General features: G+C 71.6%; 108 protein-coding genes, 3 tRNA genes, 1 pseudogene and 1 riboswitch (1 of these 113 only partly in view). Of the genes and pseudogenes, 48 read left to right on the top strand and 64 right to left on the bottom strand.

What is annotated here, in order from left to right:
- On the bottom strand, positions 1-1,430 hold a 1,430-nt coding region (locus tag GA0115233_RS00005; RefSeq protein WP_093717901.1), incomplete at its 3' end, for an ATP-binding protein.
- Positions 1,431-1,524: 94 nt separating this feature from the next.
- Between GA0115233_RS00005 and GA0115233_RS00010 the strand changes: the two genes are divergently transcribed.
- On the top strand, positions 1,525-2,610 hold the full coding sequence (locus GA0115233_RS00010; protein WP_093717902.1) for a beta-glucuronidase AbsR1: 1,086 nt from the start codon (positions 1,525-1,527) through the stop codon (positions 2,608-2,610).
- Between the two features lie 199 nt (positions 2,611-2,809).
- The gene (locus GA0115233_RS00015) at positions 2,810-4,996 is read left to right on the top strand and encodes an RICIN domain-containing protein (RefSeq protein WP_093717903.1); all 2,187 of its coding nucleotides are present in this window, start codon (positions 2,810-2,812) and stop codon (positions 4,994-4,996) included.
- Positions 4,997-5,052: 56 nt separating this feature from the next.
- On the opposite strand, the gene GA0115233_RS00020 is transcribed toward GA0115233_RS00015, so the two are convergent.
- The 8 genes from GA0115233_RS00020 to GA0115233_RS00055 all read right to left on the bottom strand — a co-directional run bounded on the left by GA0115233_RS00020 (position 5,053) and on the right by GA0115233_RS00055 (position 12,123).
- Positions 5,053-5,126 (bottom strand) — tRNA-Pro (locus tag GA0115233_RS00020).
- 124 nt (positions 5,127-5,250) lie between these two features.
- Complete coding sequence (locus tag GA0115233_RS00025; RefSeq protein WP_093717904.1) at positions 5,251-6,576, bottom strand: MFS transporter; 1,326 nt, start codon at positions 6,574-6,576, stop codon at positions 5,251-5,253.
- Between the two features lie 128 nt (positions 6,577-6,704).
- Complete coding sequence (locus GA0115233_RS00030; protein ID WP_093717905.1) at positions 6,705-7,655, bottom strand: catechol 2,3-dioxygenase; 951 nt, start codon at positions 7,653-7,655, stop codon at positions 6,705-6,707.
- On the bottom strand, positions 7,655-8,710 hold the full coding sequence (locus tag GA0115233_RS00035) for a 4-oxalomesaconate tautomerase (RefSeq protein ID WP_255310007.1): 1,056 nt from the start codon (positions 8,708-8,710) through the stop codon (positions 7,655-7,657). The genes GA0115233_RS00030 and GA0115233_RS00035 overlap by 1 nt, the downstream gene beginning before the upstream one ends.
- 23 nt (positions 8,711-8,733) lie before the next feature.
- Complete coding sequence (locus tag GA0115233_RS00040; RefSeq protein ID WP_093717907.1) at positions 8,734-9,438, bottom strand: 4-carboxy-4-hydroxy-2-oxoadipate aldolase/oxaloacetate decarboxylase; 705 nt, start codon at positions 9,436-9,438, stop codon at positions 8,734-8,736.
- A complete protein-coding gene (locus GA0115233_RS00045; protein ID WP_093717908.1) occupies positions 9,435-10,187 on the bottom strand; it encodes a PIG-L deacetylase family protein in 753 nt (250 codons plus the stop codon). Before GA0115233_RS00045 ends, GA0115233_RS00040 begins: the two co-directional genes overlap by 4 nt.
- Before the next feature lie 46 nt (positions 10,188-10,233).
- Entirely contained in the window at positions 10,234-10,884 is a 651-nt protein-coding gene (locus tag GA0115233_RS00050) for a GntR family transcriptional regulator (protein ID WP_093717909.1), read from the bottom strand.
- Between the two features lie 159 nt (positions 10,885-11,043).
- Complete coding sequence (locus GA0115233_RS00055) at positions 11,044-12,123, bottom strand: maleylacetate reductase (protein ID WP_093717910.1); 1,080 nt, start codon at positions 12,121-12,123, stop codon at positions 11,044-11,046.
- A gap of 143 nt (positions 12,124-12,266) precedes the next feature.
- Here GA0115233_RS00055 and GA0115233_RS00060 point away from each other — a divergent pair, with 143 nt between their 5' ends.
- The gene (locus GA0115233_RS00060) at positions 12,267-12,611 is read left to right on the top strand and encodes a cupin domain-containing protein (protein WP_093718103.1); all 345 of its coding nucleotides are present in this window, start codon (positions 12,267-12,269) and stop codon (positions 12,609-12,611) included.
- Here GA0115233_RS00060 and GA0115233_RS00065 read toward each other — a convergent pair.
- The gene (locus GA0115233_RS00065; RefSeq protein ID WP_093717911.1) at positions 12,601-13,605 is read right to left on the bottom strand and encodes a LacI family DNA-binding transcriptional regulator; all 1,005 of its coding nucleotides are present in this window, start codon (positions 13,603-13,605) and stop codon (positions 12,601-12,603) included. The genes GA0115233_RS00060 and GA0115233_RS00065 overlap by 11 nt on opposite strands.
- A 110-nt stretch (positions 13,606-13,715) precedes the next feature.
- On the opposite strand from GA0115233_RS00065, the gene GA0115233_RS00070 reads away from it, so the two are divergent.
- Complete coding sequence (locus GA0115233_RS00070) at positions 13,716-14,876, top strand: Gfo/Idh/MocA family protein (protein ID WP_093717912.1); 1,161 nt, start codon at positions 13,716-13,718, stop codon at positions 14,874-14,876.
- 50 nt (positions 14,877-14,926) lie between these two features.
- On the opposite strand, the gene GA0115233_RS00075 is transcribed toward GA0115233_RS00070, so the two are convergent.
- Complete coding sequence (locus tag GA0115233_RS00075) at positions 14,927-15,496, bottom strand: TMEM175 family protein (RefSeq protein ID WP_093718104.1); 570 nt, start codon at positions 15,494-15,496, stop codon at positions 14,927-14,929.
- A gap of 113 nt (positions 15,497-15,609) precedes the next feature.
- The gene (locus GA0115233_RS00080) at positions 15,610-16,656 is read right to left on the bottom strand and encodes a LacI family DNA-binding transcriptional regulator (protein ID WP_093717913.1); all 1,047 of its coding nucleotides are present in this window, start codon (positions 16,654-16,656) and stop codon (positions 15,610-15,612) included.
- A gap of 107 nt (positions 16,657-16,763) precedes the next feature.
- Here GA0115233_RS00080 and GA0115233_RS00085 point away from each other — a divergent pair, with 107 nt between their 5' ends.
- The 3 genes from GA0115233_RS00085 to GA0115233_RS00095 are packed head-to-tail and all read left to right on the top strand — an operon-like array spanning position 16,764 to position 19,710.
- Positions 16,764-17,885, top strand: coding sequence for a phytanoyl-CoA dioxygenase family protein (locus GA0115233_RS00085; RefSeq protein WP_093717914.1), 1,122 nt, complete (start codon positions 16,764-16,766; stop codon positions 17,883-17,885).
- A 15-nt stretch (positions 17,886-17,900) separates the two neighbouring features.
- Positions 17,901-18,677 (top strand): SDR family oxidoreductase, encoded by a 777-nt coding sequence (locus GA0115233_RS00090; RefSeq protein WP_093717915.1) that lies wholly within the window; start codon positions 17,901-17,903, stop codon positions 18,675-18,677.
- 28 nt (positions 18,678-18,705) lie between these two features.
- A complete protein-coding gene (locus tag GA0115233_RS00095) occupies positions 18,706-19,710 on the top strand; it encodes a Gfo/Idh/MocA family protein (protein WP_093717916.1) in 1,005 nt (334 codons plus the stop codon).
- 46 nt (positions 19,711-19,756) lie between these two features.
- On the opposite strand, the gene GA0115233_RS00100 is transcribed toward GA0115233_RS00095, so the two are convergent.
- The 6 genes from GA0115233_RS00100 to GA0115233_RS00125 all read right to left on the bottom strand — a co-directional run bounded on the left by GA0115233_RS00100 (position 19,757) and on the right by GA0115233_RS00125 (position 25,177).
- Positions 19,757-20,167 carry a VOC family protein gene (locus GA0115233_RS00100; protein WP_093717917.1) on the bottom strand — a complete coding sequence of 137 codons (411 nt, stop codon included), beginning with the start codon at positions 20,165-20,167 and terminating at the stop codon, positions 19,757-19,759.
- A gap of 87 nt (positions 20,168-20,254) precedes the next feature.
- Positions 20,255-21,268 (bottom strand): Gfo/Idh/MocA family protein, encoded by a 1,014-nt coding sequence (locus GA0115233_RS00105; protein ID WP_093717918.1) that lies wholly within the window; start codon positions 21,266-21,268, stop codon positions 20,255-20,257.
- 9 nt (positions 21,269-21,277) lie between these two features.
- Positions 21,278-22,177, bottom strand: a complete 900-nt coding sequence (locus GA0115233_RS00110) for a sugar phosphate isomerase/epimerase family protein (RefSeq protein ID WP_093717919.1) — start codon at positions 22,175-22,177, stop codon at positions 21,278-21,280.
- A gap of 2 nt (positions 22,178-22,179) precedes the next feature.
- Positions 22,180-23,076, bottom strand: coding sequence for an ATP-binding cassette domain-containing protein (locus GA0115233_RS00115; protein ID WP_176711584.1), 897 nt, complete (start codon positions 23,074-23,076; stop codon positions 22,180-22,182).
- 5 nt (positions 23,077-23,081) lie between these two features.
- The gene (locus tag GA0115233_RS00120) at positions 23,082-24,158 is read right to left on the bottom strand and encodes an ABC transporter permease (protein ID WP_093717920.1); all 1,077 of its coding nucleotides are present in this window, start codon (positions 24,156-24,158) and stop codon (positions 23,082-23,084) included.
- The gene (locus tag GA0115233_RS00125; protein WP_093717921.1) at positions 24,158-25,177 is read right to left on the bottom strand and encodes a sugar ABC transporter substrate-binding protein; all 1,020 of its coding nucleotides are present in this window, start codon (positions 25,175-25,177) and stop codon (positions 24,158-24,160) included. Before GA0115233_RS00125 ends, GA0115233_RS00120 begins: the two co-directional genes overlap by 1 nt.
- A gap of 254 nt (positions 25,178-25,431) precedes the next feature.
- Here GA0115233_RS00125 and iolD point away from each other — a divergent pair, with 254 nt between their 5' ends.
- The 13 genes from iolD (at position 25,432) to galE (GA0115233_RS00190) (ending at position 41,111) form a co-directional block, all read left to right on the top strand.
- Complete coding sequence (gene iolD, locus GA0115233_RS00130) at positions 25,432-27,306, top strand: 3D-(3,5/4)-trihydroxycyclohexane-1,2-dione acylhydrolase (decyclizing) (RefSeq protein ID WP_093717922.1); 1,875 nt, start codon at positions 25,432-25,434, stop codon at positions 27,304-27,306.
- A 27-nt stretch (positions 27,307-27,333) separates the two neighbouring features.
- On the top strand, positions 27,334-28,119 hold the full coding sequence (locus GA0115233_RS00135; protein WP_093717923.1) for a GntR family transcriptional regulator: 786 nt from the start codon (positions 27,334-27,336) through the stop codon (positions 28,117-28,119).
- A 174-nt stretch (positions 28,120-28,293) separates the two neighbouring features.
- A complete protein-coding gene (locus GA0115233_RS00140) occupies positions 28,294-29,127 on the top strand; it encodes a glycosyltransferase family 2 protein (RefSeq protein WP_093717924.1) in 834 nt (277 codons plus the stop codon).
- The gene (locus GA0115233_RS00145) at positions 29,127-30,434 is read left to right on the top strand and encodes a glycosyltransferase (RefSeq protein ID WP_093717925.1); all 1,308 of its coding nucleotides are present in this window, start codon (positions 29,127-29,129) and stop codon (positions 30,432-30,434) included. The genes GA0115233_RS00140 and GA0115233_RS00145 overlap by 1 nt, the downstream gene beginning before the upstream one ends.
- A 202-nt stretch (positions 30,435-30,636) precedes the next feature.
- Positions 30,637-32,418 (top strand): glycosyltransferase, encoded by a 1,782-nt coding sequence (locus GA0115233_RS00150; protein ID WP_093717926.1) that lies wholly within the window; start codon positions 30,637-30,639, stop codon positions 32,416-32,418.
- The gene (locus GA0115233_RS00155) at positions 32,415-32,765 is read left to right on the top strand and encodes a hypothetical protein (RefSeq protein ID WP_093717927.1); all 351 of its coding nucleotides are present in this window, start codon (positions 32,415-32,417) and stop codon (positions 32,763-32,765) included. Before GA0115233_RS00150 ends, GA0115233_RS00155 begins: the two co-directional genes overlap by 4 nt.
- A gap of 85 nt (positions 32,766-32,850) precedes the next feature.
- Complete coding sequence (locus GA0115233_RS00160) at positions 32,851-34,197, top strand: lipopolysaccharide biosynthesis protein (protein WP_141689459.1); 1,347 nt, start codon at positions 32,851-32,853, stop codon at positions 34,195-34,197.
- Between the two features lies 1 nt (position 34,198).
- Positions 34,199-35,299, top strand: a complete 1,101-nt coding sequence (locus tag GA0115233_RS00165) for a glycosyltransferase family 2 protein (RefSeq protein WP_093717929.1) — start codon at positions 34,199-34,201, stop codon at positions 35,297-35,299.
- A 20-nt stretch (positions 35,300-35,319) separates the two neighbouring features.
- The gene (locus tag GA0115233_RS00170; protein WP_093718106.1) at positions 35,320-36,096 is read left to right on the top strand and encodes a polysaccharide deacetylase family protein; all 777 of its coding nucleotides are present in this window, start codon (positions 35,320-35,322) and stop codon (positions 36,094-36,096) included.
- Positions 36,089-37,432, top strand: a complete 1,344-nt coding sequence (locus tag GA0115233_RS00175; RefSeq protein WP_093717930.1) for a GH39 family glycosyl hydrolase — start codon at positions 36,089-36,091, stop codon at positions 37,430-37,432. The genes GA0115233_RS00170 and GA0115233_RS00175 overlap by 8 nt, the downstream gene beginning before the upstream one ends.
- Before the next feature lie 7 nt (positions 37,433-37,439).
- A complete protein-coding gene (locus tag GA0115233_RS00180) occupies positions 37,440-38,693 on the top strand; it encodes a carboxylate--amine ligase (RefSeq protein ID WP_093717931.1) in 1,254 nt (417 codons plus the stop codon).
- 28 nt (positions 38,694-38,721) lie between these two features.
- On the top strand, positions 38,722-39,951 hold the full coding sequence (locus tag GA0115233_RS00185; protein ID WP_093717932.1) for an FAD-dependent oxidoreductase: 1,230 nt from the start codon (positions 38,722-38,724) through the stop codon (positions 39,949-39,951).
- 92 nt (positions 39,952-40,043) lie between these two features.
- Entirely contained in the window at positions 40,044-41,111 is a 1,068-nt protein-coding gene (gene galE, locus GA0115233_RS00190; protein ID WP_093717933.1) for a UDP-glucose 4-epimerase GalE, read from the top strand.
- On the opposite strand, the gene GA0115233_RS00195 is transcribed toward galE (GA0115233_RS00190), so the two are convergent.
- Entirely contained in the window at positions 41,093-42,940 is a 1,848-nt protein-coding gene (locus GA0115233_RS00195; RefSeq protein WP_093717934.1) for a glycoside hydrolase family 15 protein, read from the bottom strand. The two genes, galE (GA0115233_RS00190) and GA0115233_RS00195, sit on opposite strands and share 19 nt — an antisense overlap.
- 127 nt (positions 42,941-43,067) lie before the next feature.
- Here GA0115233_RS00195 and GA0115233_RS00200 point away from each other — a divergent pair, with 127 nt between their 5' ends.
- On the top strand, positions 43,068-43,799 hold the full coding sequence (locus tag GA0115233_RS00200; RefSeq protein WP_093717935.1) for a TetR/AcrR family transcriptional regulator: 732 nt from the start codon (positions 43,068-43,070) through the stop codon (positions 43,797-43,799).
- A 17-nt stretch (positions 43,800-43,816) separates the two neighbouring features.
- Here GA0115233_RS00200 and GA0115233_RS00205 read toward each other — a convergent pair whose 3' ends face one another.
- The 3 genes from GA0115233_RS00205 to GA0115233_RS00215 form a co-directional block, all read right to left on the bottom strand.
- The gene (locus tag GA0115233_RS00205) at positions 43,817-44,491 is read right to left on the bottom strand and encodes an NUDIX domain-containing protein (RefSeq protein ID WP_093717936.1); all 675 of its coding nucleotides are present in this window, start codon (positions 44,489-44,491) and stop codon (positions 43,817-43,819) included.
- Entirely contained in the window at positions 44,488-45,162 is a 675-nt protein-coding gene (locus tag GA0115233_RS00210; RefSeq protein ID WP_093718107.1) for a phosphoribosyltransferase, read from the bottom strand. Before GA0115233_RS00210 ends, GA0115233_RS00205 begins: the two co-directional genes overlap by 4 nt.
- Positions 45,163-45,246: 84 nt before the next feature.
- Positions 45,247-45,320, bottom strand: a tRNA-Pro gene (locus GA0115233_RS00215).
- A 100-nt stretch (positions 45,321-45,420) separates the two neighbouring features.
- Between GA0115233_RS00215 and GA0115233_RS00220 the strand changes: the two genes are divergently transcribed.
- The 4 genes from GA0115233_RS00220 to GA0115233_RS00235 are packed head-to-tail and all read left to right on the top strand — an operon-like array spanning position 45,421 to position 49,332.
- Positions 45,421-45,921 carry a DUF309 domain-containing protein gene (locus GA0115233_RS00220; protein ID WP_093717937.1) on the top strand — a complete coding sequence of 167 codons (501 nt, stop codon included), beginning with the start codon at positions 45,421-45,423 and terminating at the stop codon, positions 45,919-45,921.
- Between the two features lie 46 nt (positions 45,922-45,967).
- On the top strand, positions 45,968-46,741 hold the full coding sequence (gene cobF / locus GA0115233_RS00225) for a precorrin-6A synthase (deacetylating) (RefSeq protein WP_093717938.1): 774 nt from the start codon (positions 45,968-45,970) through the stop codon (positions 46,739-46,741).
- Between the two features lie 58 nt (positions 46,742-46,799).
- On the top strand, positions 46,800-48,881 hold the full coding sequence (locus GA0115233_RS00230; protein WP_093717939.1) for an MDR family MFS transporter: 2,082 nt from the start codon (positions 46,800-46,802) through the stop codon (positions 48,879-48,881).
- 43 nt (positions 48,882-48,924) lie between these two features.
- Positions 48,925-49,332, top strand: a complete 408-nt coding sequence (locus tag GA0115233_RS00235; protein ID WP_093717940.1) for a hypothetical protein — start codon at positions 48,925-48,927, stop codon at positions 49,330-49,332.
- Between the two features lie 15 nt (positions 49,333-49,347).
- Here the strand turns inward: GA0115233_RS00235 and GA0115233_RS00240 are convergent, their stop codons facing one another.
- Positions 49,348-50,088 (bottom strand): cobalt-precorrin-6A reductase, encoded by a 741-nt coding sequence (locus tag GA0115233_RS00240; protein WP_093717941.1) that lies wholly within the window; start codon positions 50,086-50,088, stop codon positions 49,348-49,350.
- Positions 50,089-50,229: 141 nt separating this feature from the next.
- On the opposite strand from GA0115233_RS00240, the gene GA0115233_RS00245 reads away from it, so the two are divergent.
- Complete coding sequence (locus GA0115233_RS00245) at positions 50,230-51,630, top strand: DUF6351 family protein (RefSeq protein ID WP_093717942.1); 1,401 nt, start codon at positions 50,230-50,232, stop codon at positions 51,628-51,630.
- 16 nt (positions 51,631-51,646) lie between these two features.
- Here GA0115233_RS00245 and GA0115233_RS00250 read toward each other — a convergent pair whose 3' ends face one another.
- Positions 51,647-52,420, bottom strand: coding sequence for a sulfite exporter TauE/SafE family protein (locus tag GA0115233_RS00250; protein ID WP_093717943.1), 774 nt, complete (start codon positions 52,418-52,420; stop codon positions 51,647-51,649).
- Between the two features lie 83 nt (positions 52,421-52,503).
- Entirely contained in the window at positions 52,504-53,691 is a 1,188-nt protein-coding gene (locus GA0115233_RS00255) for a thiolase family protein (protein WP_093717944.1), read from the bottom strand.
- Positions 53,692-53,843: 152 nt separating this feature from the next.
- Here GA0115233_RS00255 and GA0115233_RS00260 point away from each other — a divergent pair, with 152 nt between their 5' ends.
- The 12 genes from GA0115233_RS00260 to GA0115233_RS00315 all read left to right on the top strand — a co-directional run bounded on the left by GA0115233_RS00260 (position 53,844) and on the right by GA0115233_RS00315 (position 64,677).
- Positions 53,844-54,653 (top strand): alpha/beta hydrolase, encoded by an 810-nt coding sequence (locus GA0115233_RS00260; RefSeq protein WP_093717945.1) that lies wholly within the window; start codon positions 53,844-53,846, stop codon positions 54,651-54,653.
- 51 nt (positions 54,654-54,704) lie between these two features.
- Complete coding sequence (locus tag GA0115233_RS00265) at positions 54,705-54,959, top strand: WhiB family transcriptional regulator (RefSeq protein WP_093717946.1); 255 nt, start codon at positions 54,705-54,707, stop codon at positions 54,957-54,959.
- Positions 54,956-55,441, top strand: a complete 486-nt coding sequence (locus tag GA0115233_RS00270; RefSeq protein ID WP_093717947.1) for a Dps family protein — start codon at positions 54,956-54,958, stop codon at positions 55,439-55,441. The genes GA0115233_RS00265 and GA0115233_RS00270 overlap by 4 nt, the downstream gene beginning before the upstream one ends.
- A 120-nt stretch (positions 55,442-55,561) precedes the next feature.
- On the top strand, positions 55,562-56,371 hold the full coding sequence (locus GA0115233_RS00275; RefSeq protein WP_093717948.1) for an SAM-dependent methyltransferase: 810 nt from the start codon (positions 55,562-55,564) through the stop codon (positions 56,369-56,371).
- 174 nt (positions 56,372-56,545) lie between these two features.
- Positions 56,546-57,337, top strand: a complete 792-nt coding sequence (locus tag GA0115233_RS00280; protein WP_093717949.1) for a hypothetical protein — start codon at positions 56,546-56,548, stop codon at positions 57,335-57,337.
- 150 nt (positions 57,338-57,487) lie between these two features.
- The gene (locus tag GA0115233_RS00285; RefSeq protein WP_093717950.1) at positions 57,488-58,300 is read left to right on the top strand and encodes an SAM-dependent methyltransferase; all 813 of its coding nucleotides are present in this window, start codon (positions 57,488-57,490) and stop codon (positions 58,298-58,300) included.
- A 43-nt stretch (positions 58,301-58,343) separates the two neighbouring features.
- Positions 58,344-59,744 carry a glutamine synthetase family protein gene (locus GA0115233_RS00290; RefSeq protein WP_093717951.1) on the top strand — a complete coding sequence of 467 codons (1,401 nt, stop codon included), beginning with the start codon at positions 58,344-58,346 and terminating at the stop codon, positions 59,742-59,744.
- Positions 59,745-59,757: 13 nt separating this feature from the next.
- A complete protein-coding gene (locus GA0115233_RS00295) occupies positions 59,758-60,891 on the top strand; it encodes an amidohydrolase family protein (RefSeq protein ID WP_255309998.1) in 1,134 nt (377 codons plus the stop codon).
- Positions 60,892-60,933: 42 nt separating this feature from the next.
- On the top strand, positions 60,934-61,461 hold the full coding sequence (locus GA0115233_RS00300; protein WP_176711593.1) for an NUDIX hydrolase family protein: 528 nt from the start codon (positions 60,934-60,936) through the stop codon (positions 61,459-61,461).
- 156 nt (positions 61,462-61,617) lie between these two features.
- Positions 61,618-62,055 carry a Fur family transcriptional regulator gene (locus GA0115233_RS00305; protein ID WP_093717954.1) on the top strand — a complete coding sequence of 146 codons (438 nt, stop codon included), beginning with the start codon at positions 61,618-61,620 and terminating at the stop codon, positions 62,053-62,055.
- Between the two features lie 33 nt (positions 62,056-62,088).
- A complete protein-coding gene (gene katG / locus GA0115233_RS00310) occupies positions 62,089-64,308 on the top strand; it encodes a catalase/peroxidase HPI (protein WP_093717955.1) in 2,220 nt (739 codons plus the stop codon).
- An 81-nt stretch (positions 64,309-64,389) separates the two neighbouring features.
- Entirely contained in the window at positions 64,390-64,677 is a 288-nt protein-coding gene (locus GA0115233_RS00315; protein ID WP_093717956.1) for a DUF1905 domain-containing protein, read from the top strand.
- 63 nt (positions 64,678-64,740) lie between these two features.
- Here GA0115233_RS00315 and GA0115233_RS00320 read toward each other — a convergent pair.
- The 15 genes from GA0115233_RS00320 to GA0115233_RS00390 form a co-directional block, all read right to left on the bottom strand.
- Positions 64,741-64,817 (bottom strand) — tRNA-Pro (locus GA0115233_RS00320).
- A gap of 80 nt (positions 64,818-64,897) precedes the next feature.
- Entirely contained in the window at positions 64,898-66,181 is a 1,284-nt protein-coding gene (locus tag GA0115233_RS00325; RefSeq protein ID WP_093717957.1) for an MFS transporter, read from the bottom strand.
- A gap of 117 nt (positions 66,182-66,298) precedes the next feature.
- Positions 66,299-66,658: an MmcQ/YjbR family DNA-binding protein gene (locus tag GA0115233_RS00330; RefSeq protein WP_176711585.1), complete on the bottom strand. Its 360-nt coding sequence runs from the start codon at positions 66,656-66,658 to the stop codon at positions 66,299-66,301.
- Positions 66,659-66,696: 38 nt separating this feature from the next.
- A complete protein-coding gene (locus tag GA0115233_RS00335; RefSeq protein ID WP_093717959.1) occupies positions 66,697-67,203 on the bottom strand; it encodes a GNAT family N-acetyltransferase in 507 nt (168 codons plus the stop codon).
- Positions 67,200-67,778: a helix-turn-helix domain-containing protein gene (locus GA0115233_RS00340; RefSeq protein ID WP_093717960.1), complete on the bottom strand. Its 579-nt coding sequence runs from the start codon at positions 67,776-67,778 to the stop codon at positions 67,200-67,202. The genes GA0115233_RS00335 and GA0115233_RS00340 overlap by 4 nt, the downstream gene beginning before the upstream one ends.
- Positions 67,779-67,811: 33 nt before the next feature.
- Positions 67,812-69,206: a B12-binding domain-containing radical SAM protein gene (locus tag GA0115233_RS00345; protein WP_255309999.1), complete on the bottom strand. Its 1,395-nt coding sequence runs from the start codon at positions 69,204-69,206 to the stop codon at positions 67,812-67,814.
- Positions 69,207-69,226: 20 nt separating this feature from the next.
- The gene (locus GA0115233_RS00350) at positions 69,227-70,129 is read right to left on the bottom strand and encodes a LysR family transcriptional regulator (RefSeq protein ID WP_093717962.1); all 903 of its coding nucleotides are present in this window, start codon (positions 70,127-70,129) and stop codon (positions 69,227-69,229) included.
- A 17-nt stretch (positions 70,130-70,146) separates the two neighbouring features.
- Positions 70,147-71,340, bottom strand: a complete 1,194-nt coding sequence (locus GA0115233_RS00355; protein ID WP_093717963.1) for a glycine C-acetyltransferase — start codon at positions 71,338-71,340, stop codon at positions 70,147-70,149.
- A gap of 19 nt (positions 71,341-71,359) precedes the next feature.
- Positions 71,360-72,388 carry an L-threonine 3-dehydrogenase gene (gene tdh / locus GA0115233_RS00360; RefSeq protein WP_093717964.1) on the bottom strand — a complete coding sequence of 343 codons (1,029 nt, stop codon included), beginning with the start codon at positions 72,386-72,388 and terminating at the stop codon, positions 71,360-71,362.
- 165 nt (positions 72,389-72,553) lie between these two features.
- The gene (locus GA0115233_RS00365) at positions 72,554-73,126 is read right to left on the bottom strand and encodes a GAF domain-containing protein (protein WP_093717965.1); all 573 of its coding nucleotides are present in this window, start codon (positions 73,124-73,126) and stop codon (positions 72,554-72,556) included.
- A gap of 58 nt (positions 73,127-73,184) precedes the next feature.
- The gene (locus GA0115233_RS00370; protein ID WP_093717966.1) at positions 73,185-73,808 is read right to left on the bottom strand and encodes a GTP-binding protein; all 624 of its coding nucleotides are present in this window, start codon (positions 73,806-73,808) and stop codon (positions 73,185-73,187) included.
- Positions 73,786-74,157 carry a DUF742 domain-containing protein gene (locus GA0115233_RS00375; protein ID WP_093717967.1) on the bottom strand — a complete coding sequence of 124 codons (372 nt, stop codon included), beginning with the start codon at positions 74,155-74,157 and terminating at the stop codon, positions 73,786-73,788. Before GA0115233_RS00375 ends, GA0115233_RS00370 begins: the two co-directional genes overlap by 23 nt.
- A gap of 2 nt (positions 74,158-74,159) precedes the next feature.
- Entirely contained in the window at positions 74,160-74,594 is a 435-nt protein-coding gene (locus tag GA0115233_RS00380) for a roadblock/LC7 domain-containing protein (RefSeq protein WP_093717968.1), read from the bottom strand.
- Positions 74,595-74,662: 68 nt separating this feature from the next.
- A complete protein-coding gene (locus tag GA0115233_RS00385) occupies positions 74,663-76,447 on the bottom strand; it encodes a sensor histidine kinase (protein ID WP_093717969.1) in 1,785 nt (594 codons plus the stop codon).
- A 452-nt stretch (positions 76,448-76,899) separates the two neighbouring features.
- Complete coding sequence (locus GA0115233_RS00390; RefSeq protein WP_093717970.1) at positions 76,900-77,391, bottom strand: winged helix-turn-helix transcriptional regulator; 492 nt, start codon at positions 77,389-77,391, stop codon at positions 76,900-76,902.
- 115 nt (positions 77,392-77,506) lie between these two features.
- Between GA0115233_RS00390 and GA0115233_RS00395 the strand changes: the two genes are divergently transcribed.
- From GA0115233_RS00395 to GA0115233_RS00405, 3 genes are all read left to right on the top strand, one after another.
- Positions 77,507-78,205 (top strand): SDR family oxidoreductase, encoded by a 699-nt coding sequence (locus GA0115233_RS00395; protein WP_093717971.1) that lies wholly within the window; start codon positions 77,507-77,509, stop codon positions 78,203-78,205.
- Between the two features lie 12 nt (positions 78,206-78,217).
- Positions 78,218-79,783, top strand: coding sequence for an MFS transporter (locus GA0115233_RS00400; protein WP_255310000.1), 1,566 nt, complete (start codon positions 78,218-78,220; stop codon positions 79,781-79,783).
- Between the two features lie 116 nt (positions 79,784-79,899).
- Positions 79,900-80,148, top strand: a complete 249-nt coding sequence (locus GA0115233_RS00405) for a hypothetical protein (RefSeq protein ID WP_093718109.1) — start codon at positions 79,900-79,902, stop codon at positions 80,146-80,148.
- Between the two features lie 19 nt (positions 80,149-80,167).
- Here the strand turns inward: GA0115233_RS00405 and GA0115233_RS00410 are convergent, their stop codons facing one another.
- Positions 80,168-81,361 (bottom strand): MBL fold metallo-hydrolase, encoded by a 1,194-nt coding sequence (locus tag GA0115233_RS00410; protein WP_093717972.1) that lies wholly within the window; start codon positions 81,359-81,361, stop codon positions 80,168-80,170.
- Between the two features lie 165 nt (positions 81,362-81,526).
- On the opposite strand from GA0115233_RS00410, the gene GA0115233_RS00415 reads away from it, so the two are divergent.
- Together GA0115233_RS00415 and GA0115233_RS00420 are read left to right on the top strand one after the other, a co-directional pair.
- Positions 81,527-82,705 (top strand): Glu/Leu/Phe/Val dehydrogenase dimerization domain-containing protein, encoded by a 1,179-nt coding sequence (locus tag GA0115233_RS00415; RefSeq protein WP_093717973.1) that lies wholly within the window; start codon positions 81,527-81,529, stop codon positions 82,703-82,705.
- 53 nt (positions 82,706-82,758) lie between these two features.
- Positions 82,759-83,379, top strand: coding sequence for a TetR/AcrR family transcriptional regulator (locus tag GA0115233_RS00420; RefSeq protein WP_093717974.1), 621 nt, complete (start codon positions 82,759-82,761; stop codon positions 83,377-83,379).
- 176 nt (positions 83,380-83,555) lie between these two features.
- On the opposite strand, the gene GA0115233_RS00425 is transcribed toward GA0115233_RS00420, so the two are convergent.
- Both GA0115233_RS00425 and GA0115233_RS00430 read right to left on the bottom strand, forming a co-directional pair.
- Complete coding sequence (locus GA0115233_RS00425; RefSeq protein ID WP_093717975.1) at positions 83,556-84,341, bottom strand: SGNH/GDSL hydrolase family protein; 786 nt, start codon at positions 84,339-84,341, stop codon at positions 83,556-83,558.
- Positions 84,342-84,570: 229 nt separating this feature from the next.
- On the bottom strand, positions 84,571-85,521 hold the full coding sequence (locus GA0115233_RS00430) for a LysM peptidoglycan-binding domain-containing M23 family metallopeptidase (RefSeq protein WP_093717976.1): 951 nt from the start codon (positions 85,519-85,521) through the stop codon (positions 84,571-84,573).
- Between the two features lie 4 nt (positions 85,522-85,525).
- Positions 85,526-85,721: riboswitch (cyclic di-AMP (ydaO/yuaA leader) on the bottom strand.
- A 427-nt stretch (positions 85,722-86,148) separates the two neighbouring features.
- Here GA0115233_RS00430 and GA0115233_RS00435 point away from each other — a divergent pair.
- Positions 86,149-86,934 carry a tyrosine-protein phosphatase gene (locus GA0115233_RS00435; protein WP_093717977.1) on the top strand — a complete coding sequence of 262 codons (786 nt, stop codon included), beginning with the start codon at positions 86,149-86,151 and terminating at the stop codon, positions 86,932-86,934.
- 21 nt (positions 86,935-86,955) lie between these two features.
- Here GA0115233_RS00435 and GA0115233_RS00440 read toward each other — a convergent pair whose 3' ends face one another.
- The 20 genes and pseudogenes from GA0115233_RS00440 to GA0115233_RS00530 all read right to left on the bottom strand — a co-directional run bounded on the left by GA0115233_RS00440 (position 86,956) and on the right by GA0115233_RS00530 (position 107,949).
- Positions 86,956-87,078 carry a DUF6126 family protein gene (locus GA0115233_RS00440; RefSeq protein WP_093717978.1) on the bottom strand — a complete coding sequence of 41 codons (123 nt, stop codon included), beginning with the start codon at positions 87,076-87,078 and terminating at the stop codon, positions 86,956-86,958.
- Positions 87,075-87,698, bottom strand: coding sequence for a helix-turn-helix domain-containing protein (locus GA0115233_RS00445; protein ID WP_093717979.1), 624 nt, complete (start codon positions 87,696-87,698; stop codon positions 87,075-87,077). The genes GA0115233_RS00440 and GA0115233_RS00445 overlap by 4 nt, the downstream gene beginning before the upstream one ends.
- Before the next feature lie 75 nt (positions 87,699-87,773).
- Positions 87,774-89,159 (bottom strand): aspartate aminotransferase family protein, encoded by a 1,386-nt coding sequence (locus GA0115233_RS00450; protein WP_093717980.1) that lies wholly within the window; start codon positions 89,157-89,159, stop codon positions 87,774-87,776.
- Positions 89,156-91,048: a 1-deoxy-D-xylulose-5-phosphate synthase gene (gene dxs, locus GA0115233_RS00455; protein ID WP_093717981.1), complete on the bottom strand. Its 1,893-nt coding sequence runs from the start codon at positions 91,046-91,048 to the stop codon at positions 89,156-89,158. Before dxs ends, GA0115233_RS00450 begins: the two co-directional genes overlap by 4 nt.
- A 26-nt stretch (positions 91,049-91,074) precedes the next feature.
- Positions 91,075-92,232, bottom strand: coding sequence for a flavodoxin-dependent (E)-4-hydroxy-3-methylbut-2-enyl-diphosphate synthase (gene ispG / locus GA0115233_RS00460; RefSeq protein WP_093717982.1), 1,158 nt, complete (start codon positions 92,230-92,232; stop codon positions 91,075-91,077).
- A 4-nt stretch (positions 92,233-92,236) separates the two neighbouring features.
- Entirely contained in the window at positions 92,237-93,259 is a 1,023-nt protein-coding gene (gene hpnH, locus GA0115233_RS00465) for an adenosyl-hopene transferase HpnH (RefSeq protein WP_093717983.1), read from the bottom strand.
- Between the two features lie 5 nt (positions 93,260-93,264).
- Positions 93,265-93,906, bottom strand: a complete 642-nt coding sequence (locus tag GA0115233_RS00470; RefSeq protein ID WP_093717984.1) for a phosphorylase family protein — start codon at positions 93,904-93,906, stop codon at positions 93,265-93,267.
- On the bottom strand, positions 93,906-95,894 hold the full coding sequence (gene shc, locus GA0115233_RS00475) for a squalene--hopene cyclase (RefSeq protein WP_093717985.1): 1,989 nt from the start codon (positions 95,892-95,894) through the stop codon (positions 93,906-93,908). The genes GA0115233_RS00470 and shc overlap by 1 nt, the downstream gene beginning before the upstream one ends.
- A gap of 118 nt (positions 95,895-96,012) precedes the next feature.
- Positions 96,013-97,146 carry a polyprenyl synthetase family protein gene (locus GA0115233_RS00480; protein WP_093717986.1) on the bottom strand — a complete coding sequence of 378 codons (1,134 nt, stop codon included), beginning with the start codon at positions 97,144-97,146 and terminating at the stop codon, positions 96,013-96,015.
- Complete coding sequence (hpnE, locus tag GA0115233_RS00485) at positions 97,146-98,540, bottom strand: hydroxysqualene dehydroxylase HpnE (RefSeq protein ID WP_093717987.1); 1,395 nt, start codon at positions 98,538-98,540, stop codon at positions 97,146-97,148. The genes GA0115233_RS00480 and hpnE overlap by 1 nt, the downstream gene beginning before the upstream one ends.
- Positions 98,537-98,677, bottom strand: coding sequence for a DUF6380 family protein (locus GA0115233_RS41575; RefSeq protein WP_255310001.1), 141 nt, complete (start codon positions 98,675-98,677; stop codon positions 98,537-98,539). The genes hpnE and GA0115233_RS41575 overlap by 4 nt, the downstream gene beginning before the upstream one ends.
- The gene (gene hpnD, locus GA0115233_RS00490) at positions 98,677-99,627 is read right to left on the bottom strand and encodes a presqualene diphosphate synthase HpnD (protein ID WP_093717988.1); all 951 of its coding nucleotides are present in this window, start codon (positions 99,625-99,627) and stop codon (positions 98,677-98,679) included. The genes GA0115233_RS41575 and hpnD overlap by 1 nt, the downstream gene beginning before the upstream one ends.
- Positions 99,624-100,519: pseudogene (gene hpnC, locus GA0115233_RS00495) on the bottom strand (squalene synthase HpnC). Before hpnC ends, hpnD begins: the two are co-directional and overlap by 4 nt.
- A 387-nt stretch (positions 100,520-100,906) precedes the next feature.
- Positions 100,907-101,683 carry an ABC transporter ATP-binding protein gene (locus tag GA0115233_RS00500; RefSeq protein WP_093717989.1) on the bottom strand — a complete coding sequence of 259 codons (777 nt, stop codon included), beginning with the start codon at positions 101,681-101,683 and terminating at the stop codon, positions 100,907-100,909.
- Entirely contained in the window at positions 101,676-102,611 is a 936-nt protein-coding gene (locus tag GA0115233_RS00505) for an ABC transporter permease (protein WP_093717990.1), read from the bottom strand. The genes GA0115233_RS00500 and GA0115233_RS00505 overlap by 8 nt, the downstream gene beginning before the upstream one ends.
- 96 nt (positions 102,612-102,707) lie before the next feature.
- The gene (locus GA0115233_RS00510; RefSeq protein WP_093717991.1) at positions 102,708-103,592 is read right to left on the bottom strand and encodes a glycosyltransferase family 2 protein; all 885 of its coding nucleotides are present in this window, start codon (positions 103,590-103,592) and stop codon (positions 102,708-102,710) included.
- A gap of 8 nt (positions 103,593-103,600) precedes the next feature.
- Positions 103,601-104,380, bottom strand: coding sequence for a CDP-alcohol phosphatidyltransferase family protein (locus GA0115233_RS00515; RefSeq protein ID WP_093717992.1), 780 nt, complete (start codon positions 104,378-104,380; stop codon positions 103,601-103,603).
- Entirely contained in the window at positions 104,358-105,419 is a 1,062-nt protein-coding gene (locus GA0115233_RS00520) for an iron-containing alcohol dehydrogenase family protein (protein ID WP_093717993.1), read from the bottom strand. Before GA0115233_RS00520 ends, GA0115233_RS00515 begins: the two co-directional genes overlap by 23 nt.
- Entirely contained in the window at positions 105,407-106,159 is a 753-nt protein-coding gene (locus GA0115233_RS00525; RefSeq protein WP_093717994.1) for a phosphocholine cytidylyltransferase family protein, read from the bottom strand. Before GA0115233_RS00525 ends, GA0115233_RS00520 begins: the two co-directional genes overlap by 13 nt.
- A complete protein-coding gene (locus GA0115233_RS00530) occupies positions 106,156-107,949 on the bottom strand; it encodes a DUF5941 domain-containing protein (RefSeq protein WP_093717995.1) in 1,794 nt (597 codons plus the stop codon). The genes GA0115233_RS00525 and GA0115233_RS00530 overlap by 4 nt, the downstream gene beginning before the upstream one ends.
- 277 nt (positions 107,950-108,226) lie before the next feature.
- On the opposite strand from GA0115233_RS00530, the gene galE (GA0115233_RS00535) reads away from it, so the two are divergent.
- The 3 genes from galE (GA0115233_RS00535) (at position 108,227) to idi (ending at position 111,029) form a co-directional block, all read left to right on the top strand.
- Positions 108,227-109,195 carry a UDP-glucose 4-epimerase GalE gene (galE, locus tag GA0115233_RS00535; RefSeq protein ID WP_093717996.1) on the top strand — a complete coding sequence of 323 codons (969 nt, stop codon included), beginning with the start codon at positions 108,227-108,229 and terminating at the stop codon, positions 109,193-109,195.
- Positions 109,196-109,331: 136 nt separating this feature from the next.
- Positions 109,332-110,270 carry a cation diffusion facilitator family transporter gene (locus GA0115233_RS00540; protein WP_093717997.1) on the top strand — a complete coding sequence of 313 codons (939 nt, stop codon included), beginning with the start codon at positions 109,332-109,334 and terminating at the stop codon, positions 110,268-110,270.
- Positions 110,271-110,435: 165 nt separating this feature from the next.
- The gene (gene idi, locus GA0115233_RS00545; protein ID WP_093717998.1) at positions 110,436-111,029 is read left to right on the top strand and encodes an isopentenyl-diphosphate Delta-isomerase; all 594 of its coding nucleotides are present in this window, start codon (positions 110,436-110,438) and stop codon (positions 111,027-111,029) included.
- A gap of 41 nt (positions 111,030-111,070) precedes the next feature.
- On the opposite strand, the gene GA0115233_RS00550 is transcribed toward idi, so the two are convergent.
- Entirely contained in the window at positions 111,071-111,547 is a 477-nt protein-coding gene (locus GA0115233_RS00550; RefSeq protein ID WP_093718110.1) for an ATP-binding protein, read from the bottom strand.
- Between the two features lie 257 nt (positions 111,548-111,804).
- On the opposite strand from GA0115233_RS00550, the gene GA0115233_RS00555 reads away from it, so the two are divergent.
- Positions 111,805-112,254: the 5' portion of an enoyl-CoA hydratase/isomerase family protein gene (locus GA0115233_RS00555; RefSeq protein ID WP_093717999.1), read on the top strand. 306 nt of this gene lie beyond the right edge of the window; 450 of the gene's 756 nt are visible here — the first part of the coding sequence; the start codon lies at positions 111,805-111,807; its stop codon lies off the right edge, out of view.

The raw sequence follows: 112,254 nt of genomic DNA on the forward strand, positions 1-112,254 counted from the left end.
TGCGCCTCGGCCGCGTACAGCAGCAGCCCGCGTTCGCGCAGCGCCTCGGCGGCGCGGTCGAGCGCGGGCCCGTCGCCGCGGGCGAGGGCGTCGGCGTGCTGGGCGAAGACCCCGTGGAGCCGTCCCAGGGCACGCTCCGGCACGCCGAGGCGTACCGCGTCGTACGGCTCCACCTCGTCCGGCGCCGCGTCCAGGTCGCCGCGTGTCACGGCCGGCCAGTCGCCGTCGCCCGCGTCCGCCACCGCCAGGGCCAGTTCACGACGGCAGTCCTCGTCCCGGGGCGCGTCGCGCAGCCCTTCCCTGGCCCAGGCCTCGGCCTCCCGCAGCCGTCCCCCGAAACGGGCGAACCTCGCGCGTACGGCCGCGTACTCGGCCGGTACCGGCGCGCCCTCGTCCACCAGCCACTCCCCCACGGGCGCCGACACGGCCCGTACGTCGGCCAGTTGGACGCTGCGGCGCAGGACGGCCGTCTCGGCGGCGAGGGCCCGCCCGCACTCCTCGGGCGTACGGGCCAGGCGGCGGGCCCGCAGGCGTCCCGCCGCCGCCCGCAGTGCCGGGCCGTGCAGCGGGTGGACGAGGCGTACGGCGCCCGCGTCGTCGATGCGGATGAGTCCGTCGGCCTCCAGGCGTTCCAGGGCCCACAGGTCGAACTCGTCCATGTGCGGGGCCAGGGGTTCGCAGAAGGCGAGGCGTTCGAGGGTCTCGCGCTCCTCCGGGTGGACCCGGTCCAGTACGTGTGCGGTGCGCTCACGCACGGTCGGCGTCAGCGGCAGCGGTCCCCGCCAGGCCCAGGTGTCCGAGTCCGGCACCCGGGTGAGCAGTCCGCGCTTGCGCACCGCGCCCACCAGGTCGCGCAGCAGCCGCAGGTCGCCCCGGCACAGGCGGTGCAGCCGGTTCACGGTGAGCGGCTCCAGGCCACCGTCCACGATCAGGTGCTCCGTCTCCTCCGGCGGCAGCGGGTCCAGGGCGAGGCGGGGCAGCAGTTCCCCCGTCCACAGCCGGGAGATCGCGCCGGGCGCGGGCGCGCCGTCGGTCGCCACGACCAGCAGCCGGGTGCGTCCCTGCACGGCGAGCTGGTGGACCAGGGCGGCGGAGGCGTCGTCCAGGAGGTGGGCGTCGTCGACGATCAGTTGCCGTACCGACGACAGCAGTTGGACCGCGCGGTGCAGGGTGACGTCCTCGGGCAGCAGGTGCGCGAAGGCGGCGAAGGGGAGGGCGCGGGCCTCGGGTGTCCCGGCCACCAGCGCGCGGTCGCTGCCGCGGGTGGCCTCGGCGGCGAGCCGGGTCTTGCCGCTGCCCGCGGCTCCGGTCACCACGATGCCGTGCCTGCCGGCGGCCAGCGACCGGCGGATCAGCTCGACTTCGCTGTCCCGTCCGGTGAACGGCCAGGGCAGCTCCAGGGTCTTCGCATCCCGTTCGAATGTCGTCACACCCCATAGAGCCGGGTTACTCAGTTCTGATACAGGGTGACTTGAGTAGCCCTCGACTCAGGCGGACGGCGGCCCGCGGCGGCAACCTTGCCGCATGACCGCTCGCTACTGCTCCCTCGCGCAGCAGTCGGCCCCGCCTCTGGCACCGGGGCTGACCGCCGAGCGGCAGCGCGCGCTCATCGGCGGACGCCGTATGTGGGTCAACAACACGGTCCTGCACTACTACTTCTTCGACGGCGACAACGACGCGTCCGTGATTCCCGTACCGGGAACCGGGGGGTCCCGACGGGTGTCGTGGGTCGGCTCGAAGGAGCAGCGGGACGTGGTGCGCGAGTGCTTCCAGGAGTGGCGGGACCTGGGTATCGGGGTGTCGTTCACGGAGGTCTCCGACCGCTCGGAAGCCGAGTTGCGGATCGGGTTCCAGCTGGGTGATGGTTCGTGGTCGACCGTGGGCAAGGACGCGCTCCAGGTCGGTCTGAACGAACGCACCATGAACTTCGGCTGGGACCTGACCGTGCCCGGGGAGCGGGCCACCGCCCTGCACGAGATCGGGCACGCGCTCGGCATGCTGCACGAACACCAGAGCCCGTTCGCCGGCATCCACTGGGACGACGAGGCGGTCCTCGCGGACCTCGCCGGGCCGCCGAACTTCTGGAGCCGGGAGACGACGCACTTCAACATCCTGCGCAAGCTGGACCCGGACGAGGTCAACGGCTCCGTGTGGGATCCGCAGTCGATCATGGAGTACCCGTTCGCGGCGGGGCTGATCCTGGAGCCGGAGCAGTACCGGGCGGGCCTGAACCCGCCGGGCACGCTGTCCGCCGCGGACAAGGAGTTCGTCCTGCGCTGGTACCCGCCGACCGGCCCCGAGCGGCCGCCCGCACTGGTGCCGTTCCGTTCGGTGCCGATCGCGCTCGGCCCGGGCGAGCAGGCCGACTTCACCGTCGAGCCGCCGGAGACCCGCGAGTACACGCTGGGCACCTTCGGTGACTGCGACACGGTCGTGGTGGTCTTCGAGGAGCGGGACGGCGAACCCCGCTTCCTCACCGGCCGGGACGACGGGGGCACGTCCGGCAATGCCACGATCAGGGCCCGGCTCGTCAGGGGCCGCCGCTACTTCGTCCGTGTGCGGTTGTACTCCGCCTGGGGGTCGGGGGAAACCGCAGTGATGTGCTGGTAACGGCACGGGGACAGCCGTACACGGACGGACGGACCACCACAGTCCGGCGCCGGGGGAGCTGCCGAACTCGCCGCCTTCGGGGGAGGGCGACGAGTTCGGCAGCGTCGTTTTTTGTTGCCGCCGTTACCGTCAACGCCCTTAATTCAACACTTACTTCATCTCTTGACGTAAGTGGTCCGTACCTTTATGTTTCGCGAGCATGACAAGAACCCACCCCCCAGCCGCCGCTTCCCTGGCGGTACTCTCCCTGGCTGCCGGCCTGCTGGCGGCCGTGCCCACGACGGCTAACGCCGCACCCGAGGCACTGCCCACCGGCTTCGCCACCGTCATGAACGCCGCCAGCGGACGCTGCCTGGACGCCCGCGCGGCCGCCACCGCGAACGGCACCGTCGTGCAGCAGTACTCCTGCAACGGGACCACCGCCCAGCGCTGGAGCTTCACCGCCACCGGCGACGGCTACGTCCGGATCAACAACGCCAACAACACCGGCCAGGTCGTCGACGTCGCCGAGGTCTCCACCGCCGACAACGCCCCGGTCCACCTGTGGGCCTACGGCGGCGGCGCCAACCAGCAGTGGCGGGCGGAGGAATTGGGCGGCGGCGCGTACCGCTTCGTCAACCGGCACAGCGGCAAGTGCCTGGACGACCCGGGCGCCTCGACCGCCGACAGCGTGCAGTTCGTGCAGTACACCTGCAACGGCAGCGCCGCCCAGCGCTTCCAGGTGGTGCCGGTGTCCCCTTCGACGGCCAACCCCGATCTCGGCCCGAACGTCGTGGTGTTCGACCCCTCGACGCCGACCTCGACGGTCCAGTCACGACTGAACACGATCTTCCAGCAGCAGGAGGAGAACCAGTTCGGCTCCCAGCGATACGCCGTGCTGTTCAAGCCGGGCTCCTACAACGCGGACGTCAACGTCGGCTTCTACACCCAGGTCGCCGGGCTCGGTCTCACCCCGGACGCGGTCACCGTCAACGGCGCGGTGCACGCCGAGGCCGACTGGTTCCCGCCGCAGAACGCCACCCAGAACTTCTGGCGCGGCGCCGAGAACCTGTCGGTCAACCCGTCCGGCGGCAACGACCGCTGGGCGGTGTCGCAGGCCGCGCCGTACCGCCGGATGCATCTGCGCGGCAACCTCGCCCTGGACGACGGCGGCTGGGCCAGCGGCGGTCTGTTCGCCGACACCAAGGTCGACGGCCAGGTCAACTCCGGCACCCAGCAGCAGTGGCTGACCCGCAACTCCCAGCTCGGCAGCTGGACCGGCTCGAACTGGAACATGGTCTTCGTCGGCAGCCAGGGCGTCCCGGGCACGAGCTTCCCCAACCCGCCGTACACGACGGTCGGTCAGGCCCCGGTCACCCGCGAGAAGCCTTTCCTCTACGTCGACGGCGACGGCGCCTACAAGGTGTTCGTGCCGTCGGTGCGCACCAACTCCACGGGTACGAGCTGGGCGGGCGGCACCCCCGCCGGCAGCTCGCTCTCCCTGGACAGCTTCCACATCGTGAAGCCCGGCGCGACCGCGGCGGACATCAACGCGGCCCTGGCAGCGGGCAGGAACCTCCTGGTCACCCCCGGCGTGTACCACCTCGACCGCACACTCCAGGTGAACCGCGCGAACACCGTGATCCTCGGCCTGGGCCTCGCCACGTTCGTCCCCGACAACGGCGTGACCGCCATGAAGGTGGCCGACGTCGACGGTGTGAAGGTCGCGGGCGTCCTCTTCGACGCGGGGACCACCAACTCCCCCACCCTGATGGAGGTCGGCCCGCCCGGCGCATCCGCCTCCCACGCCGCCAACCCGACATCCCTGCACGACGTGTACTTCCGCGTCGGCGGCGCCCACGTCGGCAGGGCGACCACCAGCCTGGTCGTCAACAGCGACCACGTCATCGGCGACCACACCTGGATCTGGCGCGGCGACCACGGCAACGGCATCGGCTGGAACTCCAACACCGGCGACACCGGACTGATCGTCAACGGTGACAACGTCACCATGTACGGCCTGTTCGTCGAGCACTACCAGAAGTACCAGACGATCTGGAACGGCAACGGCGGCCGCACGTACTTCTACCAGAACGAGATGCCCTACGACCCGCCCAACCAGGCCGCCTGGATGAACGGCTCCACCCAGGGCTACGCCGCCTACAAGGTCGCCGACGGGGTCACCAGCCACCAGGCGTACGGCCTCGGCAGCTACTGCTACTTCAACGTCAACCCGAGCGTCACCGCCGAACGCGCCATCGAGGCCCCCAACCGCCCCGGCGTCACCTTCACCAGCATGGTGACCGTCTCCCTGGGCGGCACCGGCACCATCCGCCACGTCATCAACGACCGCGGCGGCCCGTCCAACTCCACGACCAACGTGGCCAACCTGCGCAGCTACCCGTAAACCGGACACGCGAAAGGTCCCCGCGGGCTGCTGCCCGCGGGGACCTCGTCGCACCGTCGGGACGACAGGATTTGAACCTGCGACCCCTTGACCCCCAGTCAAGTGCGCTACCAAGCTGCGCCACGTCCCGGTGCCTGCGCTCGCGGTAATCCGCGACAACGCGCAGGTAAACCTTACCGTATGCGACCGGATGCTCAGGTCTGCGCGACTCTGACGGCGGACGCCGGCCGGTGGGGCCGGCGTCCGGGGCGCGGTCAGTGCGCGGTGGCCAGTTCCTGGGTGGGGGTGTCGGCCGGGGTCCGGCGGGCGCCGCGCAGGGCGGCGGCGCCGATGAGGACCGTGGAGGAGAGTCCCGCCAGGGCGAAGGCGGTGAAGCCCCAGTCGCCGTGGTCCGCGGCGAGCAGCTGGCCGCCGAGCCAGGGGCCGAAGACGGCGCCGAAGCGGCCCATGCCGGAGGTCCAGCCGACGGCGGTGGCGCGGTTGTCGGGGCGGGAGCGGATCGAGACGGTGGCGTAGATCATCGTCTGGGCGCTGTTGAGGAACACGCCGGTGAGGAAGACGACCGTCATGGTGACGGCGAGCGGCATGTGGACGCTGAGCAGGAACACCCCGGCCGCGGTGAGCGCGAACCAGATCGCCGAGATGCGCGGGGCGCCGAAGCGGTCGGCGGCGCGTCCGGCCAGCAGCATGCCCGTGATGCCGCCGAGGTTGAAGACGACCACGAAGGTGAGAGCGGAGCCCAGTTCGTACCCCTCGGCACGCATCAGGGTGGGCAGCCAGGTGGCGACGCCGTAGACCAGGAGGAGTCCGCCGAAGGAGGCGAGCCAGTACAGCAGGGTCTGGATCCACTCGCCGCCGCGGAAGAGCGAGACCAGGTTCGCCCAGCGGTCGGCGGCGGTCGCCTTCTCGGGCTTGGCGGCGGGGAGTTCCACGTCGTAGCGGGTGGCCAGGGCGCGGGCCTCCTCGGCGCGGCCCTTGGCGAGGAGGAAGCTCAGGGACTCGGGGAGGAACTTCGCGAGCACCGGGGCGAAGAGCAGGGGGGCGACGCAGACCCAGAAGGCGGCGCGCCAGCCGGCCGGTTCGATCAGCCACTTGGCGACGTAGGCGGAGAGTATGCCGCCCGCGTGGTGGGCGGTCATCAGCATGCCGATGACGAGGGCGGCCCGGCCGCGCGGGGCGTAGTCGGAGACCATGCTGATCGCGGTGGGGAGCAGGCCGCCGAGCCCGATGCCGGCGAGGGTGCGGCCGAGGCCGAAGACGGCGACGGAGTCGGCGATCGCGCAGAGGCCGGAGGCCAGCGAGAACAGGGTCACGCAGGCCACCATCAGCTTCTTGCGGCCGATCCGGTCCGCCACGGTGCCCGCGGTGAGCGCGCCGACGAGCATGCCGAAGGTGGCGTAGGAGCCGAGGTCGCCGGCCTGGTCGGGGGTCAGGCCGAAGGTGCCGGTCTCCAGCAGGTGCGGCAGGACCGAGCCGTAGATGAACATGTCGAGCCCGTCGAAGAGCACGGCGAGCCAGCACAGTCCGATGACCAGGACGGCGAGTCTGCCGCCGCGGGCGGTGGGAGCGAGGGGGGACATCGTTGTTCTTCCTCTCGTGCGGGGTGCGCACCAGACGCTAAGGAGCCGTACGGAAAGAGTCAACGTTTTTGTCAACAATCTCATCGACAATCCTCCGCACAGCTCCTCGCGCGCTTCGGCCAGGTCGCCTACGCCACGGGCGGGGTGCCGTGGGTGTGGAACGACTCGATGGTCTTCAGACCCCAGGCCTGCCCCTTCTTGCGCTCCTCCTCGGTCCAGGTGATCAGCGGCCAGTCCGGCGCCAGGACGAGCCGGGTGAGCGGATTGCACAGCTCGATCCGGTTGCCGCCCGGCTCGTAGACGTAGAGGAAGAACGTCTGCTGGATGGCGTGCTTGTGCGGCCCTGTCTCGATGAACACGCCGGTGTCGATGGCGAGATCGGCGGCGCGCAGGATCTCCTCGCGGGTGTCGGTGGCGAAGGCGAGGTGGTGCAGCCGCCCGCTGGAGCCGGTCCAGTCCGAGGTGTAGACCACGTCGTAGGACTTGTTCGTGTACGTCAGCCAGCGGGCGGCGATCCGCCCGCTGTCCAGTCGGATCTGTTCCGTCGGCCGGGCGCCGAGCACGTGCTGCTGGAACTCGGCGTTGGCGAGCACATCGGCGGCGAGGAAGTTGACGTGGTCGAGGCGGCGGACGCCGACGCCCCGGTTGGGTTTGGCCTGCGGCTGGTTCTTCAGCGCGGGGCGCAACTCCTCGGGCGCGTCGTAGTGTTCGCTCTCCCAGTACAGGGCGTGCTCGTGGCCGTCCGGGTCGGTGGTGACGTAGAGCCTGCCGAGACCCGGTTCGTCCTCGACCCACTCTCCGGTGCCGCCCGCCTCCTCGACCGCCTTCACCCGCCGCAGCAGGGCCTCCTCACTGGAGGTGCGCAGGGCAAGGCGGCCGAGGCCGGGCTGGGCGCGGGCGGTGAGGACCAGGCTGTGGTGCTCGTAGTCGTCGTAGGTGCGCAAGTAGACGGAGTCGCCCTGCTGGTGATGGACCGTCAGGCCCAGGTATTCGGTGAAGAAGGCGACGCTGGCGTCCAGGTCGGGGGTGAACAACTGGGCGTGACCGATGTGGGCGATGTCGCCGAGCGGCGGAGTCATCATTGACCTCCTTGAGGGTGTGCGGCGGCCCGGGGAAAGACGGTGCCGTCGAAGAGCTTGCGGGCGGTGCGGACCACGGCGGTGCGGCGCGCCGCGGGGAGACCGTCGGCACCGGTGCCGAGACTGCTCTCGATGTCCAGGAAGCCCGTGGGGTGTTCGATTCGGATCCGGTCGTCGGCGGGGTCGAGCCGGGCCAGGTCCGTGCCGACTCCGGCGTCGAGGCGCAGGCCCGCGGCCACGCTCGCCGCGCCCAGCACCCCGATCGAGGTGTGGCAGCGCTCGGGGATGAAGGTGCGGGTGGTGATCGCGCCACCGTACCGGGGTGGGGCGAGGAGGGTCAGTTTCGGCACGGTCGTCGCGGAGACGTCGCCCAGGCCCATCAGCCGGCCCACGCCCAGCCTGATCCGGCGCAGCCGGTCCGTGAGTGCGGAGTTCGCCTCCAGTTCCGCGGGCGACTCGTACCCGGTGACCTTCAGCGCCTCCGCCTCCATCAGCACCGTCGGCATGCCGTTGTCCACGCAGGTGACCGGTATGCCGTCGATCTCGTCCCGGACGCGTCCGGTGGGCAGCAGGGGCGAGGAGCCCGGCGGGAACTCGATCAGCACGGGCGCGGCCGTGCCGGGCACTCCGGAGATCTCGGTGTCCCCGGTGTACTGGACCCGCCCGCCCGGGGTCGGGAAGGTCGCCGTCGCCAGGTCGCCGCTGTTGAGCATGCGGATGCGTACGGCGGTCCGCTCCTCCCCCGCCTGGACCAGCCCGCGCTCGACGGCGAACGGGCCGATCCCGGCGAGGACGTTCCCGCAGTTCTGACGGTCGCTCACCTCGGGTCGGTCGACGACGACTTGGAGGAAGAGGTAGTCGACGTCGGCATGCGGGTCGGCCGACGGCGCCACCACGGCCACCTTGCTGGTGAGCGGGTGGGCACCGCCGAGGCCGTCGATCTGGCGCTCGTCCGGGCTGCCCATGATCCGCAGCAACAGCTCGTCGCGGGCCGCCGGTTCGGCGGGCAGGTCGGAGGCGAGGAAGTAGGCGCCCTTGGAAGTGCCGCCGCGCATCAGCAGACAGGGCACCGCCTCGGTCACGACCGCTCCCCCTCGTACTCCTCGTACGTCCGGTACTCGACGCCGAGCCGCTTGAGGGTGTCGCGCAACCCGTAGCGGTCCAGGCCGAGTTCGCCGTCGAGGAAGGCGGCGCGGGTGGCGGCCTCCTTGGCCTCGCGGGCCTCGGCCTTCGTCACCGTCTCGCGGGCGCGCTCGCGGGGGACGACCACCACGCCGTCGTCGTCGGCGAGGATCACATCACCGGGGTGGATCACCTGGCCGTCGATGGCGATCGGCACATTGACCGAGCCGCCGGTCGCCTTGACCGTGCCCTGCGCGGACACCGCCCGGGACCAGGCGGGGAAGCCCATCCCCCGCAGTTCCTGGGTGTCCCGGACGCCGGTGTTCAGGACGACGCCGCGGACGCCCCGTCGCTGCAGCGCAGTCGCGAACAGTTCGCCGAACAGGCCGTCCGTGCACGGGGAGGTGGTGGTGACGACCAGGATGTCGCCCGCGCCGCACTGCTCCACGGCGGCGTGGATCATGAGGTTGTCGCCGGGCCAGCTCAGCACGGTGACGGCGGTCCCGGCGACCCGCACGCCCTGCTGGACGGGGCGGATGTCCGGGCCCAGCAGGCCCGTTCGCCCCATCGCCTCGCTGACGGTGGCCACGCCGAAGCGGGCCAGCGCGTCGACGTCGGCGAGGTCCGCCTTCGGGGGGCCGGTGACGATCACGCCGCTCATGCCAGCTCCTTCGCGATCTGCGGGAAGGGCCGCATGAACGCCTCGGCCATCGTCCTGTGCGGAAGCCCCAGGTTGGGTCCGGCGTTGCGCTTGAGCTGGACGCCCCGGCGGACGGCCAGGTCGGTGTAGTAGTCCCACAGGTGCTGCTGGGCGGCGAGGCACTCCATCGCCTTGCGCTTGGTCTCCCACACCTCGGTGATGTCGAGCAGCACCTCCGGGCGGAAGCCGCTCATCTCGGGCTGGTGGGGCTCGAAGTAGAAGACGGGCGGGGCGCCGATGATGTCGCCCTCGCCCGGGTAGCCGATGGCCTGGGCGAGGATGCGGGCCTGAAGAGCCATCCGGTTGGCGGCCGGGTGGTCGCCGTTGTAGGGGTCCTCGACGGGGTGGGTGAGCACCACGTCCGGCTGGGTCTCGCGGTAGACGTGGACGAGCCGGTCGGTCAGTTCGGCGGTGGGCACGAGCGGGTAGTCACCGGCGTCGAAGAAGCGGACCTCGGCGCCGAGGGTGGCGGCGGCGCGCTCGGCCTCGTCGCGCCGTATGGCCTTGATCTCCGCCAGCCGCTTCCCCTCGCGCCACGCCTTGGCGGACTCGCCGCGCTCACCGAAGGTCAGACAGGCGATGGTGACCCGCTCGCCCCGGGACGCGGCCAGGGCGATGGCACCACCGGCCCGCCACACGAAGTCCCCGGCGTGCGCGGTGACGACGAGCGTCGAACGTGGTCGGGTGGCGGGCGCGTTGGCCTGAGTCATGTCTGCGAACTCCTTGATGACAGGTGGACGCCCGCCTCGCACGAGTTCAGTCGCGCAACGCCTCGATGACGCTGCTGAGGTGGGCGCGGACGGCCTTCTCGGCCGCCTCGGGGTCCCTGGCCCTGATCGCCTCGATCATCGCCAGATGCTCTTTCAGGGACTGCTGCGGACGCCCCGGCCTGAGCGCCAACTGGAAACGGTGGCGCACCAGTTGGGCGTTGAGCCGTTCCAGCAGCTCCAGTGCGGTGCGCTGGCCGGAGAACTCCCGGATCCGGGCGTGCAGTTCATGGTTGAGGTCGGAGTAGGTGACCGGCTCGCCGTCGGCCACGGCCTTGGTCATCGCCGTGCCCAGCTCGGTGAGTTCGGCCAGTTGCGCGTCGCTGGCGGCGACGGCTGCCTTCGCCGCGCACAGTCCTTCCAGGACCATGCGGCACTCGGTGATGGCGACCGCCTCCTCGACCGTGACCACCCGCACCCGCGAGCCGCGGTTGCGGATCCGCTCGACGAGGCCCTGGGCCTCCAGATCGATGAGCGCCCCTCGGATGCTCGCCCGGGTCACACCGAACTGCTCGGCGAGTTCGTTCTCCACCAGCCGCTGCGCCGGTGCCATCTCGCCGTGCAGGATCGCCTGCCGCAACTGCGCGAGCGCGTGCTGCTTGGCCTGCTCCCCGGTGCTCGGACGGGCTTTGTTCGGCATCGCTGCCCTCCCTGAGTGAGTGCCTGTCGAACCTAAATCTAGCCCGACAGAATTGTCAACAATTTTGTCGGGCGTGCGGGTGTGTGCGGATTCGGATGCGGTTGCGGATGCGGATGCGCACAGGCTCGGCAGCGACGACTCCCCCGTCGGGCGCGTGGGCTACGCCGTCGGCGCGACGCCCTCGTACGCCGCGCGCAGGATGCCGAGCACCCCGTCCACCGTCACGGTGCGCGGATTCTCGAACGCCTCACCAGTGACCTGGGCCGCCGCCCACGCCAAGTCCGTTTCCTTCAGCCCGAGTTCGGCCAGCGAGTGCGGGGCGCCGAGTCCCCGGGGCAGCTCCCACAGGGCGCGCGGGGCGTCGTCGGTGCGCAGGGCGCGGGCGACGGCGGCGGCGGCCTCGGGGGCGGCCGGTGCGTTGTGGGCGAGGACGTGGGGCAGTACCAGCGTGTGCGTCTCGGCGTGCGGCAGGCCGAAGGAGCCGCCGAGGACATGGCAGAGCTTGTGGTGCAGGCCCATCGTGGCGGCGCCCAGAGCGGTCCCGCACAGCCAGGCCCCGTACAGCGCGCGGCTCCTGGCCGCCAGTGACTCGGGGTCGGCGGCCACCGCGGGCAGCGCCTCGGCCATCACCCGGAGGCCTTCCTCGGCGGTCAGCCCGGTCAGCGGCGAGGCGTCCCGGGCGTACAGGGCCTCGACCGCGTGCGCGAGGGCGTTGACGCCGCTGGTCACGGAGAGCGGCACGGGCAGCGAGAGGGTCAACCGGGGGTCGTAGACGACGCTCCTCGGCCGGACGGACGGGTCGCGGCCGGTGCGCTTCACGCCGTGTTCCGTCAGCCCCCAGATCGGGGTCATCTCGGAGCCGGAGTAGGTGGTCGGCACGGCGATCAGAGGCAGGCCGGTGCGGAGCGCGACAGCCTTGCCGAGTCCGATCGAGGAGCCGCCGCCGACCGCGAGGCACGCGTCCGCGCCGGCCGCGCGCGCCGCCTCCACGGCCCGGTCGGCCACCTCCGTCGGCACATGCATCCGGGCCTCGGCGTGCACCCCGGCGCAGAGCGGCCCGAGCGCCTCCGCGACGGGCCGTACGGCCTCGGCGCCGCGCGCCCCGCACAGCACCAGCAGCCGCCGCAGCCCCAGCCGCCCGGCCTCCTCCGCGGGCGCCGTCAGGGCGGCGCCGGGGCGCAGCACGGTCCGCACGGGCGGGGAGTCGTGGGTGAAGGAGAGGGTGTCGTCGTCCGTCATGGCCACTCCTCCAACTGGTCGCGTCCACCCGCCCCGAACGGCGGGTCCCCGACGAAGTGTCCCCCCACCTGGTCCGATCCCGCACACTCTGTCGACGCCCGGGACCGGCCCACGCTGGTTAGGGTCACGTCATGAGCGATGCCCTGCCTCCCAGTTTCGCGGTCCACGTCCCCGACGCCGAACTCGAACCCGATCCGCTCGACCCGGCCCAGATCGTCTCCGGCACCCCCGAGGTGACCGGCAAGGTGATCTGGGAGTCTCCCGACGGGCGGCAGATCCGGGGCATCTGGCAGATCACGCCGGGCGTGGTCACCGACACGGAGGCGGACGAACTGTTCGTGGTGCTGAGCGGTTCGGCCACGATCGAGGTCGAGGGCGGCGACACGCTGAAGGTGGGTCCCGGCGACATGGCGGTACTGCGCGCCGGTGACCGCACGACGTGGACGGTGCACGAGACGCTGCGCAAGGTGTACGCGATCAACCTGTGACGGGCGGTCCCGTACTGCCCCGTACCTCCAGTACCGGCGCCGCCAGGTGCACGCGCCCCGGCGCCTCCCGGTGCTCGAAGCGGTCCAGCAGACACCGTGCCGCCCGCCGCCCCACGTCGTGCCCGCTGCCGTCCACCGTGGTCAGCCACACGTGCCGGAGCCGGGAGATGCTCGTGTTGTCGTAGCCGACGACGGACAGGTCGCGAGGTGCCGCCAGCCCGAGTTCCTCGGCCGCCGACAGCGCGCCGACCCCGGTGATGTCGTTGACGGCGAAGACGGCCGTCGGCCGGGAGGGGCCGGCGAGCAGCCGGACCATCGTGCGGTAGCCGCCCTCCTCGGTCATGTCGCTGGGTTCCACCCGGGCGGAGTCGGCGAGCCCGTGTGCCCGCATGGTCTCCTCGAAGCTGCGGCGGCGCAGTTCGCCGACCGCGCCGTAGCCCGCGATGTGCGCGATGCGTCGGTGGCCGAGGCCGATCAGGTGCTCGGTGGCCAGCCGCGCGCCCTGTTCGTCGTCGCCCGCCACGACGTCGACGTGCGGCGGCACCGCCTCGCGGGCGCCCGCGACCACGACCGGCATCCGGGCGGCGACCGGGCCGAGGGCGGCCGGGTCGGGCAGGGTGCCGACCACGACCAGGCCGTCGACGCGCAGGTCGAGGAAGGGGTCGGCCGGGTCCTGGCCGGTGCGGCGGTTCAGGCGGGCGTCGGCGAGCAGCATGTGCAGGCCGTTGTCGTGGAGCAGGGAGTTCAGTCCGTCGAGCAGGTCCACGAACCACGGGTTGCGCAGGTCGTTCAGGAGGACGCCGACGGTGCGGGTGCGGCGTTCGCTGAGGCTGCGGGCGGCGGTGTTGGGGCGGTAGCCGAGTTCGCGTACGGCGCGCAGCACGGCCTCACGCTTCTCCGGCCGTACCTGGTCGGAGCCGCGCAGCACCAGGGAGACCAGGGACTTGGAGACACCGGCCCGTTCGGCCACGTCGCGGATGGTCGGCGCTCTCATGACATGGACCGTTCCATGGACGCGCCACGCTTGTCAAAGGGTTGACACCAGGACGTAGAGGCACTCAGGGTGGTTCCGCAAGTTCTGGACCGGTCCAAAGAGGGGCTGTCATGGTGGATGCGCTCGGAGTCGCCGTCGTCGGGTTCGGCTGGATGGGGCGGGTGCACACCCAGGCGTACGCCCGTGTCCGCCACCACTATCCGCGGCTCGCGGTGCGCCCGGAGCTGGTGACCGTCGCCGAGGAGGTGCCGGGCCGGGCCGAGGAGGCCGCCCGGCAGTTCGGGTTCGCCTCGGCCACCCGCGACTGGCGCGAGGTGGCCGCCGACCCGCGGGTGAAGGCGGTCAGCATCACCGCGCCGAACTTCCTGCACCGGGAGATCGGCGTCGCCATGGCTCAGGCCGGCAAGCACATCTGGATCGAGAAGCCGGTGGGCCTGACCGCCGAGGACGCCCGCGCGGTCGCCGACGCGGTGGCCGAGGCGGGCGTGCAGGGCGCCGTCGGCTTCAACTACCGCAACGCGCCCGCCGTGGAGGCGGCCCGCGAGCTGATCGCCTCGGGTGACATCGGCACCGTCACCCACGTCCGCTTCCGGCTGTTCAGCGACTACGCCGCCCACCCCGAGGGTGCGCTGACCTGGCGGTACGAGCGGGAGCGCGGCGGCAGCGGGGTGCTCGGCGACCTGGCCTCGCACGGCGCGGACCTGGCCCGGTTCCTGCTCGGCGACATCACCTCCGTGGCCGCCGACACGGCCGTCTTCGTGCCCGAACGGGCCCGGCCCGCGGGCGCCACGGCCGGTCACACCCGCGCCGCCGGCGGTGAACTCGGGCCGGTGGAGAACGAGGACTACGTCAACTGCCTGCTCCGCTTCGCCTCGGGCGCGCGCGGTGTGCTGGAGGCGTGCCGGGTCTCGGTGGGCGAGCAGAACAACTACGGCTTCGAGGTGCACGGCACCAAGGGAGCGGTGTTCTGGGACTTCCGCCGGATGAACGAGCTCGGGGTGAGCCGCGGGACGTCGTACCAGGACCAGCCGGTGAGCACGGTGTACGTCGGTCCGGGCGACGGTGAGTTCGGCGCGTTCCAGCCGGGCGCGGCCAACGCCATGGGTTACGACGACCTGAAGGTCGTCGAGGCCTACCGTTTCCTGCGCTCCGTCGCCGAGGGCGTCCCGTACGGTGCCACGCTCGCGGACGCGGTGCACAGCGCGGCGGTGCTGGACGCGATGACCCGCTCGGCGGCGGAGGGCGGCTGGGCCGAGGTGACCGGCGCGTGAGGTCAGGCGGCCCGCCCCGGCCGCTCGTCCGCGCCGCACCCTGCACGCCGTCAGGCCGCCGTCGACCGCCGCCCAAGCCACACCTTGACCGGGATCAGCACCAGCCACCACCACATGGCCGCGGGCCCGACGGCCAGGGCCAGCGGAATCGTCACGACGAACACCGCCACCGTGCTGCCCATCTCCAGCGCGGAGACCGTGACATCGCGCAGCGGCTTCTCGTCCCCGCTCAGCCAGGGGCGCCGGGCGATCACGAGCAGCAGGGCGAGGTGGACGGCGCCCAGCGCGGCGACCACCGCCGAGTAGATGACGACGGAGATGCTCTCGTGGCCGTACTCCGCGACGAGGACGGTCGGGAAGGGGACGAGCGCCGCGAGGCCGAGCCCGAGCAGGGTCAGGGTGATCACCTGGGCGTCGACCTGCCGGACGCCGTGGAAGAGCATGCGGTTCTCGCGCCAGAACCCGGCCAGCACGATCAGGCTGATCGCGTAGGCGCCCAGGTTCGGCAGGACTTCGCGCAGGGCGTCGTGGTACTCCTCGTCGTTCAGCCCCGGTCCGATGGACAGGTCCAGGACGAGCAGGGTGAGGGCGATGGCGAAGACGCCGTCGGCCAGCGCCACCAGCCGCTCCGGCCCGCCCTCCGTGGCGTGTTCGGTCGTGGGTGTGACGCCGCGTTTGCTCATGCGGACGACGTTAGGCAGCGATCCCCCGTCACCGCGGTCGTGACACGGCGTCACACGGGCGGCGTCCGGGGCGGCGGGGTGTGCGGCATGTTGTACGGCGTCACCACCTGGATCGCGGACGGCAGCGTGGGCCCCGCGGGCGGCAGGGCGTCATGGTGCCGCATCACGATGCGGCAGGCCTCGCGCAGGTCCTGGCGCAGGTCGTGGTGGAGCACCGCGGACAGCCGGTGGTCGTGCAGCAGGCGGGTGTTGTCGTGGTCGAGGTCGTGGGCGATGTACACGGCGCAGTCCCGGCCGGCGTCCTCGAAGGCGCGCAGGGTGGCGATGTTGCCGCCGCCGATGGAGTAGACGGCGCGGATCTCCGGGTCCCGGTCGAGCGCGGCGCGGACCAGGTCGTACTGGGTGGCGTCCAGGCCCTGTCCCTCGGCGATCTCAACCAGCGCGCGATGCGGGTGGCGGGCGCGCATGGCGCTGCGGAAGCCCATCTCGCGCTCCTCCTCGTTGCGGAAGAACCCGCTGGACAGGCTGGTGAGCACATTGCCGGGCCGGTCGCCGAGCCACTGCCCCATGAGGTACGCGGCGGTCGCCCCGGCGGCCCGGTTGTCGATGCCGACGTAGGCCAGGCGCGGGGTGGCGGGCAGGTCGGTCACCAGGGTGACCACCGGGATCCCGGCCGCCGTGAGCCTGCCGACGGCGGCCGTGATCCCGGGAACGTCCGGGGCCTTGAGGATCACGCCCTGGGTGCCGCGCCGGGCGATCCGGTCCAGGGTGCGGGTCAGTTCCTCGACCGGCCCGGTCTCCCGGAAGTGGAAGCGGGAACGCACCACCGCCGGGTGCAGGGAGGGCAGTTCGGCCTCCAGTGCGGAGCGTACGGCGGTGGAGAACCGTTCGGGGGCCTGCATCACTATGTCGATCATGAAGGTGCGGCCCACCAGACGGACCTGGGTGCGCTGCCGGTCCAGGTCGGCGATGGCCTGTCTGACCTCCCGCGCGGTGCTCTCCCGCACCCCTCCCCTGCCGTTGAGCACGCGGTCCACGGTGGCCTCGCTCAGGCCCGCCTGACGTGCAATCTCGCGGATGGGGAACGGGTGGCCCACAGCGGCACTCCTTGAGGGGTTTTTGATGGCTGCCTGCTGGTTGTTCGACGTCTTTGTCCTGACAAGAATGACAGCACTGCCTTGTCCCTGTCACCGAGAGGACGACGATGTCCTTCACTCCCTGGCTGTCCGCCGACGACTGCGACCTGGACGACTTCCGCCGGCTCGTGGAGCGGACCTGCGACCCGGCCGACTTCCCGCATGCCGCCTCCGTCGAGCAGGGCGTACCGGTCTACGAGGGAACCGCGGGCGGCGAGAAGCTGCGGGACGAGCTGGTGCGGGTGCTCACCGACGGACCCGGCGTCGTGGTGTTCCGGGGCGCCTTCCCGGAGGCCGCCGTGGACCGGCTCACCGGGGTGTTCGAGGCGCTGATCGCCGAGCAGCGCGCCTCCGGTGCGACGGCCGGCGACCACTTCGCGCGGCCCGGCGCCAACGACCGGATCTGGAACGCCCTGGAGAAGGCGGCCCTGCACGACCCGGAGGCCTTCGCCGACTACTACGCCAACGACGTCCTCGCGCTCGTCTCGCACGCCTGGCTCGGCCCCGGCTACCAGGTCACCTCGCAGGTCAACGTGGTCAACCCGGGTGGCGCCGCGCAGACCGCGCACCGCGACTACCACCTCGGCTTCCTCTCCGACGAGGCCGCTGCCGCCTACCCCGCGCATGTGCACCGCCTCTCCCCCGTGCTCACCCTCCAGGGCGCCGTCGCCCACGGCGACATGCCGGTGGAGTCCGGGCCGACGATGTACCTGCCGTACTCGCAGACGTACGAGCCGGGGTATCTGGCCTGGCGGCGCCCCGACTTCCAGGAGTACTTCGCCGCGCACCACATCCAGCTGCCGCTGGCCAAGGGCGACGCCGTCTTCTTCAACCCGGCGCTGTTCCACGCCGCGGGCACCAACCGCTCCACCGGCATCCGGCGTATGGCCAACCTGCTCCAGGTGTCCTCCGCGTTCGGGCGGGCCATGGAGACCGTGGACCGGGAGGCGGTCGTGAACGCCGTCTACCCCGTGCTGCTGGAACGCGGGGACGCGCCCGGCGTCGGCCATGTGATCGCCGCGAGCGCCGAGGGCTATCCCTTCCCCACCAACCTCGACAGCGACCCGCCCGTCGACGGACTCGCCCCGCCCTCCCAGGCGGACCTCGTACGCCGCGCCCTGCGCGAGTCATGGACCCCCGAGGCCCTCCGCGCGGAGCTGAGGGCCCACGCCGCGCGCCGCGCGAGCTGAAAGGAACCGCAGATCATGGGACTTCTCGACGACAAGGTCGTCCTCGTCAACGGCGGCACCCAGGGTGTCGGTGCCGCCGTCGCACGCGCCGCCGTGCGCGAGGGGGCGACCGTGGCCGTCACCGGACGGCGTACCGGGCCCGGCGAGACGCTGGTCGCGGAGCTGACCTCGGCCGGGGGCAAGGCCCTGTTCGTCCGCGCCGACCTCGCCGACGCCGAGCAGGCCAAGGACTCCGTACGGCAGGTCGTGGCGGCGTACGGGCGTATCGACTGCCTGGTGAACGCGGCGGGGCTGACCAGCCGCGGCACCCTGCTGGACACCACGCCCGAGCTGTTCGACCAGCACATCGCGATCAACCTCAAGGCGCCCTTCTTCGCCATGCAGGCCGCGGTCGCGGACATGGTGGCCCGTGAGGCGCCCGGCACGATCGTCAACGTCATCACCTCGTCGGCGCACGGCGGGCAGCCCTTCCTGGCCCCGTACGTGGCCGCGAAGGCGGGGCTCGCCGGGCTCACCCGCAACGCCGCCCACGCCCACCGCTACGACCGGATCCGGATCAACGGCCTGAACATCGGCTGGACCGAGACCGAGGGCGAGGACGCCACCCAGCGCGCCTTCCACGGCGCCGGGGACGACTGGCGCGAGCGCGCCGCCGCCCGGCTGCCGATGGGCAAGCTCGGCCAGCCGGACGAGATCGCCGACTTCGTCGTCCTCCTGCTGTCCGACCGGTCCGGCGTGGTCACCGGTTCGGTGATCGACTGGGACCAGAACGTCCTCGGTGCCCTCGACTGACCCTCACCGCAATAGGAGCTGCACCCTCATGCGTATCGGAATCCTCGGCCTCGGCCGCATCGGCGCCTTCCACGCCGAGACCCTCTCCGGACTCGACGCCGTCGACTCCCTCGTGCTCACCGACCCGTTCGCGGACGCGGCGAAGTCCGCCGCCGAGCGGTTCGGCGGCGAGGTCGTCGACTCGCCCGAGGCCCTGCTGGCCGCCGGGGTGGACGGCATCGTCGTCGCCGCGGCGACCGACGCCCACCCCGCGCTGATCCTCGCCGGGGTCGAGGCCGGCATCCCCGTCTTCTGCGAGAAGCCCGTCGCCCGGACCATGTCCGAGGGCGTCCAGGTCCTCAAGGCCGTCCAGGACAAGGACGTGCCGATCCAGATCGGCTACAACCGCCGCTTCGACGCCGGGTTCGTCGCCGCCCGTGCGGCCGTGCGGGCGGGTGAGCTGGGCAAGCTGCACACCGTCCGCTCGACCACCCTGGACCCGGCGCCGCCGCCCGCCGGGTACATCGCCTCCTCGGGCGGCATCTTCCGGGACTGCTCGGTGCACGACTTCGACATCATCCGCTGGGTGACCGGCCGCGAGGTGACCGAGGTGTACGCCGTCGGCGGCAACCGGGGCGCGGAGTACATCAAGGACGCGGGCGACGCCGACACCACCGGCGCGATCCTCACCCTCGACGACGGCACCCTCGCGGTGGTCTCCAACTCCCGCCACAACGCCCGGGGCTACGACGTGCGGATGGAGCTGCACGGCTTCACCGACTCCGTCGCCGTGGGCCTGGAGGACAAGCTGCCGCTGCGCTCGGTGGAGCCCGGGGTGACCTTCCCGGCGGGCACCCCGCACGACTTCTTCATGGACCGCTTCACCGCCGCCTACCGCGCCGAACTGACCGCGTTCACCGAGGTCGTGGCGGGCACCCGGCCCTCGCCCTGCACGGTCGAGGACGCCCTGGAGGCGGGCTGGATCGCGGAGGCGTGCACCCTGTCGATGCACGAGCACCGTCCGGTGCGCATCGAGGAGGTCCGGCAGGCGTGAACGTGCAGGCGCGCGGCCGGGGTCAGGTCCCGGCCGCGCGCCGCCGTCAGCCCGAGCGTTCACTGATGTTGACCATCCAGGGAACGCCGAACCGGTCCGTGCACATGCCGAAGACATCGCCCCACATCTGCTTCTCCAGCGGCACCGACACCTGGCCGCCCTCGGAGAGCTTCTCCCAGTAGCCGCGCAGTTCGGACTCGTCGTCGCCGCTGAGGCTGACGGAGTACCGGTGCTCGCCGGGCTGTTCGCCCTCCGGGTTGTCGGCGCCCATCAGGGTGAAGCCGCTGGGGGTCTCCAGCATGCCGTGCATGATCTTGTCGGCCATGGGGCTGTCCTGCTGGCCGAAGTCGCCGTAGGAGTTCAGGTTCAGCTCGCCGCCGAAGACCTGCTGGTAGAACTCCATGGCCTGGCGGGCCTCGCCGGTGAAGGTGAGGTAGGGGTTGAGTCGCGAAGCCATCAAAGCCTCCCGAGTGGGGGAACGGTCATTGCTGTGCACGCTAACGCGGGGCACTGACAACGGCCTGTCGAGTGCCCCGCGCACGGCTCAGCGGTAGAAGTCCGGCCGCTCGGCGAGTTCCACCTCCACCCGCCCGCCCTCGTGCAGCGACCGCACCCCGGCGTCGCAGACCGCGGCGGCCGCGTATCCGTCCCACATGCTCGGCCCGGTCACCTCGCCGCGCCGGGTGGCGTCGACCCAGGCCTGGACCTCCCGGTCGTAGGCGGTGGCGAAGCGCTCCGTCCAGTCCTGGGCGATGCTGCCGCCCCAGCGTCCGGCCATGGCGGTGACCAGGGCGTGGCCGTCGCCGATGCGGGCGGTGCCGCGTTCGCAGACCGTCTCGGCCTGTACCTGGTAGCCGAAGCCGCAGTTGACGAAGATCTCCACGTCCGCGAGGGCTCCCGAGGCGGTCTCCATGACCACGAACTGCGGGTCCGCGAGGCCCTCGGGGGCGTTCGCGGACGGGGTGGGCCGCAGCACGGTGACGGCGGTGATCTCGTCGCCGGTGAGCCAGCGGGTGGCGTCGACCTCGTGGGCGACGGAGTCGCTGATCAGCATCTCGGAGGTGAAGAAGGAGGCGCTCGCGACATTGCGGTGCCGCTGGTGCAGCATCAGCGGCCGGCCCAGCTGCCCGGTCTCCAGCAGCGCCTTCAGACTCGTGTACTCGGGGTCGTAGCGGCGCATGAAGCCGACCTGGACGCGGCGCCTGCCGTGGGCCTGTTCGGCCTCGACAAGGCGCAGCGCGGAGGCGGCGTCGGGGGTGAGGGGCTTCTCGCACAGCACCGGCAGGTCGCGGGCGAGGGCGGCGGTGATCGCCTCCTCGTGGGCGGGGCCCGGGGAGGCGACGAGGACGGCGTCGACCCCGGCCGACGCCATCGCCGCGACGGGGTCGGTGTGCGCGGCGCAGCCGTCGACGCGGGCGGCCACGGCCTTGGCCCGCGCCTCGTCGACGTCGGCCACGGCCGTGACCCGTGCCCCGCTGATCACCTCCTGGATCCGGCGCACGTGGTCAGTGCCCATGCGTCCGGTGCCGATGACGGCGATGCCCAGGGGTGTGGTCATGATGTCCTCTCAGGCGCCGCAGGACCTCAGGAACTTACGGGTGCGCACCGCGATCGGCAGCGGCTTGTCCGGTTCGCAGGGGTACATGTCCTGCTCGACGATGGCGAACAGCTCCACCCCGAGTCCCTGGGCGGCGGCCAGCACCGGCTCCAGTTCCGGTACTCCGGCGGGCGGTTCGCACATCACGCCGCGCTGGACGGCCGGTCCGAAGGGGATCTCGTTCTTCACGACGTCCGCGAGGATCTCCGGGTCGACCTGCTTGAGGTGCAGGTAGCCGATGCGCTCGCCGTAGGTCTCGATCAGCTTGACGCTGTCGCCGCCGCAGTAGGCGTAGTGCCCGGTGTCCAGGCACAGGTTGACCAGGTCGGAGTCGGTGGAGTCGAGGAAGCGCTCGACGTGGGCCTCGGTGTCGATGTGGGTGTCGGCGTGCGGGTGGACCACGATGTCGAGGCCGTAGGTCTCCTTGACCTCGTGGCCGAGGCGTTCCATGCCCTTGGTGAGGTGGGCCCACTGCTCGGCGGTCAGCTCCGGGGGCTCCAGGATCTCGGCGGTCTTGTCGTCGCGCCAGAAGGAGGGGATGACCACCAGGTGCCGGGCGCCCATGGCCTGGGTGAGCGAGGCGACCTGGCTGACGTGCTCCCAGGTGGATTCCCACACGGAGGGTCCGCGGTGCAGTCCGGTGAAGACGGTTCCGGCGGACACCTTCAGGTTCCGGCGGCCGATCTCGTCGGTGAGCCGGGCGGGGTCGGTGGGGAGGTAGCCGTACGGGCCGAGTTCGATCCACTCGTATCCGGCCTCGGAGACCTCGTCCAGGAAGCGTTCCCAGGGCACCTGCTGGGGGTCGTCGGGGAACCACACGCCCCAGGAGTCCGGGGCGGAGCCGACCCGGATGCGGTCCAGTGCCGCCATGTTCACGCCTTCCCTTCGGTGCCGGCCACGGGTGCGGTGAGGTCGTCCTCCTCGGGGAGTTCGTCGACGTCGACGCCCCGGACCTGTGACAGCTCGTGCTTGAGTGCGGCAAGTTCGGCGCCGCCGGCCATGTGGTTGGTGAGTTCTTCCAGGCTGACCTGGTCGCGCGAGGCGGACAGTTCCAGGGTGCCCAGGCGCAGCACGCTGAAGTGGTCGCCGACCATGTAGGCGTGGTGCGGGTTGTGGGTGATGAAGATGACGCCGAGGCCGCGGTCGCGGGCGGCGGCGATGTACTTCAGGACCACTCCGGACTGCTTGACGCCGAGGGCGGCGGTGGGCTCGTCCAGGATGAGGACGCGGGCGCCGAAGTAGACGGCGCGGGCGATGGCCACGCACTGGCGCTGGCCGCCGGAGAGGGTGCCGATGGGCTGTTCCAGGTCGTCCAGGACGATGCCCATCTCCCGCAGTTCGTGGTCCGCGGTCTTCTTCATGGCGGCGATGTCGAGGCGCCGGATCGGCCAGGGGCCCTTGGTCATCTCGGAGCCGAGGAAGAAGTTGCGCCACACCGGCATCAGCGGGACAGTCGCCAGGTCCTGGTAGACGGTGGCGATGCCGCGGTCCAGGGCCTCGCGCGGGGTGGTGAAGCGCACCGGTTCGCCGTCGACGAGGAACTCGCCCTCGGTGTGCTGGTGCAGCCCCGAGACGATCTTGATGAGGGTGGACTTGCCGGCGCCGTTGTCGCCGAGGACGCAGGTCACCTTGCCGGGGTGGACGGCGAGGCTGACGCCGTGCAGGGCGCGGATGTTGCCGTAGGACTTGCCCGCGCCGCGCAGTTCGACGATCGGCCGGTCCTGGGCGGGCTCCGTGTCCTTCAGGACAGCTCCGTGAGGGGTGGTCATTGCGGTCACCTCCGGGTCGCCGTCTGGCGGACCCACAGATTGATGAGCGTGGCGCCGAGGAGCATCACGCCGAGGAAGGCCTTGAACCAGTCGGGGTTCCAGCCGGCGTAGACGATGCCCTGCTGGACCATGCCGAACATGAACGCGCCGAAGACGGGGCCGATCGCGGAGCCGTAGCCGCCGGTCAGCAGACAGCCGCCGATGACGGCCGCGGCGATGTAGATCAGCTCCTGGCCGACGCCCTCGCCGGACTGCACGGTGTTGAAGGAGAACAGGTTGTGCATGCCGACGAACCAGGCGCCGAAGCCGACCAGCATGAACAGCGAGATCTTGGTGAAGGTCACCGGCACACCGACGGCGCGGGCGGACTCCTTGTTGCCGCCCACGGCGAAGATCCAGTTGCCGTACTTGGTGCGCAGCAGCACCCAGGTGGCCAGGGCCGCGAAGACCAGCCACCACACGATGGTGATCTTCACCTGGACGCCGCCGACCTCGAAGGAGGAGGCGAAGAGGGCCTTGGCCTGCGAGAAGCCGTCCATGTTGCTGATGTCGTCGGTGGCGACGTTGCCGGTCACCCACTTGGTGATCGCCAGGTTGGCGCCCTGGAGGATCAGGAAGGTGCCGAGGGTGACCAGGAAGCTGGGCAGGCCGGTCTTGACCAGCATCCAGCCGTTGAAGAAGCCGATACCGAGGGAGACGGCGAGGGCCACGATCACGCCGACCCACACGTTCATGGTCAGCTGGTAGCTGATCATGCTGGCGGTGAGCGCCGAGGTGATCACGGCAACACCGGCGGACAGGTCGAACTCCCCGCCGATCATCAGCAGGGCCACGGGCAGCGCCATGATCCCGATGGTGGACGACTGGTAGAGGATGTTGGCCATCGCTCCGCCGTCGCGCACCGGCGGTGCGGTGATCAGGAAGAAGACCAGCACCGCGACCGCGCCCAGGAAGACGCCGACCTCGGGGCGGGCGAGCAGCCGGAGCGCGAGGGAGCGCTGGGCCGTCCGCCCGTCGGTCTCCTTGGAGCCGGGGGCCGGCGGTGTGGTCACCGCCGGATCGGCATGCTGGGTCATGCTCATCACCGAGTGCCCTTCGAGGCGAACCCGGCGACGGCGTCGACGTTGGACTTGTCGACGAAGGCCGGGCCGGTCAGCACCGGCTGCTCACCGCCGCCCATGTAGTTGCCGTTGTTCTTGTAGAGCCACAGCGAGTCGATGGCCAGGTAGCCCTGGAGGTAGGGCTGCTGGTCGACGGCGAACTCGATGGTGCCCTTGCTGATGGCGCCGGTCAGGTCCTTGTTGAGGTCGAAGGTGGCGACCTTGGCCTTGCTGCCGGACTCCGACACCGACTGCGTCGCGGTCAGCGCGAACGGGGCGCCGAGCGTGACGATGTAGTCGATGGCCTTGTCCTCGGCCAGCTTGGCGGTGATCGTCGACTTCACCGAGGGCATGTCGGTGCCGTTGACGTTGAGCGTCTCGACGGTTCCGGAGAAGGTCTTGGCCACACCGTCGCAGCGCTGGGTGAGGCCGATGTTGCCCTGCTCCTGGATGACACAGACGGCCTTCTTGGCGCCTTCCTCGTTCAGGCGCTTGCCGAGCGCCTCACCGGCGACGGTCTCGTCCTGGCCGAAGAACTCCATCAGGCCGAGCTTCTGCCACTCGCTGACGCCGGAGTTGAGGCCGACGACGGGGATGCCCGCCTTGTTGGCCTTGGCGATGACGTCCTTGAGGGCGTCGGGCTTGGCGAGCGTGACGGCGATGCCGTCGACCTTCTGGTCGATGGCGTTCTGCACGAGGTTGGCCTGGGTGCCCGCGCTGGGGTCGGCCGTGTAGATGAGCTTGACGTTGTCCTTGGCGGCGGCGGCCTCGGCTCCCTTGCGGACGATGTCCCAGAAGGTGTCGCCCGGCGACTGGTGGGTGACGAGGGCGACCGTCATCCGCGGGGTGTCCGCCTTGCCCGCGGCGGCCCCTTCAGCGCTTTCCTCGGCCTTCTTGCCGCCGGAGTCACTGGAGCAGCCGGCAAGGGCTAGAGCGGCCGCGGTGGCCAGGGCCACGAAGGGCGCGATTCTGCGGGAGCGGGAGTGCGAAGAGCGGTCCATCTTTCCTGCACCTCACTGTGCGACGGGGGAACGACGGGAAAGAAACGCCTGGTGCGTTGGTCCCGGATCCAATCCCTTGCGGAGCCCGCTGTCAATACTTTGTTAAGACATCATTTCACAAGCAGGTCCGAATGTAAGTACAAACTATTGACAGGGCTGAGGCAAGGGGCCTACACCTGGGAGACGGCGGAATCGATCTACCCGCTGCCGTTCGGCGTATCCCTGCCGGGCGCGGACCTTGAACGGAGCTTGAGTTGAGCCGTACGACCGTCCGTCTCACCGTGGCACAGGCCCTGGTGCGGTTCCTTTCCGCCCAGTACTCCGAGCGCGACGGTGTCCGGCACCGGCTGATCGCCGGTACCTGGGGCATCTTCGGCCACGGCAACGTCGCCGGAGTCGGGCAGGCGCTGCTGGAGGCCGGTGAGTCGGCGATGCCCTTCCACCAGGGTCGCAACGAGCAGGCGATGGTGCACGCCGCGGTCGCCCACGCGCGCCACCTGAACCGGCTGTCCGCGCAGGCCGTGACCACCTCCATCGGCCCCGGCGCCACCAACCTGGTCACCGGCGCGGCCCTGGCCACCATCAACCGCCTCCCCGTCCTGCTGCTACCCGGCGACACCTTCGCCACCCGCCCCGCGGACCCCCTCCTGCAGCAGCTGGAGCACCCCGCCGAGGCCGACGTCTCGGTGAACGACACCCTGCGCCCGGTGTCGAGGTACTTCGACCGGATCACCCGCCCGGAGGCGCTGATCCCCTCCGCCCTGGCCGCGATGCGCGTGCTCACCGACCCCGCCGAGACCGGCGCCGTCACCCTCGCCCTCCCCCAGGACGTGCAGGCGGAGGCCTTCGACTGGCCCGAGGAGTTCCTCGCCGACCGCGTCTGGCACGTACGACGGCCCGCGCCCGACCCCGTCGAGCTCGCCGATGCCGTCCGCGCGATCCGCTCCGCCGCCCGCCCGCTGATCGTGGCGGGCGGCGGAGTGCACCACAGCGAGGCCGAGGAGGCGCTGCGCGCCCTGGTGGACGCCACCGGCATCCCGGTCGCCGCCACCCAGGCCGGGAAGGGCTCGCTGCGCCACGACCACCCCGCCGACCTGGGCGGCATCGGTCACACCGGTACCGCGGTCGCCGACGACCTCGCGCGCACCGCCGACCTGGTGATCGGCGTAGGCACCCGTTACACCGACTTCACCACCGCCTCGAACACCCTCTTCCAGCACCCCGGGGTCCGCTTCCTCAACCTCAACATCACCGCCTTCGACGCCCACAAGCTGGCCGCCCGGCCCCTGGTCTGCGACGCGCGCACCGGCCTGGAACGGCTGACCGCCGAACTGGCCGGGCACCGGGTGGCGCGGGCGTACGAGGAGGAGTACCGCGCGGGCAAGGAGCGCTGGGAGCGGGCGGTCGACGAGGCCTACCGCGCCGACGACCCGACCGCCGTACCGACCCAGACCCAGGTGCTCGGGGCGCTGGACGTGGTCGTCGGGGACGAGGACGTGGTGATCAACGCGGCCGGTTCGCTCCCCGGTGACCTGCACAAACTGTGGCGGGCGCGCAGTCCCCGCCAGTACCACCTGGAGTACGGCTACTCGTGCATGGGCTACGAGATCCCCGCCACGATCGGCGTCCAGCAGGCCGCCCCGGGCACCCCGGTGTGGGCGCTGGTCGGGGACGGCACCTACCTGATGATGCCGACCGAGATCGTCACCGCGGTCCAGGAGGGCCTGCCGGTCAACCTGGTCCTGGTGCAGAACCACGGCTACGCCTCCATCGGCGGCCTGTCCGAGTCCGTGGGCGCAGAACGGTTCGGCACCGCCTACCGCCACCGGGCCGCCGACGGTACCTTCAGCGGCACCCCTCTCCCGGTCGACCTGGCCGCCAACGCGGGCAGCCTCGGCATGGAGGTGCTGCGCGCCAAGACCGTGGGCGAACTGCGCGAGGCCCTCGCGACCGCCCGCGCCTCGGACCGCCCCACCTGTGTGTACGTCGAGACCGACCCCGCGCCCACCGCTCCCCCGGCCGAGGCCTGGTGGGACGTGCCGGTCGCCGAGACCGCGTCCCGCCCGGCCGCGGTCGAGGCCCGCCGGGAGTACGACCGGCAGGCAGCCGCCCGCCGCCGCCACCTCTGACCGCAGCCCGAAAGGCAGGTACGTCCCATGGCGAAAACCCGAGACCGCGCCCGGGAACGGGTCGGCTCCCCGCTCGACACCCTGCACTTCGCACTCGACCGGAGCAGTCCGGTACCGCTCTACTACCAGCTCGCCCAGCAGCTGGAGGCGGCGATCGAGCACGGCGCGCTGGCCCCCGGCAACCTGCTCGGCAACGAGATAGACCTGTCCACCCGGCTCGGCCTGTCCCGGCCCACCGTCCGCCAGGCCATCCAGTCCCTGGTCGACAAGGGGCTGCTGGTGCGCCGCCGAGGGGTGGGCACCCAGGTGGTACACAGCCAGGTCAAGCGCTCACTGGAGCTGAGCAGCCTCTACGACGACCTGGAGGCGGCCGGACAGGGCCCCACCACCAGGGTCGTACGCAATGAGACCGTCCCGGCGTCGGCGGACGTCGCCGCCGCCCTGGGCCTGGCGGAGGGCGCCGACGTGATCGTCCTGGAGCGGCTGCGCGCCACCCACGGCCAGCCGGTGGCGCTGCTGTGCAACTACCTGCCCGCCGGCCTGCTGGACCTCGACACCGCCCGGCTGGAGACGACCGGCCTGTACCGGATGATGCGCGCGGCCGGGGTCACCCTGCACAGCGCCCGGCAGACCGTCGGCGCCCGCAGCGCGACCGCGGAGGAGGCGGCCCGGCTGGACGAGAAGGAGGGCGCCGCCGTGCTCACCATGCAGCGCACGGCGTACGACGACACGGGCCGGGCGGTGGAGTACGGCAGCCACATCTACCGGGCCTCGCGGTACGCGTTCGACTTCCAGTTGCTGGTGCGGACCTGAGGCATGGGTTGACCGCGCGGACAATGTGGGGCAAACATGTACATATACGTCGTAAACATATGGCGTTGACACTGCCGGAGCCGGCGACCTCCCGGTGGGCGGCGACGGCAGGTGTCCGGGCACTCACCGCTCATGGGGATACCCGACGGATCGATTCCCGGAGACTCCAGCACCATGAACGCTTCGCATCTCACCGACCCCAGCCCCTTCCCCCCGCCCTCCCGCAACGGCGCCGCCCCGCCACCCGCCGCCCGCAGATGGACGGACCGGCCCGCCCACCCCCTGCGCCGCGCGGAGGACCGGCCCCCGCCCCGGGCCACCGTCAGCCTGGTCGTGCCCGCCCGCAACGAGGCACGCAACATCCCCTGGGTCTTCGAACAGATCCCGGACTGCGTCGACGAGGTCCTCCTGGTCGACGGCGACTCCAGCGACGCCACGGTCCACATGGCCAGGCAGTGCCTGCCGACCGTCCGCCACGTCCGCCAGAAGGGCCCGGGCAAGGGCAACGCCCTGCGGACCGGGTTCCTCGCCGCGGACGGCGACTACATCGTGATGATCGACGCGGACGGCAGCATGCTGCCCGAGGAGATCCCGCACTTCCTGCACTTCCTGGACAACGGCTACGACTTCGTCAAGGGCTCGCGGTTCATCGCGGGCGGCGGATCGCTCGACATCACCCGGATCCGGCGCTGGGGCAACCACGCGCTGCTGGCGATGGTGAACCGCCTCTACGACGCCAGGCTCACCGATCTCTGCTACGGGTACTGCGCCTTCCGCCGCAGCTTCCTGGACGACCTCGACCTGCACTCCACCGGGTTCGAGATCGAGACGGAGATGATCGCGCACGCCCTGCGCTCCGGCCTGCGGATCGCCGAGGTCCCGAGCCTGGAACTGCCCCGCCGCAGCGGCCACTCCAACCTGCACGCGGTGTCCGACGGCCGCCGGGTGCTGCGCACGCTGCTCGCCGAGCGACCGGGGGCACAGTCAGCGGCCGCGCGGAGCGACTGATGAGTGCCACCGACCATCGCCTGCACGTTCCGACCGTCACCCCCGTCCAGGTGGTGGACATGGATCTGGCCGAACCGGGCCGGTTCAGCCCACCCGGCAGCCGCGAACGGATCCGGCCGCAGGGCCGAGTCCTCGCCCTGGTGCGACTGCGGGGCCATCCGCTCGGGATGGTCGGCGCCACCGGCACCGACCCCGCGCGGCTGTGGCAGAGCCTCGCCGACACGGCCCGGCGCGAACTCGAAGTCCCGGCCGCCGACTCCGCCCGGAAGCCCTCCCCGCCCGGCAAAGGGGCCGTCGGCACTCCCGGCATCAGCGTGGTCGTCGCCACCCACAACCGGTGCGAACTGCTGCGCCGAGGCCTGGAGTCGCTGCTCCACCTGGACTACCCGAAGGAGCGGTACGAGATCGTCGTGGTGGACAACGCTCCGGCGGACGACGCGACCGAGCGGCTGATCCGCGAGGAGTACCGCACGCGGGTCCGCTATGTACGGGAGCCCGTCGCAGGCCTAGCCCGGGCCCGCAACCGGGGACTGGCCGCCGCCCGGAACGGCATCGTCGCCTTCACCGACGACGACACCCTGGTCGACCCCGGCTGGCTGTCCGCGCTGGCCGAGAGCTTCACCGCGAACCAGGCGGTCAGCTGTGTGACGGGGCTGATCGCCCCCGCCGAACTCCAGACCGAGGCCCAGGCCGTGCTGGAACGGCACAACGGTTTCGGCAAGGGGTACGACACCCGCACCTGGTCGCTGCACGACCCACCCGAGGATCCGCTCTTCCCGTTCACCACGGGGCAGTTCGGGGGCGGCGCCAACATGGCCTTCCGCACCGAGGTTCTCCGGGCCCTCGGCGGCTTCGACACGGCCACCAGCGCCGGAACGCCCGCGTACGGCGGAGAAGATCTGCTGGTCTTCTTCCAGGTGCTCGTCAACGGCGGCACGCTCGCCTACCAGCCCGACGCGATCATCTGGCACAGTCAGCGGCGTTCCCTGGAAGCCCTGTCGACGCAGATCTTCTCCTACGGCGCCGGATTCACCGCCTACCTGACCGCCGCGCTCGTCCACGAGCCCCGCATGCTGCCCGTGCTGCTGCGCAAGCTGCCCGGCGGCCTCCGCTACATGGCGGCCAGGGCGGACCGCCTCACCAACGACGACGGCGCGGGCTGGTCCCGCCGACTCACTCTCCTGGAAGTGCAGGGGATGCTGTACGGCCCGCTGGGCTATCTGCGCAGCCGCCTTTCCGACCGCCATCACGAGCGTGACGGTCACCCCCGGGACACACGTCGAGTGGCTGCGGCACAACGTCTGTGATCCACTGGGTTGACCTTGCAGCCGGTGTCCGCCGAGCCTCGGGACGTTGAGCAACTACCTGTGCGGACCACGGCTGCTGCCGCCGTCTGACCAATTCCGCCGTTCCGTCACCCGGAAGCCTGGCCATGATTGACGTGCAGAAACCCACCGCCGCCGACCAGACCTCGCCGTGCGCGGCGAGCGTTCTTCCCCGGAGCCGTCGGTGAGCGGAACGCTGCCGAGGGCCGCGACGCTCCGGCCCGGCTGGCAGCGGCTCAGGCGGGCGGGCGCCGGTACCTGGACGGCGGTCGGCGCGCTGCCCGTCGCGGTCGCGCTCTGGCTGTTCTCGCTGCGGGACGTGCACCTCGAAGCCATGGGGGATCTCGGACTGCTGCAGGTCCTGCCGGTGACGTTCTGGGTCGCGCTCGCGCTCCTGACCGTCGGCTTCTGCGCGGCGGCGAGCGACCGGCGGACCCCCAACGGCCTGTACGCGGGTTATGTGGTCGCGCTGATCGCGATCATCCACGCCACACCGTCGCTGCTCTACCCGGAACTGCGGTACGCCTGGGCGTGGAAGCACGTGGCCGTCATCGACGCCATGGTCCGGCACAACGGCCAGGTGCCCGACGCGGGCGGCTTCGACATCTACAACCAGTGGCCGGGCTTCTTCCAGTTCAACGCCCTGCTGCTGAAGGCCACCGGGCTGGAGTCGCCGCTGGGGTACGCCCTGTGGGCCCAGCCGCTGGTGAACCTCCTGCTGATCGGCCCGCTCCTGCTGGTCTTCCGGTCGGTCACCGACAACCGGAGGCTCATCTGGTCGGCCACCTGGATCTACTACGCCTGTTCCTGGGTGGCACAGGACTACTTCGCACCGCAGGCCTTCGCCTTCCTGCTCTTCATGTGCGTGATGGCCCTCGTACTGCGCCAGTTGCAGTCCTCGCGGCGGCCGGGGCAGGAGGAGGCTCGGCGCGGCTGGCCACTGCCCCGCCTGGTCATGGTGCTGGTCATCGAGGCCGCGATCGTCTCCTCCCACCAGCTCACCCCGATGATGCTGATCAGCGCGCTGCTGCTGCTCTCCTTCCCCCGGCGCAACCGACGGGTGACGCTGCCGCCCCTGGCAGGTGCGCTCGCCCTGACCCTGCTCTGGGACCTGACCGTGGCGCGGCGGTATGTGTCGGACAACCTGGGCGACTTCATCAGCTCGCTGGCACGGCCCGACGCCAACCTCTGGTCCGGCGTGAGCAGGCTGGCCGACGCCGCCCCGAGCCAGGTCATGGTGGCCTGGATCGAGCGCGGTCTGACCGGGGCCGTGTTCCTGCTGGCCGCCCTGGCCTTCGTGGTGCGGCCCTGGACCCGTCGCACACCGCTGCCGTTGCTCGTACTCGCTCCCTTTCTGCCCGGGCTGGCCAACGCCTACGGCGGGGAGATGGTCTTCCGGGCCTATCTGTTCGCGCTGCCGGCCGCCGCGTTCCTGATCGCGGCCCTGCTGTTCCCGCCCGGCGCACGCCTGCCGGTGGCGATGCCCGTGATCTGCGTCCTGCTGCTGGCCATGCTCGGCGGCCTGGTGTTCGGCTACTACGCCAAGGAGGACGAGAACCAGTTCACCGCCGAGGAGGCGGCAGCCATGCGATTCGTCACGACCAGGACCCCGCCCGACTCACTGATCATTTCCGTGACCGCTTCCGCGCCCGGCCTGGAAATGCGCTACGACCGGCACGAGAACCTGCAAATGATCGATCGGGACGTGGAAACCAGACGTGCCCTGGTGAAGGATCCGCTGACCGGCCTGGAACCGCTCCTGGCGAGGGCACACGGCAGACCGACGTACATCGTGCTCAACGACGCGCAGCAGTCGGCGGTGTACCTGAACGGCGACATGCCCGCCGATTTCATCGGGCGACTGAACTCGGCGCTGGCCGAGGCGCCGAATTTCACCCCGGTCTACCGGAACAAGGACGCGGTGGTCTACCGGTACGACCGCACGGCGGCGGGTGAGGGCGCGTGAACGGGCTGCGCTGGACCGTCGCCGCCTCGGGGTGGGTGGCTCTTGCCGCCACGGCTCTTCCGGCGGAATTCCCGCTGCGGGTGCTGGTGACGGTCGTCTTTCTGCTCACGTGTCCCGGTCTCGCGGTCACTCTGGCGTTCGCGAGGAAATCCTTCGCTTCCGGCGCCGGCCGCGCGGCCGTACTGGAAGTCACCGTTCTCGCCGGGGCCCTCAGTCTTTCGATTTCGGCCCTGGTCGCGGAGGCGCTGTTCCTCACCGAGGTATTCACCCCCACTCGGGCTCTGATCACCCTGGCGGTCATCACATCGGCCGCGGCTCTGGCGCCTTCCACTGTGATCAATTCTTGACTAATCCAACCCAGCGCTTAAGATGTATGTATACGCCGTAAACGCACAGGTCTCCTAGCGCGCACGCGGGGATCGAGGGAAAGCCGTGCCATCTGGCCGAACTCTTCCGCCCGACGCCACAGCGATACCTGCGGCCATACGGGCGAGGCTGGCCGCGGCACTGCCGCGTGAGCCCCTGCTGCGCAACGGACATCTCCTGGCCGTCAGCTCCCTCGTCAGCACCGTTCTGGGAGCCGTCTTCTGGGTGTTCGCCACCCACTGGTACGACGCCAGGACCGTGGGCCTGAACTACGCCACCGTGTCCGCCGCCACGCTGCTGTCCACGATCGGGCAGCTCAACCTCTCCGACTTCCTGGTGCGCTTCCTGCCCGCCGCCGGACGTCACACCCGCAGGCTCGTACTCGCCTGCTACGCGGCCGGGATCGGGTTCAGCGTGCTGGCCGCCGTCGCCTTCCTCGCGCTCGTGCCCGTCGTCGCCCCCCGCCTCGACTTCCTCCTCGACCCGGTGACAGCCGTCTTCTTCGTGACGTACACCGCCGGTTACGCCGTCTTCGTCCTCCAGGACGGCGCGCTGACCGGGGTGCGGAGTCCGGGCTGGGTGGTGAACGAGAACCTGATCTTCGCCGTGGTGAAGATCGTCCTCCTGGCGGCGGGGGCCGCGCTGGCGCTGTTCGCCGGAATCCTGATCTCCTGGGCCGGCGCACTGGTGGTGGCGCTCCTGGTCGCCAACTGGTTCCTGCTGCGTCGCGCGGTGCCCCGGCACGAGAAGGAGGCCCCGGACGCGGAACGCCCGCCCCGCCTGGTCGGATACGCGGTCGCGGACTACGCCGGCTCACTGTTCCGTATGGCCGCCTACAGCCTGATGCCCCTTCTGGTGCTGAACGCCATGGGCGCCGAGTACAGCGCCTACTTCCTGATCGCCTGGGCCGTCGGCTGCATCCCCTACATGCTGGTCGCGAACATGGGCAGCTCCCTGATCGTGGAGTCGGCGCGCGATCCCCGGCAGCTGAACCCGCACACGGTCCGGGTGCTGCGCCACTCGGCACTGGCGATGGCCGCCGCGGCCGCGCTGATCATCGTCGTCGCGCCCACCCTGCTGTCGTTCTTCGGCCCGGAGTACGAGAGGCACGGCACCACTCTGTTGCGGCTGCTGGCCCTCTCGGCGCTCCCGAACACGCTGGTGAGCCTGGCCGTCGACGTGGCCCGTGTGCGTCGCCGACTGCGCCTGATCGTCGGGATCCAGCTGACCCTGTGCGCTCTGGTGCTGGGCCTGTCCCAGGTGCTGCTGCCGCGGCTCGGACTCGCCGGAGCCGGTGTCGCCTGGCTGACGGCCGAGTGTCTGCTCGCCCTCTACCTCGTCGTCCGGCGCTCGCAGTGGCTGCCCCCTCGGCCCGCGGACTCGTTCGCGCCGCCCCCGGACAAGGAGAAGTAACGTGCCCAGGACAGATGTCTCCGTAGTGATCTGCGCGTACACCGAGGACCGGTGGGAGGACACCCTCGCCGCGGTCCGATCGGTACGGGAACAGTCCCTGCCGGCACTGGAGACGCTGCTGGTCGTCGACCACAACCCCGCGCTGCTGGCCCGGCTGCGCCGCGAGTACGACGAGGACCCGGGGCCCGGATTCCGCGTACCCGCGGTCCGCGTGGTCCCCAACGCGGGTCCGCAGGGCCTGTCCGCGGGACGCAACACGGGCATCGCCCTGGCTTTGGGCTCGGTGATCGCCTTCCTCGACGACGACGCGGTGGCGGACCGGGACTGGCTGCGGCACATGGTGGCCGCGTACAGCGATCCTCGGGTGATGGCCGTGGGCGGCCGTACGCTCCCGGCGTGGGCGTCGGGCCGCCGTCCGGACTGGTTCCCCACGGAGTTCGACTGGGTCGTCGGCTGCACCTACACAGGACACCCGCGAGGACGGATACGGGTCCGCAATGTGCTGGGCGGCAACGCCTCCTTCCGCCGTACCGCCTTCGACGCGGCGGGCGGCTTCGCCATCGGCATCGGCCGCGACGGGGACAAGCGCCCGCTGGGCTGCGAGGAGACCGAGCTGTGCATCCGGCTGACGCAGGCCGTGCCCGAGGCGGTCCTCCTCGTCGACGACCGCGCGATCATCCACCACAAGGTCCCCGAGGCCCGCAAACGGTTCGGCTACTTCTGCCGCCGCGCCTACGCCGAGGGGATCTCCAAGGCCCGCGTCACCCATCACGTGGGCTCGCGCGAGGGCCTGGAGTCCGAGCGCCGCTACACCACCCGGGTGCTGCCCGCCGGAGTGGCCCGCGGCTTGCGTGACGCCCTGCTGGGGCGCCGCGGCGGGGCCGGCCGCGCGGGAGCCATCGTGGCCGGGGTGACGGCCGCCGCGGCGGGCTACGCGGTCGGCACCTTCCGTACCCGCACCGGCGGTTCCCCGTCGTGGGTGGTGCAGGCACCGCCCACGGCCGTGACGGACCTCGTGGCACCCCGGCGGATCGCCACGGAGGTCCGGGACCTGCCCGACCTCGGTGTGCTCGACCGACCGCCGCGAAGGAGCCTGCGGTGACCAGCCCCGTCCCCATCCTGATGTACCACGCCGTCGGGCACGCACCCGCGGCGGCGATCCGCGCCCTCTCCGTCTCGCCGGAGGCGTTCGCCGACCAGATGTCGCTGCTCGCCGAACGCGGGTTCACACCCGTGTCCACGGCCCACCTCGCGCAGGCCTGGCGGGACGGGGCACCGCTGCCCCTGCGCCCGGTGCTGATCACCTTCGACGACGGCTACCGGGGCGTGCGCGAGCACGCGCTGCCCGTGCTGCACCGCCACGGATTCCCCAGCACGCTCTTCGTCACCACGGGCTGGCTGCGCGGCGCGTACGAGATCGACGGTGCCGCTCTGGACACCATGCTGGACTGGGACGAGGTGCGCGAACTCGCCGCCGAGGGTGCCGAGATCGGCGGGCACAGCCACACCCACCCGCAGCTCGACCAGCTCCCCGACGACCGGCTGCGGTACGAACTGGAGCACTGCCGGGAGCTGGTCGCCGAGCAGCTCGGCATCCGGCCGGTCTCCTTCGCCTACCCCTACGGCTACTCCGACCGCCGGGTGCGGCGGGCGGTACGCTCGGCCGGCTTCGCCCAGGCCCTGGCCGTGGGCAACGCCTCGGCCGACCCGCGCCAGGGCCCCTTCGCACTGCGGCGGATGACGGTACGGCGCGGCACCGGGATCGAGGAGTTCGCGCGGCTGGTGGAGGGCAGGGCCATCGCCCGCGCCTTCGCCCGGGACCGCGCCCTGACGAAGGCCTACGCGCTGGTCCGCGGATCCCGCCGGCTCGCGCGGAAGGCGTCCCGGGCACATGTCTGAGCCCGGCCGGAGGACAGCGGGCCCGGCTCCGGTGACGGGCCGTCGCCGGGCCCGGCAGGCTGCCCTCTGCGCCGTCGCCCTGGTGCTCGGCACCGTCCTGTCCTGCACGCCCGATCCGGGACCGCCGAAGCCGTCGCTCGGCTGGGGGCTCACGCACACCCAGTACAGCGCGGACGTGGGAGATGCCGCCGCCCTCAAGGCCGCGCGGGAGTCGCTGTCCGCGCAGTCGCTCCCGCAGAACCAGCACCTCATGGGCTGGGGCGCCACCAATCCCGAGCCCGCGCCGGGCCGCTACGACTTCGCGTCCCTGGACCGCCGCATCGACGTCATCAGGAAGACGTCCGGCACCCCGGTCATCACGCTGTGCTGTGCCCCGGACTGGATGAAGGGCGGCAGGCCGGGCGACACGGACTGGTCGCGCCTGGAGACGGCGCCGAGCCCCGACCACTACGACGACTTCGCCGCTCTGGCCGCGAAGGTCGCCGAGCGCTACCCGGACGTACGGCACTTCATCGTCTGGAACGAGTTCAAGGGCTTCTTCGACGAGCGCCAGAACCGCTGGAACTACGAGGGATACACCGAGCTGTACAACCGGGTCTACCGCGCCCTGAAGAAGGTGGACAAGGACAACCTCGTGGGCGGGCCGTACCTGACCATGGACAGCCACCCGCCGCGGACCACGACCTACGCCTCCCCCGTCAAGGGGCCGTGGGGCAGCATCGACCGACGGGTTCTCGATGCCTTCCAGTACTGGAACCGGCACAAGGCCGGGGCCGACTTCGTCGTCGTCGACGGTGCCAGCCACGCCCGCAACGGCGAGACACTGCCCGACGAGTTCACGGCCGCCGACAAGTTCACCGCCGTCGGCCGGTGGGTGCGGCAACAGACCTCCGCGCCCCTGTGGTGGGCCGAGTACTACATCGAGCCGGAAGGCGGCGACCGCCGGGGAGGGCAGGCACTCGACCACGCCCTGCAGGCGACCGGAATGATCGCCATGGTCAAGGGCGGGGCCACCACGGGCTTCTACTGGAACCCGCAGGACCGTGACGGCCGGTGCACCCGCTGCCTGTGGCGCAGCACCGAACTCACCGACGGCAGCGGCGGCCGGGCACTGCCCGCGCTGGACCTCATCCGCCGCTTCGACCAGGAGTTCCCGCCCGGCACCACGTTCCGCCCGGTCACCACCACGGGCGACGACGCCGGGAGCGTACGCGTGCTCGCCGACGACCAGGCGGTCCTCGTGGTCAACACCCTGGACCGGCCCGTTCAGGTGCGCATCGACGGCCGGCCGGCCGGGCTCGACGCCTATCAGGTGCGCTGGCTCAGCGGGAGTTAGGAATGCCATGTCCGGACACACTGCCGACACACCGTTCGAGGCCGACCGCGAAGTGCCGGGTCTGGTCGTGAAGTTCGGCGACTACCCCCTCCATCACGGCGGTGTGGGCGCGATCCGCACCCTGGGGCGGCTGGGTGTGCCGATGTACGCGATCACCGAGGACCGCCGCACCCCCGCGGCCGCCTCCCGGTACCTGCGCCGTGCCTTCGTCTGGCCGACCACCGGTGCGGAAAACCATGCCCGGCTCGTCGAAGGGCTGGTGCGCATCGGGAGGCACATCGGCCGCCCGACGGTCCTCGTCCCCACCGACGAGGAGGCCGCGGTGCTCATCGCCGAGCACCAGGACGCGCTGCGGGACCATTTCCTCTTCCCGCCCGTCGATCCGGACCTGCCGGGCCGCCTCGCCAGCAAGCAGGGACTGCACGAACTGTGCCTGGAGCACGGCATCCCCAGCCCGGCGACGGTCTCCCCCCGGTCGTACGAGGAGATCGAGGAGTTCGCCGAGAAGGCGTCCTTCCCGGTGGTGGCCAAGAACCGCGAGGCGTTCGTCCGGCGCAGGCGGCCGGCGGTGAACGGGACGACGCGGATCGCCAGCCGGGAGGGGCTGCTCGGCCTCGCCCGTGACTGGGGCGCGCGGCCCGGGGTGGTCCTCCAGGAGTACCTGCCGAGGGAGGAGGCCGAGGACTGGATCGTGCACGCCTACTTCGACGCGCACGCCACCCCGCTCGCCCTGTTCACCGGTGTGAAGGTCCGCTCCTGGCCGCCGCACGCGGGGATGACGGCCTGCGCGTACATCGTCGACAACCCCGAACTCGCCGATCTCGTCACCCGCTTCGTCAAGCAGATCGGCTTCAGCGGCATCGTCGACCTGGACCTGCGCTTCGACCGGCGCGACAGCCGCTACAAGCTGCTCGACTTCAACCCGCGCATGGGCGCCCAGTTCCGCCTGTTCGAGAACGACCGCGCCGTGGACGTCGTACGAGCCATGCACCTGGACCTGACCGGCCGCGCGGTGCCGAAGGGCGACCAGCTGACCGGCCGCCGCTACGTCGTGGAGAACATCGACCTGCCGGCCCTGCTCGCCTACCGGCGCAGCCGCTACACCACCCCGCACGCGCCGAGACGCGCGAGCGGAACGGAGCTGGCCTGGCTCGCCGGTGACGACCCGCTGCCGTTCCTCACGATGACGGCGCGTCTGGTGGGGCCGGGTGTGAAGCACCTGTACCGGCTGTGGCGCACCAGCCGTCGCGCGGCCCATTGACGATCCCCCAACCCTCGGGAGGCACACCATGCTTCGACCAGTGGCAGTCATAGGCGCAGGGCCCTTCGGCCTGTCCAGCGCCGCCCATCTGCGGGCCCGCGGCATTCCGGTCCGGGTGTTCGGCGAACCGATGGTGAGCTGGCGCGCGCACATGCCCGCCGGGATGCTCCTCAAGTCGACGCCCGCCGCCACCAGCATCGACGCACCTCAGCCGGGACACACCCTGGCCGACTACTGCGACGCGGCCGGGACGCCCCGGCTGGTGGAGGACGACGACATCATCCCGATCGAGACGTTCATCGCCTACGGGCAGTGGTTCCAGCAGCAGCTCGTCCCGGACCTGGAGCGGGTGCGGGTGGTCTCCGTGGACCGGCGCGGCGGCGCCGGGTCCGCCTCCGGGTCCGCTTCCGGGGGCTTCGAACTGAAGCTGTCCTCCGGCGAGCTGTTCACCGCTCGGGCGGTCGTCGTGGCGACCGGCCTGTCGGGCCTGGCCCATCTGCCGCCGGAACTCGCCGGTGCCGCCCGGGACGGCCCGTCCCCGGCGGGCCCCGTCTCGCACACCTCCCAGCATTCCGACCTCGGCCGGTTCTCCGGCAAGGACCTCATGGTCGTCGGAGCCGGACAGTCCGCCCTGGAGACGGCGGTGCTGGCGGCGGAGGCGGGAGCGCGGGTGCGGGTGATCACCCGCGGGCACGGCAGCGTCGGCTTCGGCGCGCCTCCGTGGGAGCAGCCGAGGTTCCGCCCCGGGTCGCCCTTCGGCCGGGCGTGGTCCCTGTGGGCGCTCTCCTACCACCCGCACGCCTACCGCTATCTCCCCGCCCAGCTCCGTCACTACCTCGTCCGCCATGTGCTCGGCCCCCTCGGGGCGTGGTGGCTGCGCGACCGCTTCGAGGGCCGGGCCGAGGTGGTCGAGGTGGAGCGGATCGTCCGCGCGGAGGCGCCCGACCGGCGTCCGGTCCTGACCGTGCGGACCGCTGACGGCGCTACCCGCCGACTGGACGCCGACCATGTGATCGCGGGCACGGGGTACCGGGTCGATGTCGCGGCGATGGACTTCCTCAGCCCGGAGCTGCGCACGGAACTCGCGGTCAGCAGGGGGACGCCGAGGCTGGGCGCCGGATTCCGCTCGTCGGTGCCGGGGCTGTACTTCACCGGGCTGCCCGCCGCGGCCTCGTACGGCCCGGTCATGCGCTTCGTGTGCGGCACGGAGTTCGCCTCCCCGCGGCTGGCCCGGCACCTGGCGGCGTCGGGCCGGTAACGGGGCCTGTCCTTGACTCCGGCGGCAAGCTGCCGCAGAGTTGTACATATACACCGTAAACATACGGTTCTCAGGAGCGAAGGTGTCCTGCCATGGCAGGCAGACGAGCCGAAGGAAGTGAAGCTCCGTGGACGCCGTCGACCGTCCTGGTCACGGGCGGGGCCGGCTTCATCGGCAGTCACGCCTGCGTGGATCTCCTCGACCACGGCTACGAGGTGATCGTGGTCGACAACTACTCCAACAGCGCTCAGCAGGTCTTCGCCCGTATCGAACGGATCGCCGGCCGCTTCGTCGGCGCCGTCTACGAGCTGGACATCCGTGATCGGCGTGCCCTGTCGGCCGTCTTCGACCGCCACTCCGTGGACGCCGTTGTGCACTTCGCCGCGCACAAGGCCGGGGGCAGATCGACACGGATGCCCATCGAGTACTACGACGCCAACGTCGGCGGCACGACCGCCCTGCTGGGTGCCATGCACGACCACGGGGTGCACCGGCTCGTGTACCCGTCGTCCTGTGCGGTCTACGGCGACGCCGGGCACGGCCCGCTGGACGAGACCACGCCGCCCCGGCCCACCACCCCCTACGCGGCCTCGAAGTGGATCTGCGAACAGATCCTTGCCGACGTCTGCCACCGCCATCCCGAGTACAGCGTGCTGTGCCTGCGCTACTCCACCCCGGCCGGCGCCCACCCGAGCGGACAGCTGGGCCAGGACCCCCACGCCATGCCGGGCTTTCTGATGCCCTACCTCGCCCAGGTGGCCGACGGCCGGCGTGAGCGGTTGGAGGTGTTCGGCGCCGACTACCCGACCCACGACGGCACCGCGATCCGCGACTACCTCCATGTCATGGACGTCGTCGAGGCGCACCGCCTCGCGCTCGACCGCCTCGGCGACGAGCCGGGCATGCGGGTGTTCAACCTCGGCACCGGTGAGGGCAGGTCCGTCCTCGACCTCGTCGCCGCGTTCTCCAGCGCGTGCGGCAGGTCCATCCCGTACGAGATCGGGCCCCGCCGCCAGGGGGACGTCACGGAACTCGTCCTCGACTCCACCGCGGTACGGCGGGCCTGGGGCTGGCGGCCCACCAGGACGCTCGCGGATCTGTGCCGGGACGCCTGGCGCTTCCAGCGACTGAGCCCGAACGGCTACGCCGACGCCCTGTGACGCCGGGGAACGCGGTGCGCCGAGGGATCACGGCGCCCCGCGGAAGGGTCCGGCGACAGGGCGAACGCCGTCTCCACCAGGGCGACATGGCTGAACGCCTGCGGCGCGTTGCCCAGTTGACGGCCGGTGTCCGGGTCCCACTGCTCGGCCAGCAGACCGACGTCGTTGCGGATGGCGAGGGCCCGTTCGAAGACCTCCCGGGCCTGAGCGCGGTGTCCCGTGGCGGCCAGGGCGTCGGCGTACCAGAGGGTGCAGGCCACGAACGTGCCCTCGGAGCCCGGTATGCCGTCCACCTCGCGCACGCCGTGCTCCCTTGGGCCGTACCGGTGGACGAACCCCCCGTGGTCGAGCCGCCGCAGGGCCCGGACGGTGCCCTGCACCCGCCTGTCCCGGGGCGGCAGGAAGCCGAGCCTCGGGATCTGCAGCGCCGCGGCGTCCAGCACCGAGGAGCCGTAGGACTGCACGAACGACTCCTGCCGCGGGTCCCAGCCCTCCCGGCACACCTCCCGGTGCACCTCGTCCCGCAGCTCCCGCCAGCGGTCCGAGGAGCCGTTGCGGCCCAGCAGCTCCCCCATGCGCAACGCCCGGTCGGCGGCCACCCAGGCCATCACCTTGGAGTGCACGAACTGCCGTCGCGGACCGCGCACCTGCCACAGGCCCTGGTCGGGCTCGCGCCAGTGCAGGAGCAGATGGCCCATCAGCGCCTCCACCAGGCTCCACACCCGGGCGGGCATGGGTATCCCGGCCCGCAGCGAGAGACAGAGGGTGTCCAGGACCTCGCCGTACACGTCCAGCTGGAACTGGTGCTCCGCCGAGTTCCCGAACCGCACCGGCTGCGATCCCTCGTAGCCGTCGAGCCAGGGCGCCTCGGTCTCGTGCAGCAGCCGCTGTCCCCCGACGCCGTACACGGTCTGCAGGTGGGCGGGGTCGCCCGCGATGGCCCGCATCAGCCAGTTCAGCCACGCCGTGGCCTCGTCCCGGTAGCCGCTGCGCAGCAGGCAGGACAGGGTGAGCGTGGAGTCGCGCAGCCAGCAGTACCGGTGGTCCCAGTTCCGCTCGCCCCCGATGCATCCGGGCAGCGAGGTGGTCGGCGCCGCGACGATGCCGCCGGTCGGGGCGTAGGTGAGTGCCTTGAGGGTGATGAGGGACCGCACCACCGCGTCCCGCCAGGGCCCCTCGTAACGGCACTGGGCGGCCCAGCGCCGCCAGTAGCCGGTGGTCTCCTTCAGCGCCGTCTCCGCGGGGACGGACAGCGGCGGGGGCGCCCCGGACAGGTGGGACGGCGACCACACGAGGGTCAGCGCCACCCGCTGGCCGGCCGGGACGGTGAAGTCGAGCACGGTGGGATCCTGCCGGTCCGGCGCGTGCACGGGCCCGTCCGCGTGCAGCCATACGGCGTCGGGCCCGGCGACCGCCACCGTGCCGACCCCGGTCTCCCGCACCCACGGCACGACACGGCCCTGGTGGAACCGCAGCCGCAGCTCACTGCGCATCCGGACGGTGCCCGAGACCCCCTCGACGACCCGGACCACGCAGGGCGACTGGGTACGCGGCGGCATGAAGTCCGTGACCCGCGCGATGTCGTGTCCGCTGCGCCACTCGGTCTCCAGCGCCAGCGTGTCGCGCCGGTAGGCCCTGCGGGTGCAGCGTCCGCCCGTGCGCGGGGCCACCCGCCAGAAACCGTTGGCCGGTGTGCCCAGCAGGGCGGCCATGCAGGCCGGAGAGTCGAACCGAGGCAGACACAACCAGTCGATGGACCCGTCCCTGCCGACCATTGCGGCGGTTTCCAGGTCACTGATGAGAGCGTAATCCTCGATGGGTGAACTCATGATCGGCGTACGCCGATATGCACTTGGCCGCAGTTCAAGGATATAGCATGTACGTTTACAACGTAAGCGCGAACGTGAGCGCCGATTTCACCCAGCCGTGCGGCAGAGCCGAGTAGGGAGAGGGCGAATGAAGAAGGACCCGGTACCGGGCCCGGCGCGACGCGCGAGCGACCGGGGGCGGCACGGCAGGCTCAGCAGGGAGCGGGTGCTGGCCGCCGCACTGGAACTGGTCGACCGCGACGGCCTCTCCGCTCTCAGCATGCGCCGCCTGGGCGCCGAACTCGGCGTCGAGGCCATGGCCCTCTACCGCTACGCGGCCGGAAAGGACGCGCTGCTCGACGGACTGGTCGAGGCCCTGTACCTGGAACTGGAGGACCGGCTCGCGGACACGGCGGCGCCTGCGCCGAGCCCCGGCTCCGGGAAACCCGAATGGCGGGCCGACCTCCAGCGCATCGCCCTGATGACCTACGAGGTCTGCCTCGCCCACCCCGAGGTGGTGCCGCTCATCGCCACGCGCATGATGGCGGTTCCGCTGGCCCGCAGGCCGCTGGCCGTCCTCAGGAACCATGAGCGGGTGCTGGCCCTTCTCAAGGGCGCCGGCTTCGACGAGGAGCGGACCGCCGCCGTCTTCCACGCCTTCACCGCATGGGTCCTCGGCTATGTGTCCGTGGAACTGCGGGCCATGGTCGACAACCCCGACGAGCCGGACCCCGCCTTCCGGCTCGGCCTGCACCGCATGCCGTCCAACGAGGTCCCCACCCTTCGCGCGATCACCCCGGTCCTCGCCGAGCGGGGCGGACCCGACGCCCTGGCGGCCGGGGTGGACGCGGTGGTCGACCGCTTCGTCGACGGGAACTGACCGGCGCTCGGAGACGGTCAGCGCGCGAACGGCCCCTCCAGCGCCGCCCATTGCAGCAGCATGATCGTCTTGGCGTCGGCGATCTCCCCGGTCCGGATCATCTCCAGGGCCCGGGTGAAGGGCAGTTCGAGGATCTCGATGTCCTCGCCCTCCTCGTCCAGGCCACCGCCCTCATGGGTACGGGTGGACGGCCCGTACTCGGCGGCGTAGAAACTGACCCGCTCGGTGACCGAACCGGGGCTCATGTAGACGTCGAAGACGTGCCGCACCGCGCCGATGGTGTGGCCGGTCTCCTCCACCACCTCGCGCCGCACGGCGATCTCGGGGTGCTCGTCCTCGTCGTCGAGCAGTCCGCCCGGGGTCTCGATCAGCATCCCGTCGGGGTGGCCGTTGACATAGACGGGGAACCGGAACTGCCGGGTGAGCAGCACGGTTTCGCGCCGCGGGTCGTACAGCAGCATCGTGGCGCCGTTGCCGCGGTCGTGGGTCTCGCGCTCCTGGGTGGACCAGGTGCCGTCGGCGTGCCGGAAGTCGAAGGTGGTGGTGCGCTCGACGTACCAGTGGCTGGAGAGCAGCTTCACGTCCCGCACCTTCACGCGCGGGTTGCCGGTGAGATCGAGGCCGGTCCGGTCGAGTCCGGTGCGGCCGCGGCGGTCGGGGGTGTCGATTCCGGGCACGGGAGAAGTGGTCATGCCCCGCTTCTACCATCCCCGCCCGCTCGGCCCGCGGCGTCCGCGTGCAGCGCGGCCAGCACATCGGCATCGGTGAGCTGCGCGAAGTCGTCGTACCAGAGCCCCACGGCGATGAAGTCGACCGGCTGGTGCGGGCAGATCACCTCGTCGGCCTCCCGGCTCATCAGCGCCACGCCCTCCGGGGAGCCGACCGGCACCGCGAGCAGTGTCCGCGCGGGCGACCGGCGCCGGATCCAGCGCAGCGCGGCCCGCGCCGTCGCTCCGGTGGCGAGCCCGTCGTCGACCACGACGACGGTACGTCCGCGCAGGTCGAGGGCGGGACGGCCGTGCCGGTACCGCTCCTCCCGGCGCCGCAGCTCGGCCCGTTCACGGGCCACCACGGGGGCCAGCTCGTCCTCGGTGAGCCCGAGGTGCGCGAGCGTCCCCGCGTCGAACACCGGAGGATCGTCCCCGCAGATCGCGCCGACCCCCAGCTCCTCCTGGAAGGGCGCCCCGATCTTGCGGGCGACCAGCACATCGAGCGGCGCGCCGAGCGCGCGGGCGACCTCCTCGGCCACCGTCACCCCGCCCCGGGGCAGCGCGAGCACCAGGGGATCCCCCAGATCGCCCCGTTCCCGCAGCTCGCGGGCGAGTTCCCGCCCCGCGTGCCGCCGGTCCCGGTACAGAGCCATGGTGGTCACCCCGCAGAAGTGCCTCACTCACAGCATACGAAAAGGGCCCTCACGGACTCCCGTCCGCGAAGACCCTTCGCACCGTCGGGACGACAGGATTTGAACCTGCGACCCCTTGACCCCCAGTCAAGTGCGCTACCAAGCTGCGCCACGTCCCGGTGCGATCGCACCGTGCGGTGCGTGATCGCGCGAACAGCACTTTACCCCACACCGGGGCCCAGCCCGAAGCGGGCACCGGGGCGAGGCAGAATCGGGCGTATGGGCAGCGCATCGTCGAACGCACGGGACCGGGACGCCGAGGGGCGGGCGCGCAACGCGCGGCCCCGGGACGGACTCGGTCGGCCCCTGCCGTACGGCGCCGAGGGCGTGCCCCGGCAGCCCGAGGGGATCGTACGGGCGCCGGAGGAGTCGGTCGCCGAGGCGCAGGAGCTGCTGGACGCCGGCAGGCCGTTCCACGCCCACGAGGTCTTCGAGGACGCCTGGAAGTCGGGGCCCGAGGAGGAGCGTGAGCTGTGGCGGGGGCTCGCCCAGCTCGCCGTGGGGCTCACCCATGCCGCCCGCGGCAATGTCACCGGCGGGGCCCGGCTGCTGCGGCGCGGCGCGGGCGCCGTCGAGGAGTGGGCGGCGGGCTCGGGACGGGAGCGGCCGTACGGGATGGATCTGGCCGGGGTGACGGACTGGGCGCGGCGGCTGGCCTCGGAGGTGGAGGGCGGTACCGCGGTGATCGACGCCGTGGAGCGCGCGCCCCGGCTGCGTTAGCGCGGGCGGTGTCGGGGCCGTCGCGGGGGTGCGGCAGACTCGGGGCGTGCGAACCATTCATGTGATCGGCATCGGCGCGGGCGACCCCGACCAGCTCACCCTCCAGGCGGTCCGGGCGCTGCGGGACACGGACGTCTTCTTCGTCCTGGACAAGGGCGAGGTGAAATCGGACCTCACGCAGTTGCGCCGGGACCTGCTGGACGCACATGTGCCCGAGGGCACGTACCGCGTGGTCGAGGCGCGCGACCCGGAACGGGACCGCAAGGCCGGGGGTTCCGCCTACTCCCCCGCGGTCGGCGACTGGCGCTCCGCCCGCGCCGGGATCTACGAGCGGATGATCACCGAGGAGCTGGGCGAGGAGCAGACCGGGGCCTTCCTGGTGTGGGGCGATCCGGCGCTGTACGACAGCACGCTCGGCATTCTGGAGGAAGTGCTGGGGCGGGGGCGGGTGACCTTCGCGTACGACGTGATTCCCGGGATCAGCAGTGTCTCCGCGCTCGTCGCCCGGCACCGGACGGGGCTGAATCGGGTCGCCCGGCCCGTGCAGATCACCACCGGGCGGCGGCTCGCCGAGGGGTTCCCGGAGGGCGTGGACGACGTGGTGGTGATGCTGGACGCCCACCAGACCTTCCGGCAGTACGCCGACCAGGACATCGATATCTACTGGGGCGCGTACATCGGCACCCCGGACGAGATCCTCGACTCCGGTCCGATCGCGGAGGCGGCGCCCCGGATCGAGCGGCTGCGGGCCGAGGCCCGGGAGCGCAAGGGCTGGATCATGGACACCTACCTGCTCCGCCGGAACCCCCGCGAGGTCTGAGCCACCCGCGCGGTCCGCCCGGCATGCGGGGCACGGCCGCCGGTGTGATCGTTTCCTCGTGACAGTCGCCGAGGACACCGCACGGCCGCCTGCCGCCGAGCAGCCCCCCGTGCTGGACGCGCGCCGCCGCAACATCGTCTTCGGGACGATCGTGCTCGGCATGCTGCTGGCCGCCCTGGACCAGACGATCGTCGGCACCGCGCTGCCGACGATCGTGTCGGACCTGGGCGGGGCGGAGCACATGTCGTGGGTGGTGACGTCCTATCTGCTCGCCGAGACGGTCTCGACGGTCCTGGTCGGCAAGTTCGGTGACATGTTCGGCCGCAAGGTCGTCTTCCAGGTCTCGGCGATCGTGTTCATCACGGGCTCGTTCCTGTGCGGCCTGGCGGGCAACATGACGCTGCTGATCGTGTGGCGGGCGATGCAGGGCGTCGGCGCGGGCGGGCTCATGGTCACGTCGATGGCGCTGATCGCCGATGTGATCCCGCTGCGCGAGCGCGGCAAGTACCAGGGCGCGATCGGCGCGGTGTTCGGGGTGGCGACGGTCATCGGGCCGCTGCTGGGCGGCCTGTTCACGGACCATCTGTCCTGGCGCTGGGCGTTCTACGTCAACGTCCCCATCGCCGTCCTCGTCGTGTTCGCCGCGGCCCGCACGATCCCGGTCGTGAAGGCCGCCGCCCGCCCCCTCATCGACTACCTGGGCATCGCCTTCGTCTCGGTCGGTGCCAGCGCGCTGATCCTGGCGACGAGTTGGGGCGGCAACGAGTACGCGTGGGGCTCGGGCGTCATCATCGGTCTGTTCGTGGGCGGGGTGATCGCCCTCGGCCTGTTCTGCTGGGTGGAGACGCGGGCGGCCGAACCCATGCTGCCCATGCGGCTGTTCGGCAACCCGGTCTTCACCGTGTGCTCGGTGCTGAGCTTCATCGTCGGCTTCGCCATGCTCGGCGCGATGACGTTCCTGCCGAGCTACCTCCAGTACGTCGACGGCGACTCCGCCACGATCTCCGGCGTACGGACGCTGCCGATGGTGATCGGCCTGCTGATCGCGTCGGTGTTCAGCGGCAACGTGGTCAGCAAGACCGGCAAGTACCGGCTGTTCCCGGTCGTCGGCTCGCTGGTGATGGCGGTCGGCCTGTACCTGATGTCCCTGATGGGGCCGTCGACCGGGGCGTGGCGGGAGTCGCTGTACATGTTCGTGCTCGGCACCGGCATCGGCCTGTGCATGCAGGTGCTGACGATCGCCGTGCAGAACACCGTCGACTACGCCGACCTCGGCACCGCGACCTCCGGGGTCACCTTCTTCCGTACGCTCGGCAGTTCCTTCGGTACGGCCGTCTTCGGCACGATCTACACCAACAGCCTCGCCCCGAACCTGCGCCAAGGCATCGCCGAGGCGTCCCAGGTGCCCGGTGCGGACCCGGCGGTCGTGGCCCGGGCGGCGACGAGCCCGGAGGGCCTGCACGAGCTGCCCCCCGACGTCGCCGCGCCGATCGTCGACGCCTACGCGGACACCCTCCAGACGGTGTTCCTGTGGACGGTGCCGGTGGCGGCGCTGGGCTTCGTCGTCTCGCTCTTCCTCAAGCAGGTGCAGCTTCGCGACAGCGCCCGCATGGGCTCGACCGACATGGGCGAGGGCTTCGCCCAGCCGCGCGGCGCCGACTCGCAGGCGGTGCTGGAGGCGTCGGTCGCGAAGATCATCGGCAGTACGGACCTGGACACCGCGCGTCGGCTGGTGCTGAACTCCGACACCCGGCTCGACGTGGCCGGAGCCTGGGCGGTGATGCAGGTGGAGCTGCTGCACCGGGTGGTCGGGCACGCCAGTCTCGGCCTGATCGCGGCCCGCCGCCGTGTGCCTCCGGAGGTGCTGCTCCCGGTGTTCGACCGCATGGTGGACGAGGGGTATCTGACCCGCGACGGCTCCCTGCTCTCCCACACCCCGGCGGGCGCCCGCGAGGCCGAGGTCATCTCCCGCGCGTGGGGCGCCTGGCTGGCCCAGCAGGTCGAACAGGACATCGGCCGCCCCTCCAACGAGGCCCTGCGCGCCGCCGTCGACTCCATCGCCAAACGCCTGCTGATCGAGGACCTCAGCAGCGGCCTGCCGAGCAGCCTCGGGGAGCGTGCGGCGGTCGGCGCCCGCTGAAAGTCGGTTGCCACCGGACGGCCGCCCCGCCCATGATCGCCCCATGTCCCCGGCCCCCGCCCGCTTCCACGACCCCGGCGCCACGCGGTACGACTTCCGCGACTCGATCCTGGTCCGCTGCCCGCGCTGCGCCCGGCTCGCCCGTTTCGAGCACGCCCGGGTGATCTGCCGTTCCTGCGGCCGGTGCGGGCCCGCCGCCAACGGCACCTGGCCCGCGCTGTGGCTGCGGACCGGGACCCGGCACGGTGAGCTCTGGGCGTACAACCTGGAACACCTCGATCTGATCCGCCGCTTCGTCGCGGCGGACCTGCGCGAACGCGACCCCTGGTACGAGCACGGCCGCAAGATGACCGTGGTGGCCAGGCTGCCGGCCTGGGTCAAGCTCGCGAAGAACCGCACGGAGGTACTGCGCGTGATCGACCGGATGCGGGCGTCGGTCGTGGCGGACTGAGCCCGGCCCGCGGCGTCACCCCACCCCCAGCCGCGCCAGCACCCCCGCCACATCCGGTACCGCCTCCACGCCCTCCGGCAGTGCGGGGCGCTGGACGACGACCACCGGCAGCGCCAGCCGTCGTGCCGCTGTCAGCTTCGCCGAGGTGGCCGTTCCGCCGCTGTCCTTGGTCACCAGCACGTCGATGCAGTGGGCCGAGAGCAGGGCCGTCTCCTCGTCCGCGGTGAACGGGCCCCGGGCCAGGAGGACTTCGGTGCGGGGTGGGAGCGGGGGGTCCGGGGGTTCCACGGAGCGTACGACGAAGTGCAGGTCGGTCAGGTGGGCGAAGGCGGGCAGGCCCAGACGGCCGGTGGTGAGGAAGATCCGGCGGCCCAGGGCCGGGAGCAGGTCGGCCGCCGCCGACAGGGACGGCACCGGGCTCCAGCGGTCCTCCGGGCCCGGCTGCCAGCCCGGGCGGCGCAGGACGACCGACGGGACGCCGGTCGCCGCCGCGGCGCGGGCCGCGTTCGACGTGATCTCCTCGGCGAACGGGTGTGTGGCGTCGACCAGGGCGTCCACCCGCTCCTCGCGCAGCCACCGCGCCAGTCCCTCCGCGCCACCGAAGCCCCCGATGCGCACCTCGCCGGTGACGGTCCCCGGGCGGGACACACGGCCCGCGAGCGAGGTGGTGACCCGGAGGCCCGGCAGGGCGGTGAGCGCGGCGGCGAGTTCTCGGGCCTCGGTGGTGCCGCCGAGGATCAGGACGTGCGGGGACATGGGGTGAGCCTACGGTCACCCGGCGCCGACGGCACTCCCCGTCGGCGAACTCTATGAACACAAACGATCAGACGGTGTTCCCCGCCCTCCGACGCTGCCTAGCATCGCGCCCCGACGTCGAGGAAGACGAGGAGAAGCGCCTTGAACGGGACGACAACACGCGCACTGAGACAGGGACTTGCCGCCTGCCTGGCCGCCCTGGCCATCGGCGCCCTCACCGGGGCCGCACCGGCGGGCGCGGCCACGAGCGGCCCCACCCCCACCCCCTGCCCGGCACCGCTCGAAGCCGAGGCCACCTGCTACACCGGGCAGGACGCCAACGGCGCCCACTACGCCATCGCCGTCCCCCGCGACTGGAACGGCTCCCTCGTCGTCCACGCCCACGGCGGCCCCGACCTGGGCGCGGCGTCCGACCCCAAGCGCAGCGTCGACGACCTGGGCCGCTGGTCGGTGATGGTGGACCAGGGGTACGCGTGGGCCGGTTCGTCGTACCGGCGCGGCGGTTACGGCACGCGGATGGCCGCGGCGGACACCGAGAGCGTACGGCGGCTGTTCGTCGAGGAGTTCGGCGAGCCGGAGCGGACGTATGTGCACGGGCAGTCGTGGGGCGGGAACGTCGCCGCGAAGGTCGCCGAGACCTACCGCGGCCACTACGACGGCGCCCTGCTCACCAACGGTGTGCTGGGCGGCGGCTCGCGCGGCTACGACTACCGGGTCGACCTGCGCGTGGTCTACCAGTACTACTGCAGGAACCATCCGCGGCCGAGCGAACGCCAGTACCCGCTGTGGCAGGGCCTGCGCGCCGGTTCCACGATGACCTCGGCGGGTCTGCGCGCCCGGCTCCAGGAGTGCACGGGCTACGCCTCGGCCCCGGAGGACCGTACGGCCGAGCAGCAGCGGAACCTCGACGACATCCTCGGGGTCACCGGCATCCCGGAGCGCACCCTGGAGTCGCATCTGCGGTTCGCGACCTTCACCTTCCGCGACATCGTGCACGAGCGGCTCGGCGGCCGGAACCCGTTCTCCAACCGGGGCGTGCGCTACTCCGGTTCGCACGACGACGCCGCTCTGAACGCCGGGGTGGAGCGCTTCTCCGCCGATCCCACAGCGGTGCGGGACCTGTCCTACGACAGCGACCTGACCGGCGACGTCCGTGTCCCCGTCCTCACCCTGCACGCCATCGACGATCCGACGGCCTTCGTGGAGCACGAGTCGGCGTACCGGGAGACGCTCCGGGGCGCGGGCAGGGAGCGGCACCTGGTGCAGACGTTCACCCGGGAGTCCGAGCACAGCGAGCTGAGCGGCGCGGAGTACGCGGCCTCGATCGCGGCGCTGGACCGCTGGGTGCGGACCGGGATACGGCCGACGCCGAGGTCGGTCGCGGCCTCGTGCTCGGGCGCCTGCTTCTACGACACCGGCTTCCGGCCCGGCTCCTACGCCTCGCGGGTCGAGCCCCGGCCGGGCGGGCTGCGGTGGCCGGCCATGTCGGCGGCGCGGGAGCGGGCGTGGAGTCACGTCCCCGGGATCGGTATCGCTCCCTGAGTGCCGGCCAGGGGCATCACGGCAGCAGGAGCTGCACCCCGCCCACCACGGTCGCCGCGATGACGAGCTGCTCGAACAGCCGCTGGTTGATCCGGTTCACAGCCCACTTGCCGATCAACGCGCCGGGCACCACGAACGCCACGAGCGCGGCGTCAAGGAGCAGCGAGTTCCCGTCGATCAGGCCGAGCCCCGCGCTGAAGGGCACCTTGGACACGTTGACGATCAGGAAGAAGAAGGCTGAGGTGCCCAGGAAGCCCAGCTTCCGGAAGCCCGCCGAGAGGAGGTACAGCGACATCACCGGGCCGCCCGCGTTGGCGACCATGGTGGTGAATCCGCCGAGCACTCCGTAGGAACGGGCCTTGATCCGGCCGCCGCGGGTGACCACGGCGTCCGGGTCCGGCTCGGTCTCGGCGGCCCGGCGCCGCCACACCGTCACCGCCGCCATCATCAGCAGGATCGCCCCGATCGAGGTCCGGACGGCGCCGTCGTCGGCCCACATCAGGAACACCGTGCCGACGACGACTCCGGCCGCGACCGCCGGGAACAGCCGCCACAGCGTGGGCCAGTGGGCGTGCCGGCGGTAGGTGAGGACGGCGAGCACGTCACCGGCGATCAGCAGCGGGAGCAGTACGCCCGTGGAGGCGCGGGCGGGCAGCACCGCGGCGAAGATCGCCAGGCTGACCGTGTTGGCCCCGCTCACGGCGGTCTTCGAGAAGCCGACCAGCAGCGCCGCGAAGGCGAGCGCGGCGAACTGCCAGCCGGTGATGTGCCACAGCGTCATCGTGTCCATGCGGGGACCGATGCTATGCACATTCAATCAACGCCGTCAGAGCCGTCTCATCAGGTGACAGGCCGGGAACCGGGGCCGGGTGTTCAGTGGCGCTCCACCAGCACCGCGCTGCCCTGGCCGACCCCGACGCACATGGTGGCGAGCCCGCGCTCGGCGCCGGTGCGCCGCATACGGTGCAGCAGGGTGGTCAGGATCCGCGCGCCCGAGCAGCCCAGCGGGTGGCCCAGCGCGATCGCCCCGCCGCTGGGGTTGACCAGCTCCGGGTCGACGCCGAGCTGGTCCACGCAGGCCAGCGCCTGGGCGGCGAACGCCTCGTTGAACTCGGCCTCCTGGAGGTCCGCCACGCTCCACCCGGCCCGCGCGAGGACCTTCCGGGTGGCCGGCACCGGCCCGATGCCCATGACGTCCGGGTGCACACCCGCGGAGGCCCCGGCGACGTAACGGCCGAGCGATTCGAGCCCGAGTTCGTTCAGCGCCTCCTCGCTGACGAGGAGGAGTCCGGCCGCGCCGTCGTTCATCGGCGAGGCGTTGCCCGCGGTGACCGTGCCGCCCTGGCGGAAGACGGGCTTGAGCCGGGCGAGCTTCTCGATCGAGGTGTCCTCGCGGACGCATTCGTCACGGTCGACGACGACCCCGTCGGGGCGCTCCACCGGAAGCAGTTCGTGGTCGAAGTGGCCGTTCTTGCGCGCCTCGGCGGCCAGCCGGTGGCTGCGCAGCGCGAACTCGTCCTGCCGTTCGCGCGAGACGCCGTACCGGGCAGCGACCTCCTCCGCGGTCTCCCCCATGGACAGCAGCCCGTGCAGGTCCTTCATCGCCGGGTTGACCAGCCGCCAGCCGAGCCGGGTGTCGGCGGTTTCGATGCGGTGCGGCAGGGCCTCGTCGGGGCGGGGCAGTACGAAGGGCGCGCGGCTCATCGACTCGGAGCCGCCCGCGATCACGATGTCGGCCTCGCCGGCGGCGATGGTGCGGGCGGCGGTGGTGACGGCTTCGAGGCCGGAGGCGCAGAGCCGGTTCACGGTGGCGCCGGGCACCGACTCGGGCAGTCCGGCCAGCAGCGCGGCCATGCGGGCGACGTTGCGGTTGTCCTCGCCCGCCTGGTTGGCGGCGCCCCAGTACACGTCGTCGACGCGCGCCGGATCGAGGGCGGGCACCTCGGCGACGAGACCGCGGATCACGGCGGCGGCGAGGTCGTCGGGGCGTACGGAGGACAGTGCTCCGCGCAGCTTGCCGATGGGCGTGCGGCGGGCGGCCGCGAAGTGGACGGGACGCACGAGAAGAACTCCTGACCGAGAGTGCGGGCGGCTCCTTGACCTGCCGCGACCTGCGACCCTCTTAATTAGCACCGCTAGTTTAGGACTATAGACCGCCGACCCCGGCCCTGGGAAGATCCTCCAGGACCCGCACCGACACCGCCGGAGGCGACATGGCCGACACCCGCGCACACAGCCTCGCCGGAACCCGCGGCCCCGTCGCCGTCCGGGAGTGGCAGCGGCACGCCCCGCGCTACTGCGCGCTGCTGGTGCACGGCTACGGGGAGCACTCCGGCCGGTACGAGGGGGTGGCCGCGGTGCTGACGGGGCACGGCGCGGCCGTGTTCGCGCCCGATCACGCGGGGCACGGGAAGTCGGCGGGCGAGCGAGTGCTGATCGAGGACTTCGAGGACGTCGTCACCGATGTGCACACGGTCGCCGAGCTGGCCCGGTCCGTCCACCCGGGTGTCCCGCTGGTCATGGTCGGGCATTCCATGGGCGGTCTGGTCGCGGCCCGCTTCGCCCAGCGGTACGGCGCCGAACTGGCCGCGCTGGTGCTGTCCGGGCCGGTCATCGGGGACTGGCCGCTGCCGCGCCGGCTGCTCGCCCTGGACGAGATCCCCGACACCCCGATCAGTCCGGGCGCGCTCTCCCGCGACCCGGCGGTGGGTGCCGCGTACGCCGCCGATCCGCTGGTCTGGCACGGGCCGATGAAACGGCCGACGGTGGAGGCGTTCGCGGCGACCCTGGAGACCGTGTCCCAGGGCGGGGACATCGGCGGACTGCCCCTGCTGTGGCTGCACGGCGACGACGACCGGCTGGTTCCGCTCGCCGGAAGCCGGTCCGGCGTGGCCGGGCTGCGGGGCGAGCGGCTGACCGAGCACATCTACCCCGGCGCCCGGCACGAGGTGTTCCACGAGACCAACAAGGCCCAGGTCCTCGCCGACCTCGTCCGGTTCCTGGACGGCGTGTTCGAGGAGTGAGACGCCCGGCTGCCGCGTTTGTCCCGGAGTGACCTGGGCACCCGCCGCCGCATGGAGTGGTTGCGACGCGCGGCCTGCGTGGACGAGGACCCCGAGCTGTTCTTTCCCGTGGGCCGCAGAGGCCCCGCGCTGCGCGAGGCCGCCGACGCGAAACGGGTGTGCGCGGGCTGCCCGGTGAGCACGCAGTGCCTGGACTTCGCGCTGCACACCGGCGAGGTCGCGGGCATCTGGGGCGGCACCTGCGAGGAGGAACGCGCCGTACTGCTCCGTAGGCAGCACACGACGAACAAGAGGAGCGCCTCATGACCGAGACAGTGAAGAGCACCCTGCCCGACAAGGAGCGCCGGATCGCCGGCGAGGCCCTCCAGGACACCCTGGTCGACCTGCTCGGCCTGTCCCTCATCGGGAAGCAGGCGCACTGGACGGTCGTCGGACCGAGGTTCCGCTCCATCCACCTCCAGCTGGACGAGATCGTCTCCTCCGCGCGCGCCTTCTCCGACACGGTCGCCGAACGCGCCGCCGCCCTGGGCGTCCCGCCGGACGGCCGCCCGGCGACCGTCGCGGCGTCCTTCTCCCTGCCCGGCCCCGAGGACGGCTGGCTGCGCGACACCGAGGCGATCGAGCTGATGGCGACCTCCCTGGAGCAGAGCATCGGCCGCCTGCGCCACCGCATCGAGGCCACGGAAGAGGCCGACCCCGTCACCCAGGACCTCCTGATCACCATCACCGCCGAACTGGAGAAGCAGCGCTGGATGTTCGACGCGGAGAACTGGCCGCGGAGCCAGTAAAGGGCGGTCACGAGGTGGCCGAACTCCGTTGGTGAGGTGGCCGAACACAGTCTCCGTCCCGGTCACATGATCGTGAAACACTGCCCGCGACGCCCCGTCGAGCGAGCAGAGGAGCGGCGTGTGACCGGGACCGAGCCGGCTGTCCACATCGACACGACCCGGCCCCATCCGGCCCGGGTGTACGACTGGTACCTCGGCGGCAAGGACAACTACCCGGTCGACGAGGCGCTCGGCCGGCAGATCATGGCGATCGACTCGGGCGCGCCGCGGGCCGCGCGCAGCAACCGCTGGTTCATGCAGCGCGCCACCCGCCATCTCGCCGGAGCGGCCGGAATCCGCCAGTTCCTGGACATAGGCACGGGCATCCCGACCGAGCCCAACCTGCACCAGATCGCCCAGTCGTACGCGCCGGACACGCGCGTGGTCTACGTCGACAACGACCCGATCGTCCTGAGGCACGCCGAGGCGCTGCTGCGCGGCACACCGGAGGGCGTCACGGAGTACGCGCAGGCGGACGCCCGTGAGCCGGGCGTGATCCTCGAACAGGCGGCCCGCGTCCTGGACTTCGACCGCCCGATCGCCCTGTCGCTGATCGCGCTGCTGCACTTCGTCGCCGACGCGGACGGCGCGTACGACCTGGTCGACACCCTCGTCGGGGCGCTGGCGCCGGGCAGTTGCCTGGTCCTGTCCTGCATGACGGCCGACTTCGAGCCGGAGAACGTCCGCGAGGGCATCGAGCGGTACGCGGCGGGCGGCGTGACCCTCGTGGCCCGCAGCCACGCCGAAGTGAGCCGCTTCTTCAAGGGACTCGACCTGGTGGACCCGGGCATCGTGTCCGTACGGGACTGGCGCCCCGACCTCGCCCGCGACGAGGAGCCCCTCGGCGACGGCCCCGTCTCGCTGTACGGCGGGGTCGCGTTCAAGCCCTGACGCCCGCCGGGGCCGGGCATGCCGGGCGGCGCGTTCGAGCTGCCCGGCCGCCCCCCGTGTCCGCGCCGTCGCCCGAGCCCCCGCCGCTCACCCGTTCGGGCCGGTGCGGGTGGTGGGCGGCGTGGGCCGGTGATGCGCTGGGGGAACGCGTCACGTTCTCAGGAGGCCCCCGCGATGACCCGCTCCCGTACCGTCCACGCCCTCGCCTCGGCCCTGTCCGCAGCCGCCCTGCTGACCTGCGCCGCCTGCTCGGACGGCGACGACAGCAGCGGAACCGGCGCCCGGGACGTCGCCTCCGCCTCCCCGCTCGCGGCGCAGACCACGGCACCCGCGACCCTCACCCAGGAGGGGGCGAGGTCCGCGCTGATCACCGAGAAGGACATCGAGGACGACTGGACCCAGGTCGACGACGCCGCGAGCTGGCGCGACTCCCTGCTCATCGGCACCGTCGACGTGAACGACTTCATCACCGGCAAGTCCGACGCCGCCGACTGCCAGCAGCTGATGGACCGCCTCTACAGCGAGGACCTGCTCGGCAAGCCGTCCGGCGCGTCGGCGCTGCGCGGCTTCGAGGAGGGCGACTCCCGGCTGCTGTACCAGGTCGCCTCCTACGACGCGGACGCGCTGTCCGACTCGATGGACTGGCTGAAGTCGCTGCCCGAGAAGTGCGACCAGTTCGAGATGACCGGCGGCGACAGCGGGAAGCGGACCGTGCAGGTGATCGAGATCTCCGTGCCGGACGAGGGCGACGCCCGCCAGGGTCTGCGGGTCACGGTCAAGGGCACGGCCGACGGCTCGGCGGCCACCCTCACCCAGGAGATCGCGGCCGTCCGCGTGGACGACAACGCCATCACGGTCACCGCGGGCGGACTGGACGGCGTCGAGGACGACTCCATCGAGGAGGCCGTCGAGAACGGCACCCCGCGCCTGGAGGACGTGCTGGCCGGAAAGACTCCGCAGAGCTGACCCGAACCCGGGCGTTCTCCCGTGAGGTTCACCCTCTCGCAGGCCAACCGCCGTTGATCCTGTACCGATTCCGCAGACAAGTGGATCAAGGGACGGCACAATGGCCCCACGCGGCCGGATGCGGCCGTGCGCCCGAGGAGAGGACGAGCCGTGACCGAAGGCCGCACCCCGGCGGACGGGTCCGCACAGCTGAACACCGGTGTGGCCCACAACGCGCGCGTCTGGAACTACTGGATCGGCGGCAAGGACAACTACGCCGTGGACCAGCAGGTCGGCGAGCAGGTCGCCGGGATGTTCCCGGTCATCCGGGACATCGCCCGCGCGGACCGCGAGTTCCTCGGCCGGGCCGTACGGTTCCTCGCCGAGGAGCACGGCGTACGGCAGTTCCTGGACATCGGCACCGGGCTGCCGACCGGAGACAACACCCACGAGATCGCCCAGCGGGTCGCCCCGGACGCGCGGATCGTCTACGTCGACAACGACCCGATCGTGCTGGCGCACGCCCGCGCCCTGCTCACCGGCACGCCGCACGGCCGTACCGACTACATCGACGCCGATGTGCACGACCCGCAGGCGATCCTCGAACGCGCCTCCGGCACCCTGGACTTCACCCAGCCGGTCGCGGTGATGATGCTCGGCATCCTCAACTTCGTCCTCGACGACGACAAGGCGCGGGACATCGCGACCCGTGTCATGGCCGCCGTCCCGTCCGGCAGCTTCCTGGTGCTGACCCACCCCACCACCGACGACGAGGTGGGCGGCGCGGGCCAGGTCCCGGCGATGGAGTTCTGGAACAAGAACGCCACTCCCCCGATCACCGCCCGCACCGGCGCGGAGATCATGACCTTCTTCGAGGGCCTGGAGCTGCTCGAACCGGGCCTGGTGTCCTGCTCGGTGTGGCGGGCCGGCTCCGACTCTCCCGTGGTGGTGCCGCAGTACGGCGCGGTGGCCGTGAAACCCTGACGCCCACAGCGAGTTCCGCGGCCCAGCTCGACGAGGAGAGCGCATGACCACCCTTGCCGATCCCGTGCCCGGGGGACGTCCCGGAGACATCGAGCGGGCCACCGCGCTGAGCGGGGAGCTGTCCGGGCGGGGTGTGCACGGCATCGTGCTGGCCTACGTCGACACCGCGGGGATCGCCAGGGTGAAGACGGTCCCGACGGCCAAGCTGGCCTCGGCGGCGGCGTGGGGCGTCGGGATGTCCCCGGTGTTCGACACCTTCCTGGCGAACGACTCCATCGTCACCACCGATGTCCTCGGCTCCCCGGACGGCGATCTGCGCCTCTACCCCGACCTGGACCGGCTGGTGGTGCTGGCCGCGCAGCCCGGCTGGGCGTGGGCCCCCGTCGACCGGATCACCCAGGAGGGAGAGCGGCACCCGGCCTGCACGCGCACCTTCCTGCGGCACCTGGTCGCGGACGCCGCGCGCCGGGGGCTGACCTTCCGTGCCTCCGTCGAGATCGAGTGGGCCGTCGGCCACGGCCCCGCCGCCGAGGGCGAGTTCAGGCCGTCGGTCACGGGGCCGGCGTACGGCGCCATGCGGCAGGTGGAGTTGAGCGACTGCCTCGCCGAACTGCTGGCCGCGCTGGCGGAGCAGGGCGTGGACGTCGACCAGGTCCATCCCGAGTACGCGGCGGGGCAGTTCGAACTGTCGGTGGGCGCGCTGGACCCGGTGGCGGCGGCCGACCGCAGCGTGCTGGTCCGGCAGACGATCCGGGCGGTGTCCCGGCGGCACGGCCTGGTGGTGTCGTTCGCGCCCGCGGTCTTCGCCGAGGGGGTCGGCAACGGCGGCCACCTCCATGTCTCCGCCTGGCGCGACGGCGCCAATCTGCACGCGGGCGGGGACCGCCGCCACGGCATGACGGCCGACGCGGAATCCTTCACGGCCGGAGTGCTCGGCCGTCTGCCCGCGCTGACGGCGGTCACCGCGCCCAGCCCGGCCAGCTATCTGCGCCTCAAACCTTCCCAGTGGGCGGGGGTGTTCACGGCCTGGGGCCGGGAGACCCGCGAGGCGGGCGTCCGGGTGATCACCGGCACCCAGGGGCTGCGCGACCAGGCCGCCAACATCGAGATCAAGCCGGTCGACCTCGCCGCCAACCCCTATCTCGCCCTGGGCTCGGTGATCGCGGCCGGGCTGCACGGCATGGCCGAGTCGGCGACCCTTCCCGAGGAGACCACCGGCGACCCCGCCGCCCTGAGCCCCGAGCAGGCCCGCGCCCGGGGCGTGCGGCGGCTGCCGGCCTCCCTCGCCGAGGCCGTCGAGGCGTTCCGCGCCGACGAGGTGCTGCGCACCGCGCTGGGCCCGGTCCTCGCCGACGCGGTGATCGCCGTACGGGAGGGCGAGACCGCCGCCGTGGCCGGGTTCGACGACGCGGCGGTCGCGGCGGCCTACCGCTGGCGGTACTGAGGTGACGGGCCCCGTGCACGAGGCGCTGGCCGCGCTCCGGCTCGTCGACCACCACTGCCACGGCGTGACGACCGGGCCGCTGGACCCGTCCGGCTTCGAGTCCCTGCTGACCGAGGGCGCCGCCTGGCCCGGGATCTCCCCGTTCGACACCCCGGCGGGCGTCGCCGTACGCCGCCACTGCGCCCCCGTGCTGGACCTGCCCCGGCACGCCTCGCCGGACGCCTACCTGGCCCGCCGCGCGGACCTCGGCCCGGACGAGGTGAACCGGCGCTTCCTGGCCGCCGCGGGAGTGGACGCGCTGTGCGTGGACACCGGGTACGCCCCGCTCCCCCTCACCTCGCCGCACGAGCTGGCCCGGGCGGCCGGTGCCGCCGCCTTCGAGGTCGTACGGCTGGAGAGCGTCGCCGAGTCGGTCGCGCGGGCGGGCGTCGAGCCGGACGAGTACACCGCCGCCTTCCGCCGGGCCGCCGAGGACGCCGTGCGGGCGCCCGGTGTGGTGGCGGTGAAGTCCGTGGCCGCCTACCGGACCGGCTTCGCGCTGGACCCGGCGCGTCCGACGCGGGCGGAGGTCACCGAGGCGGCCCGGCGCTGGCTGGCGGCGGGAGGACGGCTCGACGACCCGGTGCTGGTACGGGAGTTGCTGTGGACGGCCGTGGACCTGGGGCTGCCGCTGCAACTGCACACCGGGTTCGGGGACGGTGACCTCCGGCTGGCCGGCGCGGACCCGGCCCTGCTGACGGACTGGCTGCGGCTGATCGCGGGCACGATTCCCGTGCTGCTCCTGCACTGCTGGCCGTACCAGCGGCAAGCCGCCTATCTGGCCGCGGTGTTCGAGCAGGTGTACCTCGATGTGGGGCTGACCCTGCACCATGTCGGCCCCGCACGCGCGCGTGCCGTTCTGGAGGAGGCGCTGGAGATCACCCCGTTCCGCAAACTGCTGTACAGCTCCGACGCCTACGGCCTCGCCGAGTTCCATCTGCTGGGGGCGGTGTCCTTCCGCCGGGGCCTGGGCGCACTGCTCCAGGACCGCGTGGACGCCGACGAGCTGAGCCCGGACGACGCGTTACGCCTCGTCCGGTGGACGGGCTCCGGCAACGCCCGCCGCCTGTACGGACTTCCCTCCGCACCTGTCCCCTGTCGCGACTGAACGCGCGTCGATCCCGGAAAGTATGATCACTCAATGTCTGATATGACCGAAACCACCCCCGGCTGGCTGACCTCCGACGAGCTGGAGATGGCCCGCGCCCGGATGCCGATCCTGTACGTCGAGGCCGTACCCGTGCGCGTCGACGACAGCGGCGAGGTGACCAGCATCGGCCTGCTGCTGCGGATCGGACCCGACGGGACGGTCAGCCGGACCCTGGTCTCCGGCCGCGTGCTGCACCACGAGCGGGTGCGCGACGCGCTCCTGCGCCACCTGGAGAAGGACCTCGGCCCGGTCGCCCTGCCCCGCGTCCCGACCTCCCTGCAGCCCTTCACGGTGGCGGAGTACTTCCCGACCCAGGGCATCACGCCGTACCACGACCCGCGCCAGCACGCCGTCTCCCTCGCCTACGTGGTGCCGGTGACCGGCGACTGCCGCCCCCGGCAGGACGCCCTCGACCTGGTGTGGTTCAGCCCCCAGGAGGCACTGTCGCCCGCGGTGCAGAGCGAGATGCCGGGCGGCCACGGCGTGCTGCTGAAGCAGGCGCTGGCGCATGTGGGGTGCGTGATCTGACGCTCCCGGAGCGTTTCTCGTGCGAGCCCCGAGGCGGAGGCGAGGGGTGTGCGGGAGGGTGCCGCGACGCCCCTCCCCGCCCTGCCCGGAGCGCGACCTAAATTGGACTGGTTCGTTTTCTTGAACCGTTCGTGTTTTTGAGGGTAGGTTCGGCGCATGAGCTCGTCCGGAACCCCGTCCACCGCCGAGGAGCTGCGCGCCGTCGGCCTGCGGGTCACGGCCGCCCGGGTCGCCCTGCTGGAGACCGTCCGCGGCGGCGACCACCTGGGGGTCGAGGCGATCGCCTCCGGCGTACGGGACCGCGTGGGCCATGTCTCCCTGCAAGCCGTGTACGAGGGCCTGCACGCCCTGACCACGGCGGGGCTCGTCCGTCGTATCGAGCCGGCCGGCAGCCCGGCCCGGTTCGAGGGGCGCGTGGGGGACAACCACCACCACCTGCTGTGCCGGTCGTGCGGCGCGATCGCCGACGTCGACTGCGCGGTGGGCGACACACCCTGTCTGACCGCCTCCGACGACCACGGCTTCGCGATCGACGAGGCCGAGGTCATCTACTGGGGCGTATGCCCGGACTGCTCGACCGCACGGACTCCCTGAGCACGAGATCCACCAAGCCCGGAAGGATTCGCCATGGCTGAGAACCCCGACGCAATCGTCACCGATCCGAAGACGGAGGAGACGGGGGGCTGCCCGGTCGCGCACGGACGTGCCCTGCACCCGACCCAGGGCGGCGGCAACCGCCAGTGGTGGCCGGAGCGCCTCAACCTGAAGATCCTTGCCACGAACCAGCCGGCGACGAACCCGCTCGACGAGGAGTTCGACTACGCCGAGGCGTTCAAGAACCTGGACCTCGCGGCCGTGAAACGGGACATCGCCGAGGTGCTCACCACCTCGCAGGACTGGTGGCCGGCCGACTTCGGCAACTACGGCCCGCTGATGATCCGTATGGCCTGGCACAGCGCGGGCACCTACCGCATCAGCGACGGCCGCGGTGGCGCCGGTGCCGGTCAGCAGCGCTTCGCGCCGCTGAACAGCTGGCCGGACAACGGCAACCTGGACAAGGCCCGCCGTCTGCTGTGGCCGGTGAAGAAGAAGTACGGCCAGTCCATCTCCTGGGCCGACCTGATGATCCTCACCGGCAATGTGGCGCTTGAGCAGATGGGCTTCAAGCCCTTCGGCTTCGCGGGTGGCCGCGAGGACGTCTGGGAGGCCGACGAGGACGTGTACTGGGGTCCCGAGCAGACCTGGCTCGACGACCAGCGCTACTCGGGCGACCGTGAGCTGGAGAACCCGCTCGCCGCGGTCCAGATGGGTCTGATCTACGTCAACCCCGAGGGCCCCAACGGCAACCCGGACCCGATCGCCGCCGCCCGCGACATCCGTGAGACCTTCCGCCGGATGGCGATGAACGACGAGGAGACCGTCGCCCTCATCGCCGGTGGCCACACCTTCGGCAAGACCCACGGCGCCGGTCCCGCCGACCACGTGGGCGCCGACCCCGAGGCCGCCTCCATGGAGGAGCAGGGCCTGGGCTGGAAGAACACCTACGGCACCGGCGTCGGCAAGGACGCCATCACCTCCGGCCTTGAGGTCATCTGGACGTCGACCCCGACCCAGTGGAGCAACGGCTTCTTCAAGAACCTCTTCGAGTACGAGTACGAGCCGGACACCAGCCCGGCCGGTGCCCACCAGTGGATCGCCAAGGACGCCCCGGAGATCATCCCGGACGCCTTCGACCCGGAGAAGAAGCACCGCCCGCGGATGCTCACCACCGACCTGTCGCTGCGCTACGACCCGATCTACGAGCCGATCTCGCGCCGCTTCTACGAGAACCCGGAGGAGTTCGCGGACGCCTTCGCGCGCGCCTGGTACAAGCTGACCCACCGTGACATGGGCCCGAAGTCGCTGTACCTCGGCCCGGAGGTCCCGGAGGAGACGCTGCTGTGGCAGGACCCGCTGCCGGAGGCCGAGGGCGAGCCGATCGACGCCGCCGACGTCGCCGCGCTGAAGGCCAAGCTCCTCGACTCGGGTCTGACCGTCTCCCAGCTCGTGTCCACCGCGTGGGCGTCGGCCTCGACGTTCCGCGGCAGCGACAAGCGCGGTGGCGCCAACGGCGCCCGGATCCGCCTGGAGCCGCAGCGCGGCTGGGAGGTCAACAACCCCGACGAGCTGGCCCAGGTGCTGCGCGTCCTGGAGGGTGTCCAGGCGGAGTTCAACGCCGCGGGCGCCAAGAAGGTCTCCCTCGCCGACCTGATCGTCCTCGGTGGTTCGGCCGCCGTGGAGAAGGCCGCCAAGGACGCCGGTGTCGAGGTCGAGGTGCCGTTCTCGCCGGGCCGCGTGGACGCGACCGAGGAGCACACGGACGTCGAGTCGTTCGCGGCGCTTGAGCCGACCGCCGACGGGTTCCGCAACTACCTCGGCAAGGGCAACCGCCTGGGCGCCGAGTACCTGCTGCTGGACCGGGCGAACCTGCTCACCCTGACCGCGCCGGAGATGACCGTCCTGGTCGGCGGTCTGCGGGTGCTGGGCGCCAACCACAACGGCTCCAAGCACGGTGTCCTCACCGAGACCCCGGGCAGGCTGACCAACGACTTCTTCGTCAACCTGCTCGACCTGGGTACGAAGTGGTCGGCGACCTCTCCGGACCAGACCACCTTCGAGGGCCGTGACCTGGCCTCGGGCGAGGTCAAGTGGACCGGTACCCGCGCCGACCTGGTCTTCGGCTCCAACTCCGAGCTGCGGGCACTCGCGGAGGTCTACGCGAGCGACGACGCGAAGGAGAAGTTCGTGACCGACTTCGTCGCGGCATGGGCCAAGGTCATGGACCTGGACCGCTTCGACCTGGTCTGAGCGGACCGCCCCGCCTCCGGGCCGGCCGACACCCGTCGGCCGGCCCGGCCGTCTGTCGTCTCTTCGAAACGAGGCTGCCTGTTGGAACTCGCCTTCACCGGCCAGGTCATCGAGTGGCGCGGTCCCTCCCCGTACTACTTCGTTCCCGTACCGGACGAGGAGTCCGCCGACATCCGTGAAGTGGCCTCCACGGCCACGTACGGCTGGGGTGTGATTCCCGTGGACGCCCGCATCGGCGTGGTGGAGTTCACGACGTCCCTGTTCCCGAAGGACGGCTGCTACCTCCTGCCCCTGAAGGCCGCGGTCCGCAAACCGCAGGGCCTGTCGGCGGGCGACCGGGTGGCCATCGAACTGACGGTCCGGCTGTAGGGGGCCGGACATGGCTGAGGCCGTCCTCTCGATGAGAAGACGGCCTTCGACCTGCTGTGAAGCTGGTCGGGACGACAGGATTTGAACCTGCGACCCCTTGACCCCCAGTCAAGTGCGCTACCAAGCTGCGCCACGTCCCGATCCCGTCTGACCTGGGGTTTCCCCGGGCCGAACGGACAGGGCAACCATACCGCACTCGGCTCGCCGGTCGCGCACCGGTTTATTCGGCGCGGGCGCGTTCCGGCTCGTCGGCGGGCAGTGAGCGGGCGGCCGGGGCGTCGGCGCGTTCCAGGTCCCGTATGGGACGTACCGCGAGCAGGATCGCGGCGACGACCACGCTCATCACGCCCGCGATCAGGAGCACGTTCTCGGCGCCGAGGGCGGAGGCGGAGGGGCCCGCCAGGGCCTGGCCGACCGGCATCATCGCCAGCGAGCCCGCCACCTCGTAGGCGTGGATGCGGTTCAGGACGTCCGCCGGGACCTGGGTCTGCACACTGGTCGCCCACATCACGCCCCAGAAGGACATGCCCGCCCCCGCCAGGGCGGCGCCCGCCGCCATCGCGGGCACGTCCAGGCCGAGGCCCACGGTCGCCGGGAAGCCGACGAAGGCGAAGAGGCTGATCGCGCCCGCGCGCAGCATCCGGCGCGGACGCAGCCGCAGGGCGAGCAGCCCGCCGACGACCGTGCCCGCGCCGAGGGCGGAGTTGACCAGGCCGTAGGCGCCGGCGCCGTGCTCCTGGACCACCTCGGTCGCCACCAGGGGCAGGCTCGGGCCCCAGACGGTGAGCATGTACAGGCACCAGACGGCTATCACGCCCCACAGCCAGGTGCGGGACCGGAACTCCCGCCAGCCCTCGACGAGGTCCGCCCGGAAGGTGCTCGGTTCCGGGGTGGTCCCGGCGGGAAGCGGCGGCAGCCGGAGGAGGAGCAGACACAGGGCGCTGACCGCGTAGGTCGCGGCGTGGGCCGCGAAGACCCCGCCTGGGGAGGCGAGGCCGACGAGCAGACCGGCCAGGGCGGGGCCGCCGAGCTGGGCGGCGGACTCCGCGACGCGTATCGCGCCGTTGGCGCCCTGGACGTCGCGGGCGAGGCGGGGGGTGGTGCTGGCGACGCCGGGCTGGAAGACGGCGCTGGCGACGCCGTTGACGAAGCCGATGGCGCAGATCTCCCAGAGCACCACATGGCCGCTGAAGAACAGGGCCGCGGCGAGCGCCTGGGTGCCGAGGCGGACCAGGTCGGAGCCGATCATCAGCAGGCGGGTGGAGAAGCGGTCGGCGATCACCCCGCCGAGGACGACGAACCCGGCGAAGGCGGCGGCCGTCGCGGCCATGGCGAGGCCGACGGCGCCCGCGCCGTGGCCGTGCTGGAGCAGGCCCGCGGCGAGGGCCACCGGGAGCATGGTGTCGCCGAGCCGGGCCACGGCGCGGGCGACGAAGAACAGGGCGAAGTCGCGTGACCACACCGGGTGGCCGTGGGCACTCCCCGCCGGTGACCCCTTCGCCATACGCCCCGCACCCCTCCCCGCGCCCCGGCACCGGTGGGAGCCGGGGCCCCCTCCGCCCCGGCTCTCACTCCTGTGGCCGGATCATGCCACGGGGCACTGACAACGCCGGAGGGTATTTCAGCTGTCGGACGGCAGACCCAACTCGGGGTAGGCGTCGAGCAGTCGGGTGGGCGCCGCCTGCCGCCAGGAGTCGGCGAGGATGTCACGCAGTTCGTCCTCGTCCTCCAGCGCCGCGAGGCGTACCCGTACCCAGGCGAACTGCGCCTCGTGGTCGGCGATCCAGAACTTCTCCGGCTCGGCCAGGACCAGTTCGTCGCGCTCCTCCTTGGGGCAGCGCACGGCGATGGACGTCTCGTCCTCGGGCAGTGTCGCGAACATCTTCCCCGCCACCCGGAACGTGGGCATGCTCCAGGCGATCTTCTCCGTGGTGTCCGGCAGGGACAGGGCGATACGGCGTACGTCTTCGGCATCCTGCATGGCAGGCACCGTAGCCGCTCGCACTGACAGTCACCCGGTCACGGCGTCGGGCGCTTGTAGTAGAGGGTGGTGCCGCGCAGCACCCCGGCGGGGTCGGCCGCGTAGTCGGGGATCACGCCGACCCGGGTCCAGCCCGCCGAGCGGTACAGGTGCTCGGCGGGGCTGTCGGTCTCGGTGTCGAGGTGGAGCAGGGTGATGCCCTCGGCGGCGGCCGCGCGCTCGGCGGTGTCCAGGAGCCGTCGGCCGAGGCCGCGTCCGCGGGCGGTGCGGTGGACCATCAGCTTGACCAGTTCGGCTGGGTGGCGGCTGTTGGGCTTGTCCGGGTAGGCCAGGCTGACGGTGCCCATGACGCGGCCGTCCTCGACGGCCACCCATACCGCGTACGGCCCGGCCGCGCGCTCCTTCCACCAGGACTCCGCGAGCGCCCGGTCCATCGGCGCGAGGAAGCCGACCGAGGCGCCGCCGTCGACGGTGTCGACCAACAGGTCCGCCAGCTCCCCGGCGTGGGCGAGGAGTTGCTCCGGGTCCAGGCGTACGACGTTCACGGCAGCACCACCGCCAGTACGTAGCGCACCTCGTCGGGGCCGGGGCACCGGAAGCGTGTGGGGCCCCACACGCGCAGGCGCAGGCAGTCGCCGACCTCCAGGTGGTGCTCGGTGTCCTGGGCGGAGACGTCGAGAGCGCCCTCAAGGACCCAGATGTGCTGTTCCAGGCCGGGTACGGGCGGCCGGTCGTAGGAGATGTCGGCGCCCGCGGCGAGCCGTCCCTCGACCAGTTCCCCGCGCAGCCCCGGGTGCGGCGGGGACACGGACCGGCGTACGAAGCCGGAGGCCCGGTCCTGCCACACCGGCTGCTCGGCGGCGCGCACCAGTCCGGCGGGTTCGGACTCGACCTCGCTGAGCAGCCGGGACATGGTCTGCCCATACACCCCGCACAGCCGGTTCAGCAGGGCCGCGGTGGGGCTGATCTCGGCGCGTTCGGCGCGAGACAGGGTGGACTTGCTGACCCCGCTGCGTTCCGCCAGTTCGCCCAGGGACCAGCCGCGTTCGGCCCGCAGGGCGGCCAGCCGGGTGCCGAGGCGCACGTCGACGGGGTCGGTACAGTTCTCCGCCTGTTTCATATTCGGGACTCTATCCCAGATATGAAACAAAGGTCAGTTCTTGCCCCCGAACGCGGCCAGGGTCCGCTCCAGCGCGGGCAGTGCCCGTACCACCCGCTTGGAGCGGATCAGCAGGTCCCAGGCGGGCTCGAACTTCTTCCAGCCGCCCGCGTAGGCGAGGTGCCGCAGCCGTTCGTGGGTGCCCGGCTGCGCTCCGGAACCCCGCCAGATGTTGGACCAGCGGTAGAAGTCGCGGTAGGCCCGCCAGTAGCCGTCCTCCAGCTGGCGCGGGGTCATGTTCCTGGGCCGGTAGACGACATGGCGGGTGTCGTACAGGTCCCAGTCCCGGTGCACGATGCGGTCCTCGGCCTCCATCTGCTTCCACAGCCCGGTCGAGGGATACGGCGTCATGATGTGGAAGGTCGCCGTCTCGATGCCCTGCTCCACCGCCCAGGCCACGGTCCGGTCGAAGACGTCCGGCCCGTCCTGGTCGAGCCCGAAGACGAAGCTGGCGTTGACCATGACCCCGGCGTCGTGCAGACGCCGTACCGCCGCGTCGTAGTCGGTGCCGATGTTCTGGTTCTTGCGGCGCTCGGCGAGGTTGGCGTCGTTGACGGTCTCGAACCCGACGAACAGACTGCGCAGCCCGGCCTCCACCGCGCGCTCCAACAGGTCCGGTTTGAGCACGGAGTTGACCGTTCCGGCCGCCTGCCACAGCCGTCCCATGCCCTTCATCCCGTCGAACAGTGCCTCGGCGAAGCGGCGGTTGCCGAACAGGTGGTCGTCGAGGAAGTACAGGTGCTTGCCGGGCAGCCGCTCGATCTCGGCGAGGGCGTCGTCGACGGCCTGGGTGTAGAAGGACTTGCCGCCCTCGAAGAAGGCGTCCTTGTAGCAGAAGTCGCAGTGGTGCGGGCAGCCCCGGGACACGACGATGGAGTTCGGCACCAGGTAGAGGTGACGCTTGATCAGGTCCCGCCGCACCGGGGGCAGTCCGGCGAGGGTGCGGGTCGTGGAGTCGTAGCGCGGGGCGGGCACTTTGTCCCTGAAGTCCTTCAGGAACAACGGCCAGGTGTCCTCCCCCGGCCCGGTGAAGATCGTGTCGGCGTGCGCCGCGGCCTCCTCCGGCAGCGAGGTGACATGCAGTCCGCCCATGGCGACGTGCACACCCCGGGCGCGGAAGTGGTCGGCTATCTCGTAGCTGCGCCGGGCCGAGGTGATGTACGGCTGGATCACCAGCAGGTCGGGGGTGTCCAGGGCCTCCAGGTCGATCCGCTCGACGTGCTCGTCGTGGAGCGTGACCTCGTCGTCGTCATCCAGGTACCCCGCCAGGGTGGCGAGCCCCAGTGGCGGGAACAGCGAGTACTTGATGGGCCGGAACAGGGGGCTGGTCGCCTCGGTCAGGGCCGGGAGGATCATCGTCACGCGCATGCCAACCCAGACAGCGGTCACGGGGTGGCCGGTTCCCGCCCCTACCCCTCGGCCGCGGCGCGCAGCGCGTCCAGCACCTGCCGGATCAAGGGATGCTCCTCGGCCCCGCGACGAACCGCCGCGAACACCCGCCGGGTCGGGGCCACCCCGTCCACCGGGCGGATGGCCACCCCCGTCAGGTCCATGCCGCGCAGCGCCGAACGGGGGACCAGCGCCACGCCCGCGTCGGCGGCGGCCAGGGCCACGACCGCGCGGAAGTCGTCGGAGGAGTGTTCCAGGCGGGGCTGGAAACCCGCCGTCTCGCAGGCGAGGACGACCACGTCGTGACAGGGGTTGCCGGGGTACGGGCCGATCCACGGGTCCTTGGCCAGCTCGGCCAGCGGCACCTCGGCGAGGTCGGCCAGGCGGTGGCTCGTCGGGACCACGGCGTCGAAGGGCTCGGCGTACAGCGGGACGTGGGTCAGCCGGGGATCGTCGGCCGGCGGGGCGCCCCGGTACTCGACGGCGACGGCGATGTCGACCTGCCGGTCCAGCACCATCGGCAGGCTGGCGTCGCCCTCGGCGTCCTGCACCCGCAGCCTTATGCCGGGCGCGCTCCGGGCGAGGTGGGCCACAGCCGGGGCGACGACCTGGGCGATGCCGGTGGCGAAGGCGGCGACGGTGACCGTACCGGCCTCACCGGAGCCGTAGGCGGCCAGTTCCGCCTCGGCCCGCTCCAGCTGGGCGAGGACGGCGTTGGCGTGGTTGAGCAGGATCTCACCGGCCGGGGTGAGCGTGACGCCCTTGGCGCCGCGCTCCACCAGCCGGTGCCCGGTCTCCTGCTCCAGCGCGGTGAGCTGCTGGGAGACCGCCGAGGGCGTGAGGTACAGCGCGGCGGCAGCCGCCGTCACCGTACGGTGGTCGGCCACCGCACGGAGGATGTGGAGCCGCCGCGCTTCGATCACGCCTCGATTGTCTCAGGTCAGCCGGCCAGCTCCGCACGGGCGGAGACGAAGGCGTCCACGGCCCGGTTGACGTCCTCGGTGGAGTGCGCCGCGGACAGCTGGACGCGGATACGGGCCTGGCCCTGCGGCACCACCGGGTAGGAGAAGCCGATCACGTACACGCCGCGCTCCAGCAGCAGCTCCGCCATCCGGCCCGCCTGCGCGGCGTCGCCGATCATGACGGGCGCGATGGCGTGGTCGCCGGGGAGGATGTCGAAGCCCTCCTCGGTCATCCGGCGCCGGAACAGCTCGGTGTTCTCGCGCAGCCGTACGCGCAGGTCGTCGGCGGACTCCAGCAGATCCAGCACCTTCAGCGAGGCCGCGGCGATCACCGGGGCGAGGGTGTTGGAGAACAGGTACGGACGCGAGCGCTGGCGCAGCAGGGCGACGATCTCGGCGCGGGCGGCGACATAGCCGCCCGAGGCACCGCCGAGGGCCTTGCCGAGGGTGCCGGTGATGATGTCCACGCGGTCCATCACACCGTGCAGTTCGGGGGTGCCGCGCCCGCCGGGGCCGACGAAGCCGACGGCGTGCGAGTCGTCGACCATCACCATGGCGTCGTAGCGGTCGGCGAGGTCGCAGATCTCGCGCAGCGGCGCCACATAGCCGTCCATGGAGAAGACGCCGTCGGTGACGATGAGGCGGCGGCGCGCGTCGGAGGCGTCCTTGAGCTGACGCTCCAGGTCCTCCAGGTCGCGGTTGGCGTAGCGGAAGCGGCGGGCCTTGGACAGGCGGATGCCGTCGATGATGGAGGCGTGGTTGAGGGCGTCGGAGATCACCGCGTCCTCGGGGCCGAGCAGGGTCTCGAAGACACCGCCGTTGGCGTCGAAGCAGGAGGAGTACAGGATCGTGTCCTCCTGGCCGAGGAAGGCGGACAGCCGCGCCTCCAGCTCCTTGTGCACCTCCTGCGTGCCGCAGATGAAGCGCACGGAGGCCATGCCGTAGCCCCAGCGGTCCAGCGCCTGGTGGGCGGCGGCGATCACCTCGGGGTGGTCGGCCAGGCCGAGGTAGTTGTTCGCGCAGAAGTTCAGCACCTCGCCGGGGCGTCCGCCCGCGCTGACGTTGACGGTCGCGGACTGCGGGGTGTCGATCACCCGCTCCGGCTTGTGCAGACCGGCGGCACGGATCTCGTCGAGGGTGGCGCGCAGGTCGTCGCGCACGGAGTCGAACATCGCAAAGGCTCCTAAGGGGTCACACAGTCCAGTCGAGGATGACCTTGCCGCCGCGGCCGCTCGCGGCGTCGGCGAAGGCCGCCTCGAAGTCGTGGTAGCCGTACCGGCCGGTGATCACGGGGGCGAGGTCGAGGCCGCCCTCCAGCAGGACCGACATCGCGTACCAGGTCTCGAACATCTCCCGGCCGTAGATGCCCTTGATGGTGATCATCGAGGTGACGATCCGGGCCCAGTCGACCGGGAACTCCTCGGCGGGCAGGCCGAGCATCGCGATCCGGCCGCCGTGCGTCATGTTGGCGATCATGTCGCGCATGGCCTCGGGGCGGCCGGACATCTCCAGGCCGATGTCGAAGCCCTCGCGCAGCCCCAGCTCCCGCTGCCCGTCCGCGATGGTCGTGTCGGCGACGTTCAGCGCCAGGCTCACGCCGACCTTGCGGGCCAGCTCCAGGCGCTCCTCGCTGACGTCGGTGATGACGACGTTGCGGGCGCCCGCGTGCCGGGCCACGGCCGCGGCCATCAGTCCGATGGGACCGGCGCCGGTGATCAGCACGTCCTCGCCGACCAGCGGGAAGGACAGCGCGGTGTGCACGGCGTTGCCGAACGGGTCGAAGATCGCGGCGACATCGAGGTCGACCGGGACCCGGTGCACCCAGACGTTGGCGGCGGGCAGGGCGACGTACTCGGCGAACGCGCCGTCCCGGCCGACGCCGAGGCCGACCGTCGCACGGCACAGATGACGCCGTCCGGCCAGGCAGTTGCGGCACTTGCCGCACACCAGGTGCCCCTCGCCGCTGACCCGGTCGCCGGGCTTGATGTCGGTGACGTCGCGGCCGGTCTCGACGACCTCGCCTACGAACTCGTGGCCGAGCACCAGCGGGGTGCTGATCGCCTGCTGCGCCCAGCCGTCCCAGTTGCGGATGTGCAGGTCGGTGCCGCAGATACCGGTGCGCAGCACCTTGATGAGGACGTCACCGGGTCCGATGACGGGCTCGGGTACGTCCGCGAGCCACAACCCCGGCTCCGCCTTCTCCTTGACCAGCGCCTTCACGCGTACGGCTCCCCTTGGGGTGAGTTCCCGGGCTCGGGCGTGCCGAAGAAGGCCCCGGACCGGGAGAAAAGGTGGTGTCGACTGCAATCTGCCGTACCCGCGCACCCCGGGTCCATCGAGGATTTCTTAACCGCCCCCCAAGCTCGCCTTCACGCCGCAACGCCTTCACGGCGCGAGCGGGTCCCCCTGCCGTTCCAGGCCCATGGCGAGGTCGGCGGCGGTGGACTTGATCGTCTCCAGCCCGGCCCTCCCCCAGGCCCTGGGCGTCAGATCGGCCACGCACACCGTGCCCAGCACCATCCCGGTGCTGTCGATCAGCGGCGCCCCCAGATAGGACCGGATGCCGAACTCGTCCACGACCGGATTGCCCGCGAATCTCGGATAGTCGAGCACGTCCTCCAGGACCAGCGCCTTGCGCCGGACCACCACATGCGGGCAGAACCCGTGGTCGCGCGGCAGCACCCGCCCCATCTCCGGACTGCTCCCGTCTCCCTTGCGGTAGGTACCGCGGGCGGGCCTGCGCAGCCCCGCGAAGAACTGCCGGTGCTCGTCGACGAAGTTGACCATGGCGTACGGCGCCCCGGTCGCGTCGCCGAGCCGGTCGGCGAAGGCGTCGAGGGCGGGGTCGGCCCGCTCCCCGAGCCCCAGACTGCGCAGTCGGCGCGCGCGGGCGGGGGCTTCGCCGTCCTGCGGGGTGAGCAGCAGACGACCGGCCGGACGGGGCGGGTCGTAGCTCATCGGCGCACTCCCTCGGTGTGGACGTATGGCATGGTGGCGGGCTCCGTGGGGTGTGCGGTCACATGTGGGCACCGTGGCCGGTGGCGTGGGCGGGGGTGTGGGCGATGAGATGCCTGACCAGGGTCAGCAGGGTCTGCACGCCCGAGCTGGAGATCCGGGCGTCGCAGCGCACGACGGGGATCTGCGGATCGAGGTCGATGGCGGCGCGGACCTCCTCGGGGTCGTAGCGGTAGGCGCCGTCGAACTCGTTGATCGCGAGGATGAAGCCGAGGCCGCGCTGTTCGAAGAAGTCGACGGCGGCGAAGCAGTCCTCCAGACGTCGGGTGTCGGCCAGCACGACGGCGCCCAGGGCGCCCTCGCACAGCTCGTCCCACATGAACCAGAAGCGCTCCTGTCCGGGCGTGCCGAACAGATAGAGCACATGCTGCGGGTCGAGGGTGATCCGGCCGAAGTCCATGGCGACCGTGGTCTCGACCTTGTTCTCGATACCGTCGAGGTTGTCGGTCGCGGCGCTGACCGTGGTGAGCAGCTCCTCGGTGCTGAGCGGCGCGATCTCGCTGACGGCGCCGACGAAGGTCGTCTTGCCGACCCCGAAGCCGCCCGCCACGAGGATCTTCAGCGCGGTGGGGAACGGGTCCGCGCCCGCGCCGCCCGCGTAGTCAGAGCTGTCGTCGTAGTCCATCGAGCACTGCCTCCAGAAGGGCCCGGTCAGTGGGGTTGTGGTGGAACTCGGGGGGCTTGGTGGTGAGTGCCCCGCAGTCGACGAGGTCCGACAGCAGCACCTTGGTCACCGCCGCCGGCAGCTTCAGGTGTGCGGAGACCTCCGCGACCGACACGGGGGCGCGGCACAGGTCGAGCGCCACCGTGTGTTCGGGACCCAGATAGCCGAGGGGGGTCGCCCCGGTGGCCATCACCTGGGAGATCAGGTCGAGGGCGACGGTGGGCCGGGTCCGGCCGTTGCTGACCGTGAAAGGGCGCACCAGCCGTCCGGCCGCGTCGTCGAGCCAGGGCCCGTCACCGGCCGCCGCCACGCTCAATGCCTCGACGCCGACGGTTCGACGGCGTGCTGCCGGGGCGCGGTGACCAGGTACGGGCGGACGCTCTTGACCAGCATCGCCATCTCGTAGCCGAGGACGGCGGCGTCGGCCTCGCGGCCGGCCAGGACGGCGAGGCAGGTGCCGGAGCCGGCGGTGGTGACGAACAGCAGGGTCGAGTCGAGTTCGACCACGACCTGGCGTACGTCGCCGCCGTCGCCGAAGCGGACTCCGGCGCTGCGGCCGAGGGAGTACAGGCCGGAGGCCAGGGCCGCCATGTGGTCGGCGCTGTCGGCATCGAGGCCGTGAACCGACTTCACAAGGCCGTCGCAGGAGAGGAGCACCGCACTGGTGGTGTGCGGTACGCGCTGCACGAGGCCGCTCATCAGCCAGTCGAGATCGGATACATGGCCGGTCGGCGCTTCGCTCGCCATGGTGGATCGACTCCTTGAGGTACGAAGGTCTGCGGGAGCGCTGGGGGTGGGCGTGTACGCGTGCGTGGTCATCCGGCTGGTGTGCTCCCGTCGTGCCGGTCGGTGTGCTCGGAGTGGGACAGGTGCGTGGGGGTGTCCGGTATCCGCGCCGGGGTCACGTCCGTCTCCAGGAACTCCGCGGTCAGGGGGTCGAGTTGGTGCTCCGACTCCAGGTGCTGCTGGGCCTCGGCGAGGCCGATGCCGCGTTGGAAGGCGGCCATGAGTCCGGGGTCGTGGCCGGGCAGGTGCTCGGGTTCCTGGCGCGGCAGGGGGCCGTCGCGCAGTTGGGGTGCGATGTGCTCCTGGGCGCGGCGGCGGGGCAGTTGGGGTTTGCCCATGGTGCCGCGGACGGCTCCGGAGCGCGGGACGGGCGGGACGCCGTTGTGCTCGACGACGACGGCCCGGTCCTGGGGGCGGATGCCGGGTACGGCCTCGGCGATGGTGGGCCGCTCCTCGTGGGAGCCGCGCACGGGCAGGGGTACGGGGCCGCCCGCGGCCTGCGCCTTGGGGTGCTGCGGCGCCGGGCGTGCGGCGGGCCGCTGCGGTCCCGGTGCCGTCGGCACCGGTGCGCCCCCGGTGGCGCCCTCGTTCGCGGCGGGACCGCCGGAGTCGGCGCCGAGCAGGCCCTGCGGTACGACGAGGACGGCCTGGACTCCGCCGTAGATGTTGGTCTGCAGGCGGACGTTGATGCCGTGGCGGCGGGCGAGCTGGGAGACGACGAACAGGCCGATGCGGCCGTCGGCCAGCAGGCGGGCGACGTTGACCTGGTCCGGGTCGGCGAGCAGGGCGTTCATGCGCTCCTGCTCCTCGACGGGCATGCCCAGTCCGCGGTCCTCGACCTCGACGGCGAGGCCGGAGGTGACGAGGTTGGCGCGGAGCAGCACCTGGGTGTGCGGGGCGGAGAACACGGTGGCGTTCTCGACCAGTTCGGCGAGCAGGTGGATGACGTCGGCGACGGCGTGGCCGCGCAGGGTGCCGTCGATGGGCGGCACCAGCTTGACCCGGGAGTACTGCTCGACCTCGGCGATGGCGGAGCGCAGTACCTCGGTCATGGAGACCGGGTTGCTCCACTGGCGGCGGGAGACGGCGCCGCCGAGGACGGCGAGGTTCTCGGCGTGGCGGCGGATCCGGGTGGCGAGGTGGTCGACGTGGAAGAGCCCCTTGAGCAGGTCGGGGTCCTCCATCTCGTTCTCCAGCTCGTCGAGGATGGAGATCTCGCGGTGCACCAGGGACTGCAGGCGCCGGGCGAGGTTGACGAAGACTTCGAGTTTCTGTTCGTCGCCGGCCTGGCTGGAGAGCTGGGCGGCCTGGACGACGGAGGCGACGGCCCCGTCGTGGGCGCGGGCCAGGTCGGCGGCGAGGAGTTCGAAGTCGTCGGCGTCCTCGGGCGGGCCGCTGCGCGGTTTGCGCCGGGGCGGGGCGTCGCCGCGGCGCAGGGCGTCGACGAGGGCGCGCAGTTCGGCCTCGCCGCGGGCGGTGGAGCGGCGCAGGGCGCCGACGCGCTCGCTGACGGAGCGGGCGGTGCGGTCGGCGACGACGGCGGCGATCACGAGGGCCGCGAGGGCGACGGTCGCGGCGCCGCCGAGCATGCCCCACAGGGTGATGCCCGGCCGGGCGCCGGTGCTGCGGACGGTGAACAGCACGGCCGCGCAGGCGGCGAGGGCCACCGCGACGGGTGGGAGCACGGCGAGCCGGAGGAGCTGCGGCCGTATGTGCGTCTCGGGCAGCGCCGGGGCGGGGCGGGCGACCGGTCGACCGTGCCGCCCGCCCTCACGGCGGTCTGCGCGTGCGGCCGGTGCGCGGAGGTGAGACATCGGTGTCCTCGTGGCTGTGTCCGTCGGGCGTGGTCCTCACGACGCCCGGCTCGGTGTCCGCGCCGGGCGTGCGCCATCGCGGTGTCGGTCGAGAGAGCGGGAAAAACGGCCCTGCGTCGCCCGACGGACACTGACAGTAGTCGGCAAGGCAACATGTGCGGTGGGCAGTTGACAAACTCGTACGCGCAGCGCCCGGCTCTGGTATGGGCGCTCGGGCGACAGATCGTCAGCCCTCATCGAACGTCGTGCCGAAACGACCAACTGTCGATCACACCTGGTCAGAAGGTGTACCCGAAGAAGCATCAAGAGGCGGACAGCCTCTCGCTCTCCGCCCCTCGCCGTTCGCATTTTCTCCGCCAGAGGTCAACCTGACGCCACCCGGTTCACCCTCCCGAGGGTTCCGGCCCAACGGTGACGGGGCGTGGCGGAAGCACCGGGGTGCCCCTTGGGCGTCAGGAGGCGTCCGGCTCGACGCGGAGCAGCCCCGGACCCTCGTCCACGTACGTCTCCCCGTCCGCCACGTCGTGCCCCTCGCCGCACCGCAGCGCGGCGCGCACCTCGGCGCCGCAGTCCTTGTGGCGTACGACGACCGCGGGCCCCTGCTCGTCGGCGGCCCAGGTGTCGCCCCACTGCCGCAGGGCCACGAGCACGGGCAGGAAGTCGCGCCCCTTCCGGGTCAGTTGGTAGGCGTGCCGGGTCCGCTGGCCCGGCTCCCGGTACGGCACCCGCTCCAGCAGTCCGGCCGCGGTCAGCTCCTTCAGGCGTGCCGCGGCGGCCGGTTCGCCGACGCCCACGCGCTTGGCGAAGTCGTCGAAGCGCCGGGTGCCGAAGAACGCCTCGCGCATGATCAGCAGCGCCGTCCGGGTGCCGACGATCTCCAGGGTCCGGGCGATGGAGCAGTTGGCCATGGACCAGGTGTCCCGCTCCGCCAGCAGATCGCTCATGCCCGCCTCTCCCGCTTCCCCGGCTGACTTGCCTCAACAGATGTCAGACTATACCGTCGAGCTGACTTACGAATACATAAGTCAGCCCTTTGCGTTGCATCCGTAGGAGAGAGTCATGGACATCAGCACGGCAACAGCCCTGGTCACGGGCGCCAACCGGGGACTCGGCAGGGCCCTTGCCCAGGAGCTGACCGCACGCGGCGCCACCGTCTGGGCGGCGGCCCGGCGGCCCGAGCAGATCGATCTGCCCGGTGTGAAGGCGATCCGGCTGGACGTCACCGATCCCGAGTCGGTCGCCGCTGCCGCCGAGGCGGCCGGTGACGTCAATCTCCTGATCAACAACGCGGGCACCTCCACCGGCGCCGACCCGCTGACCGGCGACTGGGCCGACCTCCGGCTGGAGCTGGACACCCACTACCTGGGCAGTCTCCGGGTGATCCGGGCCTTCGCCCCGGTGATCGAGGCCCGCGGCGGCGGGTCGATCCTCAACATCCTGTCGGTCCTGTCCTGGATCGGCTTCCCGACCGTCGGCGCCTACGCCGCCGCCAAGTCCGCGGCCTGGAGCATGACCAACACCGTCCGCCAGCAGCTCGCGCCCAGCGGCATCACCGTGTCCGCGCTGCACGTCGGCTACATGGACACCGACATGGCCCGCCACGTCACCCAGCCCAAGACCGCCCCCGCCGACGTCGCGCGCGCCGCAGTGGACGGCATCGCCGCGGGCTCGCCCGAGATCGTCGTCGACGACCTCAGCCGCCAGGTCCAGGCGGGCCTCGCGGGCGGTGTCGCCGCCCTGTACCCCCAGCTCGGCTGAGACGAGGACGCCGTGACCTCCACCCCCTCCCCCGTGGCCGCCGACCGGGCGGCCGCGCCACGGCCCTCCGACGGGGACCGGGCCGCCCGGTTCACCGCGACCGTGACCCTCGTCGCCATGTGTCTCGGGGCCATGACGACCTTCCTGCTGATCACCGCGTCCGTGTCGGCGCTCGCGGCCATCCAGGACGACCTGCGCGTCTCCCCGACCGGCCTGGTCTGGATCCCCTCCGCCTACACCCTGCTCGTGGCCTGCCTGGTGATGTCCGCGGGCACGGTCGGCAACCTCTACGGCCGCAAGCGCGCCTTCCTGACCGGCGCCGCGATCCTGATCGCCGGCTCGCTCACCGTCTACGTCTCGACCTCGGTGACCGGTGTCATCGCCGGCCAGCTGATATCCGGCGTCGGCGGCGCGCTCGTCCTGCCCAACAGCCTGGCCATCCTGAGCGCCGCCTTCCCCGACCCGCACCGCCGCACCGAGGTGGTCACCATGTGGGCGGCCTCCTCCGGCATCGGCCTCGCCGTCGGACCGCTCATCGCGGGCGCCCTGATGGACCACTTCCACTGGCACACGGTCTTCCTGTCGACCGCCGTCCTCGCCGTGGTCACGATGGCGGTCGCCGCCTTCGTCACCGAGTCCCGCGCCCCCGGCGGCAGACTCGACATCCCCGGCCAGATCCTTGCCGTCCTGGGCATCGCCGCCCTCGTCTACGCCCTCATCGAAGGCGGCCACGAGGGCTACACCGCCCCGCGCATCCTCGTCGCCTGGTGCGTCGCGGCCGCGGCGCTGACCGGCTTCGTCCTCGTCGAACGCGCCGCCCGCGCCCCCATGCTGGACGTCTCCCTGTTCCGCTCGGCGTCCTTCAGCGCGGTCATGTTCGTCGCGGCCGTCTCCCTGTTCGGCTTCACCGGGGTCGCCATCCTGTCGGTGCTCTTCTACGAACGGGTCCAGCACCTGTCCGCCCTGGACGTGGCGTGGCGCCTGCTGCCCTTCTTCGGGACGTACGTGGTCGTCGCCTACGCCGCCGGGGCCCTCATCCGCCGTACCGGCTTCAAGCTCCCCCTCACCTCGGGCTTCCTCCTCGGCGCGGGCGCCACCGCCGGATTCCTCACCGTGGGACCCGACACCCCCTACTCCCAGGTGTGGTGGCTGTACGTCCTCTTCGGCGCCGCCTGCGGCATGGTGGCCGCGCCCAGCACCGCCGCCGCCCTGGTCAGCGTCTCCCACGAACGCGCCGGAATGGCCTCCGGAGCCGTGAACGCCTTCCGCCAGGTGGGCTCCGTGACCGGCTCCGCCCTTCTCGGCGCGCTGCTCGCAGGCCGGCTCCGGTCCCGGCTGCCGGCCGAGCTGGAGGCCCACGGGGTACCCGAGGGGTCCAGGTCCGCCGTCGAGCATGCCGTCTCCACGGGCAGCGCCCACGGCCCTGCCCCGCGCAGCGTGACGGCCGCCATCGCTGACGCCTTCACCTCCGGAGTGCACGCGGGCATGGTCGTCGTCGCCGTGGTCTCCCTGTGCGCGGCACTGGCCTCCGCGCTCCTGGTGCACAACCGCCCGCACCGGGTCGGCGGGACGGGCTGAGCACGGTCCCCGGGCACGAAGACCTCCGGTGTGGTGCGGCCGTCGTGGCCGCACCACACCGCGCTCCCCGGCAGGTCGCTGTTATGGTGCGCGCGCGGGGCGGGAGGGGAGCCAGGTTGAACGACCGGTACAGGATCGAACACGTCGCGGACCTGCCGCCCGCGTTGGCGGCGGTACTCGGGATCCTCGCGCTCGCACTCGTCGTCGGAGTGGTGTGGGCGCTGCTGCGGCTCCCGGACCACACCAAGCTCAGGAGCCCCGAGGCTCGCGAACGGGCGCGGCGGCGCGAGGAGAGCCAGAAGCGGCAGCGGAAGCTGCGGGCGCGGCGGGAGTCGCTCCAGCGCAGGGCGCGGCGTCAGCCGTAGGCGTACGCCCTGCTGGGCGTCACCGCTCCCCGGCCAGGTCCAGATCCTCGCTGCGCGGCTCCGCCACGGGCTCGGCCGGCTGCGGGCGGCGCCAGGGACGCGGGACCGGCTCGGTCGCCGCGCGCCACCAGGGCTGTACGGGAAGCAGGCCGCCCGGTTCGAAGGGCTCGCCGGGCCGGGGGAAGGCGGCGGCCTGTCCGGCCTCGTCCGCCGCGTCGCGGGTCCACTCGCCCGGTTCCGCCCACGCGTGCGTGGCGAGGTTGAAGGTGGCCCAGTGGATGGGCAGGAGCACGCCGTGCGGGCGGCCGCCCTGGAGGTCGAGGTGGGCGCGCAGGCCCTCCTCGGGGGTCATGTGGATGTCGGGCCAGAACTCGCTGTACGCGCCGAGCTGGATCATCGTCGTGTCGAACGGGCCGTGCTCGGCGCCGATGTCCTTGAAGCCGTCGAAGTAGCCGGTGTCACCGCTGTGGAAGATGCGGTGCTCGGAGCCGGCGACCGCCCAGGACGCCCACAGGGTGTGCTGGGTGTTGCGCAGGCCCCGGCCGCAGAAGTGGCGGGCCGGGGTGGCGGTGAGGGTGAGGCCGCCGATCTTGGTGGCCTCGTGCCAGTCCAGCTCGCGCAGCCGGTCGGCGGAGACGCCCCAGTGCTCCAGGTGGGCGCCGACGCCGAGCGGCACGGCGAAGACCGTGTCGGTGTCGGCCAGTGCCTTGATGGAGGGCAGGTCCAGGTGGTCGTAGTGGTCGTGCGAGATCACCACCACGTCCACCGGGCCGAGCGCGGCCAGCGGCAGCGGTACGGGGTGCAGCCGCTTGGGGCCGACGAAGTTGAACGGGGAGCAGCGCTCGCCCCACACCGGGTCGAAGAGCACCCTGTGGCCGTCGATCTCGGCGAGCACGCTGGAGTGGCCCATCCAGGTGATGCGCAGGCCGGTGGCCGGCGGGCGGGCGAGATCGGCCAGGGTGGTGGGGTGCACCGGCACGGTGCCCCGGGGTGAGCGGCGCGGGCGCTCGTCCTTGGCGAAGAAGACCTTGGCGAAGTCCAGCGTCGAGCCGGAGGGCCGGGTGCGGGTGACGCCGCCGGGGTTCTGGAAGACGCCGTCCTTGAAGTGGGGCGATCTGCGGATGCGCTCCATGCGCTCGCCGGTCGGGTCCGCGCCGAAGGCCGCCGGCTCCAGCGCGCGGAGCACGGAGCTCAGGGAACGGGAACCGGTCACGCTACCTCCAGGTGGAGTTGTCCAGACAGCTCATTATCGTCGGCTCCTGTCACAACGATCGCCGACGGATTCCTGTTCCTGCTGAACGGCCATGGGTGCGGTGCCATGCGTTGACAGTGCGCGAACCCGATCCGGATACTGAATAGCAATTCAGTAAGGAGCCCCATGACCACCCCTCTCCTCTCCCTCACCTGGACCGACAGCATCACCGGTCACCAGGGCTTTCTCGTGATCGACCGGCTGGTGCGCGGGGTGTGCAGCGGGGGTCTGAGGATGCGCGAGGGCTGCACGCTCGACGAGGTGACCGGCCTCGCCCGCGGCATGTCCATGAAGGAGGCGTTGCACTACGACCCAGAGGGCCGTTACGTCCCGCTCGGCGGCGCCAAGGGCGGCATCGACTGCGATCCGCGCGATCCGGCGGCGTACGGGCTGCTGGTGCGCTATCTCCGGGCGGTGCGGCCGTACGTGGAGAGCGTGTGGGCCACCGGCGAGGACCTCGGGCTGATCCAGGACCTGGTGGACCGGGCGGCCGCCGAGGCGGGCCTGGTCTCCTGCGTCCAGTCCGTGTACCCGCTGCTGGACGACGAGGAGGCGGCCCGGCGGCGGCTGGCGGACGCCTTCGCCGTGCGGGTGGACGGCATCGGGCTCGACGCGCTGGTCGGCGGCTGCGGGGTGGCCGAGGCGGCGCTGACGGCGCTGGACCGGGCCGGGGTGCCGTACGCGGGCACGCGCGTGGCCGTGCAGGGGTTCGGGACCATGGGCGGGGCGACGGCGCGGTTCCTCGCCCGCGCGGGGCTGACGGTCGTGGCGGTCGCCGACCTCAAGGGCACGATCGCCAACCCGGCCGGACTGGACGTAGAGGCCCTGCTCGCCGCGCGCGACTCCTACGGGCTCGTCGACCGCGCCGCGCTGCGTCCCGGCGACCGTGAACTGCCGGGCGAGGAGTGGCTGTCGGTGGCGGCGGAGGTGCTGGTGCCCGCGGCGGTGTCGTACGCCGTCGACACCGTGAACCAGGAGCGGATCACCGCCCGCTGGATCGTCGAGGCGGCCAATATGCCGGTGCTGCCGGAGGCGGAGGCGCTGCTGGCGGCGCGGGGCGTGACCGTGCTGCCCGATGTCGTGGTCAACTCCGGGACCAACGCCTGGTGGTGGTGGACCCTGTTCGGCGACATCGGGCCCGACGCGCGGGAGGCCTTCGCCCACACCCGCCGGGCCATGCGCGCGCTGACCGGGCAGATGCTCTCCCGCGCGGAGGCCGACGGCAGCTCGCCGCGGGCGGCGGCGCACGCGATCGCGGCGGACCGGCATCCGGTGATCGAGGAGAGGTACGGCCAGTACAGGTGACCGCCCCGGGGTGGGCCGGGGCCGCGCGGGTCCCACGGGTTAGGGTGAGCGCCGTGGCGAGGGTGCGGTTGAGTGTGGCGGAGCGGCGCGAGGAGTTGCTGCGGGCCGCCATCGGGCAGATCGAGGCGCGCGGCGTGGCCGCGGTGCGGATCGCCGACGTGGCGTCGGCGCTCGGGGTGAGCAACGCGCTGGTGCTGTACCACTTCTCCACCAAGGAGAAGCTGGTCGCCGAGGCCTTCGCGTACGCCGCCCAGGACGACCTCGCCCACCTCCGCAAGCTCCTGGGCCGCCGTACGACCGCGCTGCGCCGGCTGCGCGCCGCCGTCCGCTGGTACGCCCCCACGGGCCAGGCCAAGGGCTGGCGGCTGTGGATCGAGGGCTGGGCGGCGGCCCTGCGCGAGCCCGCCCTGCGCGAGGTCACCCAGGACCTCGACCGCGAGTGGAAGGCCGCCATCACCGAGGTCATCGCCGAGGGCGTGGCCGCGGGCGAGTTCCACTGCCCCGACCCCGCGAGCGCCGCCCTGCGCCTGACCGCCCTCCTGGACGGCCTCGCCGTCCAGCTCACCTCCTACTCCGGCGCCCTCTCCCGGGCCCGCGCCCGCGAGTGGGCGGACGAGGCGCTGGCCAGGGAACTGGGCGTGGCGCGCACGGAGTTGTCGACCGCCGCGCGCTGAGCCGGGGTCGACGCGGATACGGGGTCGACGCGGATACGGGGTCGACGCGGATACGGGGTCGACGCGGATACGGGGTCGGCCCGCCCCCTGATGGGGACGGGCCGTTCCTCATGCCGTGCACGCGCGTGCCTGACTCCCCCGCCGTCAGCCCACTCGTCCGGTGCCGGGCGGGTGGCTCAGACCGCCGCCTCGATGCGCATCTTGATGTCGTCCGGGGACAGGTGTCCCTTGGCCGTCACATGGTCGCCGGAGGACTCGCCGCGCAGACGGCGGCCGATCCAGGGGACCAGGTACTCGCGGGCCCAGTGGACGTCGTCGCGGCGGATCTCCAGGGTGCCGCGGGGCGGGAGCGGGGGCCAGGGCTGGTCCGGGTCGGCGGGGACCTCCAGGCCGAGGACCTGGCCCGCGCGCAGCGCCACGCGCGTGTGGCCCTCGGGAGACAGGTGCAGCCGGTCGCTGTCCCAGGCCCGGCGGTCCTGGACGGTCTTCAGCGACCACAGGTCGAGCACCGGGAAGCCGTACCGGTCCGCGATCGACCGGACATGCATGTTGTACGTGGCGATCTTGCCGCGCAGGTGCTTGAGCACGGGTACGCCACGGGTGTCGAAGCCGGTCGTCACCAGGACGGTCCCGGCGGCGTCGGCGAGCCGCGCCACCGCCCGCTCGTACCGCTCGGCCAGTTCGTCGGGGTCGGTGCCGGGCCGGATGATGTCGTTGCCGCCCGCACAGAACGAGACGAGGTCCGGGGCGAGTTCGCACGCCCGCGGCACCTGGTCCGACACGATCTGGTCCAGCAGCTTCCCGCGCACCGCGAGGTTCGTGTAGCGGAAGTCGCCCTCGGGCCGGCGGTCCGCCAGCAGCACGGCGAACCGGTCCGCCCAGCCGACGAAGGCTCCGTCGGGGCCAGGGTCGCCGACGCCCTCGGTGAAGCTGTCCCCCACCGCGACGTACGACCCGATCACTGTCTCGTTGTCACTCTTCGAATCGTCTGCCACATCGGCCCATGATTCCCTTTCGAATGTGACCTACGCGACCGTAGGCAGGGGTTGACGGGCGGTGAGATAAGCCACTCCAAAGCCTTGGCCAAGTCCGGAATAGAACCAGGTCGGCGACGCCGAAGGCCGGACCCGGGGATCATGGGTCCGGCCTTCGGCGGCGTGTCAGGGAGGGTGCCGTGCGGCGGGCGGTCCGTCAGCCGATGGAGACGCCCTTGGCGCGGAGGTAGGCGATCGGGTCCACGTCGGAGCCGTAGTTCGGCGTGGTGCGGATCTCGAAGTGCAGGTGCGGGCCGGTGGAGTTGCCGGTGGAGCCGGACAGGCCGACCTGCTGGCCCGCCGTCACCGACTGGCCGCTGGAGACGGACAGCGAGGACAGGTGGGCGTACTGGGCGTAGTGGCCGTCGGCGAGCCGGATGACGACCTGGTTGCCGTAGGCGCCTGCCCAGCCGGCCGAGACGACGGTGCCCGCGCCGACGGCCTTCAGCGGGGTGCCGGACGGGACGACGAAGTCGGCGCCGGTGTGGTAGCCGCTGGACCACATGCTGCCCGCGACCTTGTAGCCGGTACCGACGCCGGCGCCGGCGACCGGGGCGCTGAAGCCGGTGGCGGCGGCCGGGGCGGCCTGCGCGGTGGTGGGCGCGGCCTGCGGCGCGGAGGACTGCGCGGGAGCCGAGGGCTTCGCGGGCGCCGCCGGCTTCGCGGCGGACCGCGTGGCGGACCGGGAGACCGACTTCTCGGCGCGGTCCGTCGAGGCGGCCTTCTTGTTGATCGACAGCTTCAGGCCCGGGTGGATCAGCGACGGGTCGTCGCCGACGGCCTCGCGGTTGTCCTGGTACAGCTTCTGCCAGCCGCCCCGGACGTCCTGCTCGTCCGCGATCTTCGAGAGGTAGTCCCCGGACCGCACGGTGTAGATCTTCGTCGCCGACTTCTTCGCGGACTTCTTCGCCGTTTCCTTCTTGTCGACCGACTTCGTCGACTGCACCGACTGAACGGCCTTTTCCGGAACGGACTGCGACGGTGCCGCGTGGGCGCCGGTGGCGCCCAGGAGCGGGAGGGCGAGTGCGGCGCCACCGGTTCCGGCGGCGGCGATTCCACGGGTGAGACGCAGTGTCTTGGGACGGCGGTGCTTACCCTTCGCGGGCATGGCGAATTCCTCTCCGGCGCCTACGAGGTGAGCTGTCGGGTGCGGACTGGAGATGTCCGGCCGCGCGCTGGGCGCGACTTGACCCCAAGCCTGTTCCGGAGACCGGACCAGGCGGTGGTGCCTGTGGGTCCCCCGCTCCTGCCGTGCACGGGTGAGTGTGCGGGATCACGAGCGGCGGCAGGATTCGGCGTCCGCTCGGATTGGTGGCGAACGTAAGCGACCAAGACGCAAAGGGACAAGCAGAAGGTTCCACCCGAAGCCATTCCTCTTGATCCCCAGCCGGAATTCGCGGTCACTTTCCGTGCATTAGCTGATGATCGGCTCCGGCAAATGCCCTTGAAAAGCGCATGAATTACGTGGACATGACGGACGACTCACCGTCACGGATATGACGCTCCTCACGTGACACTGCTCCAGACTCCTTTATTCCAGAGCGAGTTGGAATGAAGTGCACTCAAGGCCACTGAAGAGCAATTAAGGTTCTAATTCGGACAGGGACGGAATGAGACCGATATCAGAGCTGTTCGTCCGTTTTGCCACCTTCCCCCTGTCGCCGGTACCGATGTCGTATCGTCAAGGCGTGCCCGCCGACGACACGAGCCGGCGGAACCGGTGGGAGGAGCCCAAGTGACGCAGCAGGTCCCGTCGACCGAGCCGGAGCTGGCCGGAGTTCGCAACTTCCGCGATGTGGGCGGACTGCCGACCGTGGACGGACGCCGGGTACGACAGGGCGTGCTGTTCCGCAGTGGGCATCTCGCGCACGCGACCGAACAGGACGCGGCGTTCCTCGGCTCCCTCGGTCTGCACACGATCTTCGACTTCCGCAACGCGGCGGACCAGAAGCTGGAGGGCCCCGACGTCGAGCTGACCGGGGTGCGCAATGTGAACCTGCCGCTGTCCGACCCGGCGGACGGCGCCGAGTTCTGGAAGATGGTGCGCGACGGCGACATCGAGCAGCTGCGGGAGATCCTGGCGGACGGCAAGGCCGCGAACCGCATGATCGATTCGTACCGCATGATCATCAAGGAGCGCACCGCCGAGCACTCCCAGGTGCTGCTGGCTCTCGCCGAGGACAGCGTCCCGGCCCTGATGCACTGCGCGGCGGGCAAGGACCGCGCGGGCCTGTCGATCGCGGTGACCCTGCTCGCCCTGGGCGTGGAGCGGGACGCGATCCTCGCCGACTACCTGGAGTCCAACGCCAAGCACCGCCGCTACAAGGTGAAGCGCAACAACAGCTACACCCCCGAGGTGATGGAGCTCCTCAGCCCCCTGTTCGACGCCCGCGCCGAGTACCTGACGGCGGCCTTCGACACGATCGAGGAGACCTGGGGCGGGGTGGACCCCTACCTGGAGCAGGCCCTGCGGGTCACCCCCGCCGTCCGCGAGCGCCTGCGCGACCGGCTCCTCGACTGAGCCGGGCGCCGGTCGCGGCCGCTACTGCTTGGCGCCCAGCTCGAAGAGCAGGTAGATGAACGCCGCGAAGACATGCCCCACCGCGATGTAGATGATCAGCCGCACCCACAGGGCGCGGGGGAACTTCTCCTCCATGTCGGTCATGGCATGTCTCCGTGGTGTGAGGGAGCGGGGCCGCCCAGGCACAGGGCGGACGTGGGGCTCTGCAGCAAGGTGTGGACGAAGAGCAGCTCCACCCCGTCCGGGTCCTGCGCGGCGATCCGGTGCGGGGTCAGGGAGTCGAAGTGGGCGCTGTCCCCCGGGGCCAGGCGGTGCGTGGTGTCGCCCAGGCGCAGGCGGAGGCGGCCGGTGAGGACGTAGAGCCACTCCTCGCCGGGGTGCACCCGCACGATGTCGCCCTGGGAGCCGTGGGGGACGTGCAGGCGCAGGGCCTGCATACCGCGGCCGGGGGCGCCGGCCTGGCGGTACGTCCACCCTCCGGCGGCCGTCGGTTCCATCTCGGCGCCGCGGACGACGGCGTCCCGGTCGGCGACCGTCTCGCCGAGCAGTTCGGAGACCGTCGTACCGTAGATGCGAGCGAGTGCCAGCAGCATCGGCAGCGAGGGCTGGCGGTGTCCGGTCTCCAGCCGGGAGAGGTGGGCCGGTGACAGTCCGGCGGACGCTGCCGCGGCCTCCAGCGTGAGGGCGGCCCGGCGCCGGAGATCACGCAGCCGCGGCGCCACCGCGGACAGGTCGTCGGGCGGCCCGGTCTCGGGAGAGCTCATGCTCTCCATTCAGCAGGATATTTGCCTCTGCGGCAAATTTCTTGCCTCAGAGGCAAAACCCTTCAGTCCTGCCGGTCAGCGGTTCGCCACCGCCTGCTTCACCAGCGTCTTGCCGAAGTCCCACATCAGCCCGCCCCCGCTGTGCGCGTCGTCCATCACCTCGGTGAACGCGTCCACGAACCGCTCCACCTCCCGCTCGCCGATGATCAGCGGCGGGATCAGCTTGATCACCTCCAGGTGGTCGCCGGAGACCTGGGTGAGGATCCGGTGCCGCTGGAGCAGCGGGACCACGACCATCTGCGCGAACAGGCCCTTGCGGGCGGCCTGGAGCATGGTCCACCGGCTGCGCAGCTTCAGCGAGGAGGGCCGGCCGAACTCGATGCCGATCATCAGGCCCCGCCCGCGCACGTCGGCGAGCAGCTCGTACTTGTCGGTGAGGGCGGCGAGCCGCGTCTTCAGCAGCTGACCCGTCGCGCGGGCGTTCGCGACGATCTGCTCGTTCTCCATGACGGTCAGCACCGCGAGCCCGGCCGCCATGGCCTGGGCGTTGGAGCCGAAGCTCGCCGAGTGGACCAGGACGCGGTCCATGGACGAGTAGACCTTCTTGAAGATCCAGTCCTTGCCGAGCGTGGCGCCGACCGGGACGTATCCGCCGGACAGGGCCTTGGCCACGCACACCAGGTCCGGCTCCACGCCGTCCTCGTGCTGGTAGGCGTAGAAGTCCCCGGTGCGGCCGAGCCCGGTCTGCACCTCGTCGGCGATGAGCAGCGCCTTGTGCTTGTGCAGCAGTTCCTGCGCGGCCCGCAGATAGCCGGGCGGCGCCTCGTGCACGCCCTTTCCCTGGATGGGCTCGACGATCAGGGCGGCTACGTCGCCCTTCTTCAACTCCCGCGCCAGGGCGTCGAGATCGCCGAGCGGTACGGCGGTGTCCGGCAGCAGCGGGGCGAAGCCGTCCCGGAAGCCGTCCTCGCCGTTGACGGACAGGGAGCCCGTGGTCAGGCCGTGGAAGGCGTGCTCGCAGTACAGGACCCTGGGCCTGCCGGTGGCGCGGCGCGCGAATTTCAGGGCCGTCTCGACGGCCTCGGTGCCGCTGTTGCCGAAGAACACCCGGTCCAGGTGCGGGCTGTGCGCGAGCAGCTTCTCGGCGAGCAGTCCGGGCAGCGGCTGGCAGTCGAACCGGGTGAGGTCGGCGAGGGAGAGGTCCAGGACGTCGTGCAGGGCCCGGCGGACCACGGGGTGGTGGCGGCCGAGCCCCATCACCCCGAACCCCGCGAGCATGTCCAGGTAGTCGGCGCCCTCGGCGTCGTAGAAGTAGGCGCCCTCGGCGCGCTCGTAGACCTTGTCGAAGCCGATGGTGTGCAGCATGCGCGGGAGCTGGTGGTTGAGGTACTTGCCGTGCAGCTCGTAGCGCTCGGCTCCGCGCGCGGCCAGCAGCGCGCCGAGGTCGAACTCCGTGGTCATTCCGCTGTCTCCTTGACTGGCTCCTGGACGGCCAGGCTCGCGCTGATCCGGCCCGCGACCTCCACGGGCGTCAGGCCGATGTCGGCCAGTACCTCGCTGCGCTTGGCGTGCGCGAGGAACTGCTCGGGGATGCCGAAGCGCCGCACCGGAACATCGACATCGGCGTCACCGAGGGCGAGTGCGACGGCGGCACCCACTCCGGCGGCACGGCTGTTGTCCTCGACGACGGCCACCAGCCGGTGCCGGGCGGCGAGGCCGGGCAGCTCGGGGTCGACGGGCTTGACCCAACGCGGGTCGACGACCGTGCAGTTGATCCCCCGGGCCTGGAGGAGTTCGGCGGCCTGGAGGCAGACCGGCGCCATCACGCCGACGGCGACCAGCAGCACCTCCGGGTCGGGGTCACGGCGCAGTACGTCCATGCCGCCGATCCGGTCCAGGGCCGGGATCTCGGGGCCGACGGTCTCCTTCGGGAAGCGCACCAGGGTGGGCGCGTCGTCCACCGCGACGGCCTCCCTGAGCTGGGCGCGCAGTTGGTCGGCGTCGCGCGGCGCGGCGATCCTGAGGCCGGGGACGACCTGGAGGACCGACATGTCCCACATGCCGTTGTGGGAGGCGCCGTCGGTGCCGGTGATGCCGGCCCGGTCCAGCACGAAGGTGACACCGCAGCGGTGCAGGGCGACGTCCATCAGGAGCTGGTCGAAGGCCCGGTTGAGGAAGGTGGCGTACACGGCGACGACCGGGTGGACGCCGCCGGTGGCCAGGCCCGCCGCGGAGACCGCCGCGTGCTGCTCGGCGATGCCGACGTCCCAGACCCGGTCCGGGAAGCGGGCGGCGAACTTGCCGAGGCCGACAGGGTGCAGCATGGCCGCGGTGATGGCGACGACGTCCTCGCGCTCCTCGCCGATCCTCACGATCTCCTCGCCGAACACCGAGGTCCAGGAAGGGCCGTTGGACGGGGCGAGGGGCTCGCAGGTGAGCGGGTCCATCACGCCGACGGTGTGGAAGTGGTCCTCCTCGTGGGCGAGGGCGGGTTCGTAGCCGCGGCCCTTCTCGGTGAGGCAGTGGATCAGTACGGGTCCGTGGAAGCGTTTGGCGCGGCGCAGCGCGGACTCCACGGCGCCAATGTCGTGGCCGTCGATGGGGCCGACGTACTTCAGGCCCAGGTCCTCGAAGAGGCCCTGCGGGGCGAAGGCGTCCTTGAAGCCCTTCTTGGCGCCGTGCAGGGCCTCGTAGAGGGTGTTGCCGATCACCGGGGTGCGCTGGAGGACGTCCTTGCCCCAGGCCAGGACCTGCTCGTAGCTGTCGGTGGTGCGCAGGGTGGCGAGGTGGTTGGCGAGGCCGCCGATGGTGGGCGCGTAGGAGCGCTCGTTGTCGTTGACGACGATGATCAGCGGCCGGTCCTTGGCGGCGGCGATGTTGTTCAGCGCCTCCCAGGCCATGCCGCCGGTGAGGGCGCCGTCGCCGATGACCGCGACGACATGCCCCTTCTCGCCCTGCACCTGGCGGGCCTTGGCGAGTCCGTCGGCCCAGCCGAGCGCGGTGGAGGCGTGGCTGTTCTCGACGATGTCGTGCTCGGACTCCTCGCGCGAGGGGTAGCCGGACAGGCCGCCCTTGCCGCGCAGCTTGGAGAAGTCCTGACGTCCTGTCAGCAGTTTGTGCACATAGCTCTGATGGCCGGTGTCCCACACGATGCGGTCGACCGGCGACTCGAAGACCCGGTGGAGGGCGATGGTCAGTTCCACCACCCCCAGATTGGGCCCGAGATGCCCGCCGGTCCGTGCGACCGCGTGCACCAGGAACTCCCTGATCTCGTCGGACAGTTCCCTCAGCTCCGCCTCGGCCAGCGCCTTCAGATCGCGTGGTCCCCGGATGTTCTCCAGAATCGTCACGTCGGGCCCCCTTCGGTCCGTGCTGCTCAACTCACGGTGACGGCCGGCTCCCCCGACTCGACGCCGTCCTGCTCCATCTGTTCGGCGATCTTCATCGCTTCCTCGATGAGGGTCTCCACGATCCTCGACTCGGGCACGGTCTTGATGACCTCGCCCTTGACGAAGATCTGCCCCTTGCCGTTGCCGGAGGCGACCCCCAGATCCGCCTCCCGGGCCTCGCCGGGACCGTTGACCACACACCCCATGACGGCCACCCGCAGCGGCACTTCCATGCCCTGAAGGCCCGCCGTGACCTCGTCCGCCAGCTTGTAGACGTCGACCTGGGCGCGCCCGCAGGACGGGCAGGAGACGATCTCCAGACGCCGCTGCCGCAGCCCGAGCGACTCCAGGATCTGGCAGCCGACCTTGACCTCCTCCGCGGGCGGCGCGGACAGCGACACCCGGATGGTGTCGCCGATGCCGCGGCTGAGCAGCGCCCCGAAGGCGACGGCCGACTTGATCGTCCCCTGGAAGGCCGGGCCCGCCTCGGTGACGCCGAGGTGCAGCGGGTAGTCGCAGCTCTCGGCGAGCTGCTGGTAGGCGGCGACCATCACCACGGGGTCGTTGTGCTTCACGGAGATCTTGATGTCCCGGAAGCCGTGCTCCTCGAAGAGCGAGGCCTCCCACAGCGCGCTCTCCACCAGGGCCTCGGGGGTGGCCCTGCCGTACTTCTGCAGCAGCCGCCTGTCCAGCGAACCGGCGTTGACGCCGATCCGGATCGGCGTGCCGTGGTCGGACGCGGCGCGCGCGATCTCCTTGACCTTGTCGTCGAACTGCTTGATGTTGCCGGGGTTGACGCGTACGGCGGCGCAGCCGGCCTCGATCGCCGCGAACACGTACTTGGGCTGGAAGTGGATGTCGGCGATCACCGGGATCTGCGACTTGCGGGCGATGGTGGCCAGCGCGTCCGCGTCGTCCTGCGTGGGGCAGGCGACGCGGACGATCTGGCAGCCGGACGCGGTGAGTTCGGCGATCTGCTGCAGGGTGGCGCCGATGTCCGACGTACGGGTCGTCGTCATCGACTGCACCGACACCGGGGCCCCGCCCCCGACCGCCACCGGTCCGACGTCGATCCGCCGCGACACGCGCCGCTCGGCGATCGGCCGGACCGGTACCTCGGGTACGCCCAAGGGGATGGCGGTCATGGGGTCACTCCCGGTTTCCGTTGACGGTCTCGCGCATGGCCCGCAGGGACTCCTTCAGGGAGCCCATGGTGGCCAGGACGGCGGTGGGCTCGTAGCCGCAGTGCGCCATGCAGTTGGCGCAGCGCGGGTCCTTGCCGCGGCCGTACTTGTCCCAGTCGGTGTCCTCGATGAGTTCGCGGTACGTGGGCACGTAGCCGTCGCTCATCAGGTAGCAGGGGCGCTGCCAGCCGAACAGGGAGTAGTTGGGGATCGCCCAGGCCGTGCACGGGAAGTCGACCTTGCCCTCCAGGAAGTCCAGGAAGAGCGGGGAGTGGTTGAGCCGCCAGCGGCGCCGGTTGCCGCCCGAGAAAGCCTTCTTGAACAGCTCGCGGGTCTGCTCGACGCCCAGGAAGTGCTCCTGGTCGGGCGCCTTCTCGTAGGCGTAGGCGGGCGAGATCATCATCTCGTCGACCTTGAGGTCGTCGTTGAGGAAGTTGAGCACCTCGATGACGGTCTGCGGGGTGTCGGTGTTGAAGAAGGTGGAGTTGGTGGTGACCCGGAAGCCGCGCCGCTTGGCCTCCTTGATGGCCTCCACCGCCTCGTCGAAGACGCCTTCCTTCGCCACGGACTCGTCGTGCCGCTCGCGCAGTCCGTCGATGTGCACGGCGAAGGCGAAATAGGGCGAGGGTTTGAACTTGTCCATCTTCTTGCGCAGCAGCATGGCGTTGGTGCACAGGAAGACGTACTTCCGCTTGGCCACCAACTGGCGCACGATCTCGTCGATCTGAGGGTGCATCAGAGGCTCGCCGCCGGCGATGGACACCATCGGCGCGCCGGATTCGAGCACCGCGCCCACGGCCTGGGCGACCGGCATGCGCTGCTTCAGCACCCCGGCCGGGTGCTGGATCTTGCCGCAGCCCTCGCACTTGAGATTGCACGCGAACAACGGTTCCAGCTCCACGATCAGCGGGAACTTGTCACGCTTGCGGAGCTTTTGTTCAGCCAAGTAAGTAGCGACCTTGATGGACTGACGCAGCGGCATGGCCATCTGGCTCACCTCCTGGGGAGCAGCAAAGAACGGTGCCATTCGTAGAAAGCGGGAAGGACCGACCTGAGCACACGGAACGCCGATATTCCCCCGCGCAAGGTGCCGATCCGGACGAGTTCATGTTCTGGAGCGTCCACGACCACCCGTACGGCCGCAACGGGGCGCTCGCCCGCGCGCGCGGCGCGCAGGAGCGTCGCCGCCGACTCCATGTCGACCGCGATTGCGCCGGTCGAAAGCAGATCCGACCGTTCCTGACCACGGACCACGTGATCGGAGCCGGTGACCGGCCCGGTGTGCACGGTGCGTCCCGGGACGGCCCGGCCGAGTTCCTTCACCAGCAGTTCGGTGCCCACACACTCGGTGGTGCCGCGCGGGTCCCGGGTCTCCGCGGCGACGACCAGGTCACCGGGGTGCATCCCGGGTGCCAGTCCCGCGCAGAAACCGGTGGCGATCACCGCGGCCCCGGCGAGCGCCGGGTCGGCCAGGGCCCGCTCGACGGCCCGTTCGGCCGCCTTGGGGCCCATGCCCGTACGGACCACGGTGACCGGCCCGCCGGGCTCGCCGTGACCGCCGGTGCGCAGCGCGAGCCGCTCGATGCCGAGCGCGCAGGCGATCAGCAGCGGAGCCGGAGCGGGCGGTGTGCTCATCAGCCCCCCTCGGCCCCGGCGAAGGGGTCCCCGTGCACATACCGGCCGAGCGCCGTGAGCGGGAAGACCTGCCGGTAGAGGTGGTAGTTGATGGAGAAGTCCCAGGGGAAGCCGGTGCCGGTGAAGTACGGCTCGTCCCAGGACCCGTCCTCGCGCTGGGTGGCGGCCAGCCACTCCACGCCGCGCTCGACGGCCTTGGAGTCCCGCTCCCCCGCCGCGAGCAGCGCCATCAGCGCCCAGGCGGTCTGGGAGGCGGTGGAGGCGCCCCGGCCGCTCCAGCCCTTGGCGTCCCGGTAGGAGCGCAGGTCCTCGCCCCAGCCGCCGTCGTCGTTCTGGACCGACTCCAGCCAGGCCACGGCCCGGCGCATCGCCGGGTGCGAGCCGGGGATGCCGGCGGCGGCCAGGGCGGGCACCACCGAGCCGGTGCCGTAGATGTAGTTGACGCCCCAGCGTCCGAACCACGAGCCGTCCGGCTCCTGTTCGGCCAGCAGCCACTGGATGCCGCGCCGGGTGCGCGGGTCGTGGGCGAGGCCCTCGACGGCGAGCATCTCCACCACGTGCGCGGTGACATCGGCCGACGGCGGGTCGATGACCTCGCCGAAGTCGCAGAACGGCAGCCGGTTCGGGAAGGGGCTGGTGTTGTCCACGTCGAAGGCGCCCCAGGCGCCGTTCCTGGACTGCATGCCGAGGTTCCAGCGCACCCCGCGCCCGATCGCCTTCTCCACCCGCTCCGGGTCGTGGTGTCTGACCCGGCGCAGTGCGAGGACCACCTCAGCGGTGTCGTCGATGTCGGGGTAGTTGTCGTTGTGGAACTCGAACGCCCAGCCTCCGGGCGGCAGTCCGGGCCGCTTGACGGCCCAGTCGCCGGGCCGCACGATCTGCTCGCCGAGCATCCAGTCGGCGGCCCTGACCAGTTGCGGATGGTCGGCGGGCAGCCCTGCGTCGGCGAGCGCGATGGTGGCGAGGCAGGTGTCCCAGACCGGGGACTGGCACGCCTCGATCATCCGGGCGCCGTCCTCGCGCCACACGGCGAAACGGTCCAGCGAGGCCAGCCCCTCGCGGATCACCGGGTGCTGGAGGTCGTAGCCCATCAGGTGCAGGGCGATGATCGAGTACACCGCCGGGGGCTGGATGCCGCCCCAGCAGCCGTCGTTCTCCTGGCGCTCGATGATCCAGCGGGCGGCGGTGTGCATCGCGGCCCGGCGCAGCCTGCGCGGGACGACCTTGCGCACCTGGTGCAGCGCCCTGTCCAGGCGCTGGAAGGCGCCGTCCCAGCTCGCGGCCGGGGCGAGCGGCCGGTCGGGGTTGGGGTGGGCGGGGTCGGTGTGCAGCTCGTCCAGCGGGAAGGGCGCGGGCCGCACCGGCCGCTTGGCGGAGACGATCGTCAGCGGGACGATGGTCTGCCGGGCCCAGCAGCCGAAGTCGTAGATGTTGAGCGGCACCCAGCTGGGGAACCAGATCAGCTCGGGCGGGAGTTCGGGCAGGTCCTCCCACTTCCACCAGCCGAACAGGGCCAGCCAGATCCGGGTGAAGACCCGGGCGGAGGCGATGCCGCCCCGGCCGCGGATCCACTGGGCCGCGCGCGCCATGTGGGGTTCGTCGGGCGCGTCCCCGGCCAGCCGCAGCGCGACGTAGGCCTCGATGGTGGTGGAGAGTTCGCCCGGTCCGCCGTAGAAGGTGGCCCAGGTGCCGTCCTCGCGCTGCTCGCCGCGGATGAACAGGGCGGCGGCGCGGGTGGTCGACTCGTCGAGGATGCCCAGGAACTGACGCAGCAGCAGGTCCTCGGCGTCCATGGTGACGTTGGTCTCCAGGTCGCCCTTCCACCAGCCCTGGGCGTCCTGCCGGGCCAGCAGGAAGTCGGTGGCCCGGCGCACGGCGCGCACGGCGGCGTCCTGGACCCCCGCCTCGACGGGAGTGAGGGTGGTTTCGCTGGCCGCGGCAGCGCGGGGCGGCAGGGCCCCGGTGCTTCCGTCGGTCGTCGCTGTCATGGCTTCCCCTTCGTGCAGTGTGCAAGTGGTGCGTCTGCTGTGGGTCCGCCGTCGGCCGGTGCTGGTCTTCCCGCGACACCGGCCGGCGACTACGCGAGGGCTATTCGACCGATAGTGATCATCTCTTTCGTACGACGACGAAGTCGGCGAGCGCGGTGAACTGCGCCCGCACCCGGTCGGGCATGTCCACGGCGTCGAGGGCTTCGATGGCGATGGTGTGCTGGCGGCGCGCCTCGTCGGCGGTCCACTCCCGGCCGCCCGCCTCCTCGATGAGGGCGGCGCGGGCGGCGAACTCCTCCTCGGAGAAGTTCTCGAAGTCGCTGGCCTTGGCGTCGGCGGCGAGCAGCTCACCCAGCCGCTCGGAGGCGGGTCCGCCCGCCGCGAGCGCGGCGACCACGGGCAGCGACTTCTTGCGCTGGCGCAGATCGCTCCAGGTCTGCTTGCCGGTGGACTCCGGGTCGCCCCAGATGCCGAGGAGGTCGTCGACGGCCTGGAAGGCGAGACCGAGGTGGTAGCCGTACTTCTCCAGGGTGTCCGCGGTGCGGTCGTCCGCGCCGCCGAGCACCGCGCCGATGGAGCTGGCGCAGGCCAGCAGGGCGCCGGTCTTGTTGCCCTCCATCTCCAGGCACTCCTCGACGCTGACGCGGTCGCGGTGCTCGTAGGAGATGTCCTGGGCCTGACCGTCGATCAGGGCCCGGGTGGCGCTGGTCAGCCGGCGGGTTGCGCGGCCGGCCTCGACGGTGCCGAGTTCCAGCAGCAGTTCGTTGGCGAGGGCGAACAGGGCGTCGCCGACCAGGATGGCCTGGGCGGGGCCGTGCACCTTCCACACCGTGTCGCGGTGGCGGCGCTGCTCGTCGCCGTCCATCAGGTCGTCGTGCAGCAGGGAGAAGTTGTGCACCAGCTCCACGGCGACCGCGCCGGGGATGCCGACCTCGGGGGCCGCGCCGGTGACCTCGGCGGAGAGCACGGCGAGGGCGGGGCGCACGGCCTTGCCGCCGTCGCCCGCGGAGGGCCTGCCCTCGGCGTCGATCCAGCCGAAGTGGTAGGCGGAAACGGTGTCCATGGGCGGTGCCAGGCGGTCGATCGCCGCCCGCAGCACCGGGGTGGCCAGGGTCCGGCCGCGCTCCAGGAGCGCGGTCACGTCCACCGCGGTCTCTGCAGCGGCCTTCGAGGCCGGGGGCACAGTGGGCACAGTCTCTCCTCTTGTAGCGGTACCGGGGGTGCGGGTGCCTGCCGCGCGCTGATGGAGCATCAGGCCGCCTCCTCGACGTCGAAGAGGTGACGGGGGCGGGGCCGGCCGAGGGCGCCGAGGGCGGCGTCGGCCGCGCTCACACCGCTGCGGACCGCACTCTCCATGGTCGCGGGCCACCCGGTGGCGGTCCACGCTCCGGCCAGGTACAGGCCGGGGGCCTTGGTACGGGTGCCGGGCCGCAGCCGCCCGACACCGGGGGTGGGGGCGAACGTCGCCGTGCGCTCCCGGGTCACGAAGAAGTCCTTCACCCCGGCCTCGCGGGCCAGGGGCAGCAGCCGGGCCAGTTCCGGCAGGTAGCGCTCGCGCAGCCGGGCCACGGGCGCGTCGATGTCGTCGTGCGCGGCGGACTGGGAGACCGCCAGGTACTGGCCCTCGCGCAGCCCGGAGGACGCGGTCCGGTCGAACACCCACTGCACGGGGGTGCCGAGGGCGGCGAAGAACGGGGCGCTGAGCACCGGCCGGTCGTAGACGACGTGGACGTTCAGGATCGGCGCGGTGCCGATCTCCAGCAGCCGGTCGGGGTCGTCGAGGGCGCCGGCGGGCAGCAGGTCGTGGGCCTCGCTCTGGGCCACCGCGAGGACGACCGCATCGGCACTCAAGGACTCGCCGGGAACCTGGACGGCCCAACGTCCGTTCTCGTCAGGGGAGATGGAGGTGACGCGTGTACGGACCTCGGTACGCACGCCCGCGGAGTCGAGCGCCTTGCGGGCCAGCCGGTCGTGCAGTTCACCCAGCGGCACATGCGCCCATCCGATGTCGGCCGCGCCCGGGTCGGACAGCAGACCGGTCTTGAACACCATCGCGGCGAGCCCCAGCGAGGCGTCGTCCGCGACCGCGTTGAGGGTGGCGACCCCGACCAGGTTCCACAGGGCCTCGACGGCGCGCGGGGACTGGCCGTGCGCGGCCAGCCAGCTGCCGAAGTCCTGTTCGTCCAGGGCCGGGTCGTCGAGGTCGAGCCCCTTCAGCGCGAGCGCGGCACGCCCGACGGCGGCGCGCTCGGTGAGGGAGAGGTGCGGATAGGCGGCGAGGCTGCGCCCCAGATGCAGCGGTACGGGCAGCGGGTCGCGGCGGATCCTGCCCAGCCGTCGCCCCTCGGGCTTGGCGAGATCGAGAACGGGCACGTCGAGACGATCCTGCAGAGGCGCGAGCGCGCTCGCCTCGATCCGGTCGAGGAACCAGCGGTACGCGGTGCAGCAGCGCAAGTACACGTGCTGGCCGTTGTCGACGGTGAGGTCGCCGCGCTGGAAGGAGAAGGCGAGCCCGCCCAGGCGTGGCCTGCCCTCCAGCAGCGTGACCCGCACCCCGGCGTCGGCGAGTGCCAGGGCCGCGGTGATTCCGGCCAGTCCGCCGCCGACCACGACGGCGTCGCCGCCGGTTACCTTTCCGTCGGTCATCGTGCGTCCTCCCCCGAACGGCCGTCGCGGTGCTTGAACGGTGCACGGTCGGCCGTCTCAGTCAGGGACGCAGGCAGGGCTCGGAGGGTTGCGTACCGTTTCTCCCCGGTCGCGTCACCCTGGACCGGACTGTCCATCAGGCCCGCCTCCTGACCGCGCGCCGGTTCACATGGCGGGTGTCCAGACCGGACAGACCGCGCACGGCGACGTACGCCTTCTCGCGCCCCGGCAGCGAGACCCGGCCGCGCAGCACCGCCTCCGGTTCCCGCTCGATGCGGTCCAGGAGCCGGCGGTAGATCCCGGCCATGGCCGCGACACAGGCGCCGCTGCGCCGGTCGAGCATCGGCAGCAGCCGGTAGCCCTCGGCGAACAGCGCGCGGGCCCGCCGTACCTCGAAGTGCACCAGGCCCGCGAAGTCGGCGCCCTCGGGCACGGCCGGGGAGGCGAACCCAGTCGAGCAGCCGAACTTGGCGAGGTCGTCGGCGGGCAGATAGGTACGGCCGCCCTCGGCGTCCTCGCGCACGTCGCGCAGGATGTTGGTGAGCTGCAGGGCGAGGCCGAGGGTGTCGGCGTACTCCGGTGCCCGCTCGGCGCCGCGCGCCCCGGGCTCGGTGCCGAAGACGCCGAGCGAGAGCCGGCCGATGGCGCCCGCCACACAGCGGCAGTACACCTTCAGATCGTCCCAGGTCTCGTAGGTCTCGCCGCGTACGTCCATCAGCACGCCGTCGATCAGCTCGTCCAGGCCCTCCAGCGGGATCGGGAAGACCTCGGCGGCGTGACTGAGCGCGACCGCGACCGGGTCCGTGTCGTCCTCGTCGACCGCGCCCTCGCGGACCCGGGTCAGCAACGCCCGGGTCTCCTCCAGCCGGGCGATCTTGACGTCGGGGGCCAGGGCTCCGTCGCCGATGTCGTCGACGCGGCGCGAGAACGCGTACAGCGCCGACATCGCGCGGCGCTTCGGTGTGGGCAGGAGCCTGATCCCGTAGGCGAAGTTACGGGCCTGCTGTCCGGTGACGGCCTCGCAGTAGCTGTAGGCGGCGAGTACCGGTGCGGACGCGTGTGGTGCCAACTCCACGGTCCGGATCACCCCTCTCCTCGCAGAGTCAGGCCCACCTCGCGCAGCAGCTGAATCCTGCCGGGCTTGGGCGGGCCGAGAAGTACGTCGTATTCGGCGGCGGCGATCGCGCGGATCGCCGCCCTTCCCCCGCCACGAACCCTGCGAGCAGCAGTCTCAGCCTGCCGTGGACGCTACCCACCAGGGGGGCGCCTTCATTCAGGAGATCGTGGGCGCGTTCTGCTTCGTATGCAACCAGTGCGCGCACCGATGCGCCCGCGGTTTTTGTGGCGAGGTCCGCCTCCTGGACGTGAAAGCGCTTCATGTCCTCGGCGGGCAGGTAGATCCGGTCACGCCCGAGGTCCTCGGTGACGTCCTGGAGGTGCTCGACGATCTGGAGGGCGGTGCACACGGCGTCGGAGCGGCGGATCCGCTCGGGGGTGGCGGTACCGGTGACGGCGAGGACGAGGTGTCCGACGGGGTTGGCGGACAGCTCGCAGTAGGCGAGCAGGTCGTCGTAGGTCTCGTAGCGGGTGACGAGTTGGTCCTGGCGGTTGGCCTGGATGAGACCGAGGAAGGGCCCGGGGGTCAGGGCGCGGCGGCGGACCGTGGGCTGCAGGCGGCGCAGCAGCGGGTGGCGCGGGGTGGAGTCGAAGACGCGGCGCAGATCGGCTTCGAGGGCGTCCAGCATGAGCAGCCGGTCCTCGCTGTCCGACACACCGAGGAAACGCGCGTCGGCGCCGCCGGGGGCGAGATCGCCGTCGCCGATGTCGTCGACCAGACGTGCGAAGCCGTAGACGGCCATCAGATCGGCGCGCCAGGCGCGGGGCAGGAAGAAGGGGGCCACGGGAAAGTTCTCGTGCGCGGCCTTGTCGAGCGTGCCGCGTTCGGTGTCCACGGCGCGCGGCGTGCCGGCGCCCGTCACCGCGTACTGCCCGGGGCGGGGACGGCACATGCTGCGTTGAGCTGGGGAGTTTCCGTAGCCATTGCCGTCACATCTCCCGTTCTACACCGCCGACCCAATACACACTATTTCGGACACGCCGCCCGGCTGTCCGCGCGGGCTCCCCAGCAGAGGGTGTGGGGCATTATGGCCCCACTTGCCGCGATTCGGGACCGGTCCAGCTTACGTTGTACAACGCACAGTGGTTTACCGGGGTGTCCTGCGCATCACAAGAACACACCGATTGGTCCCAAGATTCCTGCGGGAAGCCGCAGTTGGCGTTTCCTTCGCAGACGCAGAGCCCCGCCGGAAGGGTTCCGGCGGGGCTGGCGGAAGCGGGGTGGGCCGGGTGCGTCGGTCCGGTATGGACTACTTGCCCGTGAACTTCTCGTACTCCTTGAGGACCTCGTCCGTGGGTCCGTCCATGCGCAGCTCGCCCCGTTCCAGCCACAGCACACGGTTGCAGGTGTCGCGGATCGACTTGTTGTTGTGGCTGACCAGGAAGACCGTGCCGGCCTCCTTGCGCAGCTCGCGGATGCGGGCCTCGGAGCGCTTCTGGAACTTGCGGTCGCCGGTGGCCAGGGCCTCGTCGATCATCAGCACGTCGTGGTCCTTGGCGGCGGCGATGGAGAACCGCAGCCGGGCCGCCATACCCGACGAGTACGTGCGCATCGGCAGCGTGATGAAGTCGCCCTTCTCGTTGATCCCGGAGAAGTCCACGATCTCCTGGTAGCGCGCCTTGACCTGCTCGCGGGTCATCCCCATGGCGAGCCCGCCGAGGATCACGTTCCGCTCACCGGTCAGGTCGTTCATCAGGGCCGCGTTCACACCGAGCAGGGAGGGCTGGCCGTCGGTGTAGACCTTGCCGCTCTCGGCGGGCAGCAGTCCCGCGATGGCGCGCAGCAGGGTCGACTTGCCGGAGCCGTTGGAGCCGATCAGGCCGATGGCCTCGCCGCGGTAGGCGACGAAGGAGACCCCGCGCACGGCGTGCACCTTGCGCACGCCCCGCTCCTCGCCGCGCCTGAGGATGCGGCTGAGGGCGGCGGTGGCGCTGCCCTTGCCGGACTTGGCGCCGTTGACCCGGTAGACGATGTGCAGATCGTCGGCGATCACGGTGGGGCGGCGGTCCGCCTGCTGCTCAGCCACGGCCGTACCTCTCTTCCGCCTTCCAGAAGTACACGAAGCCGACGGCCCCGATCACCACGGCCCAGCCGACGGCGAACAGCCACACGTGCGGGGGCAGGTACGAGGAGCCGTAGCCGTCGATCAGCGCGAAGCGGATCAGGTCCATGTAGACGGCGGCGGGGTTCCACTGGAGGGCCTCGGTGAGCCAGCCCGGCACGTCCTTGTCGGCCAGCATCGCCGGGATGCTGAACATGACGCCCGAGGCGTACAGCCAGGTGCGCAGCACGAACGGCATCAGCTGGGCGAGGTCGGGGGTCTTGCTGCCCATCCGGGCGAAGATCAGCGCCAGGCCGGTGTTGAACACGAACTGCAGGGTGAGCGCCGGGACCACCAGCAGCCAGGACAGGCTCGGGTAGCTGCCGAACGCGACCATGATCAGCACCAGCACGATCATGGAGTAGAGCAGCTGCTGGAGCTGCTGGAGCGCGAAGGAGATCGGCAGGGAGGCGCGCGGGAAGTGCAGCGCGCGCACCAGGCCCAGGTTGCCGGAGATGGCGCGCACGCCGGCGAGGACCGAGCTCTGGGTGAAGGTGAACACGAACACGCCCGTGACCAGGAACGGCACGTAGATGTCGTGGGGGATGCCCTTACGGGCGCCCAGGAGCAGACCGAAAATGAAGAAGTACACGAGCGCGTTCAGCAGCGGTGTGGCCACCTGCCACAGCTGGCCGAGCTTCGCCTGGCTGTACTGGGCGGTCAGCTTCGCCCGTGAGAAGGCGAGGATGAAGTGCCGCCGGTCCCAGAGCTGGCGGACGTACTCGACGAGCGTGGGGCGGGCGCCGCTCACGCTCAGCCCGTACTTGGCGGCCAGTTCGGCCGCCGTGAGTCCCTCGTCGGGCGACGGGGGCGCGGTCACCGCGACCTGGCCGTCGTGCGTTGTCTCACTCACTGGTGGAAACTTTCGTCTTCGGGATGCGCAGCCTGTGCGGGCATGCCGGGTGCCTGAGGTCTGGGTGCGGACCTCCTGTGCGTGCTTGGAAGCTTGTCAGATGACAGGAGGACGGCCCAGCCTGGTCAGCCGCCACACCGTACGCCACTTCATGGGACGGCGTGGCCCGCAGGGGCTCGTCCAGCCTTCCCGGAATCCGCCGAACCATGCCCGCAGGGCGGGGACCGAGGGGCGGCGCACCAGGGTGAGCAGCAGCCAGACGCCCAGGTAGACCGGGATCAGGAGGGCGGGCAGATTGCGGCGGGCCAGCCAGACGCGGTTGCGGGCGACCATGCGGTGGTAGACCGCGTGCCGGGAGGGGGCGGTCGTGGGGTGGTACAGCACCATGTCGGACCGGTAGTCGATCATCCAGCCCGCGTCGAGGGCCCGCCATGCCAGGTCGGTTTCCTCGTGCGCGTAGAAGAATTCGTCCGGGAGTCCGCCGACCTCGGCGAAGACCTGGGTGCGGACGGCGTTGGCGCCGCCCAGGAAGGTGGTGACCCGGGAGGAGCGCATCGGGTCGCTGGCGCGCAGCCGGGGGACGTGGCGGCGCTGCGTCTGCCCGGTCTCGGGGTCGGCGATTCGGAAGCTGATGATGCCGAGCCGGGGGTCCTCGGCGAAGGCCTTGCGGCACAGCTCGGCGGTGTCGTGGTGGGCGAGCAGGCCGTCGTCGTCGAGGAAGAGCAATATGTCGACGTCGCGGCCGCTGGGGCCGAATGCCTCGATACCGACGTTGCGGCCACCGGGGATGCCGAGGTTCTCGGGCAGCTCGATGGTGCGCACGCCCTCCGGGACGTCCGGGACGGCCGCGCCGTTGCCGACGACGACTACTTCGACGCGGTCGCCCTCCTGCTTGGCGATGGAGTCCAGGAGCGCGCGCAGCTCCTCGGGCCGGTTGCCCATGGTGATGATCACCGCTCCGACCTTCGGGGAGGTCTCCATGGGCGCGCTCACCTCAGCCTGCTCGACGCGAGGATGGAGACCAGGTGCAGCACGGTCTGGAGCATCGCGATCCCGGCGAGCACGGCGACGCCGAGGCGGGAGAAGAACAGGTCGCCGTGGATCTGGTCGGCGACGGCCAGCACCAGGATCAGCAGCGAGGCCTCGATGCCGAGGATCAGCCGGTGGAACTTGAGCATGGCGGCGGCCCGGCGGGCGAGCGCCATGCCGGAGGAGCGCATCTCGGCGGCGGCCTCCTGCACCGGCGGCTTGCCGTTCTGGTGCCGGGCGACACCGACCAGGTCGGTCTCGGCCTTGATCAGGATGGCGCCGAGCGCGGCCAGGGTGCCGAGGAAGGCCCACAGCCAGTCGATACGGCCGCTGCCCCACAGGTCGGCGGCGCGCAGTCCGAAGCCGGTGAGGACGGCGGCGTCGGTGAGATAGGCGCCCACCCGGTCCAGGTAGACGCCGCTGAGCGAGTACTGCTTGCGCCAGCGGGCGATCTCGCCGTCGACGCAGTCCAGCAGCAGATACATCTGCACGCAGACCACGCCGAGCACGGCGCCCGGGATCCCCGGCACGAGCAGTGCCGGGGCCGCGAGCACGCCGAAGACGGTCATCAGGTACGTGAGCTGGTTGGGCGTGACCCTGGTGTTGACCAGGTAGCGGTCGACCCGCAGGGACACCTCACGCATGTAGAGGCGTCCCATCCAGTGCTCACCGCTGCGCCGGTCCTTCACCCCCGCGGGGTGAACGACCGGACGGAGTTCAGCTACCGATGGCCTTGACATAGTCGGCGTAGATGTCCTTGATCTGGTCGGTTGTCAGGTCGAGGTGTTCGAGGATGGTGTAACGGCCGGGCCGGGTCTGCGGAGCGAACTCCACGGCACGGACGAACTCCTGTGTGCTGAAGCCGATCTCCTCCGGCAGCACCGGGAGCCCGTGGCGACGCAGCACCCCGGCCATGTAGGCCGACTCCTCGTGGGCACCGCGCAGGTACATCGCGAAGGCCGCGCCCAGCCCGCACTGTTCGCCGTGGGCGGCGGCGCGCCTGGGGTAGAGCAGGTCGAACGCGTGGTTGATCTCGTGGCAGGCGCCGGAGGACGGGCGGGAGTCGCCCGACACCGACATGGCGATACCGCTGAGCACCAGCGCCTCGGCGAGCACCTGGAGGAAGTCGGTGTCCCCGACCCCGCCCGGGTGCCTGAGCACCGCCTCCCCGGCCTGCCGGGCGATGGCGGCGGCCAGGCCGTCGATCTTCTCCCCCTTGACGCGGTGGGCCAGTTCCCAGTCCGCGATGGCGGAGATGTTGGAGACGGCGTCCCCGATCCCGGCGCGCACGAAGCGGACCGGGGCCTCCCGGATGACGTCGAGGTCGATGACGACCGCGATCGGGTTGGGCACGCCGTAGGAGCCGCGGCCCGCGTCGTTGTCGAGGGTGGCGACCGGCGAGCACAGGCCGTCGTGCGCAAGGTTGGTGGGTACGGCGACCAGCGGGAGGCCGACCCGTGCCGCGGCGAACTTCGCACAGTCGATGATCTTGCCGCCGCCGAGTCCGACGACCGCGTCGTAGTGGCCGGCCTTTATGGCGCCGGCCAGCCGGACCGCGTCGTCGAGGGTGCCGCCGCCGACCTCGTACCAGCTGGCGCCGGGCAGCGAGGGGGCGAGCCGCTCGCGCAGCCTGGCGCCGGAGCCGCCGCTGACGGCGACGGCCAGCTTGCCGGAGTGCGAGACGCGCTCGTCGGCGAGGACGCAGCCCAGATCGTCGAGGGCACCCGGGCGGATGTCCACGACGACCGGCGAGGGAATCAGCCGGGTCAGTACTGGCACGCGATCTCCCGTCCGCGGGCGAGATCGTCGTGGTTGTCGATCTCCACCCACTGAACGTCACCGATCGGCGCCGTGTCGATCCTGAAGCCGCGGTTCACGAGCTCCTGGTAGCCGTGCTCGTAGAACTGCTGCGGGTCGGTCTCCCAGACCGTCTTCAGCGCGTCGACCAGTTCGGGGGCGGCGTCGCCCTCGATGAGGGTGACACCGATGTACTCGCCGGTGGCCTCGGCCGGGTCCATCAGCTTGGTGATCCTCGTGACGCCCTTGGCGGGGTCCACGACGACCTTCATCTCCTCGTCGGCGAGGGACTTCACGCTGTCCAGGGCGAGGATGATCTTCTTGCCGTCGCCGCGGGCGGCGAGCAGCGTCTTCTCGACGGAGACCGGGTGGACGGTGTCGCCGTTGGCGAGGATCACGCCGTCCTTGAGGACGTCACGGCCGCACCACAGGGAGTAGGCGTTGTTCCACTCCTCGGCCTTGTCGTTGTCGATGAGGGTGAGCTTGAGGCCGTACTTGGCCTCCAGCGCCGCCTTGCGCGCGTACACGGCCTCCTTGCGGTAGCCGACGATGATCGCGACCTCGGTCAGGCCGATCTCGGCGAAATTGCCGAGGGTGAGGTCCAGGACCGTCGGTTCGCCCTCTATGCCCGCGGGGCCCACCGGCACCAGAGCCTTGGGAAGGCTGTCGGTGTAGGGGCGCAGACGCCGTCCGGCGCCGGCCGCGAGCACGAGGCCGATCATGCGGGTTCTCCTTCATCGTGAACGGCGGGTGCCCCTGCGGACACCCAGAAGCGGATGCTCTCGACGAGCACCACGAGGGCGACGGCCACGGCCAGAACCGTGAGCGCTGCCTGGAATTGCGAGGCGGTGAGGACCGCGGCCAGGACGGTGACGAGCAGAGTCCGTCCTTCGTGCCCCCCGACGGCGCGCACCAGCCAGGCCGGGGGCGCCCCGGCGTTGCCGCGGATGCGGTACACCGTGTCGTAGTGATGGTAGGCGACGGCCGCCACCAGTCCGAAAGCCGCAGGAAGGGCCCCGTTCACGTCCGCGCGGGCCGCGAGGACCAGGACCGTGCCGTACTCGGCGGCGCGGAACACCGGGGGCACCAGCCAGTCGAGGGGGCCCTTGAGGGGCCGGGCGACGGCAAGGCCGGAGGTGACGGCGTAGACGAGGGCGCCGACGACGGGCAGGGGGCCGCCGAAGCCGGTGAAGGCGGCGGTGGCGATCAGTACGAGGCCGCCGAGCAGGGCGACCGCGGGGGCGGCGAAGCCGGGGAGCCCGCGCGCGACGCTCTTCGTCGCCCGCGCGAGACCCTCGGCGAGGGGGCCGGAGTCGGCGAGGTCCGCCAGCGCCCGCGCCGCCCGGTCGGTGCGGCGGGCCCTGCGGGTCACCGAGCGCAGCACGCGGCCCGCCGTGGTGTACGTGGCCGCGAAGGCGCAGCCGATCAGCAGGGCGTAGAAGGTGATCCGCGGCGTGGTGAACGCGGTGAGCACGGCGATCATCGCCCAGCGTTCGCCGATCGGCAGGACGATCATGCGGCGTACCCAGACCGTCCAGCCGACGCTGTCGAGCTTGTCGGAGAGGGCGGCGGTGGGGCTGGTGTTGGCGGTGGCGTCGTGGTTGGCCTCGTTGAAGGAGAAGTCCACGACGTGCCGGCAGGTCTGCAGGACCATCGCGCCGAGGGCGAGTGCCCAGACGTCGTCGCCGCCGCGGGCCGCGCCGAGGGCGAGGCCCGCGTAGTAGGCGTACTCCTTGGCCCGGTCGAAGGTGGCGTCGAGCCAGGCGCCGAGGGTGGAGTACTGCAGCGAGTAGCGGGCGAGCTGGCCGTCGGTGCAGTCCAGCACGAAGGAGAAGAGCAGCAGCACACCGGCGGCGACGAAACCGCCGCGGGTGCCGGTGGCCGCGCAGCCGGCCGCGATCAGCGCGGTGAGCAGGGAGGCGGTGGTGACCTGGTTCGGGGTCAGACCGCGGCGGGCGCACCAGCGCGCGATGTAGCGGGAGTAGGGGCTGATGAAGAAGGTGGTGAAGAAGCCGTCGCGGGCCTTGACCGCCGACTTCAGACGTATGGCCTCGTCGTCGACGGCGGCGACGGCCTGCCGGGCCTCGTTGCGGGCCTGGGGGTCGGCCGGGACGGTGGCCACCAGGCTGCCGAGTTCGGGGCGGTGCACCTCGGTGTCGAGGGCCTCCACGATCCGGTCGGCGAGGCTGTCCACGAGGGTGGTGCCGGCGGCGGAGTTCTCGCGGGCCAGGGCCCGGGTCAGGGCCTGCCGGGCGGCGGGCTGGGCCGTGACGGCGCCCGGGATCGCGGCGAGCGGGAAGCGGGGGTCGGTCAGCCCGAGGCGCAGCGCGTGCGCGTGGCCGACGAAGCGGGCGTCGACCACGGCGACCCGCTCCCCGCTCGGCACCCGCGCCAGCAGCGACTCCGCCTCAGCGGCGTCGGCGGCGGCGCGGACGTCGAAGCCGAGGGAGCGCAGCTCGCTCTCGATCGACGATCCGGGGACCGGCTGACCGGTGAGGATGGCGGTCGACAACCGAACTCACTCCCTGGGTGCCGACGCGCCGGCGCCGGTCATTGACAGGATGGGGGCGCCCCGGTCTGTGGCACCCGGGCGACATGTCGGCAGAGGCTATCGGATAACGGGAACGCGGCGTTCACCGCCCGTTTCCCGGTCCGAACAACGCGGTTCGCACGCGCCTTTGCCGCGATCATCATCGGGGAAACGGGGCCCGGCCCACAAACCGCGCTACCAGAAAGGACATTCGGCGCATTTCTTACGGCTGCGGGGCCGGAGCATAGGGTGGGCGACCATGACGTGGCTGATCACCGGCGGGGCCGGGTACATCGGGGCACATGTGGCGCGGGCCATGAGCGAGGCCGGGGAACGCGTGGTGGCGCTGGACGACCTCTCGGCCGGGGTGCCCGCGCGACTGCCGGCCGAGGTGCCGCTGGTGCGGGGGTCCTCGCTCGACGCCGAGCTGCTCAAGCGGGTCCTCGCCGAGCACGCGGTGACGGGTGTGGTGCATCTCGCGGCTCGCAAGCAGGTCGCCGAGTCGGTGGCCCAGCCGACCCGGTACTACCGGGAGAACGTGGGGGGCCTGGCCACCCTCCTCGACGCGGCGGCCGGGGCCGGCGTCGAGCGGTTCGTCTTCTCCTCCTCGGCCGCGGTCTACGGCAACCCCGAGGTGGACCTCATCACCGAGGACACCCCGTGCGCCCCGGTGAACCCCTACGGCGAGACCAAGCTCACCGGCGAGTGGCTGGTACGGGCCGCGGGCCGCGCCCACGGCATGGCGACGGTGTGCCTGCGCTACTTCAACGTGGCCGGGGCCGCGGCGCCCGAGCTGGCCGACACCGGGGTGTTCAACATCGTGCCGATGGTCTTCGACCGGCTGACCCGCGACGAGGCGCCGCGGATCTTCGGCGCCGACTATCCGACCCCGGACGGCACCTGCGTACGCGACTACATCCATGTCGCCGATCTCGCCGAGGCCCATCTGGCGGCCGCCCGGCACCTGGCGTCCGGTGCGCGCGGCGATCTGACGGTCAACATCGGCCGGGGCGAGGGCGTCTCGGTGCGCGAGCTGATCGACGTCATCGGCGAGGTCACCGGGGACCGGCGGGCGCCAGTGGTGGAGGGGCGCCGCCCCGGGGACGCGCCGCGGGCCGTCGCCTCCGCCGCGCGGGCCGCGGAGGTGCTGGGCTGGACGGCCCGCCGGTCGGTTCCGGAGATGGTCGGGTCGGCTTGGCGAGGCTGGCGGCTGCACCGCGGCGGATGATCACCCCAGCGCTCTGACCTGCGGATCGTTTCCGCAGGTCAGAGCATATGACAACGGTGTTCAGTGCCGCGTTGCCGGATACCCCCCACCCGTAGTTCACTGTGATCCCGGAAGCGATGACAGGAGGCGGCTTTCCATGGGGGCTGGGCACGATCACTCGCACGCCCACGGCGGGCACGGCGGCGGTACGGCGACCACGGCGTACCGCGGACGGCTGCGCGTCGCGCTGGCGATCACGCTCACCGTCATGGTCGTGGAGATCGTCGGCGGTGTGGTCGCCGACTCCCTCGCCCTCGTCGCGGACGCCGCGCACATGGCGACCGACGCGGTGGGGCTCGCCATGGCGCTGCTCGCGATCCACTTCGCCAACCGTCCGGCGACCGGCAACCGCACCTTCGGCTACGCCCGCGCCGAGATCCTCGCGGCGCTCGCCAACTGTCTGCTGCTGCTCGGCGTCGGCGGGTACGTGCTGTACGAGGCGATCCAGCGGTTCATCACCCCGGCCGAGACCGAGGGCGGCCTGATGATCGTGTTCGGCGCGATCGGCCTGGTCGCGAACATGATCTCCCTCACCCTGCTGATGCGCGGCCAGAAGGAGAGCCTGAACGTGCGCGGCGCCTTCCTAGAGGTGGCCGCGGACGCGCTGGGCTCGGTGGCGGTGCTGCTCTCCGCTGTGGTGATCATGACGACGGGCTGGCAGGCGGCCGACCCCGTCGCCTCGCTGCTGATCGGTCTGTTGATCGTGCCGCGCACCCTCAAGCTGCTCCGCGAGACCCTGGACGTCCTGCTGGAAGCGGCGCCCAGGGACGTCGACATGGCCGAAGTGCGGGCCCACATACTCGCCCTCGACGGTGTCGAGGACGTGCACGACCTGCACGCCTGGACCATCACCTCCGGGATGCCGGTGCTCTCCGCGCACGTGGTCGTCAGCTCCGAGGCGCTCAACGCGATCGGCCACGAGAAGATGCTGCACGAGCTCCAGGGCTGTCTGGGCGACCACTTCGACGTGGAGCACTGCACCTTCCAGCTGGAGCCCGGCGGGCACGCCGAGCACGAGGCGCGGCTCTGCCACTGAACCCGTCCGGACCGGAGTGCAGCGGTCCGGCGCGCGGCGGCGTCTTCACCCCCACAGCCGGGCGTCGCCAGGGTTCCGCCGTCGCCGCGCCGGGCACGATCACATGCCGGGAGTGCCGGATTCGTGCGGCACACTTGGGGCGCACAACCGATGCGAAGGATGGGTATGCCGATCACACCTGCCGCAGCGACGCACACGCCGTCGAACGGCACCGCGGACGAGATTTTGCTCGAACTGGTCGACGAGAACGGTGTGACGATCGGCACCGCTGAGAAGCTCGCCGCCCACCAGCCGCCGGGGCAGCTGCACCGCGCCTTCTCCGTCTTCCTCTTCGACGAGCGGGGCCGGCTGCTCCTCCAGCAGCGGGCGCTGGGCAAGTACCACTCCCCCGGTGTGTGGTCCAACACCTGCTGCGGGCACCCCTACCCGGGCGAGGCGCCCTTCGCGGCGGCGGCCCGGCGCACCTTCGAGGAGCTGGGGGTCTCGCCGTCGCTGATGGCCGAGGCGGGCACGGTCCGCTACAACCACCCGGACCCGGCATCGGGCCTGGTGGAACAGGAGTTCAACCACCTCTTCGTGGGCCTGGTGCAGGCGCCGCCGCGGCCGGACCCGGAGGAGGTCGGGGCCACCGCGTTCGTCACGCCCGGGGAGCTGGCGGAGCGGCACGCGAAGGACACCTTCTCGGCCTGGTTCATGACGGTGCTGGACGCGGCCCGTCCCGCGGTACGCGAACTGACGGGCCCGTCGGCCGGCTGGTGAGCGGTACCGCGGAACCTGCGCGGACCTGAGACCGAAGCGTCCTACGGCACGTGCGCGGGCCTGAGCGGCAGGGCGGCCCAGATCACCTTGCCGCCGCTCGCGGTGTGCTCGACGTCGCAGACGCCGCCCCACTCCCGGGCCACCTCGCGCACCAGCAGCAGCCCCCGCCCGCCCGTCTGGCCGTGGTCGGCCTCCAGGGCGGTGGGGCGGTAGGGGTGGTTGTCCTCCACGGACACCCGCACCCATTCGGCGCCGACGGCGACCTCCACGGCGAGCATCGGGGAGAGCAGGGCCGCGTGCCGGACGGCGTTCGTGACCAGCTCCGAGACGATCAGCAGCAGACCGTGCACCTGGTCGTCCGTCAGCGGCACCCCCTGGCGGTACAGCAGGTCCCGTACGGCGTGCCGCGCCTGCGGGACGGACGCGTCGACGGCCGAGGCGGTGAACCGCCACACCCCCTCGTAGGGAAGTGGGCCATCCGCTGGGCGTGGGGCGGGCCCGCGCCCGTGGTTCTCCATCGTCCGGTCGCCACCCTTGCGCTCGATTGTCACCACGAGTCGAGTGTTGGTACTGAGCCGCTCCACTCCAGGGAACTGAACACAAGTCAGCTACTTTCGAGCGTTTCGCGATCGATGCCGTATGGCCTGGTCGGGACTGGGACCGATCCTGTCCGACCCGTGCCACCTTTACGAACTATTCGGGTTGTACGGGTTTGCGCGTGACGAAGGCCGCACCCAGGCCTGGACCCCGCACGGGGGCGGATAACATCCCGCGCATGGAGCCGCAGCTGTTGCACGGTGTCACCGACTCGGTGGCCACCGTCGTCATCCACCATCCCGTGAAGCGCAACGCGATGACGTCGGCGATGTGGGCGGAGCTGCCACCGCTGCTGAAGGAGCTGGCGGCCGATCCGGAGGTGCGGGCGCTGGTGCTGACCGGGGCGGGCGGGACGTTCTGCGCGGGCGCGGACATCAGTACGCTCCAGGACGCGCCCGAGGAGGCGCAGCGCCTCGCGGTACGGGCCGAGGAAGCCCTCGCCGCCTTCCCCAAGCCGACGCTGGCCGCCGTGCGCGGGCACTGCGTGGGCGGCGGTACGCAGTTGGCGGCGGCCTGCGATCTGCGGTTCGCGGAGGAGGGGGCGCAGTTCGGGGTGACGCCGGCGAACCTGGGCATCGTCTACCCGGCGTCCTCCACCCGGCGGCTGGTGGCGCTGACGAGTCCGTCG

This window comes from Streptomyces sp. DI166, assembly GCF_900091315.1.
Lineage (GTDB): Bacteria > Actinomycetota > Actinomycetes > Streptomycetales > Streptomycetaceae > Streptomyces > Streptomyces fuscus.

Bases quoted from the DNA above. Each gene is read 5' to 3' on its own strand.
- GA0115233_RS00115 (WP_176711584.1), bottom strand. From the start codon at position 23,076: ATGACCACCCCTCACGGAGCTGTCCTGAAGGACACGGAGCCCGCCCAG.
- hpnE (WP_093717987.1), bottom strand. From the start codon at position 98,540: ATGACCGACGGAAAGGTAACCGGCGGCGACGCCGTCGTGGTCGGCGGC.
- GA0115233_RS00450 (WP_093717980.1), bottom strand. From the start codon at position 89,159: ATGACCACGGAGTTCGACCTCGGCGCGCTGCTGGCCGCGCGCGGAGCC.
- GA0115233_RS00290 (WP_093717951.1), top strand. From the start codon at position 58,344: ATGACCACCCTTGCCGATCCCGTGCCCGGGGGACGTCCCGGAGACATC.
- GA0115233_RS00250 (WP_093717943.1), bottom strand. From the start codon at position 52,420: ATGGACACGATGACGCTGTGGCACATCACCGGCTGGCAGTTCGCCGCG.
- GA0115233_RS00395 (WP_093717971.1), top strand. From the start codon at position 77,507: ATGGACATCAGCACGGCAACAGCCCTGGTCACGGGCGCCAACCGGGGA.
- GA0115233_RS00095 (WP_093717916.1), top strand. From the start codon at position 18,706: ATGCGTATCGGAATCCTCGGCCTCGGCCGCATCGGCGCCTTCCACGCC.
- GA0115233_RS00175 (WP_093717930.1), top strand. From the start codon at position 36,089: ATGTCTGAGCCCGGCCGGAGGACAGCGGGCCCGGCTCCGGTGACGGGC.
- katG (WP_093717955.1), top strand. From the start codon at position 62,089: ATGGCTGAGAACCCCGACGCAATCGTCACCGATCCGAAGACGGAGGAG.
- GA0115233_RS00100 (WP_093717917.1), bottom strand. From the start codon at position 20,167: ATGGCTTCGCGACTCAACCCCTACCTCACCTTCACCGGCGAGGCCCGC.
- GA0115233_RS00300 (WP_176711593.1), top strand. From the start codon at position 60,934: ATGACCGAAACCACCCCCGGCTGGCTGACCTCCGACGAGCTGGAGATG.
- GA0115233_RS00010 (WP_093717902.1), top strand. From the start codon at position 1,525: ATGACCGCTCGCTACTGCTCCCTCGCGCAGCAGTCGGCCCCGCCTCTG.
- GA0115233_RS00430 (WP_093717976.1), bottom strand. From the start codon at position 85,521: ATGCCCGCGAAGGGTAAGCACCGCCGTCCCAAGACACTGCGTCTCACC.
- GA0115233_RS00200 (WP_093717935.1), top strand. From the start codon at position 43,068: ATGAAGAAGGACCCGGTACCGGGCCCGGCGCGACGCGCGAGCGACCGG.
- shc (WP_093717985.1), bottom strand. From the start codon at position 95,894: ATGACAGCGACGACCGACGGAAGCACCGGGGCCCTGCCGCCCCGCGCT.
- GA0115233_RS00125 (WP_093717921.1), bottom strand. From the start codon at position 25,177: ATGGACCGCTCTTCGCACTCCCGCTCCCGCAGAATCGCGCCCTTCGTG.
- GA0115233_RS00030 (WP_093717905.1), bottom strand. From the start codon at position 7,655: ATGACTCCGCCGCTCGGCGACATCGCCCACATCGGTCACGCCCAGTTG.
- GA0115233_RS00480 (WP_093717986.1), bottom strand. From the start codon at position 97,146: ATGCTCCATCAGCGCGCGGCAGGCACCCGCACCCCCGGTACCGCTACA.
- GA0115233_RS41575 (WP_255310001.1), bottom strand. From the start codon at position 98,677: ATGGACAGTCCGGTCCAGGGTGACGCGACCGGGGAGAAACGGTACGCA.
- GA0115233_RS00470 (WP_093717984.1), bottom strand. From the start codon at position 93,906: ATGAGCACACCGCCCGCTCCGGCTCCGCTGCTGATCGCCTGCGCGCTC.
- ispG (WP_093717982.1), bottom strand. From the start codon at position 92,232: ATGACCGCCATCCCCTTGGGCGTACCCGAGGTACCGGTCCGGCCGATC.
- GA0115233_RS00365 (WP_093717965.1), bottom strand. From the start codon at position 73,126: ATGAGCTACGACCCGCCCCGTCCGGCCGGTCGTCTGCTGCTCACCCCG.
- GA0115233_RS00070 (WP_093717912.1), top strand. From the start codon at position 13,716: ATGGTGGATGCGCTCGGAGTCGCCGTCGTCGGGTTCGGCTGGATGGGG.
- GA0115233_RS00260 (WP_093717945.1), top strand. From the start codon at position 53,844: ATGGCCGACACCCGCGCACACAGCCTCGCCGGAACCCGCGGCCCCGTC.
- GA0115233_RS00145 (WP_093717925.1), top strand. From the start codon at position 29,127: ATGAGTGCCACCGACCATCGCCTGCACGTTCCGACCGTCACCCCCGTC.
- GA0115233_RS00205 (WP_093717936.1), bottom strand. From the start codon at position 44,491: ATGACCACTTCTCCCGTGCCCGGAATCGACACCCCCGACCGCCGCGGC.
- GA0115233_RS00280 (WP_093717949.1), top strand. From the start codon at position 56,546: ATGACCCGCTCCCGTACCGTCCACGCCCTCGCCTCGGCCCTGTCCGCA.
- GA0115233_RS00055 (WP_093717910.1), bottom strand. From the start codon at position 12,123: ATGACGGACGACGACACCCTCTCCTTCACCCACGACTCCCCGCCCGTG.
- GA0115233_RS00340 (WP_093717960.1), bottom strand. From the start codon at position 67,778: ATGAAACAGGCGGAGAACTGTACCGACCCCGTCGACGTGCGCCTCGGC.
- GA0115233_RS00015 (WP_093717903.1), top strand. From the start codon at position 2,810: ATGACAAGAACCCACCCCCCAGCCGCCGCTTCCCTGGCGGTACTCTCC.
- GA0115233_RS00240 (WP_093717941.1), bottom strand. From the start codon at position 50,088: ATGTCCCCGCACGTCCTGATCCTCGGCGGCACCACCGAGGCCCGAGAA.
- idi (WP_093717998.1), top strand. From the start codon at position 110,436: ATGCCGATCACACCTGCCGCAGCGACGCACACGCCGTCGAACGGCACC.
- GA0115233_RS00185 (WP_093717932.1), top strand. From the start codon at position 38,722: ATGCTTCGACCAGTGGCAGTCATAGGCGCAGGGCCCTTCGGCCTGTCC.
- GA0115233_RS00180 (WP_093717931.1), top strand. From the start codon at position 37,440: ATGTCCGGACACACTGCCGACACACCGTTCGAGGCCGACCGCGAAGTG.
- galE (WP_093717933.1), top strand. From the start codon at position 40,044: ATGGCAGGCAGACGAGCCGAAGGAAGTGAAGCTCCGTGGACGCCGTCG.
- GA0115233_RS00065 (WP_093717911.1), bottom strand. From the start codon at position 13,605: ATGAGAGCGCCGACCATCCGCGACGTGGCCGAACGGGCCGGTGTCTCC.
- hpnH (WP_093717983.1), bottom strand. From the start codon at position 93,259: ATGGCCATGCCGCTGCGTCAGTCCATCAAGGTCGCTACTTACTTGGCT.
- GA0115233_RS00415 (WP_093717973.1), top strand. From the start codon at position 81,527: ATGACCACCCCTCTCCTCTCCCTCACCTGGACCGACAGCATCACCGGT.
- GA0115233_RS00235 (WP_093717940.1), top strand. From the start codon at position 48,925: ATGTCCCCGGCCCCCGCCCGCTTCCACGACCCCGGCGCCACGCGGTAC.
- GA0115233_RS00550 (WP_093718110.1), bottom strand. From the start codon at position 111,547: ATGGAGAACCACGGGCGCGGGCCCGCCCCACGCCCAGCGGATGGCCCA.
- GA0115233_RS00385 (WP_093717969.1), bottom strand. From the start codon at position 76,447: ATGTCTCACCTCCGCGCACCGGCCGCACGCGCAGACCGCCGTGAGGGC.
- GA0115233_RS00035 (WP_255310007.1), bottom strand. From the start codon at position 8,710: ATGCGCGGCGGCACTTCCAAGGGCGCCTACTTCCTCGCCTCCGACCTG.
- GA0115233_RS00355 (WP_093717963.1), bottom strand. From the start codon at position 71,340: ATGTTCGACTCCGTGCGCGACGACCTGCGCGCCACCCTCGACGAGATC.
- GA0115233_RS00510 (WP_093717991.1), bottom strand. From the start codon at position 103,592: ATGGAGACCTCCCCGAAGGTCGGAGCGGTGATCATCACCATGGGCAAC.
- GA0115233_RS00440 (WP_093717978.1), bottom strand. From the start codon at position 87,078: ATGACCGACATGGAGGAGAAGTTCCCCCGCGCCCTGTGGGTGCGGCTG.
- GA0115233_RS00515 (WP_093717992.1), bottom strand. From the start codon at position 104,380: ATGTCAAGGCCATCGGTAGCTGAACTCCGTCCGGTCGTTCACCCCGCG.
- GA0115233_RS00270 (WP_093717947.1), top strand. From the start codon at position 54,956: ATGACCGAGACAGTGAAGAGCACCCTGCCCGACAAGGAGCGCCGGATC.
- GA0115233_RS00380 (WP_093717968.1), bottom strand. From the start codon at position 74,594: ATGGCGAGCGAAGCGCCGACCGGCCATGTATCCGATCTCGACTGGCTG.
- GA0115233_RS00305 (WP_093717954.1), top strand. From the start codon at position 61,618: ATGAGCTCGTCCGGAACCCCGTCCACCGCCGAGGAGCTGCGCGCCGTC.
- GA0115233_RS00220 (WP_093717937.1), top strand. From the start codon at position 45,421: ATGGGCAGCGCATCGTCGAACGCACGGGACCGGGACGCCGAGGGGCGG.
- GA0115233_RS00050 (WP_093717909.1), bottom strand. From the start codon at position 10,884: ATGCCGAACAAAGCCCGTCCGAGCACCGGGGAGCAGGCCAAGCAGCAC.
- GA0115233_RS00210 (WP_093718107.1), bottom strand. From the start codon at position 45,162: ATGGCTCTGTACCGGGACCGGCGGCACGCGGGGCGGGAACTCGCCCGC.
- GA0115233_RS00120 (WP_093717920.1), bottom strand. From the start codon at position 24,158: ATGAGCATGACCCAGCATGCCGATCCGGCGGTGACCACACCGCCGGCC.
- GA0115233_RS00045 (WP_093717908.1), bottom strand. From the start codon at position 10,187: ATGACTCAGGCCAACGCGCCCGCCACCCGACCACGTTCGACGCTCGTC.
- GA0115233_RS00025 (WP_093717904.1), bottom strand. From the start codon at position 6,576: ATGTCCCCCCTCGCTCCCACCGCCCGCGGCGGCAGACTCGCCGTCCTG.
- GA0115233_RS00540 (WP_093717997.1), top strand. From the start codon at position 109,332: ATGGGGGCTGGGCACGATCACTCGCACGCCCACGGCGGGCACGGCGGC.
- GA0115233_RS00105 (WP_093717918.1), bottom strand. From the start codon at position 21,268: ATGACCACACCCCTGGGCATCGCCGTCATCGGCACCGGACGCATGGGC.
- GA0115233_RS00135 (WP_093717923.1), top strand. From the start codon at position 27,334: ATGGCGAAAACCCGAGACCGCGCCCGGGAACGGGTCGGCTCCCCGCTC.
- GA0115233_RS00445 (WP_093717979.1), bottom strand. From the start codon at position 87,698: ATGAGCTCTCCCGAGACCGGGCCGCCCGACGACCTGTCCGCGGTGGCG.
- GA0115233_RS00195 (WP_093717934.1), bottom strand. From the start codon at position 42,940: ATGAGTTCACCCATCGAGGATTACGCTCTCATCAGTGACCTGGAAACC.
- GA0115233_RS00140 (WP_093717924.1), top strand. From the start codon at position 28,294: ATGAACGCTTCGCATCTCACCGACCCCAGCCCCTTCCCCCCGCCCTCC.
- GA0115233_RS00170 (WP_093718106.1), top strand. From the start codon at position 35,320: ATGTACCACGCCGTCGGGCACGCACCCGCGGCGGCGATCCGCGCCCTC.
- GA0115233_RS00330 (WP_176711585.1), bottom strand. From the start codon at position 66,658: ATGCAGGATGCCGAAGACGTACGCCGTATCGCCCTGTCCCTGCCGGAC.
- GA0115233_RS00040 (WP_093717907.1), bottom strand. From the start codon at position 9,438: ATGAGCGGCGTGATCGTCACCGGCCCCCCGAAGGCGGACCTCGCCGAC.
- GA0115233_RS00525 (WP_093717994.1), bottom strand. From the start codon at position 106,159: ATGATCGGCCTCGTGCTCGCGGCCGGCGCCGGACGGCGTCTGCGCCCC.
- GA0115233_RS00085 (WP_093717914.1), top strand. From the start codon at position 16,764: ATGTCCTTCACTCCCTGGCTGTCCGCCGACGACTGCGACCTGGACGAC.
- GA0115233_RS00390 (WP_093717970.1), bottom strand. From the start codon at position 77,391: ATGAGCGATCTGCTGGCGGAGCGGGACACCTGGTCCATGGCCAACTGC.
- GA0115233_RS00370 (WP_093717966.1), bottom strand. From the start codon at position 73,808: ATGGACTACGACGACAGCTCTGACTACGCGGGCGGCGCGGGCGCGGAC.
- GA0115233_RS00090 (WP_093717915.1), top strand. From the start codon at position 17,901: ATGGGACTTCTCGACGACAAGGTCGTCCTCGTCAACGGCGGCACCCAG.
- galE (WP_093717996.1), top strand. From the start codon at position 108,227: ATGACGTGGCTGATCACCGGCGGGGCCGGGTACATCGGGGCACATGTG.
- GA0115233_RS00325 (WP_093717957.1), bottom strand. From the start codon at position 66,181: ATGGCGAAGGGGTCACCGGCGGGGAGTGCCCACGGCCACCCGGTGTGG.
- GA0115233_RS00110 (WP_093717919.1), bottom strand. From the start codon at position 22,177: ATGGCGGCACTGGACCGCATCCGGGTCGGCTCCGCCCCGGACTCCTGG.
- GA0115233_RS00265 (WP_093717946.1), top strand. From the start codon at position 54,705: ATGGAGTGGTTGCGACGCGCGGCCTGCGTGGACGAGGACCCCGAGCTG.